Origin of the sequence: Hymenobacter lucidus (assembly GCF_020447265.1) — a bacterium.
Lineage (GTDB): Bacteria > Bacteroidota > Bacteroidia > Cytophagales > Hymenobacteraceae > Hymenobacter > Hymenobacter lucidus.
Map to the genome: position 1 here is coordinate 114,854 of NZ_JAJADR010000003.1, position 115,343 is coordinate 230,196.

A 115,343-nucleotide genomic window follows, 5' to 3' on the forward strand; every position below is an offset into this window, starting at 1 on the left:
GTGGTGGCGGCACTACTCCGCGAGCAGGCATGAAAAAGCGCAACCTGAAAAGGCCACGCTTTTCTACCTTACCCCCGCATCTGCAACAATCTTACAATCAAGCCCGTCCAGCCGGTTTGGTGGCTGGCGCCCAGGCCGTGGCCGTCGTCGCCGTGGAAGAACTCGTGGAAGAGCAGGTTGTCTTTGAAGTGGGGGTCAGTTTGCAGCTTTTCGTTGTTGCCGAAGGCCGGGCGGCGGCCGGCGGAGTCGCGCAGCAGCAGCTTGGTGAGGCGGCCGGCCAAGGCGGCGGCTACCTGCTGCAAATCGAGGTAGGTACCCGAGCCGGTGGGGTATTCCACCTTGAACTTAGAGTCGTAGTAGAAGTGAAACCGCTGCAACGACTCGATAATCAGGTAGTTGATGGGGTACCAGATAGGACCGCGCCAGTTGGAGTTGCCCCCGAACATGCCCGACTCGGCCTCGCCCGGCACGTACTCCACCGTGAAGTCGGCCTCCTCGGTACTGAACACGTAGGGGTGCTCCAAATGGTAGCGCGACATGGCCCGGATTCCGAATTCCGACAGAAACTCGGTTTCGTCGAGCATGCGGGCCAGCAGCTTTTTCAGGCGGGGGCGGCGCAGAAGGCCCAATAGGTGACGGGCCCCTTTGCCGGGCTCTTCCCAGCGGCTCACCAACTGGGCCAGGTGGGGGCGGTTTTCGAGCAGCCAGGTGGCCCGGGCCGTAAATTCAGGCATTTTGTTCAGCAAATCCTCCTCAATAACCTCCACCGCAAACAGCGGAATTAACCCCACAATGGAGCGCACCTTGAGCTTGGTCCGCTCCTCGTCGGGGGTGTGCAGCACGTCGTAGTAAAAGCCGTCTTCCTCGTCCCAGAGGTTGAAAAGCCCGTCGCCGCCCCGGGTCATGGCGTCGGCGATGTAGAGGAAATGCTCGAAGAACTTGCCAGCCATTTCCTGATACACGGGGTTGGTTTCGGCCAGCTCCAGGGCAATGCGCATCATGTTCAGGGCAAACATGGCCATCCAGCTCGTGCCGTCGCTCTGCTCAATGAAGCCACCGGTGGGCAGCGGGGCGCTGCGGTCAAACACGCCGATGTTGTCGAGGCCCAGGAAGCCGCCCTCGAAGATGTTCCGCTCACTTTTGTCCTTGCGGTTTACCCACCAAGTGAAGTTTAACGTCAGCTTATGGAACACGGCTTCCAGAAAAGCCCGGTCGCCACGGCCCTCGTTGAGCTTCTTGTCCATCTTATACACCCGCCAGGTAGCCCAGGCGTGCACCGGCGGGTTCACGTCGCTCAGGTTCCACTCGTAGGCTGGCAGCTGCCCATTGGGGTGCATATACCAGTCGCGGGTGAGCAGGCGCAGCTGGTCTTTGGCAAACCCGGCATCCACCATAGCCAGCGGAATGCAGTGAAAAGCCAAATCCCAGGCCGCGTACCACGGGTATTCCCACTTGTCGGGCATCGAGATGATGTCGGCGTTGTGCAGGTGGGGCCAGTGGCGGTTGCGGCCCTTGGTGCGCTCGGGGGGCGGCGTGAGCACCGCCGGGTCGCCCTGCAGCCACTCGCTCACGTCGTAGTAGTAGTACTGCTTGCTCCAAAGCATGCCGGCAAAAGCCTGGCGCTGCACGTTGCGCGCGTCGGGGTCGGGCAGGTTCTCCTGAATACAGTCGTAGAACTCGTCCGAGTCGCGCCGGCGGGCCGCGAAGATGTGCTCAAAGTCTAGGAACGGCGACTCGTGGGCCGGCTGGCTCAGGCGCAGCCGCACCGTTTCCGACTGCCCCGGCTGGAGCACAAACGCGTACTGCGCCCCTACTTTGGTGCCCTGCTGCTCCTCATTAATGGCCGCCGCGTCGCCATCCACCACGTAGTCGTTGATGCCGTCCTTGAAGTGGCGGCCCTCGGCGGGCAAATCGTAGAGGCGAGCCCCGTTGGTTTCGTTTTCGCAGAACAGCAGCGCGGGCTCCTGGTCGCAGTAGAGGTGGTAGTGGCCCAGCGTGGCGTGCTCGGCCAGCACGGTGCCGGGCGCGGTTTCGCGCAGCACGGGGCGGGTATCGTCGTAACCCCAGCTCCAGGTGTTCCGAAACCAAAGCTGGGGCAGCACCGTCACCGGAGCCTTTTTGGGGCCGCGGTTGTGCACCGTTATCTGTATCAGAATATCGTCGGGCCCGGCCTTGGCGTATTCGATGAACACGTCGAAGTAGCGGTTCTTGTTGAAAATGCCGGTATCGAGCAGCTCGTACTCAGGCTGTAGCCGGGTGCGGCGGCCGTTTTCCTTCACCAGCTTACGGTACGGAAACTCCTGCTGCGGATACTTATACAGCATCCGCATGTAAGAGTGCGTGGGCGTGCTGTCGAGGTAATAGTAGAGCTCCTTCACGTCCTCGCCGTGGTTGCCCTGCCCGTTGGTGAGGCCAAAGAGGCGCTCCTTGAGAATCCCGTCTTGCCCGTTCCAGAGGCCCACGGCAAAGCACAGCAGCTGCTGGTCGTCGGAAATGCCGCCGATGCCTTCCTCGCCCCAGCGGTAGGCCTTGCTGCGGGCCATATCGTGGGTGATATAGTCCCAGGCGTTGCCGTCGGCACTGTAGTCTTCGCGCACCGTGCCCCACTGCCGCTCCGTGAGGTAGGGTCCGAACTTCTTCCAGGAAGCAGTTTGCGCGTTATTTTCGGTTAAGCGTAGTTGTTCCTGCGTCATACTCAATCGTGTGGCCCCTGTAATATACACACGCCCGCCACACTGGTGGCCGGTGCTGGGCCGTCCCCGTTTCCGGCCCCCGGCCAAGCCGGCCGAATGAAGTTCTGCCCTACTCCTTTTTCAGCCCCAGGGTTACTACGGCAGCGGTTGTTGCAACGATGACATAATTCATATATCTACTATATATTTTTCATTTACAAGCATTTGAAATGAGAATACCATATCATTGTATCAACGCATCATCACGCGCAAAATTTAAATTTCAAGTCAATATGAAGTCTTTAACAGCGTATATTGACGAGTCCGGCAGCCATGGGTTTGATTTTAGCAAAAGTGGCAACTCTACTTACTTTATCATTGCTGCTATACTTGTTGAAGATTCAGCAGTTGACAACTTACAAAACGAATTTGAAAATATAAAGCTCAGTTTAAACCAAAGAGGTGAGCTAAAATCATCTAACCTTGGCAAAAGACAAGAAGGCTTAAGAGTGAAACTCCTAACAGCTCTTAACAACTTAGATTTTAAATATTATTGCGTTATTGTCAACAAAGAATCCATTCACAGAAATACTGGACTTCAATACAAAGAATCATTTTACAAATTCCTATACGGAATATTATACAACAATCTATACAGAACGTTTACAGATTTATCAATAATTGCTGATGAACTCATATCACCTGAATTTGTAAGCGGATTTAAAAAATACATAAACACAAGGCATCAACACGACTTGTTTACTCAAAAAGAAATCCTGTTTGAGAAGAGCGACAAAACAAGTTTACTACAGCTTGCAGATATAATAGGGGGATCTTTAAATAGATATTACGCTAAAAAATCATCTACAAACCCTGAGGATATACTAGCGAATAAGTGCCTTAGTAAAACACTATGGCCAAACCAACATGGCACGTATACTGTCGAGGGTGAAGGTGGCCCTGATAAATTCCAGGAAGTTATATCTAAACTGGCATTACTACGAATTAACGATTACATCAACAATAACATTGATACAAACGAACATATAGTAAAAGCGAGAGTCATGTTTTTAAATTATCTTATGAACGTCTTTCAATTTGAATCTAAATCAAGATTTGTTTACACGAGTGAGATCCTAGACCATCTTAACAAGAACTTAGCAACAGACATTAAAGAACAGTTTATAAGACAACAAATTGTAGGACCGCTCCGATCTGAAGGCATATTACTTGTTAGCAATACCAATGGATACAAGGTACCCTCATCTAAGAATGACATCTTAGCCTTCTTCAACCTTTTCAGTAAAATTATCAACCCAATGGTTAACAGGCTAAGAAAATCACACGAAGCTATATATCAAGCAACAAATGGTGAGCTCAACATATTAGAGTACCCCGAATTTGAATATCTAAAGAAGCTTATTGATTAAGTTTTGTAGTTACCCTGCAAAACTCCTCCCTAACAACCTAAAATTTCCTGCCGCCCCCTTGCCCACCTCACCCTTTTCCCTACCTTACTCACTCTATCTATCCCGCTTACTACCAACGCCTTCCTATTGCTATAGCCCCCGGTCTTTTGCCGTCAGAAGCACCGGTTTCTTCCCTCCATTTTTACCCTTTTATCCCTCCCCTTATCATGGCAAAAGCCACCAATGCCCTCACTCAGGGCCTGTCCGGTAAAGTATTGGGCCTCGTATTCCGCCGCCACGCCAATGGCTCCGTCAGCGTCGGCGACGCTCCCCGCCCCTCCTCCAAACCTCCGACCGAAGGAGCTCTGGCCCAGCGCCAGCGCTTCCAGCAGGCCGCCTTCTACGGCCGGGCCGTGCAGCAGGACCCCGCCCTGAAAGCCGCCTACGAAACCGGTGTCGACGTGAACACCAACAGCAGCTATGTAGTAGCCGTGGCCGACTACCTCGCCGCCCCCAGCATCCGCCACGTCGATTTCAACGCCTACAACGGCAAGCCCGGCGACGTCATTACCGTCCAGGCCACCGACAATTTTGCCGTCGCCGAGGTGCGCGTCCGCATCCAGAACCCCGATGGTACCCTGGTCGAAGAAGGTCCCGCCCTGCCCGACCCCGATGGCTTCACCTTCCGCTTCACGGCTTCAGTCAGCAACTCCTCCCTCGACGGCGACAAAATCACGGTCATTGCCGCCGACCGGCCCGGCAACCAAACCATGCAGGAAGACAAGCTCTAGGGCCGCGTTTCCCGGTAAGGTCCTATTCTACTTTCGCCGACTTGGCGCCCTACCTTAGACCTTCCCGCCATCTACCCGCCACCTTGCCGGCTGGGCACCCCGTCAAAATACAATATCTTACACTGCTACAAGGCCGCCAAACAGCTCCGCGTCGTGCGCCATTACCAGCGTATCCTCTTTCCGGCCAGCCCCAACCACAAAGGCTGAGCCACCGCGCCGGTGCACCTGCAACAACAAAGGCCCACTACCGTCCGGCAGTGGGCCTTTGTTGTTGCAGGCGAGGCCAGTGAGCAGCCCAACCCGCGCTACCGGAACTTCGGCGACATCACCCGGCGGCGGCGGCGCAGGTTAGGCCGCTTGCTTTTGGGATACTCGACCGAAAAGCTAAACGGCAGTTTCTGGCTGCCGCCGGGAGCCAGGTTGATCATCCAAGTTAGCTTGCCGGAAGGCCCATCCAGCTCGGCGTTGCTGATGTCGATGGGCTTTATCGCCACCTCAGCATCGGCCGAAAGGGGCAACTGGTCGAGCACCCGCACCCGAATCGGGGTGCGGTGCAGGTTCTTGACGTTGATTTCGTAGCCCAGCCGCGTTTTTTCGCCGCCCAGTAAGCCCTGGCTGGTCACGTCTTCGCGCTTGGCGCGCGAGAGCAGCACCTGCTTGTCGCGCCCCAGAGATATTTCCAGTGTGTCGTTGTAGGCGCGGGTAGCCAGCTCGGTTTTGCCCACGTAGGCACCACCCAGGTACACCGAGGCACTGTCGCCGACCAGGTTCAGCTGTTCCCAGTTCACTACTTTGCCCACCAGATAGGCATCGGGCGAGAGTTTGGGCACGGCCATATACTCCAGGCGTAGCGGCAGCTTTTGCTCGTTGAGTCGTACTTCCTGCGCCGAGCGCGCCGCCAGACTCACGGTAGCCGCCAGATTGTACTGAGTGCTCAGCTCGTTGATATCGGCGGCCCCAGCGGCGGTGCTGGTACCCCGGCTGCTGCCTTTCACGGCGTAGGTATCGAGGCGGCCCTCGTTGAGGTCTTCCTCGCCGCCGCGTTGCAGCATCCAGGGCTGCATGTTGGGGCGGGCCACGCTGCGCTGCGGATCAGCGGTTTGCAACGTCAGGCGGGCATTGCGCCAGTCCAGCTCGGAGTTGTTGTGAATATCGGCCTTGCTGACCACGCGCAACTCGCGGCTGCCTTCGCTCACGCGCAGGTCGTGCATGGGCTGCCAGTACGATTCGTCGGTGAGGTAGGTAGCGGCCAGCCGCACGGTAGCGGCCCGGGCCAGCTGCAGCCGCACCGTTACGCCACCCGCGGCCGCCACCGGGGCCACTGCGCCCGGCTTACCACTGGCCCGCTGCGCCGCCAGGCGCGTAATCAGGGTTTGCTGACTGGCCTGGAGCTCATCGACGCGCAGCTGAATTTCAACCAGCCGCTGGCGGAAGAAGTCGGCAGTGCGCTGCAGCTCCGAGGTCCACGACGATACTTCGGGCACCTGCTTATTGGCTAGCACCATGGCGCGTTCCTCCGTCAGGGCCATAAGCGTGGCCCGCACGCGGCGCAGCTCCTTTTCCAGCTCGGCTACTACGTCGCTCGACTGTTCGCCGGGCGGCGTGGCGTCGACCGACAGAATCTCGGCGTTTTCCGAAACCTCTATCTGCAGGCTGCGGGGCTGCAGCTGGTTTGATAGGCCGGTAAGAACGACCACGCTGGTGCCGGCTGGCAGCGCAAGGTTGCTCTGGTGGTGTAGCTCAGCGCTGTTGAAAAAGACCGTCACGGCATCGAGCGGCAGCGGTGCTACCATGGACTGCTGGGCCTGCGCCGCCCAAGGCAGCGCCAGCAACAGCGAAGTGTAAAACAGCTTCATAGATTAGGAAAGTAGTGGCGCCGGCTTGCTGGGGGCCGGGTTAAAAGTAGCGGTTTAGCACAGCAATAAAAGCAGCCCGCTCCCCCGGCGGGAGCCGCGTGGCTGAATGGGCGCCGGGGCCTATCTTGCGCAGGGCGTCACCGCCGGTCGAAATCTGCGTAAGTGTAGAATTCGTTCCTAGCCTGGCTGCCAGTTGCCGCCCATCCGCCCGGGTTATTGTTTGTAGCTTCTATCCGCCTGAAATGTCCATTTCCCCTGCCAGCCCGCCCCAGCTTCCCGATTGGCTGCCGCCCGCTGAGCTGCTGCACACTGTTTTCGACATATCGCTCACCGGGCTGATTTTCTACCTGCCCGTCTTCGACCCCGCCGATGGCACCACTATCGTCGACTTCACCTTCGTGCTGCTCAACCCCGCCGCCCAGCGTATGATGAGCATGCCCGAACGGCCCACCCTCACCCACAACGAGCAGTGGCCCCACAGCAAAGCCCACGGCACCTTCGACTTCCACGTTGATGCCTTCGTAACCGGTGAGCCCCGCTCCTACGATATCAACTACCAAGCCGACGGCTACGACAACTACTACCGCCTCGTGGCTCGCCGCACCGGCCCGGGCCTGCTCGTCAGCTTCACCGATACCTCCGACCAGCCCCGCACAGCCGTGGAGCTAGCTCTGCGCGAAAGCCAGACCCGCGAAAAGGTCGCCCGCGCCGAAGCCGAGGCCCAGCGCCAGCAGTTGCAGCACCTAATTATGCAGGCCCCTGCCTGCATTGCCAGCCTTCAGGGCCCCGAGCTTACCTTTACCCTAGTCAACCCGCTCTACCAGCAGCTGGTGGGCGAGCGGCAGCTCACGGGCAAGCCCCTGCGCGAAGCCTGGCCTGAGCTGGCGGGCCAGGGCTTTTTCGAGCTGCTCGAAGGCGTATACCGCACGGGCGAAACCTACTACGGCAACGAGCAGGTAGCCTACCTCGACCAAACCAACTCGGGCCGCCTCGAGCCCGTGTACTTCAATTTCATCTACCAGGCCACCCGCGACGCGGCAAACCAGGTGACGGGCGTGCTCATCTTTGCCTACGACGTAAGTGAGCAGGTAAAGGCCCGTCAACTGATTGAGCAACAGGAGCAAAAAGCCAACAACCTGAACGAAGAGCTGGCCGCCACCAATGAGGAACTGGCCGCTACCAACGAAGAGCTGCACGCCTCCAACGAGGAAATGCTGGCCAGCAACACCCAGCTAACCCGGGTACAACTTTCTCTCAACCAGCTTAATCAGCAGCTGGAAGCCCGCGTGACGGAGCGCACCCAGGCCCTACAGCTGGCCCAGCGGGAGACCGAGCGGCAGAAGCAGCATCTGGAGCGCCTGTTCATGCAGGCCCCGGCCGCCATCTGCATCCTCAATGGCCCCGAACTGGTGTTTGAGCTGGTAAACCCCGCCTACCAGCAGCTGTTTCCCGGCCGCAGCCTTCTGGGCAAGCCCATCCTGGAAGCCCTGCCCGAAATAACCGGCCACACGGTACATCAGACCTTCGTTCGGGTGTACGAAACTGGGGTTACCCACGAAGAGCAGGCCCTGTTGATTCCCCTAACCCGCCCCGGAGATGGGATGCTGGAAAACCGCTACTTCAACTACATTCAGCAGGCCCGCTATAATGAGCACGGGCACATCGACGGTGTACTCGTCTTCGCCTTCGAAGTAACCGAGCAGGTGCGGGCCCGCCAGGCCAGTGAGGCCACCGCCCACCAGCTGCAGGTGCTCACCAATGCGCTGCCGGTGCTCATTGCCTACGTCGACCAGCAGCAGAAATACCAGTTTGCCAACCAGGCCTACCAAACCTGGTTTGACCAGAACCCCGCCGACCTGCTGGATCAGCCGGTGCGGGAAATACTCGGGGACACGGCTTATGGCGAAGTGCAGGGCTACATCGAGCGGGGCCTAGCCGGCGAGCTGGTCGACTTTGAGGCCCGCATGCCCTACCGGCAGGATTTCGTGCGGCACATTCGCACCAGCTACGTACCCGACGTGCACGATGGGCAGGTGGCGGGCTTTTTCAGCCTCGTAACCGACATTACCGAGCAGGTGGTGGCCCGTCAGCAGGTGCAGCACCTCAACGAGGAACTGGCCGCCATCAACGAGGAGCTGCAGGTATCCAACGAAGACCTTCGGGATACCAACGAGCAGCTCACGCGCACCAACGTGGACCTGGACAACTTCATCTACACCGCCAGCCACGACTTGAAAGCGCCCATCAGCAACATCGAGGGCCTGCTCTACGCCCTGCGCGAGGAGCTGCCGGCCGACGTGAATACGGCGGGCCAGATAGGCCCCATCCTCACCCGCATGCTCGATTCGGTGGACCGCTTCAAGCGCACCATCGGTCACCTGACGGAGGTTTCCAAGCTTCAGAAAGAGCACACGCCCACCAGCGCCGCCGTGGATCTGGCCGCCATCATCAGCGATGTGCGCCTCGACCTGGCCCCGCTGCTGCAGGAAAGCGGAGCCGAGCTGCTGGTAGAAGTAGCCCACTGCCCTTCCATTCTGTTTCCGGAGAAGAACCTGCGCAGCATCGTGTACAACCTGCTTAGCAATGCTCTTAAGTACCGCGCCCCCGACCGGCCGCTCCGCATCGGGCTGCGCTGCCACACCACTGCCCAGCAGATAGTACTGGAAGTGCGCGACAATGGCCTGGGCATCGACGAAACCCAGCAGGCGCGGCTTTTCACGATGTTCCAGCGCTTTCACGCCCACGTCGAAGGCTCCGGCATCGGGCTCTACATGGTCAAGAAGATGGTGGAAAACGCCGGGGGCCGCATCGAAGTCAGCAGCCAGCCCGGCGTGGGCACCACCTTCTCCGTCTATTTCAAGCTCAATTCCTCCCCTATTGCCTAGCCCGCTCCCGGCGGCTCCCTATCATCCGATTCAATGCGTAAACTACCCGCCATCCTGCTGGTCGACGACGACGACACGACTAACTACCTCAACCAGCTACTATTTCACCGCCTTGAGGTGACGGAGCAGCTGCTCGTGGCCCTGAACGGGCAGCAGGCCCTGGCGGTGCTGCAGAGTTGTCAGCCCACCGGCCCCGTGCCCTTTCCCAGCCTTATTCTGCTGGACATGAAGATGCCGGTAATGGACGGCTTCGACTTTCTGGAAGCCTACACCCTGCTGCCCGACGAGCAGCAAAACGCCGTCATCATTATGCTCACCACCTCGCTCAATCTGCTGGACGTGGAGCGGGTACAGGATTTGCCCATTGCCGGCTTCCTCACCAAGCCGCTTACCAAAGAGAAAATATACGACGTACTCCACACGCATTTTGGCCACCCACTGCCCAACTAGCCAGGGAAAGCCCCACATAAAACAGCCCCGCCCCTACCGGATTCCGGCAACGGCGGGGCTGTTTTATGTGGGGCAGTGCAACAGTATTACTGCCGCCGGACGGGCTTGTTAGATAAACACGCCGTTCAGAATGCCGGCCAGCCGGATACCGGCCTGCAGCAGCCGGTCTTCCACGGTGGGCAGGTGGGCCGGCACGTATTTATAGTCGAAAGTGGCGCTCTTCTCGGTTTCGGCATAGAGCTGCTGGCTGATGGTGTAGGACTCCCAGAGCCACTTGGTTATGTCGTCTTTCTGCCACTGCTGCACCTGCATGGGCGTGGGCTTGTCGAGCAGCACGGCCAGCTCGGAGTAGGTCATGCCCTCGTAGTCGAGCAGGCCACTGTCCCAGAGGCTGTGCAGGTTGGTGTCTTTGCCCTGGTACTTCACCGTAATGGCATTGCCGCCCTTGTCTTCGGCCCGGCTTACGTGCATGGGCTGGTGCACGTCGCCCACGATGTGCACTACAAACTTAAGGGCTACCAGCTTCTGTTCCTTGGTCTTAGAAGGGTCTTTCAAATCCTTCAGGTTCTGGTTCAGCGCCACGTAGGCGTTGGGGTCCTTCAAGTCCTTTACGAAAGCCGTATACTGGTCCATGGGCAAGCCCAGGGGCGTATTGATGAAGTGCCAGGGCCCGGTGCCTTCGTACTCAGGGGCATTGCGCACTTCATCAGCCCAGCTGGCCGTCAGCGGAAACCGCTCGGGGCCCAGCAGCAGGGCAATCTGGTCTTTGGCCTTTTTGGTGAGGTGGTTTTCGGCAATCTTGGCTACTACCCGGTGGCCCTGCACACCCCAGGCCATGAGGCTAAAGGGCAAAACGCTCAGGCAAAACAGGGCAACACACTTTTTCAGCATAATCAAGGGAAAAGGGAAAGACGACTAGGTCGCCAGGAAAAGAATCAACAGCAAGTTGGGGAAACCACAAAAGTAGCACGAAAGCCAGAAATCCGCCCCTTGTGCAGGTTGCTCATTTTGGCTCCACCCCGAAAAGCCGGTTGGCAGCCAATAACCCGGAAAGCCCGCCCCGGTTGCACCGAAGCCGGCGCCAGGGCCGAAAAATCGGGTGAGTCCGCGGAAAGCCGCCGGGCAGGCTATTTCACCGAGTAGCTCACCGACAGATAGTACAACCCACCAATGCTCGGACCGCCCAGGAATGAGGCATAGTAGGTATTCAGCACATTGGTAGCGCCCAGCTTGAAGCGCAGCTCGGGCTGGGCCACGGTGCAGGTAATCTGGGCGTCGAGGCTGCCGTAAGCGGGTACTTCGCCGCTCACCAGAAACGTCTGGGAGTAGTAGTGCTGCTGCCAGTGGTAGCTCACCCCGAAGCCCAGGCTGCGGTACACTTTCTCGTGGCCCAGGCTCAGGTTCAGCATCCAGCGCGGGGTGTTGAAGCCGTCCTCCAGCCCGTCGCCCGACTCGGTGCGGGCCAGGCGGGCGTAGGTAGTATTGGCCCCGGCCAGCAGGCCACCCGGCAGCTCGTAGCGCAGCCCCAACGAGCCACCGTAGTTGTACACCCGGCTCCGGGCGTTGGTCCAGAGGCGGTAGCGGTGCTGCGTGTCCTTGTTGTTGAGGTAAATGGCGGCCGAGTCGGGGTTCAGCGTTTTGGGCATGTAGGCTTCCACCTGGGCAATAAAGTCGCGGTAGGCATTGTAGTAAAAATCTACGTCGAGCAGCAGTTGGCCGCCGGGCAGCAGCGCCGCCTTGTAGCCCATTTCCAAGGACCTGATTCGCTCGGGCCGCAAATACGTGTAGGGGTTGCGCTGTAACAAGCGCTGGTTCTGCGCAATGGCCTGGCTCTGCTTCTGGGCCGGCGTGAGCGTGGTGGAGGTATTGGCATTTACACTGGCCGTTACGGCGGCGTTAAACGCGTCGATGCTGCTGCGCAGGTAGCTGTTCTCAAACACGCCGTCCGACATTACCATTAGCCCACCGATGCGCTTTACCTGTCCGCTGTTCACGTTGGAAAACCCCTCGAACAAGCTCGGGAAACGGTAGCCGCGCTGGTAGCTCACCCGAAAGTTGTGCCGCGCCGTGGGCGAGTACACCGCCGTAAAGCGCGGGTTGAAGCGCAGATCGAAGTAGTCGTTCTTATCGGCCCGCAGCGTGGCCGTGAGGCGCACTTGCTGCTCGAACAGCCGTGCTCCGGCCTGCACGAAGCCGCCGGTTTTGGAGTAGAGCAGGTTGCTGTAGGGGTCTTTATTTCGCGCCGGGTTGATGAAGTAATTTCCATCGGGCACGATGATATAAGTACGGTGGTCGGCCCCGGCCAGCAGGTCTACCGTAGCCGGAAACGCGCTGCCCCCCCGCCGCAGGGCTTCGGCCACGTTCACCTGGGCCTCGGCGTGCGCCAGGTTGGCCTGCACGCGTAGGGCCGCGCCCTGGTCCCAGTTGTTGATGTTCTGCAGCTCGCTCAGCTTCTGCCTGAACTGCGCCGTGCCGGGCTGGTAGCGGCCCGCGTCGGCCAGCCCCCGACCCGCCGCGTGGGCCTGGGCCACGGCTTGGCCGGCTCCGATGGCCTGGTCGTAGCCTCGGCCGTAATCGGTAATCCAGGTGGCGTCGGGCTTGTAGGTGCGGTCCAGGTTTTCGGCCATGGAGCGCAGGTTGTAGCTTTTGCCGGTGTTTTCGCGGGTGAGGTAGGCGCGGGCCTGCACCACGGGGCTCAGCAGCTGCAGGGCGTGCTGCTGCAGGCGGTAATCCTGGAGCTGAAACCGGTTGGAGCGCTGATACACGTTGTCGAGCACGGCCAGACGGTAGGTGTAGGCCAGCTCGGCCCGGCCCAGTTTGTAGTGCAGCGCGGCATCGGCCTTGATGGTTTGCAGGCGGTAGTTTACCACGTCCTTTTCGTTGTAGCCGGTGCGGGCCACCGAGTAGGTTTTGCCGCCGCGCCGGAACATAATCTGGTCCGACGACTCGTTGCCGTAGCTGTTCACCGGGTCACGGGCCGGGTTTTCGGCGCCCAGCAGGCCCGTGGTAGCGTTGCCGTTGGGGTTCAGCTCGGTCTGGTCGTTGGCCAGCCAGTCGTAGCCCCGGCTGTAGGTGCCGTTTACCTTCACCGCCAGCCTCGGAGTCAGTGCTTTGGCATAGCGCATACTGGTTTCGGAATACGCCTTTGCACCCACGCTCGGGTCGTTCAGGTGGTTCAGGCCTGTCTTCTGCTGCACGCTCATTCCCTCCGACATAAACGGGTTGTGGGTGCTGAAATTGGCCAGGCCGTTAATGGCATTGAGCCCGTACAGCGCGGCGGCTGTGCCGGGCACTATTTCCACGCTGGCAATGTCCAAATCACTTGGCCCCAGCCCGTTGCCAATAGGCCCGCCGATGTGGGGCGCCTGCTGGTCGATGCCGTCCACGAGCTGCACGAAACGCACGTTGGTAGTGTTGGCAAAGCCCCGCGCGTTCAGCACTTTAAAGCCCAGACTGGGCGTAATTACCTGTACGCCCTTCACGCTTTCCAGCGCCTCGAAAAACGACGGCGCGGGCGTGAGCCGCAGGGCCCGCGCGTTCAGCTTTTCCACCGTCACCGGCGACTGTAATATGCTTTCCTCCACCCGCGAGGCGGCTACCACTACTTCGCTTAGCTCAATGGCCTGCTCCTGCGTGGTATCGGAAGCGGCGGCCGGAGCTTGCGCCCAGGCTTCGGGGCCGGCGCCGACCAGCCCCAGCAGCAAGCCCGCTAGTACGTTATACTTTTTACTTACCCGCAGTGTACAATTCGGCATACGCACCCAAATAGAAGTCGAAATCAGTCGTTATATTTCTTCAAACATAACGCTTATCTATCCGAATGGTTTTGGTGCAGCCGGAGGTTGCTGTGGTGCATTACCCGGCCCCATTCCAGTCGCAGCGGTACTTGCTGGGCTGGTTCAGTGCGTCCTTATTCCAGCAGCCGGGCGGTTTCGGCGGCCAGGAAGGTTTGGAACCGCGCCTGCAGTTCCTCAAACTCGTGCAGCAGTTGCTGGCCTTCGGGGGTAACCAGGGCCCCACCGCCCCGCTTGCCGCCGGTTTGGGTACTTACCAGCGGCTGCCGCGCCTGCTGGTTCATGGAACTCACCAGCTCCCAGGCCCGCTTGTACGACATCTGCATTTCCTGCGCGGCCCGGGAAATAGAGCCCAGCCGGTGAATCTTTTCCAGCAATTCCAGCCGCCCAATGCCCATAAATCGGTCGGTGGGTCCTTCAATCCACAGGCGGCCGTTCAGGCGAAAAGTCAGGTCGGGGTGCAGCAAATCTTTCATAGCTGCAATCTTAGGCAAAAGCCGTCGGCTTTGGCGGCGCCGGCTGTGTTACATGCCAATTCCGGCCAGCAGCCTATATTCAGCCTCTATTTCAGTCGTTCTCCTCCCTTTTTCATGAACTATCAACACTTCCTCGGCGGCCTGCTGGCCGGCGCGGCCCTGCTTGCAGCCTGTAGCCACGATCAGCCGCAGCAGCAACACACTGCTCCCACCACCAGCACTATTACCAGCCCGGCCGATTCGGCCACAGCAGTTACTGCTGCTACGCCGGCAACTGTTTCCACACCACCAGTTGCTACCACGACTGGTACCCGCACAGTATACCAGTTGCTGCAGGGCAAATGGCAAAGCACGGCGGACGAGAAGGCCGTTGTTGAGTTCCAAGGCCACCAGTACATCGACTACTATGACAATGAGCGGCTGACCAGCAACCCGTTCGTACTCGACAAAGCCTGCGCCGGTGAAAACGGCGCTGGCAGCCCGGGAGACAATGAGCGGTACTTGGTGGTGGCCGCCGACGATATGTGCTGGCACATTGCCGTGGTCGACGACAGCAGCCTGGAGCTGGAATACATTGCCGGTGGCAAAGTACTGACGTACCAAAAAATCCAATAGGGGACGACTCCTTAAATCAGCCCATTGCCAGCCATTTCACAGCATCTCCCCGCCGCAAAAAGCCCCGTACTACAGTGTGTAGTACGGGGCTTTTTGCGGCGGGCACATTGAAAGCAGCGGACTAATTAGCCAGCCATAAACGTGCGCATGCTCAGGCCGCCGTAGCTTACTTCCTCAAAGGTGTGCACAATGTTTTCGTCCTTATCAGCGAGGCCCAGGCTGTAGAGCACCGGCAGATAATGGTCGGTGGTGGGCACCGAAAGCTGGGCACTGCTGCCGCCGGCCTGCTGGTAATTGACGAGGCTGGCAAAGTCGCGCTGGTCGATTTTGACCTTCACCCACTCGTCGAACTCGGTGGCCCAGTCGTAGGGCGTCGCGTCGCCCTGCATCAGCTTGGGCATACTCTGGCGCAGGTTGTGCACGATGTTGCCGCTACCGATAATGAGCACGCCCCGCTCACGCAGAAACTGCAGCTGCCGGGCCAGATCGAAGTGCTGCTGCATGGATTTAGTCACGTCCAGGCTCAGCTGAAATACCGGAATAGTAGCCTCGGGAAACAGATGGTGCAGTACCGTCCAGGTGCCGTGGTCGAGGCCCCACTCGTCGGAGCCGTGCACGTCGGCTACGTGCTCGATGATGGAGCGGGCAAAGTCGGGCGCGCCAGGCGCCGGGTACTGCATGGCAAACAGCTCCTGCGGGAAGCCGCCGAAATCGTGAATGGTTTCGGGCTTCTCATTGATGCCGGCCAGCGTGCCGCGGGTGAGCCAGTGGGCCGATACCACCAGAATGGCGTTGGGCGTCTGGCGCTGCCGGATTTCGCGACCCAGCTGCTTCATGCGGCGGGTAAAGGCATTGTCTTCCAGCGCGTTCATCGGGGAGCCGTGGCCCACGAAGAGCACCGGCATCCGCTCGGTTTTGGAGAAGGAAGTGGCGGTTTTATGAATGTCGTGCAGGTTCATGGCAGAAGCAAAAGGAAGGATGGCCAGCCTTTTCAAAAAAGATAAGCGGTTCATACTACTTCCGTGGGTACCATACAAAAGTACCCTCCTCGCCAGCCCCACGCCTTGATGTAGGATAAGAAATGGTTGATGTGCTCAGGTGCTAATGTGTTTTGAATGTGCTAAATGTGGAAAAATGTGTCATTGCGAGACGCAGCCAAAGGTTACTTACTTATCCCCCGCGTCAGCTCCTTGCGGATGCGGCTCAGCGACTCGGGCGTGATGCCCAGGTAGGCGGCAATCAGGCGCTGGGGCAGGCGCTGCGCCAGCGACGGGTAGGTACGCAGAAAATCGAGGTAGCGCTCCTCGGCCGGGGCGCTGAGCGTGGCAATGAGGCGCTTTTGCATGGCCTGCAGGCTGTTTTGCTGCAACTCGTAGAAGAAGGCCTGAAACGCGGGGCCCAGCTGGGGCAGCTGCTGGTAGAAGCCCGGACCAAACAGCAACACCTGCGAATCTTCCAGGGCATCAATGGAAAACATGGCCGGCTCGTGGTGAATCAGGCCGTGCTGGTCGGCAATCCACCAATTTTCGGGCGCAAACTGCAGCACGTGCTCCTTGCCTTTCTTATCGACGACAAAGCTGCGCAGGCAGCCCTGGGCCACGAAAGCGCCGTAGCGGCCTACCTCGCCCTGCCGCACCAGCACCTGCTGCCGGGCCAGCGTTTTGGGCTCCAGGGTGTGGGCCAGGGCCGCAAACTGCTGGTCGGTGAGCGGCAGCTTGGCTTGCAGGTACTCCTTCAGGTGAGCCAGCATATATAAGGGGTGTAGAAAGCGGACGGCCGCAAGTTTACGCCGGTAACGGAAAACCACCTTCCTGCCGCCGGCCCGAAAGTCTACAATCCTGATTGGCGGCGGAAAAGGGCCGACTTTATGCCCCCGAAAGCGGCATACAACATTCACGAAAGTAGATTCATTCTAAAAAACCGATATTTTATTTGGATGCATTCTAAACTAGCCCCACCTTTGTCTTAAGTTTAATCATTCTAAATAACCAATGCGCCGTTCCCTACTCCTACCGCTCCTGCTTCTCACCTTGTTTTTACCGGCTGCTAGCTGGGCACAAACGTTGAATGGCTTGATTGCGGGTAAGCTGGTAGGTACCGACGGCGCGCCGCTGGAAAACATTTCGGTGAGCCTGAAAAAGGCCGGCACGGGCGTTAATACGTCGGCCGATGGCTCGTTCAAGCTGAAGGCGGAAGCCGGCACGCAGCTGCTGCACATCAGCGGCCTGGGCTACGTAACGCAGGAAACGTCGGTGGAAGTGGTAGCCGGCAAAACGACCACCTTGCCCACGCTCACGCTGGCCATCAACAAGCACGAACTGGCCGAGGTGAAGATTATGGAGTCGCGGGGCCTGAACCAGCGGCCCGCCAGCGTGAGCAAGATGCCTATTGCTCCGCTCGACCTGCCCCAGGCCGCTGTTACCATCGACCGGCAGGTGCTGGAGCAGCAGCAGGTGTTGCGCCTGAGCGACGCGCTGGTGAACGTGAGCGGCCTGTACGTGACCAGCGCTACCGGCGGCACACAGGAAGAGCTGGGCAGCCGGGGCTTTGCCTACGGCTCGAACAATACCTTTAAAAACGGGGTGCGCTTCAACAACGGCGTAATGCCCGAAGCCAGCTCGCTGGAGCGCATGGAAGTGCTGAAAGGCAGCGCGGCCATTCTGTATGGCAACGTGGCCGCCGGCGGCGTGCTGAACCTGGTAACCAAGAAGCCGCAGTTTGAGCGCGGCGGCTCAGTAGGGTTGCGCGTGGGCTCGTTCGGCTTGTGGAAGCCAACGGTGGACGTGTACGGCGCCGTGGGCAAGAGCGACAAAGTAGCTTTCCGCCTGAATGGCACCTTTGAAAAGGCCAACAGCTACCGCGACGAGGTGAAATCGGACCGGGTGTATGTCAACCCCTCGCTGCTGTTTGAGCTGACGCCCAAAACGACCCTGGTGCTGGAAGGCGACTACCTACGCGACAACCGCACGCCCGATTTCGGCGTGGGTGCCATCGACTACAACGTGTTGGACTCGCGCACCCGGTTTCTGAACGTGCCTGGTGCCCAGTATACCACCAACCAGACCAGCACTACCGCTACTATCACCAGCCGCCTGAACGACGCCTGGCAGGTGCGGGGCGTGGCCGGCTTCCAGCGCTACGACAACGACCAGCGCACTGGCAACCGCCCCACGGGCATCAACAACGGTACCATCACCAAAGGTGGCAAAGTGTATCCCCGGCCGCTGATGTACGGCAACTGGCAGCGCAGCCTGGCCCGCACCCAGGCCGCCGAGAACTACTATAGCGCCCAGCTCGACCTGATTGGCAAGTTCAGCACCGGCTTCATCAGCCACACACTGCTGCTGGGCGCCGATGCTGACCAGTACCAGACCAACTCGCTCACCTACGCCACCCAGCTCTACGACTCCATCAACGTATTTGACCGTTCGAGAGTAGTAGCCTCGCCAGCCAAGCGCGTCAGCGGCTTCGATGAGCTGTATGCCGGCTCCCGCGCCCTGGGTAGCACCCGGCGCGCCGGTTTCTACGCCCAGGATTTGTTGAGCCTGACCGAGAAAATCAAAGTGCTGGCCGGCCTGCGCTGGAGCTACCTCGAAACGCCCATCACCAACTACGCCTACACCGCCCCCAATGCCAAGGGTGAGCAGACCATTATGGCCACCGAAGCTAAAACGCGTTACGACAACGCCTTTTCGCCCCGCGTAGGCCTGGTGTTCCAGCCCATCAAAACGATGTCGCTGTTTGCCTCCTACTCCAACTCCTTCGTGCCCAATACCGGTGCCACAGCCTTCGATATCAACAACAAGCCATTGGCTCCTTCCATTATCGACCAAGTGGAAGTAGGTATCAAGAACGACCTGTTCAAAGGAGCGCTTTCGGCCAACGTAACGGCTTACCAGATTGTCAACAGCAACCAGATTCAGGCCGTGCTGGCTGCCGATATTCCGAAGGATGCGCCTAACCAAACCAGCCCCCAGGAACTGGCCGGCCAGGTAACCAGCAAAGGCGTGGAAGTGGACGTGCAGAGCAAGCCTATGTACGGCGTGTCGGTCATTGCAGGCTATAGCTACAACAACACGGCCTACACCAAGAGCAACATCTACGAAAACGGCAGCCGCCTGCGCTACAACCCCGCCCACACCGCCAACCTGAGCGTGTTCTACAACTTCAGCAGCGCCTTCGGCAACAACACCTTCCTGCGGGGTCTGAGCGCCGGCTTTACCACCTACTACGTGGGCGACAAGCTGGCCGGCCGCAACACCCGCACCACGGTAGCCAACGATGCTTTCCGTCTGATTTCGATTCCCAACTACACGCAGTTCGATGCCTCGCTGGGCTACAGCTACGAGCGTTTCTCGCTGCGGGTGAAGCTGGCCAACATTCTTGATGAGCTCAGCTACAACATGCACGACGACAACAGCGTGAACCCCATTGCGCCCCGCAACTTCTCGGCTACGGCCAGCTACCGGCTGTAGAAGGCGCTATACCTAGTGAATTGGTGAGGTAAGCCCGGGAGGTTCCAGCTGCAACTGGTGGCCTTCCGGGTTTATGGTTGAAACCCGGCTCCGTCTTATCTTTGTTTTTTGCCCCGTTTGCCTCTATGAAAATCCTGTTTCGCAACATTCACCTGTATCTGAGTCTGGCTTCGGGCCTGGTCATTGCCATTGTCTGCTTCACGGGCGGCGTGCTGGTATTCGAGAAAGAGCTGGACCAAGCCTGGCACCCCGAGCGGTTCTTTGTGACGCCGCCCGCCACGGCCCAGCGCCTGCCCCTGGCCCAGTTGATTGAAGCCGTAAAAGCTACCGACCCCAAGGCCAAGGTAGGCGGCGTGAAAGTATACGCCGACCCCACCCGCACCGTGGAAATCAGCTTGGCGGGTGGTCCGGGTGGCCCGGGTGGCAAGCCCGAAGGCGGCCGCGAAGGCAAAGCGGAGGGCGGCAAAGCCCACGCCGGCCAAGGCGGCGGGGAGCATGGCCCGAAAGCCGGCGAAAAGGGTGGAGAAAGAGGCAAAGGTGAAAAAGGCAAAGGCGGCGGCGAAGGCGGCCGGGGTCCCACGGTGTATGCCAACCCCTACACCGGCGCCATTATCGACAGGGTAAATTACCGCGACACGTTTTTCTTCACTATGATGGCCCTGCACCGCGGCATGGTGGGCGGGGCCATCGGCAAGCTCATCGTGGGCGTGAGCACGCTCATGTTTCTGTTTATCATCGGTACGGGCATCGTGCTGTGGTGGCCCGCTTCGCGCAAGGTTATTAAACAGCGCCTGACGGTGAAGTGGGATGCCAGCTTTAAGCGCCTCAACCACGATTTACACATCGTACTGGGCTTTTACAGCGCCCTGTTTCTGTTCGTGTTTGCCTTTACGGGCCTGGCCTGGTCGTTCGAGTGGTTCAACAACGGCATCTTCGCCGTCACCAGCTCCGACCCCAAAGGCCCCGAAGCGCCAAAGTCGACACTGAACCTGACTGGCGGCAAGCTCACCTTCGACCAGGCCTACACCGTGGCCCGGCAGCAGGTGCCCGGCGCGCTGTCGTACGCCGTTTCCCTGCCCAAAGACTCGACGGAGGCCGTGCGGGTGAATACGACTTCCGCCAATGCCGCCTACGAAGGCGCTACCGACGAGTTGTACCTCGACCAGTATACCGGCCAGCCGCTGGGCAAACTAAACTTCGAGGACCGCAACCTGGGCCAGCGTGTGCGCCGCACCTTCAAGCCCGTGCATACCGGGGCCATCTTCGGCACGCCGTCCAAAATCGTGGCGGTAGTGGTGTGTCTGCTGGGCGTCACCTTCCCGGTTACTGGCGTCATTATGTGGCTCAACCGGCTTAAAAAGGGCAAGAAAAAGCAGCAGAAGCAAGCCGCTATGGCCGCGTAGGCACCCTCCCGTTTCCCCTTCCCAGCCAGGCATGAACAACCCGCTTTGTTCATGCCTGGCTGCTTTATGAGCTGGGCCTAACGCGCTGCTGCCTTTCTTGCCGGCAAGTGTGGCTATTTCAGCTCAACCGATATTACCGGGCAGTTACCCTGCTTTTCAAGGCAGCTCGCCCGAATACGACTCTTCACTAATGCTCTACCGCTTCGTTACCGCACTTTTCCGGCAATACCTACTAGCTCTTCGGCACGCTTTACGAGGAAACCTGCCGCACTACGGCCACCCATGGGCGGGCAGCCTGCTGCTCTGCTTGGCCTGCTGGCTGCTGCCCGTGCCGGCGGCCTGGGCTCAGGATTCCGTAGCCGCCCGGCCGGCTGTGGTGCCCGCACCCTCGGCCGAGCTGGATGCGGCCCAACGCGTGGAGCAGGCCTACATCGTGCTGGGCCGCATCAGCGGTGGGGCCCGCCGCGGCGCCGATACTGAGGAACTAGCTGCCGAGCTGCCCACGGTGGAGGAAAACCTGAAAACCATCCGCCAAAACCTCACCCAGTACAGCAGCGTCATCAATCTGAAGCAGATTCGCATGTTTCAGGTGCTGCTCACCGACATGCAGGCCCAGCTGGGTGGCTGGCGTACCGAGCTGGCCACCCAGGGCCAGCGCCTCACCCGCATGCAGGCCCAGCTCGATTCCCTGACCCAGCACGCCATTCCGGCCCCCGCCGATACCACTACCGCTCTGGGGCGCAGCACGGCCCGCCTGGGCCGCAAGCAGCAGCGGGCCACCAAGCTGCTGGCCCGCAACCAGCAAACCGTGACCCAGCTGCAAACCCGCGTATCGGACGGCTACATCCAGGCCCTGGAGCTGCAGGACGAGGTGCGCGAACAGTCCCGGCGCTTTAACCGCCGCACGCTGGCACCGGGGAGTCCGCCGCTGTGGCGGGCCGCCGCCGTAGATGCCGGGCAGCAGGCCGCCGCCGGGCAGCTCGTGCGCGAATCCTACGCCAGTCAGCGCCGGCTGATGCGCTACTACTTCGGGCAAAACTGGCATTTCGGCGTCTGGATGGCCGTGTTGGGACTGGGCTTTTTCACCTGGGTATTCCGCAATTTCCGGCTGGTAAATCAGGCTGCGGCAGCTCCCACGCCCGAGCAGCAGCCGTTTCGGTACTTGCGGCCAGTGCCCCTGGCCGGCACGCTGGTGGTCGTGTTCAGCCTGGCGCCCTTTTTCGATCTGAACCCGCCCGCCGCCTATACCGACTTGCTGGAGCTGCTGCTGGTGGTGGCGCTCAGCGTACTGCTGGGGCGCAGCTGGCCCCGCCGCCAATACCTCTACTGGCTGGGCATCGTGGGACTGTTTCTGGGCCTTACGTTCGTGTACGCAGCCAACGAGCCCAGTCCCGGCCTGCGCTGGGCCATGCTGGCCCTGAATCTGGCGGCTATGGGCGTAGGCTACGGCCTGCTGCGCGAGCTGCGCCGGGGTCCCAGGCTGGCCGCGTTTGTGCCGCCGGTGCTAGTACTCTTCATCCTGCTCAACGCGCTGGCCTTGCTTTGCAATCTGACGGGCCGCCTGAGTTTGGCCAAAGTGTGGAGCAGCAGCGCCATCCTGGGCCTCACCCAGATTATTTCCCTCTCGGTGCTGGTGCGGCTGCTCACCGAGGCCTTTCACCTACAGATGCAGCGCAGCCGCCTGGCCGGCGGGGCTGCCGCCCGCTTCAACTTCCACGAAATCGAGCGGGGCCTGCGCATGGTGCTCTCGGTGCTGGTGTGCGGACTGTGGCTGATGACGTTTACCACGAACCTGGACATCTTCCGGCCCATTTACCGCTTTCTGGAAGTGCTCCTGACCACCCCGCACGGCCTGGGCAGCATCCGCTTCAGCCTCGGCAACATCGTGCTGTTCTTCGCCATCATCTACGCCTCGGTGCTGCTGCAGCGCTACGTAGGGCACTTTTTTGGCGAGACTGACGACGAAATCACCGCCGACCACGACCGGAAAGGCTCCTGGCTGGTGGCCATCCGGCTGGTGCTGCTGGCCGTGGGCTTCCTGCTGGCTACGCTGGCCTCGGGCCTGCCACTCGACAAGATTACCATCGTGGTCGGGGCCTTGGGTGTGGGCGTCGGGCTGGGTTTGCAGAACATCATCAACAACCTGGTTTCGGGGATTATCCTGATTTTCGAGCGGCCCTTTCAGGTCGGCGACTTTATTGAGGTGACCGGCAAAACCGGCCGGGTCAAGGATATCGGCATCCGGGCCAGCAAGCTGATTTCCCTGTCGGGCTCCGAAATCATTGTGCCCAACGGCGACCTGCTTTCGGGCCACGTTATCAACTGGACGCTGAGCAACAACCACATCCGCGTCGAGCTGGGCCTCAAGCTCGGTCCCGACACCGACCTGGACAAGGCCCGGCAGCTCATTGGGGAGGAAATTCTGGCCAATGCCAACACCCTGCACAAAGTGGCCCCCGAAATCCTGCTCAGCGCCGTCAATGGGCAGGTGTATGACCTGAAGGTGCTGTTCTGGATCAACAATATCCGGCAGGAGCAGATGCTGAAAAGCGAAATTCTGGCCGGCATCCACCGCCGCTTTATGCAGGAGGGCATCAAGATGAACTAAAGGCTCCTTCCGAAAGCCCGGGCTTCGGTCGGCACACTTTGCCCATCTGTCGATTGATCCGGGCCACTATATTCAATAAATATCTAACTATCAGCATTTTACCTGAAATTAGCAAACCCGTAAAATACAGGACTGGCACAGGGCTTGTCTTGAGGAAGGCAGACGCGTCCTTCAAAACTTTCTCCCTCTCAACCCTGATTTTGCCATGAAAACCTCCCTGCTTTCCGTTGTAGCCGCCGTTGCCCTGCTGGCTTCTACCGCCGCTTCCGCCGCCCCTATATTCGACCATTCCAACGACCGGCGCACCGAAGATACCCGCCGTATGTCGGCTGCCGAGCGCAAGCGCCACGAAGCGGCCCAGCTCAAGGTTCAGCGCGAAAAAGAGCGTAAGCTCGCCCTGGAAAAAGCCCGCTACGAAGAGCAGCAGCGTAAGCTGGCCCAGGAACGGGCCCGGCTGGAGGCCCAGCGCCGCGCAGACCAGCAAAAGGCCGCCGAACGGGCCCGCTGGGAAGCTCAGCACCGCTCCGATAGCAAAGGCCGCGACTATGGCCACCAGGGCCGCTAAGCGCCCCCTCCCTTCTACCACCGGCCCCGGATTTCAGCTGAAGTCCGGGGCCGGTGCCGTGTTGGGCGCAACCGTGCCGCTACGCCATTACTGCGTGGTTTTGGCCCACTAGCCTCCGTCTAAAATCGTAGCGGGATACGCGGATTTAGGGACAATACCCCCAAGCAAAGCGGCCGGCGCACTAGCAACGGGAAGGGCTGAGCCAAAGTAGGACCACTGACTTAAGCCGTTTAGCATGAAGTATTTTATGGTGCGGCGCAGGCGCTTTCAACCGTTGGCGGCGGGCTGTTTTCATGCTGAATGCCGCACTATGCCGTTGGTAGCCGCATTGTGCCGCCGGGGTCGGTAGAAATCATAAGCGCGGGGCAATTAAAACCGGCGCACAAAACGTGCTGCCCCTATATTTGGCAAAAAACGACGTAATGATGGTTTCTAAAATGGCCGGCAGCCTGATTGGCTCCGAGATTATCAAAATCGGCAACGAGGTCAACGACATGATCCGCAAGGGCGAGGAAATCTGCAACCTCACCATCGGCGACTTCGACCCGAAGATTTTCCCCATTCCGGAAGGGCTCCAAACGGCCATTGCCGCCGCCTACGAGGCCGGCAACACCAACTACCCGCCCGCCAACGGCATGGCCGACCTGCGCGCCGCCGTGGCCGAATTCACCACCGAGCGGCTGGGCCTCACCTACTCCGTCAACGATATTCTGGTGGCCGGCGGCTCCCGGCCCCTCATCTACGCCACCTACCTAGCCCTGATTGACGCCGGCGACAAGGTGGTGTTTCCGGTGCCCTCCTGGAACAACAACCACTACTGCCACCTCTCCGGCGCCGAGCCCGTTATGGTGGAAACCACGGTGGAAAATAACTTTATGCCCACCGCAGCCGAGGTAGCGCCCCACCTGAAAGGCGCCACGCTACTGGCGCTGTGCTCTCCGCTGAACCCGACCGGCACCGTGTTTTCCCGGGAAGATCTGGAGGCCATCTGCGACCTGGTTATTGCCGAAAACAAAACCCGCGCCGCCGGTGAAAAGCCGCTCTACATCATGTACGACCAGATTTACTGGATGCTGACCTTCGGCGAAACCCAGCATTACGACCCGGTAAACCTGCGCCCCGAGCTGCGCGACTACGTCATCTACATCGATGGTATTTCCAAGTGCTTTGCCGCCACCGGCGTGCGGGTGGGCTATGCCTTCGGCCCCAGCAACGTCATCGACAAGATGAAGTCTATTCTGGGCCATGTGGGTGCCTGGGCGCCCAAGGCCGAGCAGGTGGCTACCGCCAATTTCCTCAAGCAGGGCGCGGCTGTCGATGAGTTCCTGACCGGCTTCAAGGTGAAGGTGCAGCACAGCCTCGACGCGCTCTACAACGGCCTGCAAGACCTCAAAAAGCAGGGTTACCCCGTGGATGCTGTGGTGCCCCAGGGCGCTATCTACCTCACCGCCCGCATTGATGCCATCGGCAAAACCACGCCCGAGGGCAAGCTGCTGGCTACCAATAAGGACATCACCTTCTACATGATTTCGCAGGCCCGGCTGGCCATCGTGCCCTTCGGCGCTTTTGGCACCGACGAAACCTCGACCTGGTTTCGGATGTCGGTGGGCGGCGCTTCCCTGGAAAGCATGCAAGCCGCCCTGCCCCGCCTGAAACAAGCCCTGGACGCGCTGAAGTAGCCCGCCAAATTTGACTTACGATTTAAGAATGAAAGCTGGGGCAGGCCGGAAGGTTTGCTCCAGCTTTTTGCATATTTCTTCCGCATGAAAGCCTTCCTTTTTGACTTGAACGGCACGATGATCCACGACATGGATTATCATACCGATGCCTGGCACCACATCTTCAACCATGAGCTGGGCGGCCACTTCACCCGCGAGGAAGTGAAGCCCCAGATGTACGGCAAAAACCAGGAAGTGCTGGTGCGCGTCTTCGGCCCCGACCGGTTTACCACCGCCGAAATGGACGAGCTGGCGTTGCGCAAGGAGCAGCGCTACCAGCAGGAGTTCCGGCCCCACCTGGCCCTGCTGCCCGGTCTGGCTGAATTTCTGGAACGGGCCCACCAGCGGGGCATTCACATGGCCATCGGCTCGGCTGCCATTCCCTTCAACATCGACTTCGTGCTCGATACCCTGGGCATCCGCCGCTACTTCCAGGCCATTGTCAGTGCCGACGACGTGACGAGCAGCAAGCCCCACCCCGAAACCTTCCTCAAAGCCGCCGGGCAATTGGGTGTGAAACCGGTCGACTGCCTCGTGTTCGAAGACGTACCGAAAGGGGCCGAAGCGGCGCTGAATGCCGGGATGAAGGCCGTTATCCTGACTACCACGCACGAGCAGCACGAATTTGCCCACCTGCCCAACATCCTGCACTTCGCCGCCGACTTTACCGATACAGCGGTGAAGAGCTTAATTTAACAGTTCCGCTGGGCGCTGGGCTAGGTGACCCACCGCCGGAAGCTGCGCCACGGGCGGTGGAACCGACGGCCGGGTACTGAATTCTAGGGCATCTTCAACAGGGCTAGTGCCGGATGCTTATATGGCGTGTGTCCATTTGCTGCTGCCCATGCTCTATTCGGAGCGTGTACTGCCCATCCGGGAGCGTTGCCGTGTTAAACCTTACCTCGGCCGGGGCCAGGGTGGGCCGAGCGGTATGCTCGGCTACCGTGTGCCCCCAGGCATCGTAGAGCGTAGCCCGCATGCCGGAGCTAAGGTGCTCAGCCGGAAAGCGTAGCGTCAGCTGATTCTGGACCGGATTGGGAAATACGTCAACCGTCACCGCCCGACTTTCGTCAGCAGGCGGGTATAGCGGGTAACCATAGCGGCCGAGGTAGCCCTGCTCGGTGGCATTCCCATGCAAAACCAGGGAGCCAAAGCGGCAGCTGCCGGTGAAAGCGCCGGTCGTGTAAATCGTGTTGCGCCCATCAATGGCCAGGCTGAGCCCCCTGCTGGAGCCCGGCCCCATTACTTTCCGTAGCGCCCGTACCTGGCCGTTGGGCCGGACCTGGGCCAGAAACGCCTGGGCTCGGGGCTCGGAATCCGAAGTGATGCTGCCCGTTACGAAAATCCGGCCCGAAGTCTGGTCGATTGTCAGATCATTGATGGCATCCGGGCCGGCTCCGCCCAGGGGTACTACCTGTTCCATGGTGCCCTGCTCGCTGTAGCGCGCTACAAACGCATCGGAAGAGCCGGCCTGACTGGTTACGGTAGTGGTGCCGAACGAGCCGGAAAAGCCGCCGCCCAGATACACCCGGCCGTGGCGGTCGGTGGCAAGGGCCCGCCCGCTGCCGCTGGTAAACCGCGCCGGCGAAATTGACCACGCCAGCTGCCCTTGGCGCGTATCAAACCGGGCCAGAAACAGGCCGCCGGGCTGCGCCGACATTGAGACATTATCGAGGCGCCAGTTGCCGCTGAATTGCCCGCTCAGATAGCCTGTGCCGCCACTACCCAGCGCAATGGCCCCGCCTTGGCTCTTGCTCGACCCGCCCGAGTTGTTCCAGACCCTAGCCCACCGCAGATTGCCTTGGGGCGTATAGCTGGCCAGAAAGGCGGAGTTGATGTGCGTGCTAAACCGTAGCGAGCCAAACTGCACGTCTATGCCGTTTACCTGGCCCGTTATGTAGCTGTTGCCGGCCCGGTCCAGGGCCACGCCTTCTCCGTAACAGATGCTCCCGCTGCCCATCGAGCCGCCACTGCCCTGGCGCATCCAGCGCACCGCTCCCGCAGGACCACACTTCAGCAGAAACACGTCAGAGTTACCAGTAGCAGTTAGCGCCATGGGCATCCAGGGGCTAGCATTGGCCTGTAGTATGCCTGCAAAGCTGCCCGTAACGTAGCAGTTGTCGTGGTCGTCCACGGCAATACCGTGCGGCTGCACGTCGATTGTCGCCGGCAGCTGCGTCACCCGGATTACCTGGCCGTCGGGTCGGCATTTGGCGATGTACAGGCAGGGCCCGGCACTGGTAAGCCGGGTGCCGCCCAGTTGCAGGCTGCCGCTGAAGCGGCCGGTAACGAAGAAACTGCCATCGGCACTGATGGCCACGTCCTTCACTTCATTCGGCGTATTAAAGGGCTGGGCAAAGGTCCAGGCATCGGGTTGCGCAACGGCAGCCACACTAAAGAGCAAGCAGAACGCCAAAAAAAGATTTTTCATGGGTAAATGATGCGTAACTGTGAATGACAGAGGTTTAGCATCCTATACAAGGCCCCGCACTTGGAACCCTCCCCATGCCCATCCACATTACCACCACAAACTGCGCTGCCAACAAGCGGGCAGAAACAAGATAGAAATTATATGCTTTATTTTATATAAAATATATAATTATTTATATTTAAACTCAGCAATTCTATTGCGCTTATACGTGTATGTAGCGGCCAATGCCTGAGGGGCTCCGGCATTAATTCGCCCGTGGCCCGACTTGTCAAAACGCAACAGCGCCGGTTGTTTCCAACCGGCGCTGTTGCGTTTTGACCTTGGGAGTAGCTTAAAATGGCGGGTCGTCGTTGCCGAAGTTGCTCTTGGGGAAGGGCACCGGACCCGGGCCGCCCTCGTTGATTTTGCTGCCCAGCCGGATGGTGCCGGGTGTGAAGCCGGTTTGCTCGTCGAAGGTGCTGGCCGGGAAAGCACCGGTGTTGTACTCAGCATCCATGCCGAAGCCGCCGCCGTCGAGGTCGGCAAACTTGGTGAACTTGCCAATAAACTTAAGCTGTACGGTTTCCAGGGAGCCGTTCCGGTGCTTGGCAATGATAACCTCGCCGGTACCCTGGGTCGGATTGCCCATTTCGTCCTCGGTAATCTTGTAGTATTCAGGCCGGTAGAGGAACACCACCATGTCGGCGTCCTGCTCGATAGAACCCGATTCCCGCAGGTCACTGAGCTGGGGCTTTTTGTCGCCGCCGCGGGTTTCCACCGAGCGCGAAAGCTGCGACAGGGCCAGTACCGGCACATTCAGCTCCTTGGCAATACCCTTCAGGGCCCGCGAAATCGAGGCAATTTCCTGTTCGCGGTTGCCAGCGCCCTTGCCCCCATCCGAGTTACCCGTCATCAGCTGCAGGTAGTCGATGATGATCATCTGGATGTCGTGGTGGGCCTTGAGGCGGCGGCACTTGGTGCGCAATTCCCGGATGCTGAGGCCGGGCGTGTCATCGATGTAAATCGGGGCCGACGACAAGCCGGCAATCTTGTGGTTGAGCTGGGCCCACTCGTAGTCGGCCAGGTTACCCTTCTTGATTTTCTCGGAGTCTAGCTCGGCCTCGGCCGAAATCAGACGATTCACGAGCTGAATCGAAGACATTTCCAGCGAAAAGATGGCCACCGCCTTCTTGTGGTCAACGGCCGCGTTGCGCATGGCTGATACCACGAAGGCCGTTTTACCCATACCAGGGCGAGCGGCAATAATCACCAGGTCAGAGGGTTGCCAGCCCGAGGTGACGCGGTCCAGGGCTGAGAAGCCTGAGGGCACGCCGGTGAGGCCGTCCTTCTGGTTTTTCTTTTCCTCCAGCTCCTTGATGGCCTTGCCCATCAGGCTGCGCATGTCGTCGAAGTTCTTGCGGATGTTGGATTCCGAAACTTCGAACAAAGCCTGTTCCGTGCTGTCGAGCAGGTTGAAAACATCGGTGGTGTCCTCGAAAGCGTCGCGGTGAATGGTGCTGGCAATGTTGATCAGCTCCCGCTTGATGGCGTTTTCGGTGATGATACGGGCGTGGTACTCGATGTTGGCCGCCGAGTTCACCTTGAAGGTGAGGTTGGCCACGAAGTGGGCACCGCCGCCGGCTTCGAGCTCCCCCATTTCCCGCAGCTCGTGGGTTACGGTCAGGATGTCAATTGGCTCGGACTTGTCGAACAGATTGAGGATGGCCTTGAAGATGCGGCGGTGCTTCTCGTCGTAGAAGCTCTCGGGCTTCAGGATGTCGATAACCGTGGTCAGGGCATCCTTTTCCAGCATCAAGGCCCCTAAAACAGCGGCTTCCAGCTCCCGGGCCTGGGGCGGCAGCTTGCCCGACGGCGTGCCCATGGACAGCTGCGGGGGGCGGCTGTTCCAGGCGGCTTTGGCTCGCGAGGCAGATTGTTTTAGGCGGTCATCCATCCGGTCATTCATCGGTACTCAGCAAATCTAACGCAAAAGGGGCACAAAGCTAACGGCTCAGCGGCAGAATATGCCGCATGCCTCCCTCCTTTCTTTTCGGTATCTTCCCCGGCTCCTCCCCTCTCGCTCCGCAATCAGGCTCCGGTACAACGGCCCCGGTTTATTACCTTTGCCGCCCGGCTCTTAAAGCCCATCCGCCCTGATTTAGTTTTAATACATGGCCCCAACGCCCGATTCCCTCCAGCGCCTGCACCTGATTGCCACCGGTGGCAGCATCATGCACAACCTGGCCCTGGCCCTGCACCGCCGCGGTGCCCAGGTTACCGGCTCCGACGACGAAATCTTTGAGCCCGCCAAAAGCCGCCTAGCCGCCGCCGGCCTGCTGCCCGCCGAGGAAGGCTGGTTTCCGGAGAAAGTAACGGCTGACCTCGATGCCGTGATTGTAGGCATGCACGCCCGCGCCGACAACCCCGAGCTACTCCGGGCCCAGGAGCTGGGGCTGCGCATCTACTCCTTCCCCGAGTTTATCTACGAGGCTTCCCGGGACAAGCAGCGGGTAGTTATCGGCGGCTCACACGGTAAAACCAGCATTACCTCGCTGATTCTGCACGTGCTGCGCTACCACGGCCGCAAGTTCGACTACGCCGTGGGCGCGCAATTAGAAGGCTTCGACCTGATGGTACAACTGTCGGAGGATGCGCCCATCATCATCATCGAGGGCGACGAGTACCTGTCGTCGCCGATTGACCGGCGGCCCAAGTTTCACCTGTACCAGCACCACATCGGGGTTATTTCCGGTATTAGCTGGGACCATATCAACGTGTTTCCGACCGAGGAAGACTACCGGGAGCAGTTCCGCATCTTCGCCGAGATGACGCCCAAGGCTGGCGTGCTCATCTACGACCAGCACGACGAGCAGGTGCAGCTCGTGACCGTGCCCACCAGCCCCGACGTGAAGTACATCGGCTACGGTCCGCACGAGAACAAGGTGCGCAAGGGCAAGACGGTGCTCATTACCAAGAAAGACGAGGAGGTGCCGATTCAGGTGTTTGGCGAGCATAACCTGCGCAACATCTCGGCCGCCAAGGAAGTCTGCAAGCAGCTGGGCATTAAGGGCAAGGACTTCTACGAAGCCCTGGCCACGTTCAAGGGCGCGGCCAGGCGGCTGGAACTGGTGCGCGAAGGTGAAACGTCGGTGGTCTACAAGGACTTTGCCCACGCGCCCTCCAAGCTCAAGGCTACGGCCACGGCGTTTAAAAAGCAGTTTCCGAAGCGCCGTCTGGTGGCTTGTCTGGAGCTGCACACCTTCAGCTCGCTGAACCCGGCGTTTCTGCCCCAGTACGCCCACACCTTCGACGCGCCCGACGCGGCCGTGGTGTATTTCAACCCCCACGTGCTGGAGCACAAGCGCCTGCCCGCCCTGCCGCCTGAGGCCGTGCAGCAAGCTTTCCAGCGCCCCGACCTTAAAGTCTTCACCGACAGCAAGGCCCTGGCGGAGTTTCTGCACCAGCAAAACTGGCAGGACGCCAACCTGCTCATGATGTCGTCGGGCACCTTCGACGGGCTAGACCTGGCCCAGCTGGCGGCGGAGGTGACGAAGTAATACTTCTGTTAAAAAGAACGTCATTCCTCGGCTTCGCTTGGAATGACGTTCTTTTTATTTCCATACTTCCCTAACCCACCCTTAACTACTATGAAAGAACACCTCCTGCTGCTCCACGGCGCACTGGGCTCCGACAAGCAGCTCCGGGCCCTGGCCCGCGACTTGTCGCAGTTCTACCAAGTGCATACGTTTTCATTCAGCGGCCACGGCGGCCGGGCACTGGAGCCGGCCTCGTTCAGTATGGCGGCCTTTGCGCAGGAGGTGCAAGACTATATTCAGAGCCAAAACCTGTCGGCAGTGCACGTATTTGGCTACAGCATGGGCGGCTACGCGGCCGTACTGGCAGCAGCCGACATGCCGGGGCCCATCAAAACGATAACGACGCTGGGCACTAAGTTTGACTGGTCGCCGGAGGCAGCGCTGGCTGAAACCAAGATGCTGGACGCGGCCAAAATTCAGGAGAAAGTGCCGCAGTTTGCCGAGCAGCTTGCCCAAACCCACGCGCCCACCGAGTGGACAGCCGTGCTGGAGGCTACCCGGAAAATGATGCTGGAGCTGGGCAACGAGCCGCCCCTGACGCCGGCCCGGCTCACCAAAATCACGATTCCGGTGCAGGTGCTGGTGGGTGAGCTGGACAAGACGGCCGGCGTGGATGGCTCGTCGCTCTACGCGTCGTATCTGCCAAAAGCCACGTTTGAAATTCTGATGAACACGCCCCACCCGCTGGAGCGCGTCAACCCGGATGAGCTGGTTAAGCGCATCACACGCTTTATTGAAAGCGCAGCCTGATACCCCCGACCCAGCTACGCCTCATTCGGTGAGTGACACCAAGTATTAATCATAAAAAAGGGCCGCTACGTACGTAGCGGCCCTTTTTCGTTGTCTTCCGGCTTCGGCGGCTCCGTCGGTGGCTTGGGCTTCGGGCGCCGTCGGTCGGTGGTAACTAAGAGCGCCAGCGCGGTGAGGCCCAGGCGCAGAATCCACTTGCGGTTCATCGGCGGCGGAAAAGCGTGTTGCTGGGGCCTACTACCATGTCGCAACGGCTGCCGCCGCTGTCGTCGCCGCAGGTAGTGCCGGTAATCTGGTTTTTCTCGAAGGAAAAGTAGCAGAACGAGCAGCCGACGCTGGTAATAGTGTAGCGCTCCGAGTTGGAGCTCAGATACAGGCTCTGGTCGGTGGAGGTGATGAGCGGAATAGCCATGGAGCGGAACATTCCGTCGCGCAGGCCCAGGCCCACCAGATAGTAAACCGGCTTGTCCTTAGCGCTTTCCTGCACCTTGCGGATCATGGTTTTGTCGACCACGGTACCATCGTTGAACTCCCGGATAAAGGCCGTGGCCAGTTGAGCCCGGGGCATGATGTATTCTACTTTGCCTTCGTTGAGGCGGGCCAGCTGGGTGCTGGTAGCTTCCAGCTTGCGGCGGTTGGCCTCATCGGGGTCGTTGGAAGGCGAGCTTACTTCGGGAAAGCCCCGCTTAGAGGTTTCGCAGGACGACAAAGAGCCCAGGACCGGCAAGGTCAGCAGGGCCGCGTAGAGAACAGAACGGGGGGAGAATTTCATTAGAGTTGGGCGCAAACCCGGCAATTAGCGGGCTTTGTAATACTTACGGGCTTCGGGCAATTCGCGCTGAATATCCGCAATGCGGGTGCCGTTGGAGGGGTGAGTCGAGAGGAATTCCGGGGGTGAGGCCTGGTTTTCGCGGGCATCCATGCGCTGCCAGAACGCCAGGGCGCCGTCGGGGTTGTAGCCAGCCATGGCCATGAAGATAAGGCCCAGATGGTCGGCTTCGGTTTCCTGGTTGCGGCCGTACTTCAGCAAGCCCACCGAGCTTCCCACGCCAAACGCCTGCAGGGCCAGTTGCTGGGTGGCTTCGGGCCGGGTGGAAAGCGCGGCCGACAATGCCTGCCCGCCGTAGTCCTGGAGCAAGCCCTGGCTCATGCGCTCCGAGCCGTGCTTGGCTACGGCGTGGGCAATTTCGTGGGCCATGACCACCGCCAGGCCGTTTTCGTCCTGGGTGATGGGCAGAATGCCCGTGTATACGGCCACTTTGCCACCGGGCATGCACCAGGCATTTTCCTGCTTGTCCTCAATTACGTTGAACTCCCAGGCATAGCCGGCCAGGGCGGCCTGCTGGTTCTGGCTCAGAAAGTAGGTTTCGACGGCCTGCTGAATGCGCTGCCCCACGCGCCGCACCATGGCTACCTGGTTGGCATCGGTGGAAAGCTTGCTGGTTTTGAGCACTTCCTGATATTGCTGCACGGCCAGGGAGTTGATTTCCGCGTCGGACACCAGGCTGAGCTGGCGGCGGCCGGTAATCGGGACGGTGGAGCAGGCGGCCGCCACAAACAGGCAGCTGGCCAGCATGAGCTTCTTGATCATGGTAGCAAGTCGGTGTGGGAAAGAAGAACGGACCGGGCGGGCGGCGTAAAGAAGCTCTACCGCGGGCGGCTGTGCTGCTATACGACGAGCGGCGGGTAAAATGTTTAGGCCTGCATAGTTCAACACCGCCTTCCCGCGTTACGTAGGCGCTATTTTGATTTTCCGGGCCGCGAATTAGCGCTATTTTTGGCCAAATACCTTTTCCTCCTCTGCCTTCCCTCCATGAAAATACTTTGCATAGGCCGTAACTACGCCGAACATATTGCCGAACTCAACAACGAGACGCCCGACGAGCCCGTCATCTTTACTAAGCCCGAAACGGCCCTGTTGCAGCGCGGCATGCCGTTTTTCTACCCCGACTTCTCCACCGACATCCACCACGAAATCGAGTTGGTGCTGCGCGTGAGCAAAAACGGCAAGAACATCGACCCCAAGTTTGCCCACACCTACTTCGACGCCATCGGCCTGGGCATCGACTTCACCGCCCGCGACCTGCAAAGCAAGGCCAAAGCCAAAGGCCTGCCCTGGGACCTAGCCAAGGGCTTCGACGGCTCGGCACCCTTGTCGCCCACATTCAAGCCGGTGGCCGAGTTTGCCGATCTGGCCAACATCAACTTCCACCTCGAAGTAAACGGCGAGGTGAAGCAGCGCGGCAACTCGGGCATGATGCTGCACAACTTCGCGGCTCAGATTGCCTACATTTCGCGCTTTATTACCCTGAAAATGGGCGACTTAATCTTTACCGGCACGCCCAGTGGCGTGGGTCCGGTCAAGATTGGCGACCAGCTCACGGGCTACCTGGAGGATGAGAAGGTGTTGGAACTGGCGGTAAAATAGAATCGAGTGCTGAATACGTCTTTTCGGGGGAAAACCTCCGTTTTATTGCTTACGCTGCTCACCACCATGAGCCTGCGGCCCGCGCCCATGGCCGGCCAGGAGCCCGACTCCCTGCCCAAGCCCGCCGCGAAAAACGGCCCCACGGACCGCCCCACGGTGGAACCGGGCTATTTCCTGTTCCCCATCAAGCCCGGCAAGCCCAACTTTCTGGCCGCCAGCATGGGCGAGCTGCGGCCCAACCACTTCCACGGCGGCCTCGACATCAAAACCGACGGCCGCACCGACTTGCCGGTGTACGCCTCAGCCGAGGGTTATATTTCGCGCCTGAAGCAGTCGGCTTTCGGCTACGGCAATGTACTCTACATTACCCACCCCAACGGGCTGACGACCGTGTACGGCCACCTGAACCGCTTTATGGGGCCGGCCGGGGCCTTTCTGCGAGAAAAGCAGTACGAAAAGCAGACTTACGAACTGGAGCTGTTCTTCAACAAGGACCAGTTTCCGGTGAAGCGTGGCGAAGTGGTGGCCCTCTCGGGCAACACCGGCGGCTCGGCCGGTCCGCACGTGCACTGGGAAGTGCGCGACGCCCACGACAACCAGCTGAACCCGCTGCAGTGGGGCGGCTTCAGCGAAATTCAGGACCACATTGCCCCCACCCTGCAGGCCTTCGCCCTGGAACCGCTCAGCATCGATGCCCGGGTGCAGGGCCGCTTCGACAAGGCCGTGCTGGTGCCCAAAGTGGCCCCGGCGGCCGGCGTGGCTACCACTTGGCCCGATACTATTGCCGCCTACGGCACCGTGGGCGTGCTGCTTCAGGCCTTCGACCGGTACGACAACGCTTGGAACAAAAACGGGCTGCAGAAGGTGGAAGTGAAGGTAAACGGGCAGCCGCTATATTCGCACACGGTGGATAACGTGCCCTTCCCGACCGGCACGCGCACCGTGAACCAGCACGTAGACTACGAGTGGATGATGACTCAGGGCCGCACGTTGCAGAAGCTGTTCGTAGACGACGGCAACGAGCTGACGATGTACACCACCGGCCCCGACAAGGGCAAGCTGCGGGTGGAAGACGGTAAGCTCTACGCGGTGGAAGTGCTGATGAGCGACTCCTACGGCAACACCACGCCCTTGAGCTTCGTGCTGCGTGGGCAGAAGCCGGAGTATACCAAAACCCGTAGCGCAGCCGTGAAAAAGCCGGCCTTGCGCTGGGAAATAACCCGCAACATCCTCAAAGTAATTGCCGCCGACCCCGATACGGCCCGCCAGAGTGGCAACGCGGTGCTGCTGCGCGGCTCCCGCCGCCTGGAGCTCAAACCCAGCTACACTACGCAGAGCCAGAACGTATACCTCTACGACCTGCGCGCCGGCCTACCCGATTCCATCCGCTTCGGGGGCATCACCCGGCGCTTCGACCGGCAGGCCCGGATTCCGGCCGGCACCGAGCAGGGCTTCGCCGACAACTATCTGAACCTGAGCTTCGCGCCCCAAACGTTGTTCGACACTTTGTACCTGCAAACCAGCTATAAGGACGGCGCCTGGACCGTGCACAATCCCCGGCAGTCGTTATATCTGCCGCTGCGCATCACGCTCAAGCCTCAGACCGAAGTGGCCGATAAGGAGCACTCGGCCGTGTACCTGGTGAATGCCCGCGGGGGCCGCAGCTACGTGGGTGGCAAGTGGGACGGCAATCAGGTGAGCTTTCCGGCCAAAGTGTTCGGGCAGTTCCGCATCTTCGCCGACACCATCGCGCCCTCGGCCCGGCTGGTGCGCAAAGGTGCCGGCGGCCTCACCTTCCAGGTCGGCGACAACCTCTCGGGCCTGAACAGCTACACGCTCATGGTGGGCGGCCGGTTCCGGCTGTTGCGCTACGAATACAAGAACTCCACCCTCTTCACCGAGCCCAACGATACCGTGGGGCCGCCCCTGCGCGGGCCAGCCACGCTGCGCATCACCGACCAGGCCGGCAATGAAAAGGTGCTGAGCTTTAATCTGTAGGAGGAATATGTTGAAAAAGGCGGGCCGCGTGGCCCGCCTTTTTCTTTTAGCAGCTGTTTGAGGTATAACGCAAATAGGTGCAAGGGGTGTAGAGACGCATATTTGCGTCTCGTCGTCCGCGCCGTATGGCCAGTTTTGTTCACCGCTTGAGACGCAAGGCTACGTCCTTACCCCGTTCTGGCCTTGTATCCTGACGCCAGCTTCTTCGGAATCTATGCCAAGGCTCTGCCCGTAGAGCAGTAGCGCGAACTTTGTAGTTCGCGTGGCCCGCGCCTCTACAACGATTTTCGTTCTGCCAAGCGAACTACATAGTTCGCGCTACATCTTTCTACTATGCCCAAACGCCGCCAACCCATCATCCTCGGAGCCGCCGTAGCTACTGTGGCCACCGGTATTGCCGCCTTCACCTATATCCGCCGCAAGCTGCACGCCCCGCTGCCCGTGTCGCCCCACGTGGATGTACACCGCTACATGGGCTTGTGGTACGAAATAGCCCGCCTGCCTACCCGCTTCGAGAAAGGCTGCGAGCATGTAACGGCCCGCTACAAGCTGCTGCCCAACGGCAAAGTAAGCGTACTGAACACCTGCCACAAGGAAGACGTGAATGGCCCCGTGGAAACGGTGGAAGGCACCGCCCGTATCGTGGACACTACCACCAACGCCAAGCTGCGCGTAAGCTTTTTCTGGCCCTTCGAGGGCGACTACTGGATTCTGGACCACGACCCGGAATACCGCTACGCTTTAGTAGGTGAGCCGGGCCGCAAAAACCTCTGGCTGCTGTGCCGCACCCCCCACCTGGAGCGGCCCGTGCGCGACCGGCTCGTAGGCCTGGCCCACTCGCTCGGATTTCCGACGGAAAACCTGATTTTTACGCCCCAACCCGTCACCGACAAACCCTAACTGCCCTTATTCACCCATTATGGCCCTTACTCCCGGCACCCCCGCCCCCGATTTTGAAGCCCTCGACCAGGACGGCAACCTCATCCGCCTCCAGGACCTGCGCGGCAAGAAAGTCGCTCTGTATTTCTACCCCAAAGATGATACGCCCGGCTGCACCGCCCAGGCCTGTAACCTGCGCGACCATCAGGAAGAGTTGACCGCCAAGAACGTGCAGGTTATCGGGGTGAGCATCGACAGCGGCAAGTCGCACCAGAAGTTTGCCCTGAAATACGAACTGCCCTTTCCCCTGCTGGTCGATACCGACAAGAAAATCGTGGAAGCGTACGGCGTGTGGCAGGAGAAATCCATGTACGGCCGCAAGTACATGGGCACTATGCGCCACACGTTCCTGATTGACGAGCAGGGCATCATCGAAAAAGTCATCGAGAAAGTCGACACCAAAAACCACGCAGCACAGCTGGTTTAATGTGCTCAGGTGAGGAATGTGCTGATGCCCGTGTCATTGCGAGGCACGAAGCAATTCGTCCTCTGCTAGTGGCAAATGCCCTTTTACCAGAAAGCCCTTTTCCGTTGCGACGGGAAAGGGCTTTCCAGTTATGGACACTCAGCACATTTCAGAGGACGGATTGCTTCGTCGTGCCTCCTCGCAACGACACATCCTCCCCGCATTCCCCACATTAATAATTAGCACATTCAACCCCATTAGCACACTCGCACATTAAAACCCGCCTATCGTTATCGGTTCCGGTAAGAAGCCTTTGCTTTCCGGCTGGGTCCCTTCGCCAAGACCATTACCTTTGCCTGCGTAAACCCTCTTCCTCATTTCCATGTCCCAGGAAAACACCCTTACCTCCCCCGCCACCGAGCAGAAATCCGTGGCGGAGCTGAAGCAGATTGCCTCCCAAGTGCGCCGCGACATCGTGCGCATGGTACACGCCGTCAATTCGGGCCACCCCGGCGGCTCCCTCGGCTGCACCGATCTGCTGGTCGCCCTCTACTTCCGCATCATGAAGCACAACCCCAGCTTCAGCATGAAAGGCGAAGGGGAAGACTTGTTTTTCCTGTCGAACGGCCACATTTCGCCCGTGTTCTATTCGGTGCTGGCCCGCTCGGGCTACTTTCCGGTGAGTGAGCTGGCTACCTTCCGCAAGCTCAATTCCCGCCTGCAGGGCCACCCCGCCACCCACGAGCACCTGCCCGGTATCCGCATTGCCTCGGGCTCGTTGGGCCAGGGCATGAGCGTGGCCATCGGTGCGGCCCAGGCCAAGAAGCTTGATGGCGACAAAAGCCTCGTGTACGTGCTCATGGGCGACGGTGAGCTGGAAGAAGGCCAGGTGTGGGAAGCCGCTATGTACGCGCCCCACTGCAAAGTCGACAACCTGATTGCCATTGTAGACCGCAACGGCCAGCAGATTGACGGCTCGACCGACGAAATCATGCACCTGGGCAACCTGCGCGCGAAGTTCGAAGCCTTCGGCTGGCGCGTGCTCGAAACCGACGGCAACGACCTCGAAAAGCTGCTGCCAACCCTGGAAGAAGCTGGTAAGCTCAGCGGCCAGGGCCAGCCCACCATGATCCTGATGGATACCCAGATGGGCTTCGGCGTGGACTACATGATGGGCACCCACAAGTGGCACGGCACCGCCCCCAACGACGAGCAGCTGGAAAAAGCCCTGCAGCAGCTGCTGGTAGAGCAAGCCGCCGACTACTAAATCGCCGATTCCGCTGATTCAGTGCTGATTTCAGTGGGGCGGGTGGCAGGTAGTAATAAGGGCCACAGGAGGTCGTTTCAATAAAAGCCGTTCGGCTCCCCTCTCCTTAGGGAGAGGGGCCGGGGTGAGGTTTCGTATGCGCCGCTTAACCGTTCTTCTGCGCTGGGTGCTGTTGCTGGCTTTCGGGCCGGCCTCGGCCACCTACGCCCAGAACGTGCCGCCGCAGAAACCCCGCGTCACGCGCATCCTGTTCTTGCTCGATGCCTCGGGCTCGATGCTGGCGCCTTGGGAAGGCCGGGCCCGGATGGACGTAGCCAAAAGCTTGCTGGCCAAAATGGCCGACTCGCTCAACGCCTACCCCAACCTTGAGCTGGCCCTCAGGCCCTACGGCCACTTGTACGGCAAGGAGGAAAACAACTGCGAAGACTCGCGCCTGGAAGTACCCTTCGCGGCCAAAAACGCCAAGGCCATTAAGGATAAGCTTCAGCAGATCGAGCCCCGCGGCAACACTCCTATTACCTACTCCCTGCAACAGGCCGCCAACGACTTCCCGGCGGACAAAACGGCCCGCAACGTGCTCATCCTGATTACCGACGGCCTCGAATCCTGTAAAGGGGACCCGTGTGCCACCTCGATTGCGCTCCAGCGGAAGCATATTTTCCTGAAGCCGTTCGTCATCGGTATCGGGGCCGAAAAGGAGTTTGGTAAGCAGCTCGAATGCCTGGGTCAGTACTACAACGCGGCCGACGTGAAGACCTTTCGCCAGGTGCTCGACAACGTCATTGCCCAGACGCTGAACAAGACCACGGTCAGCATCAACCTCACCGACGAGGCGGGCAAGCCGGTGGAAAGCAACGTGAATATGACCTTCGTTAACAACGTCACGGAAACGCCAGAGTACAACTACGTGCATTACCGCGACGCGCAAGGCAAGCCCGACGTGCTCGACATCGACGCGCTGCAGAGCTACGACCTGGTCATCAACACGGTGCCGCCGGTGCGGCAAGCCAACCTGGCCATCCGGCCCGGCAAGGCCAACGTGCTGACCTACAAAACGCCGCAGGGTACCCTGGCTTTGCAGTCACCGAACATTACGCCGAATCCTTACGGCAAGGTGCAGGCGGTGGTGCGGGCCCAGGGCAACCCAGCTACGGTGGTCAGCTTGGGCTTTGGCACCAGGCAAAAGCTGCTGGCCGGCAACTACGAGGTGGAGCTGCTTACGCTGCCCCGCATCGTGCGCCGCATCAGCATCAAGCAGGGCCAGGAAACGGCCGTAACCTACGACGCGCCCGGCACGCTCAACATCGTGACGGACCTGAAAGGCTACGGCAGCATTTACCGCCTCAACAACGATGAGTCGCAGACCTGGGTGTATAACCTGCCCGAAGGCAGCAGCAAAGTGAACCTGCCCATGCAGCCGGGAGCCTACCGCTTGGTGTTCCGCACCGCCACGGCCACCGGCAGCAAGTTCACCGATGTGCGCAACTTCACCATCCGCTCCGGGCAGACCAGCTCGGTGAGTATGTTTGGCAAATGAGCTTTACTCACTTTGGCCAATTCAATTCCTCCAGCATGAACAACTACAGGATTTTGCCTAGAATAATTACCCTGCTTACTCTGATATATGTTCTTGCTTCGGCAACCTACAAGGGTATTGAGCTAGAGTCAAAATCTTTCATCAACAAGAAGGTTGAGCTAAAAATCCCAAAGGGATTTGAGGTTATGAAGGAGGAAATGATGAAAATGAAATACCCATCTGAGAGAAGGCCAACATTGGTTTACACCAATGAAACCGGTGGAATTAACGTTGCTCTGAACCTCACCAAAAACAAGGCAAGTCAGGACTTAATTAGCCCTCACAAAGACAACTTTGTCAAGGTCTTCAAAAACATCTACCCTTCGGCTGAGTGGAAGAGTAGCGGTATAAAATCCATTAATGGCCGAAAGGTTGGCTACCTGGAGTTGGTTACTCCGGCCATTGATACCAAGATTTACAACTTGATGTTTTTCACTGACCTAGACGGCCAGTTGCTTCTATGCACTTTCAACTGCACAGAAAAAAGCATCAAGGAATGGCAACCTGTAGCTCAGGAAATTATGGGCTCTCTGAAAGTAAAGTAGAACAACTGCTTTCTGAACAGAACAAATAACGAAACCAACAGAAACATAAAACTTCCCTTCCCATACCGAATGAAAGATTTCCCCTACACCGAATCAAAAGACACCCGCTCCGGCTTTGGCGTGGGTTTGCACGAGCTGGGCAAAACCAACCCCAACGTGGTAGCACTGACGGCCGACCTCACCGGCTCGCTCAAAATGGATGCCTTCAAGAAGGACTTCCCCGAGCGGTTTTTCCAGGTGGGCATTGCCGAAGCCAACATGATGGGCATTGCGGCCGGCCTCACCATCGGCGGCAAGATTCCCTTCACCGGCACGTTTGCCAACTTCAGCACCGGCCGCGTCTACGACCAGATCCGCCAGAGCATTGCCTACTCGGATAAGAACGTGAAGATCTGCGCTTCGCACGCCGGCGTAACGCTGGGCGAGGACGGCGCCACGCACCAGATTCTGGAAGACCTGGGCATGATGAAGATGCTGCCCCACATGACGGTCATCAACCCCTGCGACTTCAACCAGACCAAGGCCGCGACCATTGCCATTGCCGAGCACGAAGGCCCGGTGTATCTGCGCTTCGGCCGCCCGGTGGTGCCCAACTTCACCCCCGCCGACCAGAAGTTTGAAATCGGCAAGGCGGTGATGCTGAACGAAGGCACCGACGTGAGCATCTTCGCCACCGGCCACCTGGTGTGGAAGGCCATCCTGGCTGGCCATATTCTGGCCGAGAAAGGCATTAACGCCGAAATCATCAACATCCACACCATCAAGCCCCTCGATGCCCAGGCCATCTTGGAGTCGGTGCGCAAGACGCGTTGCGTGGTATCGGCCGAGGAGCACCAGATGAACGGCGGCCTCGGCGACAGCATCGCCCAGCTGCTGGCCCGCGAAGAGCCCCTGCCCCTGGAAATGGTAGCCGTGAACGACTCCTTCGGCGAGTCGGGCACCCCCGACCAGCTCATGGAGAAATACGGCTTGATGGAAAACGACATCGTAGCGGCCGTGGAGAAAGTGCTGGCCCGCAAGGCCAAGTAGGTTCTGCTTACCACTTGTATAAAGAAGCCCCCGCAGCTAGGTAGCTGCGGGGGCTTCTTTATATAGGCTCATACAGTCCCAGCCAGTAGTACCATCTGGCCCGCCGTGGTCTTAGCCATTGGGCTTACTTACCGGCCCCAGCACCCCCAGCTTCGAGACGCCATACAGCAGAGCGCGCCGGATACCACCGTGCAGCACCAGCCCAACCAACCCCAACACCGTTCCGATTATCATGGGCAGTACGGCCCCGAAAGTATAGGTCATGGCCAGCACGAAGCCCAGCAAACACTCAGGCCGGTAAATTGGCACGAAGAAGGCAAACACGAACAAGCCCAGCATCACATTGCCCGCCATATCCGACTCGCCGGCCGTAAACAGCACCGCTATCAACACCCCGAACGACAAAGCCCCGACGAACCCGACCAGGGCGCGCCGCAAGGCCCGGGGCGCGGCCGAATACGAATTGGTTGTACCAAAGGCCTGCCGCCGGATGCGGGCCAGTAGAAACCAGGTGAGCACCGGCAGCAACAGTCCGCCCCACCAGTTAGAAATAGCGGGCATGTCCGGGCGGGCCAGCAGGTGGTGACTGGGTACGCCGCCGTGGTAGTGGCTCCAGGCCAACAGCGCCCAAATAGCCACCGTTACGAGTAGGGTGCCATACAGGCTGAAGGTAGAAAAGCGCTTTTCCGTCATGCGTTTTGCCCGTGAGTAGTTTTGCCTAAAGCTCCCTACCAGCTCTAGAGGCCAGTTGCTGGGTAAGCGGCGCCAATATAGGTGAATATCGATGCTCTACCCGCCGCCCGTTAGCACAGACAAGGTTACGCGCAAAGTAGGTTCTGAGGGCTCCAAGTGAAACGGCCCCGGTTGCGCACTGCATCCGGGGCCGTTTCTATTTTAGTTTACTACAGTATGGTGTTAGCGCTTGTCGTAGACGTCTTTAAATCGAAGCATCTCCCATATCCTTCGCTCGTTATTGTTGGGAAAGCCACAATTAGGAGCAAAGTCGTCGGCCTCCTTAAAAGTTCCGAACATCCTGTCCCACCACGTTATATCGCCGTAATTGTATTTATGAACATCGAGCTGATGGTGGATAGAATGGTGTTCGGGCCTCTGCAAAAAGTAACCAAACCATTTAGGCGTTCTGATATTTGAGTGATAAAAATATTCTCCTGTAGCACCAAAAAATGATGTCCAAGCTGCTGCTTCGGCAGTGGCCCCAAAAATAAAGAATAGAAAAAAGCTAGTAATAACCGAATCTGCTAGTATTTCAACAGGGTGCTTATAAAATGAGGTCAATAGTTCTATTCTGGTTGGGCTATGATGGATTTGGTGAAAAACAACCCAAAACCCATTGGCGTGCCGTAAACGATGCCACCAGTAGAAAACAAAGGTTCCAAAGAACCAGTAGGTCAATCCCTCGGTAATAGGGGTATGCCAATTACCCAATTGTACCAAGGAATATTGTCTAAAGTGTGTATTCCATGTCAAACCACCGATGCCAATAAGCGTGATTTGAACAATATTCATAAGCACAGCCCGAAGATACCATCCCTTCGTTTCAGGGAGTTCTCTGCCAGGAAATCGTCGTTCCAAAATAAAGAACATCAAAGTTGACAGAAAAATCAGGATCACCTGAATTCCTTGCGTTGCCAAAATTTTGCTAATATTTATCTCATTCATAGCAAAGGCGCTTACAGAGTATTAGGAATGCTTCTGAATAGTTCATGAAGTTATTACAAGCAAAAGAGTGCGAGCCAACTAATTAATAAAATTAATATATTAATTATCGTCTCAACAGCTTGCTACGCTACATACATAGCACTCAAATAGTGGTCGTGGCCTGTTACGTAGAGCGGAATAGACGCCCAGGCGAACCCCTTGACTTTGGCTGATTCTTTGGCAGCTTTGAAAAGCTCCTGCAAGCGCAGCACAATCAGAACGGCGGCATCCTCCGCGGCCTTTTCGTGGGCTCTCTTTTCCCACTTTTCCGTGTCCATATAGTCTTCGTACACCGACTGAATTTCTTCCAGCCCGGTAATAGGCAGGCCCTCTACCGGAACGGCAAAATTGGAGTAATTATAGTCTGCCAGCCAATCGGTATCTGCCGATCCTTCGTCCCGGTCGAAGGCAAATACATCAACAAACCACAAGTCATAGTTGATGGTAAACCCGTTCATTTCCGCGTACAGGGCTTGCACTGTTAACTCCTGAGAAGCCTTGGCATAGAAGGCATCCAAGTACGCTACCAAACTATCCGTCAGCTGCAGCAGGTTTTTCCCTAGCAAGCCGTGGAAATCCGCGACTTTCTGCTTTTGCACTACGTCTTCCACGAAGACAATAGCCGCCTCAAGTTTATCCTGGGTCACGAGTTTCTGTATTTTCTCGGCGTGTTTGTCGGTCATGAGTATCGTTAGGCCGTGTGCGGTAGTGCTCCTTGCGTGTATTTGCTGGTGAAAGGTAGCCACAAGGCCTGAGCTTACTGCGGCTTGCCATACCACTACATCCATCAGGACTAAGAAAGCTCTGCAGCAGTATCTAAAACGGCTATACACTCCCAAAACCCCGCCCCTACCCATCACAGTTAAGGTGACTGTCGTGGCTGAGTTACACTTGCTCGGAAGCGACGCTGGCCACAGCCGGTTTTTTGCGACCTACAAACCGTATTACCGAGCCGTATCCATTATGGAATAACCCCTCCTTTAATTCGATTTCTTTCTCTTCTAATTCCAGCGGTTCATAGTTGCTGAAGTCCGCCCGTATTTCGTCAATCGAGAACAGCATATCCACTTCTTTCGGACCACCTACTTTTTCGTTCTTCGCCAGATAGCGCAGGTGCTGTTTGCTAAATGCCTCGAATATAATTACCCCGCCAGGTCGCAGATAGTTATCCAGGCTCTGGTGATAGAACGATTTGACATCGGCCGGAAAGTGAGCATAAATCAGGGCAATTGCATCAAACTGCTCGTTGCCAAACCCTAAAGTCTGTAACTCCCCCACCCGGTAGTCGATGGAAACCTGGTTGGCTTCAGCCAGCTGCAAGGCCTTATTGCGGCCTTCCACACTTATGTCAAAGGCCGAAACTACCCACCCCAGCTTAGCGGCAAAAACAGCATTGCGCCCCTCGCCTTCCGCCGCGAAAAGTATTGCTCCGGGTGCCAACTGTTCCAGTTGTTCTTTTAAGTAGTTGTTGGGCTCTTTGCCATACGCAAACTCCTCGCCGCTATATCTCTCATCCCACCGCTTGGTCCATACATCCGTCATGTCTTCACTTGATTTAGATTTCCGCAAGAATTTAGCTTGCTACCATGTCCGTTGCTCGGTAGCCATCCAGCAGGATTTTGAGGTTGTCTACTACCGGTACAGCCCGCTCAAATGTAGCAGTAAGTCCAGAATCGGCTAAAGCTTCTGCCGGGCCTGGAGTTACCGCTACTACAGGCCGCTATACCGGGCCAATATTACCCAGCTCGATGGTGCGCGCCACGCCAATCTGCGCCAGGAAAACCAGGTCGTGGGAGACGACGATGAGCGTGCCCTGGTAGTCATTGAGGGCGGCGGTGAGAATGTCGATATTCTGGAGGTCGAGGTTGTTGGTGGGCTCGTCGAGGACGATAATATCGGGGGCCTGGCTGCCGATGGTGAGGCAACAGAGCATGAGGCGCATCTTTTCGCCCCCGCTCAGGGTGTGGCCGGGCTTGTCCCAATCGTCTTTGGAGAAGAGGAAGCGGTTGAGCCGGATTTTTATTTCGTGCTCCTGCAGGGCCGTGTGGTTGAAGCTCTGGGCCTGCTCATACACACTCAGCTGGTTGTCGATGAGAGAATATTCCTGGTCAACGTAGACCGTCTTGTTCGCGGCCCGCACGATGGTGCCGGTCGTTGGCTCCGCCGCCCCGAGCAGAAGCTTAATCAGGGTGGTTTTGCCCGCGCCGTTGTGGCCCTTTAGCGCAATTCGCTCCCCGCTGGTCAGCTGCAGGCTCAGGGGTTGGGGCCACAGCGGCTGCTCTGCGTAACCGTAGTTCACCGCCACCGCCGTAACCAGGATTTTGCCCATATGCAGGCCGGAATGGTCAAAACCGAACCGCATCTTGTCCACATCGGGCAGCTCCTGACGCAGCTCGTGCAGCTCCCGGGAAATAGCGCCCAACTTCTCGGCGTGCACGCCCTTGAGCCGGGAAGATGTTTTCTCGGCGTTGTTGCGCAGCGTGTTGAGCATAATGGTCGGTACGCCCGCCTTCTCCTGCTTTTTCCGGCCCCGGGCATCCAGCTTCTGCTGCCGCTCGGCGGTTTCGCGCTCTACTTCCTTGGCTTTGCGCAGGGCTTTTTCCTTGCTGCGCACGTCTTCGCTCAGAGCGTTGCTTTCGAGGTGCTTCTGCTCCTGGTAGAAGTCGAAGTTGCCGCCGTACACGGCCAGGCCGCGCCGGCTCAGCTCCACTACCGTATCGAGCAGGTTGAGCAGCGTCCGGTCGTGGCTCACAACGAGCAGCGTGGCGGAGCTTTGCTGGATAAAGTCGTAGAGCAGTTGCCGGCCGGCCGTATCGAGGTGGTTGCTGGGCTCATCGAGCAGGATAAGCGCGGGCTGGTGAATGGTAATTCCGGCCAGAAACACCCGGGTTTTCTGCCCGCCACTTAGGGCCGCCAGCGGCTGCGTCAGGTCCAGGCCGGCTAAGCCCCAGTGGGCCAGGGCATCGGCGCACCTTTCTTCGATGGTCCAGTCGTCGTTGAGCACGGCCAGGTTGGCTTCGGTGACGGTGCCGGCCAGAATTTGGTGCAAGGCCGTGAGCTTATCGGCCACGCGCAGGGCCTGGGCAATGGTCAGGGCGTTGAACTGCCCGAAGATCTGGGGTACGTAGTACGGTGGCGCGTCGGGCCTGACCAGACCGGTGGCTGGCGGCAGTACGCCCGCTATAATCTGGAGCAGGGTCGATTTGCCGACGCCATTGTTGCCGATCAGGGCCAGCTTCTGGTGTTTGGTAACGCTAAGATTGAGGTTGTCGAGCAACACGTCCCCATTGGGATGCACGTAGCCCACGTTCTGGAGAACCAGCATAGCCATTTCTTTCTTCCGGTGAATGAATAGGAACCGCGCCGCCGCACAGGACCGGGCGTTCCGTTTTTCCTTGAAAGAAATTGGCTATTACATCCAGTAGCGTCTATAAATACGGGGGCAAATTTACGGCAAAAGCCCGTTTAGTCAAAGTAGCCGTACGACTGCAAAATCAGCCCCGACCTGAACAGCGCATAAATCAGCAAGGCCCTGGAATTACTACCGTACCAGCTTTGGGCAGCTTAGTGCATGCAGCCGATAAACATATTCGACTTAATCTTAAACACGTTTCGGCTGGCAGGGCGCAGCACGGCCAGGGCGCTGTCGGCCGCGGCTTCCTGCTCGTAAATACCGGTTACTAGGGCTATGGTCTGCTTGCCGGCCGCTGCCTGGTAGGCATCCAGGTACTCCAGACTGAGGCTATGGGCTGGAAACCGGCGCAGGAAATAGTCGCCGGCATACATTTCGTCGCTCGACGTATCGGGCAGGATTATCCGGTTTTTGGCGGTATCAAAATACCGGCCCATAGTGTCGATACCAATGGCAAATTGCTTGTTCAGGCCCATCATCTTGCGGTGCAGCGCCGCGTAGGAAGCACTGGTATCGGCTACTACCACGTAGTACGTTTCGTACTCGTCGTTGGCGCTGTCGGCCGGTGCTACCGGCTGCGCTGCTGCTGTTGCTGGAGCGTCAACCGTGGTTGCCGCATGCCTGCGGGCCGCTGTAGCTACCGGATGATTCTCGGCTTTACTGGTGGGTGAGGAAGTGGTATTTGGCTGGCAGGATGTTAGAGAATATAACCCGAGCAGAATGGCGGTGAGCTGTTTCATAGTAGTTAGGGCGGGACGTATTCTATTTGACGGAATAGTCTTAGGCGGCACAGTCGCAAAAAGGCAAACCACCGTCATGTGGCGGCGGCGCCTGTGTATGACGGGCTGCTATTAGCACGGCTCCCAGAAGTCGAGTTGGGCCAGCTTGCCGCCTTCAAAGTAAAGCTGCACCTGCCCCTCACATTCCTTGCAGGGCGCTAGGATTACCATTTGGCCTTTTGGGGTTTTGGCGGCCGCTTTGGTGGCGGCCGGGTACACTTTCTGCACGTCGGCCAGAGTCGTTTTGCCCGACAGATTGATGCGGGGCGTTTTGTAGGAAAGCTTACCAGTCCGGAAATCCAGGCTCATCAGGTCAGCTTTGGTGTCGTAGATGTAAAACACCGTGTTGCCGTAGTGGTACACCTTCTGCACTTTGGCTTCGCTCTGCTCTTTGGTCAGGCCGCACTCGTATTCGGCATTCTTGATGAGCGTGGGCTTACCAAACTGCCGGAGCACCTGCTGCCGGGTGGAGAAAGTAGGCAGCGTGGCGTTTATCGACGACTTGGTGGGGTCCAGCACCGGCAGGTTGATCTGGCCAAAGGCGGCGGTAGAGCTAAGTAAAGAAAGGGCAACGAGTAAGCGCATAGTGGGGCGGTAGAAATGAGGATGATAAAGGAAAGCTGGGGCAATATGCGAAGAAAACGATGCTTACGGCAGCTTCGGGAAAGTACCTTTGCGGCCTAGCTATGTGCCACCTGTGCCCTGCCCGGATGCTTTTTCGTCGTCTGCTCCTGCCCGTCTGCCTGATTCTGTGGGCTTTACCCGCCCGGGCCCAGAAGCCCGATACCACCATCATTCGCTACAGCGGACAGCTGGCGGGCCAGTATTCGGCCGGGGGCGTCAACCGGACGCTGTTTTCGACCACGCACTCTGCCACGCTGCTGCGGGGGCTGCACTTCGGCGCGCCCGTGACGGGCAGCTTCCTGTTTGGCAAGCAGGAGCGGCTGCTTAAGGAACGCGAATGGCTGTTCAATGCCACGCCCTACTACTGGAAAGGGCGTTTCCGCTTCTACGGCATCGGGGGCTATGAGCGCAGCAACCTGCGCGGTATCAACAACCGGTTTCAGCTGGGCCTGGGACCGGGCTGGGCTTTCTACTCCGATTCGCTGGGGCGGGAAGTGGCCGTAAGCAACCTGTTGATTCGGGAGGCGACGTACTTCCAGGGCAGCACCGAGCGACTCGTGTCGCGCAGCTCTACGCGGCTGAAAGTGGTGTATTCCTACCGGGTATTTTCGCTCAACTCCACCACGCTCTACCAGCCGAATCTGGCGAAATTCGCCGACTACCGTGCTACCCAGCTTACCACGCTGGCGTTACGCTTCAGCACGCGCTTTGCCATAACGGGCACCTATTCCTACACCTTCGAAAGCCGTGTACTGGAAGGCAAGCCCACCGACAATACCAACGTAACGTTGGGCGTAGCTTTTAGCACTAAGTAAGCAACACGTTTTGTCCTTACAGTTGTTTATCCTGTCATTGCGAGGACCCCGCGCGATGCAATGACAGGATAAACAACTGTCCTTTCCCTACAGCGCCAGGCGCCGCAGCGTAGGCACGCCCTGCCAGCCGGCTACGGGCTTGCCGGTAGCGTCGTACACGCCCAGCTCGGCTTTATTCACATCCGGGCCCAGGCCCACCAGAATAGAAAAGTTGCGCGTGGGGGTTTCGCTCAGGTACTCGGTGGCGCCATAGGCAGTCTGGCTTTCGGTATCTTCGGGCACTTCAGCGGCCAGATAAAACCCGGGGTTCAAGTCGGCCACGCCTTCCTCACGCACCTCCCCATTCTTGCCGCCTACGATTTCGGCCGCGAAGCGAATACTCGTGTAGTTGAGCCGCGTAAGAGTAAGCGTGACGGTTTGGGCGCCCTGGCGGCCGGAGTAGGTCACGGGCTTGCCAGCGGGCAAATCGGTGGGAAACTCCACGGGCTCCTGCTGGTCGAGCAGCAGTTGATTGCCGCGCAGCTTGTAGCCCGCACTGCCCGCCATTTCCCGCAAGCCCTTCAGAAACACCGGCGACACGCCAGCCGAATCCGTGCTTACTGCCGCAGTAGCCACCGAATCGGGGGCGGGCGGGGTGGCGGCCGCGCTATCAGAAGCAGCCAGGGGCTTTCCGGGTGAGGAGGTGGCCTGGTTATCGGCTTTTTTGGGGGAGCAGGCGGCCAGCACGCTTAGGATACACAGGGCGCTGAACACGCCCGACTTGCGGAAGGATGACGACACGGAGCGGGTTGAATTAATAATGCAGGAAAGCAGCTAGGCAGCCGGCAAGGTCGCCAGATGGCCTTTCGGGCCGCAACTTACTCATCAAACAGCATCCCGAGGCGGCCCATACGGTAGTCCCGCATGGCTTCCATGATTTCGGTCTGGGTGTTCATCACGTAGGGCCCCTGCCACACCAGCGGCTCGTGGTAGGGCTCCCCGGTGCAAAACAGAATGGTGGCAGCAGCTGTGGCCTCGACCTCGATGCGGCCGGCTTCCGGCTCAAACTCGACCAAAGTGCGCTCCTCAATGGCGCGGCCGTTGACCTGCACCGCGCCGTGCAGCACGTAGAAGAGCACGGTGCGCCCGGGCTCTACCTCAGTTTGTAGCGTACCGCCCGCCGTTAGCTCGATAGTCAGGGCCTGAATGCCGGTAATGGACTCCACCGGCCCTGTGGTGCCTTGCCAGCTGCCGGCTACCACGCGCACCGTGCCACCACCATCGGGCAATGCCACTACCGGAATCTGAGTGGCGGCTACGCCCTGGTAGCGCGGCGGGGTGCGTTTGAGGCGAGCCGGCAGGTTTATCCAGAGCTGCACGTACTCAATGACGCCGCCCGCCTCGCGCAGCTCCCGGGAGATATTTTCGCTGTGCACGATGCCCAATCCGGCCGTCATCCACTGCACCCCTCCCGCCCCAATAACGCCGGTATTGCCCCGCGAATCATGGTGGCGCACGTCGCCGGCAAAAATGAAGGTGACGGTTTCAAAGCCCCGGTGCGGGTGGGGCACGAAGGGCAGGCCGCGGCCATGAGGCTCCAGCTCTTCGGGGCCGGTGTGGTGCAGCAGCAGAAACGGGTCGAGCTGCTCGATGAAGCGGCTGGGCAGCGGCTGGTAGGTCGTGAGGTGTTCCTGCTCGAGGCGCTCGGCCACGATGCGGCGGCGAATGGGTTTCAAGGACATGAGGACAAAGGTAGCGTGGGACCTGGGCAGCCCGGGTTGAGGGGTGAGCCAAGTGAAAGCAGGAGGTGAGCTATAACTTCCGGAAAGTGAATTTCAGACGCTGCCCGGTTTGCTGCCGGCGCAGCACCAGCGTATCCGAGAATTTGGGTTTGATAACAGAATCCCCCAAAGCGGCCAGCTCCGAAACCCGCTGGCCGGTGGCGTTGGGGATGGTGGTGAACGTGTATTGCCAGTCCCGGTCGTTGAGCACCATCCGCTCGATAGTATCCCTCTTTCTGGTCGCGCCTTCCACCACCAACGGATTTTGGACGTCGGTAATAACGCCCCGGAGCCGGCTTCCGTTGAATTCCCGATACGCCTTTTGCGGCTCGGTGTACACCCGGCGCAACACTGCCTGCGTGCCCATTTTATCGTATTCCACCAGCTCGTCGCCATCAATGCGGTAGTCAAACCGAAACTGGTCGGTTAGCACCCAAATGGAAGTCGAGTCGTGGTAGCCCATTGTGGCCTTTGAGGCCGCGTAATAGTACTCCGCATCCTCACCTGAGCTTTGCTGGCCGTAGCTATAATAGCGCACGTGGGCCGTATCCTGGATTTCGAGCAGGGTAAAGCCGGTCTTGTTTTTTTCGACCCAAGTACCCCGCAGATAAGGATACGGAGCCGCTGGGGCCGCTTTTGCAGCAGCGGCAGCACTGGTAGCAGCCTCCTGCGGCTGGGAGTTGCAGGCCGAAACCAGCAGGAACGCCAGCCAGTAGAGCCGGAAATGGAAGTTGGGCATGGGCAAACGGTCTATTATTGGGGGCGTTTGGCACGAAAATATTCTACTTCCCCGCTTCTACTGCCCCGGCTCCGCAAATTTTCTGACCGGCCGGCTAAACCCTGCCGTACTTTTCCGCTCTAACCCCGCACAGCCCCGCCGCTCCTAACCCGCTCCCCTGCTTGGAAGACCAGGAAATCCTCGCCAAGTTCGCCGACCCCGCTGCTCGTAACGTGGCTTTCAACCAGCTGGTGCGCAAGTATCAGTCGAAGATCTATTGGCACGTGCGCAAGATGGTTATCGACCACAACGATGCCGACGACCTGACCCAGGATACCTTCGTGAAAGTGTGGAACCATTTGGAAAATTTCCGCCGCGACGCCTCACTCTATACCTGGATTTACCGCATTGCCACCAACGAGTGCCTGAACTTTCTGTCGTCGAAGCGCCGCAAGTTTTTTATGCCGCTCCACGACGTGGGCACCGAGCTGCTCCAGAAAGTGGAAGCCGACCCCGGCCTGGCCGGCGACGAAATCGAGCTGCGCCTGCAAAAAGCCATTCTGCGCCTGCCCGACAAGCAGCGGCTGGTGTTCAACATGAAGTACTACGACGACATAACCTACGAGCAGATGGCCGAAATAACCGGCACCAGCGTAGGCGCGCTGAAGGCCTCCTACCACCATGCCGTCAAGAAAATTGAGCAATACGTCAACGAAGAGTCTCACCTGAATTAAACCTCCCGGCCCGCGCCGTATCTAAGCCCTATGAACACTCCTTTCCGTCTGGATGAGCACAAGCGCCGGCCCCAGCCGCTGGCTCCGCCGCCCGCCGACTACTTCGAGCGGCTGCCCCGCCAATTGATGGCGCGGGTGCAGCCCGCGGCTGGCCGCAGCGAAGCGGCGTTTGGCTGGCTGGCCGCCCTGTCGATGCCGCTGCGCACGGCCCTGGCCTCGGTAGTGGTGCTGGGCGGGTTTGCCACCAGCTTTCTGCTGAGCCAGTCGGCCGTCACCAGCGTGACACCCGCTGCCACCGTGGCTTCGCTGGAAGCCGTGCCCCGCACCGAAATGATGCAGTACCTGCTGGCCTCCGACTCCCGCGTGACGCTCACCGACCTGGCCGAGCTATCCACCGCCGACCACAGCCTGACCGACAGCTTCCTGCAGGCTTCCCCCGACGAGTTGCAGGACGCCCTCGATGCCCAGCCCACCGACGACACCTATCTGTAATTTGTAGTTTAGCCTTGTCTTTGCCTTTCTCTCCCATGAAATATCTTCTCCGTAGTCTTCTGGCCGTGCTGCTGCTGGCGGCCGTGCAGAGTGCCAGCTTCGCCCAGGGTGGCCGCCGCCAGGGGGACCGTCTGAGCCAGCTGGAAAACGCCAAAATTGCGTACCTGACTGATAAAATAGCGCTGACTCAGGACCAGGCCCAGCGCTTCTGGCCGGTCTACAACGAGTTTTCAGACAAGCGCCGCGACGTGGCCCGCCGTATGCGGCAGTTGCGCAATGCCAGCCCCGACGGCCTCTCCGACCAGCAGATCAAGGAAAATCTGACCCAGGCCCTGAGCTTGCGTCAGAGTGAAGTAAACCTGGAAAAGGAGTACTTCGAGAAATTCCAGAAAGTACTGACCATCCGCCAGGTGGGCAAGCTCTTCATTGCCGAGCGCGACTTCACCAAAGAGGTCCTCAAGCGCGTAGCTGACCGGCGCGGCGGTCCTGGCCCGGCCGGTGCCGGCCAGTTGGCTGGTCCGCCCGAAGAATAATTTTCCGCACTCCCTATTGCATCAAACAGGCTGCCCCGGCAGCCTGTTTTGGTTTTCGGGCGGGTGTAGCAGCGCCATCTGTATAGTTCGCGTAAATGAACGACAATCATTCTGGCACGCGAACTACACAGTTAAAGTTCGCGCTACGGCCAGCCAGCTTGGCTGCGTACCTTTGCGCCCCGCTTCCGAATCCGCTTTGCTATGCTTACTACGCGCCAGCTCTTTCTCCGCCACCAGGCCCAGACCTCCGATTTTCCCCTGCTGCTCGAAATTGAGCGGGCCGAAGGGGTATATATGTACGGTACCGACGGCCGCCGCTATCTGGATCTGATTTCCGGCATCGGGGTGAGCAACGTGGGCCACCGTCACCCGCGCGTGGTGCAGGCCATCAAAGACCAGGTCGATAAATACCTGCACCTGATGGTGTACGGCGAACTAGTGCAGGCCCCACCGGCCGAGCTGGCCCATGCCCTGCACCAAACCCTGCCCGTGCACCTCGACAGCGTATACTTCACCAATTCCGGCACCGAGGCCATTGAAGGCGCGCTGAAGCTGGCCAAGCGCCACACCGGCCGCACCGGGCTGGTTTCCTGCCACAATGCCTACCACGGCTCCACTCACGGCGCGCTGTCCATCACCGGCTCCGAGGGCTTCAAGAACAGCTACCGGCCGCTACTGCCCGACGTGCAGCACATCCACTTCAACAGCCTGCCCGACCTGGAGCTGATAACGGAACACACCGCCGCCGTGGTCGTCGAAACGGTGCAGGGCGAGGCGGGCGTGCGGGTGCCCGAGCCCGGCTATCTGCCGGCCCTGCGCCGGCGCTGCCAGCAAGTTGGGGCACTGCTCATTCTGGACGAAATACAGTGCGGCTTTGGGCGCACGGGCTCATTCTGGGCCTTCGAGCAGTTCGGTATTGAGCCCGATATTCTGGTGTGTGCCAAGGGTATGGGCGGCGGTATGCCCATTGGGGCCTTTATTTCGTCGCAGGCAATAATGGCTGGCTTTAAAACCAACCCGATTCTGGGCCACTGCACCACCTTTGGCGGCCACCCGGTGTCGTGCGCGGCTTCCTTGGCCACGCTGCGGGTCATTCAGGAGGAAAATCTGCTGGCCGGCGTGCACGAAAAAGCCGCCTTGTTCCGGCGGCTTCTGCAGCATACGGCTATTCGGGAAGTACGGGGGCACGGCCTGCTATTGGCCGTAGAATTTGACTCCTACGCGGTGCTGAAGCCCATCATCGACCACGCCCTGGCCCACGAAGGTATCCTGACCGACTGGTTCCTGTTCTGCGACAATTCCCTGCGCATCGCACCACCACTGACCATTTCCCCCGCCGAAATCGAGGAAAGCTGCGCGGCTTTGTTGCGGGCTATTGATAGTTGTTGTTAGTTGCTCGTTGTCAGTTGTTAGAGGCAGTCGTCAGCACAAACTAACAACTAACAACGAGCAACTAACAACTAAAACCTCTACAGCCCACTGCCTTTCGGGTGGGTGCCGTTGTAGTTGAGGAATGATTCCGACTCGGTTTTGATTTGCTCCCGGGGCAGGCCGTCTTTCACCCCAACGGATATTTTGCGCACCAGCACGCCCACAATGGCTTTACGGAAGCCCAGCTTTTCGGCCATGCCGATACAGAAATCCATTTCGTGGTCGTCCACGATGCCGTCGGCCAGCATCATGTCCACGAGGTCGAAAATCTGGTCGAACCGCTCTGAGTCGTTGTCGGGCAGCACCAGGTTGATGCTTCCCGAATTGGCCACGATGGACCGGACATCATCGGGCCGCATCCCGTTCTTCTTCCCCACAGCCACGATAAAGCTCATTTCCCGCTCATCAATGTGGCCGTCGGCTTTGGCCAGCGCTGCCAGATTCATGAGGTGACTCTTCACTTTCTTGGTTTGCTCATTTTCAAAAAAGCCAAACATATGGGGCGTTGCTTAAGTAACGGTGAAGGAAAAGAACAGGACCGGCAGCCTGCAAATAAGCGCCGGTGGGGCGGTTAAGATACTCGGCTGGGAGCGTTCCTGCAATACGCAGTTCCAAAAAAAACAGCCAGACAGCCGCTATAATCTGCGTTGTTTTTTTGCCTTTCCTGGCTTTGGAGACTTTGTTTTCAATTTGGATTTACCACCTTTGCCCCGCCCGCTTTGGGCAGTTCTGAATACCTGAATTATGATGAAACGTATTGCAGTTTTCACCAGCGGCGGCGACTCGCCGGGTATGAACGCCTGCATCCGGGCCGTGGTGCGCACGGCCGTGTATCACGGCATTGAAGTGTACGGCATCATGCGCGGCTACAGCGGCATGATTAAAGGCGAATTCGTGAAGCTCGACTCGGCTTCTGTGGCCAACACCGTGCAGAAGGGCGGCACTATTCTAAAGTCGGCCCGCAGCCAGAAATTTCAAACCAAGGAAGGCCGGCAGCAGGCTTTCGACCAGCTCGTTAACAACGGAATTGATGGCCTCGTGGCCATTGGCGGCAATGGTACCTTCACCGGCGCCACCATTTTCGAGCAGGAGTTTGGCATTCCCACCGTGGGCGCGCCCGGCACCATCGACAACGACCTCTACGGCACCGACTACACCATCGGCTACGATACAGCCGTAAATACGGCCCTCGAAGCCATCGACAAAATCCGGGACACTGCCGACTCCCACGACCGTTGCTTCTTTATCGAGGTAATGGGCCGCGACTCGGGCTACATCGCCATTCCCTGCGCCATCGGCGGCGGGGCCGAAATTGTGATGATTCCGGAAACCCAGATGTCGACCGAAGCGGTAATTGAAACCCTACAGGCTGGCTGGAAACGCTCCAAAACGTCGTTTATCGTGATTGTGGCCGAAGGCGACGAGGAAGGCAACGCCCAGGCCGTGGCCAAGCAAGTGAAGGAAGCTATTCCCGAGCTCGACACCCGCGTAACCATCATCGGGCATGTGCAGCGCGGAGGCTCCCCCACCGCTGCCGACCGCCTGTTGGGCTCCCAAATCGGCATTGCCGCCGTGGAAGGCCTCATGAACGGCATGCGCAACGTCATGGCCGGCATCGTGGACCGCAAGCTGGTTTACACTCCCTTCAGCGACACCATCCACAAGAAAAAACTCATCAACCAGACGTTCATGCGCATGGTCGAGATTCTCTCTGTTTAATGTGCTAATGTGGGGAATGTGCTGAAGTGCTAATGCCTTAGTGTGTCATTGCGAAGCAATCCGTCTTCTGGCAGGTAGTCACGTCCTTTTACCAGAAAGCCCTTTATTCCCGCCAGAGTAAAGGGCTTTTCAGTGAAGGCCACTCAGCACATTTCAGAGGACGGATTGCTTCGCAAGCTCGCAATGACACATTACCCACATTCTACCACATTCCTCACATTGAGCATTAGCACATTGAAACCACATTAGCACCTGAGCACATTACACCTTCACTTCCTCTGGGTGCATCCACTGGTACGCAGCGTCGCGGCGGAGCCAGGTGAGTTGGCGCTTGGCGTAGTGGCGGGTATTGCGTTTGAGCAGGCGCACGGCCTCGGGCCAGTCGTAAAGGCCGTCGAGGTAGCCGAATATTTCCTGGTAGCCCACGGTTTGCAGCGCGTTGTGGTGGCGGTAGGGCAGCAGCGCGGTGGCTTCGGCCAGCAGGCCCTGCGCCAGCATCTGCTCCACGCGTAAATCGATGCGCTGGTAGAGCTCTTCCCGCTCCCGGGTGAGGGCAATTTTGATGGTATCGAACGGCCGCTCCTTGGCTACTTTGGGTGTGTGGAAGCTGGAAAACGGCTGCCCCGTGCTGCGCGTTACTTCTAGGGCCCGCACCACGCGCTGGTGGTTCTGCCGGTCAATGCGGGCGTGGGTTACCGGGTCGAGGCGGGCCAGCTCAGCCACCAGCGGCTCCAGGCCGTGCGCGGCCAGCTCCTGCTGCAAAGCGGTCCGCACGGTAAGGTCGGCCAGGGGCATTTCGTCGAGGCCTTCCGTAACGGCCTGCAGATACAGGCCCGAGCCGCCGGTCAGAATCACGAGCGGGTGCTTCCGGAACAGCTCATCGAGCAGGGCCAGGCAGTCGGCTTCGAAGCGGCCGGCGTTGTAGTCTTGCGTAATGCTGTGCGAATCAATAAAATGGTGTGTTACGCCCTGCATTTCGGCGGGCGTAGGCTTGGCCGTACCGATGCTTAGCTCCCGGAAAAACTGGCGAGAGTCGGCCGAAATAATGTCGGTTTGGTAGTGTTGGGCCAGCTGCACGCACAGGGCCGTTTTGCCCACGGCCGTCGGCCCTGTAATCACGAGCAGCGTGGGTTTGGCGGGCAAAGTATCGGGAAGTGGAAAGGTCATGCGGGAATGGTTTGGGGAACCCAGAGGCTCTGGTAAAGCGCCACGAGCTGCTGCTCCTCGTGCTGCCAGTTAAAGGCCAGCCGGGCGCGGCGGCAATTTTGGGCCAGTTCATGGTAGCGGGCCGGGTTGTCGCGCAGCAGCCCGTTGAGGGCCGTAGTAATTGAGTCCGGCGTTAGTTCTACCACTTCGGCTACTTCATATTGCTGGTTGAGGTGACGATATTCCGGAAAATCAACGATAAGCTGCGGAATGCCGGCGTGCAGATAGTCGAAAAATTTATTGGCCAGGGAATAGTAATAGCTCAGGCCCTGATTTTCGAGCAGCATAATGCCCACCGCGGCGTGACTAGTAACCTCGCGCAGTTCGGCGGGCAGCACGTAACCGCGAAAGTCAACCTTACCGGAATCCAGCAAGCCCAGCCGGACTGCCCGTTCCCGCAAGGCTGCCGATAAATCTCCTTCTCCACACACCACCAACCGGCCCGCTACTTGGGGCATGGCATCGAGCAAAGCCTCCAGGCCCCGGCCTGCGTTTAAGGCACCCTGGTACAGAATGTAGCCGCCAGCCGGCGCGGCCGGGGGAGCCGGCGGCAGCTCGCTGGCCTCCAGCCGGCTGATGTTGCGGATTACCGAGAAGGGGCGTCCATAGCGCTGCTCAAATACCTGGGCCAGCGCTGGCCCCACAGTGTAGGCGAGGGCAGCCCGCGGTACAATAAAGCTCTCCACGGCCCGCCAGAGGCGCTGCACGGCCGGCCGGGCCACTACTTCGGGCACTTCCGTAAATAGCTCATGGGCATCGTACACGAAAGGCTGGCCCGCCAGCCGGGCCCGCAGCCACACGGGTAGAGCCGTATCCAAGTCGATGGCGCACCAGGCGGCGGCCCGCTGACTGAGTAGATAGGCAAATAGTCTTATATTGAACTCCAGATAGAATAATTTGCCTTTATTGTACCAGCAGCGCAACCGGTGCTGCCGGTACGCCTGGGCTGTGAGCGGCCGCGACGCGGCCCACTCCCGGCCTACCAGGAGTACGTCGTAGCCATGCCCGGCCAGGCTGCCGCAAATGCGCTGCATCCGCTGGTCGTAGTTTAAATCGGTGGTAACCGTGAAGATGAGGGTGCACATACGGAAGCAAGCCACCTTTTTCCGGGATGAATTACCCGCAAAAACGCGCTATCTGGGATATTTTTGACAAATTTAAGGAGTTAAAACTCGCGTACTGGTCAGTAGTGGTGGGCGAAGCTCCCACGGACCGCCTATCCTACCCGATGTCGATTCATCCTGTATCACCGGCTACCTCGGCGCCGGGGTCTGTTCCGGCCCCGTCTGCTGATTTGTACCGCGCCCTCTTCGAGGATGCTTATGACGCCATCTTGCTCTTCGATGAGCAGGGTGGGCTGGTCGACTGTAACCAAACCGCATTGGAGCAGCTCGGCACCACACGCCCGCAGTTGCTGGCCGAAGGTTTAGCTCCCTTTACCCTCGCCCCTGCCGAGGAGCAGGAAGACTATTGGCTTTCGGCGGAAATGCTGCTCGAAGCCGTGCTGCACACTGCCCAAACCGGCGCCAAATTCTCCAAACAGTGGCAGGGCCGCCGCTCCGACGGTACCCCGCTCGACGCCTGGGTGACGCTGCACCGCGTGGCGCTGCCCGATGGCCTGACGCGCGTGCAGCTTACCCTACGGGATGTAACGCAGGGTAAGCGCCAACACGCTAGTATCCGGCAGCAGCAGCAACTAGACCGCACCCAGCAGCAGGTACGCGACCTGCTGAGCCGTACCAACCTGAGCTACGTATTGGGCGACCGGGACGGCAACATCGTGGATGTGAACGACTTTTTCCTGCACTACACCGAGTACACCCGGGAAGAAGTGCTGGGGCGCAATTTTCACGAGATGTTCTCGCTGCCATCGGAGCGCGATAAGCTGCGGCAGGCCTACCTGAAATGCGTTGAAACCGGGCAGCTGCAGGATTTCTACGAGCGCAGCATCGTTACCAAGTCGGGCCAGACGCGCATGGTGTACTGGCACGCCGAGTTTTCGCATAGGCTGGATGGGGCCATCAGCGGCATTTTCGTGGTGGGGCGCGACTATACCGACCGGCACATGGCGGCCCGCGCCCTGACCGACAACCGCCACCGGCTGCAGGACTTCCTCGACAATGCCCACGACCTGATTCAGAACCTGAGCATCGACAACCGCTTCCTGTTCGTGAACAAAGCCTGGAAGGAAAAACTGGGTTTCAGCGACGAGGACCTGAGCCAGATGACCCTGGGCGACGTGGTGCACCCCTACTACAAGGCCAAGTTGCTTTATCAGCTGCGCAACCTCTACAAGGGCGAAAAGGTCAACAAGCTCGAAACCGTATTCCTGACCAAGACCGGCAAGCCGATTCACCTTATCGGCTCCATTTCCTGCTCCTGGCAGGACGATGAGCCGGTGAGCACCCGCGCCATTCTGCACGACATCACCGACCGCATCAAGGCCGAGCGCCTGCAGAAGGTATACTACAGCATTGCCAACCTGGCCATCAGCTCCAAGGACTTACAGTCGCTTTACGGGGCCATTCACCGGGAGCTGAGCAAAATCATTGAAACCAACAACTTCTACATTGCCCTCTGCGACGACGCGCGCACCCAGCTGCAGTTCAGCTACTTCGTCGACCAGAACATTCAGGGCGAGCAGGGGCTGGTGTCGCGGCCGTTTTCGTCGGGCGTGTCGGAGTATATCATCCGCACTGGGCGGCCCATGTTTATGCTGCGGGCCGAGTTGCAGGAGCTTATTGCCAACGGCACCATTACGGCCTACGGCCTGATGCCGGAGGTGATGCTTTGCTCGCCCCTGAGCATTGGGGAGCGGATTATCGGCGTCATTGCCGTGCAGGACTACCACAAGGCCGATGCCTACGCGGCGGCCGATATTGAGATTCTGCACTTCATTTCCAACCAGGTGGCGCTGGCCATTGAGCGCAAGCGCAACGAGGTTCAGATCAACAAGCAGAACGCCCGCCTGAACGCTATTTTCGAGAGCGGCTCCCACCTGATGTGGTCGGTGGATATGCACTCCCGCCTGACCTCGTTCAACCGCAACTACTCGGCCTACTTCCTGCGTCGCAACGGCGTGTATCCGTCGCTGAACGTGAACCTCTGGCAGGCCGACCTGGGTATGATGGAGGACGAGGCACGCGAGGCTTTCGTGGAAAACTACCGCCGGGCATTTCAGGGGCAGCCCCAGCGCTTCGAGGTGCGCGTGCGCGACCTGCGGGGCCAGGATACCTGGCGTGAAATCTACCTCAACCCGATTTACCTCGACGACGGCACCTTCGAGGAAATATCGGGCATGGCCCACGACATCACCGAAAAGAAACGCTCCCAGCTGGAGCTGGCCGCCCAGGAAGAGAAGTTCCGGGCCATCTTCGAGTCGTTTCAGGATGTGTACTACCGCACCGATGGCAAAGGCGTGCTCACGCTCGTCAGCCCCTCGGTGGAAGACATGCTGGGCTACGCACCCGAGGAAGTGGTGGGCACACCCATCATGGACTACTACATCTTCCCGGATCAGCGCAACGAGCTGCTTACCAGCATTCAGCAGTTTGGCGAAGCCCGCAACATCGAAATTGCCATGCGCCACAAGAATGGGCATTCGGTGAGCGTGCTGGTGAATGCCAGGAAGGTAAACGACGGCCCGGCCGGCACTGAGGGCATCGGGCGCGACATCACCGAGCTCAAGCAGATGCAGGACGACCTGCGCCTGGCCAAGGAAGAAGCCGAAACCGCACTGGAAGCCAAAACCCAGTTCCTGGCCAATATGAGCCACGAGCTGCGCACGCCCATGAACGGCATCATCGGCATGATTGATTTGCTGCACCAGACCGTGGCCTCCGAAGAGCAGGAAGAGTACGTGGATACGCTGCGCAAATCGTCGGACGCGCTGCTCACTATTCTAAACGACATTCTGGATCTGTCCAAGATTCAGGCCGGCAAGCTCCAGCTCAACGAGTCGGGCATCGACCTGCACTACACGCTCGACAAGATTCATTCGCTGTTTGCCAACCGCGCCAACCAGAAGCACCTTAAGTTCACCTACCACATTACGCCCCACACGCCGCGCTTCATCATTACCGACGAAACCCGGGTGCTGCAGGTGCTGAGCAACCTGACCTCCAACGCCATCAAGTTTACGGCGGCGGGCACGGTCAGCATTATTGTTTCGTCGGTAAGCACCGATGGTATCGAGCACACGCTGCGGTTTGCGGTGCAGGACTCCGGTATCGGCATTTCGCCGGCCAATGCCAAACTGCTCTTTACCAATTTCACCCAGCTCGACACCACGCCCACCAAGGCCTTTGGCGGCACGGGGCTGGGCTTGGCCATCAGCAAGCAGCTGGCCGAGCTGCTGGGCGGCGAAATTGGCATGATTTCCAACACCGACGACGGCTCCACGTTCTGGTTTACGATGCGCTGCCGGGTGGCCCTCAACGAAGAGGAAATCGTGCAGGAGCGTATGGCCTCCCGCGACCGGAGCCACGAAATCATGCGCCTCGAAACTGCCCCGCGGGTACTGCTCGTCGATGATAACCCCATCAACCAGAAAGTGGCCGTGCGCCTGCTCGACAAGCTGGGCTGCCAGATCGACGTGGCCAGCGACGGATTTGAGGCCATCAGCAAGGCCACGGCGCCCACGGGCCAGTACGAGATTATCTTCATGGATATTCAGATGCCGGAAATGGACGGCATCACAGCCATGCACGAAATTCGGCAACGCCTGGGCCGGCAGTGCCCACCCATCGTGGCCATGACGGCCTACTCGATGAAGGAAGACGCCGAGCGGTTTGTGCAGCAGGGCATGGACGACTACATTTCCAAGCCCGTCAAGTCGCAGGACCTTTACACGGTGTTGCTGCGCTGGACGGCCGCCATTGAGCGTATGGCCGCCCTGCACCTTTCGGCCGCCGACCCCGCGCCCGAGCCCGAAACCGGTGCTGCGGAAGCTACTGAAACGGCCACAGCCGAGCCCACAGATGCCCAGGAAGTCACACTGATTGACCCCGAGGTACTGGACCAGCTGCGGCAGCTGGGCGGGGCCGAGTTTGCCGGCCAGCTTTACGCCGATTTCGAGCAGGAGGCCGGCGGGTTGCTGGCCGAGGCTCAGGAATTGGTGACCCAAAAGCAGTACGAGCAGATTTTGCCACATTTGCACCAGCTAAAGGGTACCGGCTTCACGCTGGGCATAAATCAGCTGGCCGAATGCGCCAAAAGCTTGGAACATGACCTAAAAAAGGGCCATCTTGACCACATTGAACAGGATTTCGCGACTTTGATGCACCACTTCACGGTCTTTACCAATACGTATCAGGCTGTTACCCAGAGCGAGTAGTTCCCGTAGTAGTTTTCACCGACCCTTCCTTTCCATTCCGACCCTAAAACTTCTTTCCCATGGCCGATTCTAAAACGATCCTGATTGCAGAGGACAGCTCTGTTATTCTGAACCTGACCAAAAAGATTCTGGAGCTCCAGAAATACCGCATCGTGTCGGCTAAAAACGGGGGCGAAGTCATTAAACAGGTGGAAAGCCAGCCCATCGACTGCGTGCTGATGGACATCAACATTCCGGTGAAAGATGGCATGGAATGCACCCGCGAAATTCGGCGCAACGCCGACCCGCGCATCGCCCAAATTCCGATTATTGCCATCACGGGCAACGCCAACAACTACTCGATGGAGCAGTTCCGCGAAGCCGGCGTAACCGACTACCTGCCCAAGCCCCTCGACTTCGACGCCCTGGTGCGCGTGGTGAAGCAGTACGTTGGATAGTTTTTAATTAATAATTAAGGAATTAGCAAGTAAGAATTGGTGGTTCTTTCCCGGCTTTTTCGTCTGGAATAATTACTGATTCTTGCTTGCTGATTACGAATTCAGAAATAGTGCAAGTTACTTTTCTCGGTACCGGTACGTCACAGGGAGTACCCATGATTGGGTGTCATTGCCCGGTGTGCAGCTCCGTGGACTACCGCGACAAGCGCCTGCGCGTGTCAGTACACGTGCAAACCCAGGGCAAAAGCCTGATTATCGACTCCGGACCCGACTTCCGGCAGCAGGTGCTGCGTGCCCGCATCGACCACCTGGATGCCCTGGTGTTTACGCACGAGCACAAAGACCATACGGCCGGTATGGACGATATCCGGGCCTACAACTTCAAGCAGCAGCAGGATATGCCCGTGTATGCCGAGCCCCGGGTGCTGGAGCAACTGCGGCGCGAGTACGCCTACATCTTTGCCGAGCACAAGTACCCCGGCGTGCCCAAGGTGCAGACCATGCCCATTCTGAGCGACACCGACAGCTTTGAGGTGGAAGGCGTGCTGGTGCAGCCCATCCGGGCCATGCACTACAAGCTACCCGTACTGGGCTTCCGCATCGGCAACTTCACTTACATCACCGACGCCAACTACCTGTCCGAAGAATCGTTGGAGCGGGTGCGGGGTTCGGAGGTGATTGTGCTGAATGCCCTGCGCCACGAAGAGCACATTTCGCACTATTCCCTGCCCGAGGCTGTGGATATTCTCACCGATCTGGCCCCGCGCGTGGGCTACATCACCCACATCGGCCACCAGCTGGGCAAGCACCGCGAAGTGGAAGCCACCCTGCCTGCGTTTATCCGGTTGGCGTACGACGGGCTGCAGGTGACGCTTTAAGTGGATGCGCCTGTATCCTTCCGTTACCGAGCAGTTTTATTCGCCGCTGCCTCCCGAGCAGTTGCTGCAACGCATACAGGCTAATACCGCATCGGGCTTTTCCTGGGGATGGCGGGCAGAGCCTTTTCGGGGACGTATCGTCTATAACCGGTTTGAGCTGTGCCATCTGAGCTGGTATACCAGTCCTACAGCCCGGCCTCAGATTACGGGTTGGGTTGAATTCTCATCCTCGGCAGCAGGAAGTGTGCTACGGCTGCGCTACCGGCTGCAGTCTTTTGGTATAATAGGATTCAGTGTTGTGCTACTGATCAGCCTTGTAATACTGGGAGTTCTAATTGATATCGGCACTCCAAACTACCTGTTCTACCTCGTCCCCGTTGCCATCACCGGCTTCGCCGCTGCCTCGTTACTTATACCGTTCTGGATTGCGGTACGCCATACAAAAGGCATACTCATGCCGCTTCTGGAACTGCAGCAGTAAGGCGCGGCTTAACCTCGGTTGGGCATTCTGGCGCCGACAGAAGCCTCACGATTCAGATTATACTTTTCTCAATAACGGCGGCGCTACTTATTAGCCGCGGCGGCTACGGTGAACCACAAGGCAAAATCCTGCTTGACGGGCATTTCCTGCTTATCCAGAGTCCGCTCGATTTCCCACAGGGTGTAGGTGAGCAGGTAGCGGCGGCCGTTGGCCCGCACGCTGGTCGTATCGAGCCAGGCGGCGCTGTAGGGCCGCGGGCCGTGGTGCGGCAGGCTGAGCTGCTGCTTGTGGCCCTGGGCATCAGTAATGGTCAGCACCGGCCAGGCCATGCTGCCGACCACGCAGGTCACGGCCTCGGGGCAGTAGCTGTATTTCACTTCATCGAGGCGCACGGTCAGCTCGGGGCTGGTGGCGGTGGGCAGCGACGCCTGCTGCTGGTAGTGCAGGGCGAAGTCGCGGCTGAAGTCAATGCCGAAATCCTGGGGCGCAATGGCAGGGTCGACGGTTGATTTCTGGCAGGCACCCAGGCTGAGGGCGGCAATAAGGAACAGTAGCGTTGATTTCATTGAACAGACAATAAGTACTTTCACCAGTAGCATCGGTTAATCACCGCCCGACCCGATGAGCCGGTTGCCGGCCCAATGGTTGCACCGGCAATTCATAAGTTTTTCGCGGCTACTTTTCCGACTTCGTTTCCGGCCTTGCCGGAGCTGCCCTACCCGGCCGCTTGCCCGCTTTTCTTCGCTTACCCAATGCACAACAACTATTATTTCCTGCGCCAGCTGGCTCCTGCTCTCACCCGGCAGCTGGCCGGCTTTCGGGTCGTTACCTGCTTTTCCCAGGAAAAAGACGAGCTGGTTATCGGCCTGACGAATGGCGAGGCCGAGTACTGGCTCAAGGCCCAGCTCTCAGCGGCCTGGCCGGTGCTGGCCCTGCCCGAAACGTTTCACCGGGCCCGGACCAATTCCGTGGACCTGCTGCCGGGCCTGCTGGGCAAGGTGGTGATGCGCGCCAGCGTGTTTCTGAACGACCGGGTGCTGCAGTTGCACTTCCAGGGCGACGCCACCCTGCTTTTCAAGCTCTATGGCCCCCGCCCCAACGCCATTTTCCGCCCCGGGCCCGCCGCGCCGGCCGAACTGTTTCACCAGCGCTATACCGCCGATACCGACCTGGCTCCCGCCCCCACCGAGCCCCTACCCGACCCGCTGAACCCCTTGCGCAGCTACCCGGCCCTCGGCGACGTGCCCCCGCGCTACCTGCGCACCCACGGTTACGACGCGGCCGACGCCGCTACCCGCCAGCAGCTGGTGCAGGACGTGGTGGCTCAGCTGAACAACCCACCCCAATTTTACCTCACGGCCATTGAGGGCAAAACCCGCCTGACGCTGCTGCCGGTGGGTGAAATCGAGCAGACCCTGCCCCCCGACCCGGTGGCGGCACTACGCCTGTTTGTGCCCCTCACGCTGGGCCGCCGCGCCTACGAAACCGAGCTGCGCCAGGTGCGGCAGCTACTGGAAAAGCGGGCCGAGGAAGCTACCATCAGTGCCAGCCAGGCCCGCACCCGCCTGTATGCCCTGGAGCACACGGCCGGCTACCGCCAAACCGCCGACCTGATTATGGCCAACCTGACGCACATTCCGGCCGGGGCCGCGCAGGTAGAGGTGCTGGACTTTTACCAGAACGACCAGCCCCGCGTTATCAAGCTCAAGCCCACGGAAACGCCCCAGCGCACGGCCCAGAACCTCTACCGCAAGGCCAAAAACCAGAAAATAGAAACCGAGCAGCTGCAGGAGCGCATCGAGCGGCGCGAAACTGAAGCCCTCTGGTGCCTGGAGCGGCTGGAGGAGCTGGCCGCCATTACCGAGCTGCGGGCCCTGCGCACCTGGCGCAAAACCCACGAGCTACTACCCGCCACCAAGACCCAGGAGGCGGCCGAGCTGCCCTTCAAGGTATTTACCGACAGCGGTTATACCATTCTGGTGGGCCGCAACGCCCAGAACAACGACCTGCTCACCCAGCGCTACGCCCACAAGGACGACCTGTGGCTGCACGCCAAGGACGTGACGGGCTCCCACGTGGTTATTAAGCAGAAAGCCGGGCAGCCCGTGCCCGAGCCGGTGGTGGAGCGGGCCGCGCAGCTGGCCGCCTGGTACTCGCGCCGCAAAAACGACTCGCTCTGCCCCGTGACCGTAACGCCCAAGAAATTCGTGCGCAAGCGCAAGGGCGCCGTGGCCGGCCAGGTGGTAGTGGAGCGGGAACGGGTGGTACTCGTAGTGCCCGCCAACCCATTTGAGCGGGTCGGCGGCTAGTGTGGTGCAGAGACACAACCTTGCGTCTCGTTGTTGAACGATAATTGTTCGGATTGGATAAATAGCATCAGCAACGATTGAGACGCAAGGTTGCGTCTCTACACCCGACCAAGCATAGGCCGAAAAAGCAAAAACCTGCTTCAGACGAGCTGAAGCAGGGTTTTTCGTTGTGTGCGCGCGGGGAGATTCGAACTCCCACACCCGAAGGCACCACCCCCTCAAGATGGCGTGTCTACCAGTTTCACCACGTGCGCAATTGGGCAAGGTAAGCGGTACTCACAGCAGCAGCTTTTGGCCGCTGACTTCGCTGAGGCGGCGAAGTGGGTACAAAAGTAGCCGGCCAAGGCAAGCGGTGCAAGTACGGGGCCGCTTTTTCCGCAAAAAAGACTTGGCCTGCCGCCTGACCAGCTAAGAATCAAGCACAAAGACGGCAGAAAAATTTACACCTGTTGCTTTTAGCGGTCAGCAGATGCTAGTAGCCGCTTTCGGCTGGGCTGGCTCATCCGTTGCTCATTCTCGCACCGGTAACTTTAACCGGGTCCCGGCCGGCCGGGACCCGGTTTGGCCGTAGAATTATCCGGACAATTCTGCTTCTTCTTGCTTACGCCTACCTTTCTCCGCATGAATCATATAGCTCAAACGAAAGAAGCCCTCGGGCCACCGGCTGGGCCGGCAACTGCCTTTTTTGCCCGCCTGGCCGAGCGCATCACCAAGTTTTCGGGCACTACCCTGGCTTTCTGCGTGGCTGCCGGGCTGGTGCTGGTGTGGGCCCTTACCGGGCCGCTGTTTCAGTATTCCGAAACCTGGCAGCTCGTTATCAATACCAGCACTACTATCATCACTTTTCTGATGGTATTTCTGATTCAGCGGGCCCAGAACAAGGATTCCCTGGTGCTGCACCTGAAGCTCAACGAGTTGATTGCGGCCACCAAAGGTGCCAGCAACCGCCTGATCAACGCCCAGGATTTCACGGAGGACGAAATCAACATTCTGCACCAATACTACTGCTTGCTGGCCGAGAAGGCGCAGAAGGAAAACGACCTGGGCCGTACCCATACCGTGGAGGAAGCCGAAGAAAACCACCAGGAGAAGGTGGAGGCCCACCAACCGAAGGCGGCCCGCCGCCGCTGAGCCTTCCCTCTGCGGGCACAAAAAAGCCCGGCCTCCATTGCGGGAGCCAGGCTTTCTTCAGTTACCGGGTATGCTTACTCGGCGCGGGCCAGAGGCGTATCTACTACGTGCTCCGACACGAACCAGACCTGCATCTCGTTGGCCCGCAGCACTTCGCTGATCAGCAAGTCGTTGGTGCCATCGTCGCCGCTTTCATCGGCCTGCTCGGCGAAGTCATGGCAGTTTTTGAGGATAATCTGGTGCGCTTCCAGCAGGCGCGACACCTGAATGGGGGCCTCTTCCCGGTCGCGGGGTGGGCGCGGAATGCTGGCCAGCTCGGCCACGTCGTGGGCCATGGCCACTGCCACGCCGCCCAGGATCTGGATACGCTCAGCAATGGTATCGACCAGTACGCTCTGCTCTTCGTAGTGCTTGTCGTAGAGCAGGTGCAGCTGGTAGAAGGTAGGCCCTACTACCTGCCAGTGGTGTTTTTTGTACAGGTCGCGCAGAGTGATGGTGTCGGCCAGCATCTGGTTGAGGTTGCTCACGCTTTGCTGGCGGGTTTTCTCATCGAGGCCGATGGGCAGCCGCTGCGACACGGTACCGTATTTCTGGAGCGGAGCCGGGGCGTTGAACTGCTGGTTGAGCACGGGCTGTACGCTGGGGTGCGCTTGGCCGTTGGCACCGCTGCTGGCAGTGGGAGAATCTTTCTTGGGGGCCACGGCCTTGGCGGCAGCGGGTTTCTTGGTGGTGTCTTTGGTAGCCATTAGTAGAGAAGCGGAAAGTGGAAGTAGCCACAGGGCGGCCACAGCAGACTGTACGAGTGCCACGACGCTAGGTTTGGGACTGAGCCGCAAAGAGTCCAACTTCCTGTAAATTCCGGAGCCATAAAAAATGCCGTGACCAGCAGGCCACGGCATTTTCTGAGCACTCAGGCGCCGTTCTACTACTGGGCGTCGGTGCGGAGCAGGCGGGCTACCTGGCGCCCATCGGCGGTGCGGGCCAGGTAGAGGCCGGCAGGAACTGAAGCGGCCGGCCGCCACTGCACCTCGCCCGTGGGCAGGCTCTGCAGCGTGGTTACCTGGCGGCCCAGCTGGTCGAATACGATGACGGCCTGTACGCCGGGCCGGGCTAGCGTGAAGCTTACCTGAGCCTGGAAAGGTGTGGGCACGGCTGCCAGAGTGGTAATTTGCCGAGGTGCCTGCGTAGCCAGCGTAGTGCCCCCCACCTGGAACGTCAGCGTCTGGGTGTGCTGGCCTTTGATGGGGCAGTTGCTGTCGGTGGTCGTCACGGTGCAGAAGTAGAGGCCGGGGCGCAAATTCGCGGGCGGAATCCAGTCGATCTGCACAGTAGGGTTCACGCTGGGCGGGGCCGGGGTAAATTCGGCATTGGTCAGCACCTGCTCGGCGTTGCTGGTCATGGTCAGTACTTGGCCGCTGTTGGCGTCGGAGCTGCTCAGGCGTACGGTTACCAGCCGGCCCGGCGTCACGGGAATGATGTTGGTAACGGGCTGCGCCGTGGAGCTGTTGTTGACGGTGAGGGGAGCAATAACCGGGTTTTGGTTGGGGCCGCAGTCCACGACGGTAAAGAGCATGTCGCGGCGCACGGTGCCCACCAAAAAGGCGCGGCCCGTAGCCGGCCGCCGGTATTCCGACACCTTCAGGGCCACCACGTATTTGTTGTCGGCGCTATTGATGGCCGGGTTGAAGAGGGCCGGCTTGATAGAAATCGAGCCGTTGGCCGGGTTAAACCCGAAGAAGGCCGTCTGCTGGCGCAGGGGGCAGGCTCCGGACACGTTGTAGGAGAGCAGCGGCAGCGTGGGCGAGTAGGTGCCGGCCGGCGCCACCGTGTAGCAGTTGGCATCTACTGGGTCCACGGTGGTCGTGCTGGCGTACGACTTGTAGGCGGCCGGCTCGTTGCAGCCCAGCAGCGGGGCGGCCAGCTCATACACCAGCGAATCGCCGTCGGAGTCGGTGGCCAGCTGACTCAGGGTAGTTGGCAGGTTCCAGCCCACGAATGAGACGACCTGCGAGGAGCTGCTGAACACCGGCGAGGAGTTGACAACGCCGGTGCGGCTGTCCAGCATTGCCTCGGTGTAGAAGTTACCATTCCCCAGATTCACATTGCCCAGCGTGGGGCGGGCGTTGAGCACCACGCTGAGCAGCCACTGCGCGGGTGGCAGCGTTACGGTTACCTGAAACAGGCCGGTTTCGTAGTTGGTGGGCAGGCCACTGCCGCAGGGAGCCCCCAACGCGGCGCAATAGTCGCTACCGGTGCGCATGGAGTTCGGCACCAGCGTCATTGGCACCGAGCCGGCGGCTACCCCGCCACAGGCGCCGGTGCGGTATTCCAGCTCCGGGGTAATAGCCGAAAAAGAAGCCCCGCCACAGTCGCGGTACACCCGAAATGACACCTGGTAGCGGTTGTTGCCCAGGGACGAGTACGAAATTTCGCCGGCCTGAATGTGGGTGGCAAACAGCTGCGGGGCACTCAACACGCCCAGCAGTAGCAGCACCGCCCGAATAAAGAGTAGGAGTTTACTCATACATAGAGATGAAAAAGGTGAATATCAGGAATGTCGTATAGTTACGGCAAAAACTTTAGCCGATGAAAAACGGTCGGTAAAATTTCACTGCTCAGCGTCTTAGCCGTATTTCGCCGCCCTTTATGGCGAGCTGGGCCTTATCCCAAAGAGGCGGCCGGACGTAGTAGTATTCGGCTTTTCACTCTAGCGGCTTTCCCATGGCATTCCCCTTCTTCGGCGACGATAAATCGAAAATTGCGCAGATGCTGGCTACGCTGCCCCAGCAGGGCCGCCTCGAGTGGATTGGCATCCGGCCGGTGCGCCGCGAGCCGCTCGTGAGTCTGCCCGAAGCCCAGGCCCTGACCGACGCCCGCCTCGACGGCGACCATGCCCGGGTGAAGGCCGGCGGTAAGCGCCAGATTACCCTGATTCAGCACGAGCACCTGACGGCCGTGGCCGGCTTTCTGGGCCAGCCCGAACCCGTAGACCCGGGCCGCCTGCGTCGCAACCTGGCCGTGAGCGGCCTGAACCTGCTGGCCTTGAAAAACCGGCGGGTGCAGTTCGGCGACGAGGTTGTTCTGGAAATAACTGGGGAGTGCCACCCCTGCTCCCGCATGGAAGAAGAGCTGGGCCCCGGCGGCTACAACGCCATGCGCGGCCACGGCGGCCTCACGGCCCGCATCATTCAGGGCGGCCGGCTGCGGGTGGGCGACGCGGTGCGCGTGCTGCCATCGGAAAGCGCCTAGCGTCTGTCCTGCTGCCTCTGGCATGCGCCCTTGCACAGGAACGTGCCCGTTCCACTACAGCTTATTGCCAACGTGCAAAAGCCCTTTCCCGCGCAGGCAGAAAAGGGCTTTGTGCATTTAGCGGCGTTTCTCACTCAGGCGAGGCAGGTCCTTCGCGCGGCTCAGGATGACAGCTGTAACAACGCAAATAGTTCTGCCCCATTTTATCCTTACGCTCCCGTGGCCATGGGCCAGTCGTTGCGCGACCATTCGCTCCAGGAGCCTACGTAGAGCTGGGGTACTTCGAGGCCGGCCTGGGCAAAGGCCAGCAGCGTGTGGCAGGCCGTGACGCCCGAGCCGCAGTGCACGATAACGTCTTTGGGGGCCCGCCCGGCCAGTACCGCATCGTACTTTTCCCGCAACTCGGTGGCCGGCAGGTAGTGGCCGGTGGCGTCGAGGTTGCCGGCGAAGGGCACGTTCACAGCCCCGGGAATATGGCCCGCAACAAGGTCGATGGGCTCGGTTTCGCCCCGGTACCGGGCTGCTTCGCGCACGTCGATAACCAGCTGGGTGCCTTTGGCGGATGCTTTTTGCACCTGTGCCACCGGCGCCACCGGCAACTGCCAGTGACTTACCGGGTAGGGGGCCACGGGCACGGACTGCTCGGCGGCATCGGTGAGCGTGAAGCCGGCCGCCTCGGCCGCAGCCAGGCCGCCATCGAGCACCTGCGCAGTGGTGTGGCCGGCGCTGCGCAGCATCCACCACACGCGGGCCGCCGCGTTGGCCCCGCTTTTATCATCATACACGACAACTGTAGTAGCCGGTCCGATACCCAGCTGCCCCAGGAAGTGGGCAAATTCCGTGATGGGCGGCAGCGGGTGCCGCCCGCCGTGGGCCGCGTTGTCGGTGGGTCGGGCCAGGTCCTGCTCCAAATCCACGAAGAGGGCGCCGGGCAGGTGGCCCGCCTGGTAGCGCAGCCGGGCCTGGGGCCCCGAGCGGGCATCGAGCAGCACGAAGCTTTCGGTGTGCTGGCGCTGGCGCAGCTCCTGGGCGCTGATAAGGGGTTGCGAAGGATGGGACTTATGCTGCATACAAAGGGGGCTTCTAACCAATTGCCGGCGCGACACGGGCGGCGGTGGCCCCAAGATACAGCCCCGAAGGGTGGGTTACCCTGAACTACGGTTTTTTATACAGCCACTCAAAGGCCCGGTACACGGCCCGGTGCAGAATAGTGGCGTGGGTTTCCTCCGGAAATACGACGTACTCGGTGCGCACGCCGGGCACGGCGCGGAGCGCGGCAGCCAGCGCGGCGGCGTCGCGCTGCATCTGGTCCCCTTCGTTGCCCACGGCCACAAACACGGTAGTACCGGCTGGTAGGGGCTTGCGCAGCAGTTGCGGGGCCTGTCGCAGCAGCGACTCATCGTCCCACCACAGGCTGGGGCTGGCAATGAGGTAGGTGTCGAACAGGGCCGGGCGCTTGAGCAGCACCTCCACCGCCAGCAGCCCGCCCAGCGACTGGCCAATGAGGGTGCGGCGGGCGTTGGTGCGGTACGTTTTCCGGATGTAGGGCTGCACTTCCTGCTCCAGAAAGCGGATGAAGGCAGCCGATTTGCCGGAAGTCGGGCTCTGTTTCAGATCTTCCTTGTTGCGGGTAGGGAAGGTAAGGTCGCGCCGCCGGTCGACGTTGGCAATGCCGACCACGATGGACTTGGGCAGCTGGTTGATCCAGGGAAAATTGAGGTACTGGGCCAGCCCGGCAATGTGGATGAAGTCCTCGTCGGCGGAGCCATCGAGCAGGTAGATAACCGGATAAGTGGCCGTGGGCTCCTGGTCGTAGCCGGCGGGCAGGTAGATGTTCAGCACCCGGTCTTCGGCCAGCACCGTGGAGTGAAGCTTATCGACGCGGCCCAGCACGAAAGGCGTGCTAACCGGCGTCTGGGCCCACGCCCGGCCGGCCACTAGTAGCAGTACCGTGAGCAACAGGACGGTGCGGCGCGGCCACGGGTATTTGGCAAAGGAGAAGCAAGGCATACACCAAAAGTAAAGGAAATTCCACGGCGGCTATTTTCCACCGTCAGTCAAAATGCACCTGTCATCCTGAGGGCAGCGAAGCGGAACGAAGGACCTTCCTCACCTACTTCACTGTAGCTCTTACCAACGTAAAAAAGCCCTTTACCACGCAAGTAGCAAAGGGCTTTGTGCAGTGCAGAACGTTTATCACTGAGGAGAGGAAGGTCCTGCACTGGGCTCAGGATGCCAGCCGGAACACAAAAAGACAAACCAAGCAACGACTCCTCGACCTCCCGCCTAATCCTGCTGGGAGGGTAGGGTTTCGGGGCGCGGGGTGGTATTGCGGTGGCTTAGCCGGTACATCAGATTCAGCACCACGTTGTTTTTGGACGAGGTGCCCAGCGGTACCAGCTGCCCCTGTTTCAGGCGGGGCTGGCTGTAGTTGGCCTGCCGCACCCAGCCCAGCTGCATACTCAGGTGCTTGTTGAACTGGTAGCCCAGCCCGGCATACACCCGGTTGCGCTCCAGCACCGGCCCTCTTGGGTTCAGGAATATCTCGTCGTAGACCGACAGAAACACGGTGTGGTCGGTTACGGTCTGGTGGTTGAGGGGTACAAAGGCGTTCAGGCGGTAGCGCAGGCGCTGCCGAAAGGCGGTACTGTCGCCGGGGCCGGGGTAGGAAAACCAGCGCTGCTCCACGCGGTAGCGGTGCTCAATCTTGAGGCGGCTCATGTACTGGCTCAGCACCAGCTGCTGCCACAGGCGCTTTTCCAGCGCCACGGGGCCGGGCTCGTCGAAGGTGCTGTAGCGGCCCCCGCCCAGCAGCAGGGTAAAGTTCTTGTCCAGGTCGTAGCTCAGGCCGCCTTTCAGCTCGTTGTAGAAATACTGCTTGAACAGACCGTTGCTGCGGGCCTGCACCTCCACGTAGGCGCCCCACTTTTTCTCCACGCTGCCCGGCAACGATACTGTGCCAATGTACCAATTGCCCCAGCTGCCGGGCGTCTGGGCATGGGCCGTGTAGGGGCTTAGCAGCCAGAAGAAGGCCAGAACGCACAGGGCTTTTTTCATCGGGAAGGCGGGATTGAGCCGCGAAGGTAAGGGCCGAAACGGCCCGGCCCTACTCACCCAGCCGGTCGACGTCGGTTATTTCGCCCTTGTTCATCATCACCTGCAGATCCAGAAAGGTGAGCGGGAAGGGCTCCTTGCTGTATTTCTCCGGGTCGTTGAGCTTGCTCAGGGGTGTGGCGTCGTTGGTGACGTACTCATTGGCTACCAGCTCCACTGAGTTGGCCCCGGCCCCTACCACCTTCATCAACGAGTATTGGGCCTTGCCGGTGCTGTCTTCCTGGCGCACGGTGTACACGTCGCCCACCCGCGGGGCGGTTATGTAGGTAGCGTTGTCGCGCGAGTCGCGCTGGCTCATCACCACCGACCACACCGCCAGCAGGGCCAGCGCCACCAGGCCCGACCAGTGCCACCACAGGGCGCGGGTTTGCTTTTTGAGGGCCGTAGCCAAGGGTTTCAGCTCGCCGGGCATTTCCTTTTCGTCCCAGGCCCGCTGGCAGTGCAGGCACTGGCCCACCACCGGCTTCTTGTAGGGAAACAGCGGAATCCAGTAGATGTGGGTGTAGCGGCTGAACACGCTCAGGTGCAGCTGGTCGGGGGTAGCGCACTCGGGACAGGCAATGCCCGGCAGGGGCTGGGTGCTGCGGTGCGCGCCGTTGGTACCGTAAATAATCATGCAGGGAGTAAAGCGGGCCGCCGTGGTCCGGGTAAGAGGATAGCCGTCAAAAGTACTGGGCAAATTCTATATAGTACTCCCACAGTGCCGACAAAATCCAGCACGAGCCGCCATTGCCCCCGCTCTGCTGCCCTAGGCGGCGTACTCCGCCCCTGTTTGCAGGGTCCCGAGCAGAGCGTAGAGCAAGTCGAGGGAAAGCACCGAGGAAAAGTGCGTCGTCAGAATAACCGAGCCGTCGACGTGCCGGATCTGCAGGGTTTCGGTCCAGCTGTTGCCCTTGATGTCGGCAATATCGGCCAGCGGATAGGCCCGGCCTTCTACCGTCAGTGAGTCGCGGGTAAGCACCATTTCCTGCTCGGGGTAATCGAGGCTGCTGGTAGCGGCCAGCGACTTGAGGTAGCCGGCCGCCATTGGCAGATAGGCAAACCGCACGGCCTGCCCCGCCAGCAGCTGCTCGTAGAGCAGGGCTCCACGCTGCGCCACCTGCCGTGCCACCACTTCCCGTTGCAGCTCGGCACTCTGGCTGGTAGTGGCCCGCACGAAGGTCCAGGGAGTGGCGGCGCTGGCCCGAAACGCAAAGCCGCCCAGGTAATAGAACAGGTACAGATCCTGGAGCTGGTCGAAGCGGCACTGCGTGGTGTGGCCCCCGGCCACTACCACCAGGCCCTCCTGGTGCAGGTGTACCCGGGGCTTGGTGCGGTAGAAATACCACACGCCCGCCACGCCCAGCAACCCCAGCGCCGTAAAGCCCGCTCCCACGCCAAACAGCAGGCTGGGGTCGCCGTCGAAGCGGGTAGCCGAGCCCGCCAGCAGCGTGGGCAGCAGCAGCACGAAGATGCCCACGCCGGCAAATAGCGCGGCGCACAGGCCGATGACACTACTCAGGCTCCGACTCGGGCCATACACTTTCAGGGGCTCTCCTATGGCTGTTTTCATGCGCTACTGCGGGCGTTAAGGGTGATAAGGCGCGGCCGGCCGGCCGCGCTCTGGCCGCCAAGGTAGTAAGTACCGGGCCGGGCCCGGCCAAAATATAGCTCCAGGCCCATACTCCGGCTTTGCCGCTGGTCTTCCGCCCCGCTTCCCAGGCACCACTTCGCAGCTGCTATTCCCTAGTGGCCCGCCCCGACTTCACCGCCGACGGCCCGGCCCGGGAGTGGGCGGGCCGCGGCCCGAAAACTGGTATCTTTCGCCCTCCCCTGGCCTACTCGTAGCTCTACCCTATGCCCCTTTCGCTCGATTCGCTGAAAGCCTTGTCCTGGCAGGCAGCCCTGCCGCTTTTCCTGGTCGAAAACCTGGTGGTGCTGCTCCTGGCCGTGGGCTTTGGGTATCTGCTGCAAGGGCTGTTTGGCCGGGCCCGGGCCTTGGGGCCGCTCTACCAGCCGGTCAGCGCCCAGCAAGTCCGACTGGCCACTTCCACCCTGCTCCTCAACACCGGCATTACCTTCGTCGGCTTCCTGCTGTGTCGGCACGGCTTCATCCAAATTCGGGAAGACGTTTCCTGGCGGGTGCTGCTCGATTTTCTGGTACTCTTCCTGGGTATGGATCTGCTGATGTACGTGTTCCACTACTTCATCCATCACTCGGTGCTCTACCGCTGGGTACACGGCCTGCACCACCACTACACCAGTCCCCAGCCCCTCGACTTATTCGTGCTCCACCCGCTCGAAACGGTGGGCTTCGGGGGGCTGTGGCTGCTGCTGATGGCCCTCTACCCAGCCAGCCTGACGGCTATTGTAGCTTACCTCACGGTGAATGTGCTGTTCGGGGCGCTGGGCCACTGCGGCGTCGAGCCATTTCCGGCCTCCTGGGCCCGCCACCCGCTGCTCAGGCACCTGGGCTCCTCCGGCTTCCATTTCCAGCACCACCAGCACGACACCCACAACTTCGGCTTCTATACCTCCCTCTGGGACCGGCTCTTTGGCACCTACGCCGCCGGGCCGGAGCAGAAGGAAGGCGCGGCGTAGGACTCTACGCTTGAGGCAGATGCAGTTGGGGTAAGGGTGCGCCCGGCAGCCTACTTGTCATAGCTTTGTTTTATTTCTGTTTACCCATTTAGTATTACATGTCTGTTTCTACCCTCTGCTGCCGCTTTCTATTACTAGCATGCCTTACCGGCAGCCTGAGCGCCCAGGCCCAAACCGGCCCTGCCTGGACCCACGCCACCGCTACCGGCAGAGGCACTGAGGTTCGTGGGGCAATGGTGGCCGATGCCGCCGGCAACACCTACGAGGCGGGCAGTTTTAGCGGCTCCCTCACCTTGGGTACCACGCAGCTCACCAGTATCGGCAACAGCGACGGTTACTTGGCCAAGTATGCCCCCGACGGCTCCCTGACCTGGGTGCGTCAGATTGGCTCGGTGGGCCGCGAACGGGCGTATGGAGTAGCCGTGGATGGGGCCGGCAACGCCTACATAACGGGCAGCTTTGGCAGCGCCCTAAACCTGGGCAACGGCATTTCCCTAGCTGGCCCGGCCACTAGCACCGTCAACGACTGGCTGTATGTGGCGCGCTACTCGGCGCAGGGCACCCCCGAGTGGGCGCAGCAGGCCAGCACCGGCCCCACGGCCACCTCTGCCGGGTGCGCCATCGGCGTCGATGCCCAGGGTAGCGTGTCTGTAGCCGGCACGCTCACCTCGTCCATTACTATTGGTTCCTTGTCCATCAACACGCCTCCTACTACCCTCAATACAGGCACGTTCCTGGCCCGCTTTTCTGGCCCTACCGGCACGTTGCAGGCCCTTACTCCGGCATTCTTCTATGCCGCCGGCCACAACCAGTTCAAGTACCAGCCCCGGCTGGCAGTAGGGACCACCGGCGAGACCTATCTGATAGACTTCTTCAACCAGAGCATCGTGCTGCCGGATGCGGCTGCTACCACCATTACCAGCCGGGGCAGCAACGATGAAATCATCCTTAAGTACGGCCCGACCAGCACCTTTCAGTGGCTGGAGCAAATCGGAGGAACGGGCGAAGACCGCGCCAACGCTGCGGCCGTCGATGCCGCCGGCAACCTGTACGTAGCTGGCTACCTCGAAGGGTCAGCTACCTTCGGGGCGGCTACCACAGTTACCGGAGCCGGCAGCTGGGACGGCTACCTGGCCAAATATTCGCCCCAGGGAGTTCTGCAATGGGCACAGCCCAGCGGGGGCACCAGCTTCGACGCTTGGAATGCGCTGGGCCTCGACGCGGCCGGTAACCCCTACGTAGCAGGCTATTTCGCGGGCACCGCCCGGTTCGGCTCCTCCACCCTCACCAGTGCGGGCAGTGCCGATATGGTGGTAGCAGCTTATTCGCCCACCGGCCAGGTGCGCTGGCTACGCCAGGTAGGCAGCGGCTCCGGCAGTGCCACAAGCCATTACCTCGACCTGGACAAGCAGGGCAATATCTACGTCAAGGGAGGTTTTTCCGGCACCGTTACCGTCGGCCCATTTTCCCTTACCTCTACGGTTGCGCCTCCCAACTATGAAACCTTCCTGGCCCGCCTGGGCAATGCCACGCTGGCTACCCAGGCCAGCCGCTCCCAGCCCCTGGGCCTCTACCCCAACCCCGCATCCAACCAGCTGCACCTGCCCGCCTTGCCCGCCGGCACCCGCGTGCAGCTCCTCGACGCGCTGGGCCGCGTAGCCCGCACAGCCGTGGTTGCAGCTGGCGCCACAGTGTCGGTGCAAAGCCTGCTGCCTGGCCTTTACACCCTGCGCGCCACTGATGCCCAGGGCCAGCAGTTCGCTGGTAAAGTGGCAGTGGAGTAATACCACCGCCCCGGTAGCCGTCCGCTTCAAGCGCATCAAAGCCAACAAGGTGGAGCCGCTCCTGCCTACGCGGACGGCTCTACGTCTCATTCATTACCTCCGAGCAAGACTACACGGTGTAGTATTCCCTTCGTTTATTTTTCCCCTCCATGTTCATTTCTACACTTCCCGGCTTTTCCTTTCTGCGCGTAGCTGGCGTACTCGCGGGTCTGTGCCTGGGTACTACTGCCTTGGCCCAAACCGCCCCCACCTGGCTGAGTGCCCGCTCCCTGGGACCGGGCGCTACGCCCGGCGCTACTGCCGTGGATGCGGCCGGCAACATCTACCTGGCTGGTCAGTTTAGCGGCAGCATCAGCCTGGGCGGCACCACGCTCACCAGCACCGGTGACGCCGACGGCTACTTGGCTAAGCTTACACCGTCTGGTACCCTGGCCTGGATTCGCCAACTGGGCTCGGCTGGCTACGAAACCGTGCAGGATGTGGCCGTGGATGCGGCCGGCAACGTCTATATAACGGGCGCGTTCAGGAACACCGTGGCCCTGGGCAACAGTCTCTCCCTGATCAACAGCACGGCTGGGGCGGAGCGTAAAGCCTTTTTGGTGCGCTATTCTCCCGACGGCACTCCGCAATGGGCCCAGCAAAGCACCATTCGCTCGGGGGCGGCTACCAACAACGGCTTCGGCTCGGGCCTGGGCCTCGATGCCGCGGGCAATGTCTACATGACCGGCCAATTTAGCCGCTCTCTGACCATTGGCACCAGCTCCATCAGCATTCCCAACAACGCCGAGCGAGTAGGCATCTACTTGGCGCGCTTCACGGCCGCTACCGGCGCCTTGCAGTCCCTTACGTCGTCCTTTTATTACGCTACTTCCAGCGGTTCCTTCTTCTACCCGAAACTCGCCGTAGCACCCGACGGAGCGGCCTACTTGGTGAGCATCTTTACGGAGTCGCCCATCTTCAGCGCCTCGCAGCAACTCTTCTCCATCGGAACATTTGATGTGCTGACGGCCCACTACAACGCCCAGGGCACCTTCGAATGGGTGCGGCAGTTGGGCGGTGCCGGGCAGGATATAGTCACCGACGCGGCCGTGGATGCGGCCGGCAACCTGTATGTCGCGGGCGGCTTCGAGGGCCTGGCCATGGTGGGCTCCCTTAACCTCTACAGCAAAGGCAGCATTGACGGGTTCCTGCTGAAATATTCGCCCCAGGGCACCCTGGACTGGGCTCAAACCAGCGCGGGCCCTGGTAGTGAGATTTGGAGTGGCGTAAGCGTAGATGCAGCCAATGCGCCTTACGTTGTGGGCAGTGCCGATAACGGCACCCAGATCGGCACCCAAACCGTTGCTACGGCCGGGAGCGACGATGTAGTGGTGGCCGCTTATACGCCCCAGGGCACTGTACGCTGGGTAAAAACAGCGGGCGGCCCCGGCTCAGACTTTGGCCAGTATCTCTTCTGCACTGCCCCGGACGAGTTGCAGGTACTGGGCCGCTTCCGCACTACCGCCGCCTTTGCCTCGCTTAGCCTAAGCACCACCGCAGCCGATGGCGACATCTTCTTGGCCCGCCTGGGCGCGGGTCCGCTCAGCACGCAGGCCGCCCGCCCCCAGGCGCTAGGGTTATATCCCAACCCGGCTACCGACCAGCTGCACCTGCCCGCCTTGCCCGCCGGCACCCGCGTGCAGCTCGTGGATGCCGTGGGCCGCGTAGCCCGCGAAGCTACCGTCTCGGCCGCGGCTCAGGTATCGGTGCGGGGCTTGCTGCCCGGCCTCTACACCCTGCGGGCTACCGATGCCAAGGGCCAGCAATTCGCTGGTAAAGTGGCAGTGGAATAACCTCAGCAGCCGTCCGCGTGTAGAGATGCATAGTTGCGTCTCAATCGTTGCTGACGTTGCCTGCATCAAATCCGGCAGCTGCCCGGCTGTGCCGGGTTACGACTAACTACGCCTGAGCAACCCGGCCACGAATCTGCCGGCACTACCAGAACCGGCCCCACCGGCCTTTGCCAGGGTAGCAGGTAGCGGGTAGCGGGCGCACCAGCGGCTTGCTACCCCGGGCCTGGGCTATCGGCATCCAGGCGCTGCTGATGCTGCATGCCCCATGTCTTCAACACCTCAATCACGGGGTCGAGCGTGCGGGCGTAGGGCAAGACGTGGTACTCTACAATTACGGGCGGACCTGGGTGTACCGTACGGGCAATCAGCTGATGGGCTTCCAGATCCTTGAGCTCCTTAGCCAGCACTTTGGTGGAGATGCCCGGCACGCTCCGCTCCAGCGCGCGAAAATGCCGGGTACCCGAATTAAGGGCCACAATGATCTGAAGCTTCCACTTACCGTTGACCACCAGCAGGGCGTGGCGCAGGCCCTGTATCGTGAGGGCGCATTGCGAAGGGTCGTGTTTGGTCATGGCAATGGAGGAAAGGCAATTCAACAAGGGGAAAAGCTGATTACCTGCCGGTAATCAGGCTACCACCACGTAATCTGAAGTCGGGGCAAGGTACGAACAAACGGCTAGCTGATTACTTGAGGTAACCAGAGTACCAGGCAACCGGCCGCGCTACTCCGTGGGCGGGCAGCTTCCCGGGCCGGTGGGCCCACGGGAGCTGGTCCGCAGTTCATCACCTTCCTTCCCCCTTTTGTATGCAGATTCTGCAAATCATTTCCAGCGCCCAGGGCGCCAACTCCTTCAGCACCCGCCTCAGCCAGGGTATTATCGACAAGCTCCTGGCCGCGGAGCCCGACAGCCACGTCGTGGTGCGCAACGTGGCCACTGAGCCGTTTCCCCACCTCGAAGAAGCGCACCTGCAGGCCTACTTCGCCCCCGCCGAAGGCCGCTCGCCCGAGCAGCAGCAAGCCGTGCAGCACTCCGATGAAGCCATTGCCCAGGTGCTGGCCGCCGACGTGCTCGTCATCGGGGTGCCGTTCTACAATTTCGGCATTCCCTCCTCGCTCAAGTCGTGGCTCGACCACCTCACTCGGGCGGGCATCACCTTTCGCTATACCCCCACCGGCCCCGAGGGACTGATAACGGGCAAAAAGGTGTATTTGGCCGTGGCCAGCGGCGGCATCTACTCCGAAGGCCCCATGCAGGCCTACGATTTCGCCACGCCCTACCTGCGCGTGTTCCTACAGTTCCTGGGCATGACCGACGTGACCGTGGCCCGGGCCGAAGGCGTCAAACTACCCGACTTCCAGGCTACCGCCCTGCAAAAGGGCATCGACAGCGTGCTGGTTTAAGCATTGTTGCCCTGCCTATCTACGCCAACGGCCGCCCCGGAATCCGGGGCGGCCGTTTTGGTATTTCCGCCGGATGCGGCGTTCCTTCTGGGTAAAGGGTGCCTATTCATTGCCTATACGGACGCTATACGGAGCAACCTTACGGCGCATACCGCCGGAAATTGCACAAAACGAAGGCCACTACTTATAAGGTCCGGGTTTCCGTGGTTGGGTTACCGGGCCTGTCGGTTGCCCGGATGGTTATTTTATCGCCTTCCAGGCTGGTATTGGCTTTCTTGGCCGTGTACACCCAATCAACGGCATTGGGCTGCTGTACGGCGGGGCCTTCTTCTACCAGACTGCCGTCGCCATTCTCAATACGCACTGCAACGGCCGCCACCTTGAAGTTATCGGTCACACGGGCCCGGATAGTATCGCCCACTTTGCCGGCGTACTCGCGCAGGTCTATTTCGCGAATGTCGGGAGCCTGCAGGAAGTCGGCGACGGCAATGGCATAGGCGCTGTTGTTGCTCTCATCACGGGCTGCCTCGTACTCAGCTTTGCCGGTGGGGGTAGCAATCTGCGCTTTGGCGTAAAGAGCCGCTTCCTGAAACCGCTGCTGGTGGGCGAGCTGCTTGGCTGAAGGCTCCCGCTCGGTTTCGCGTGGAGCCGTCGAAACGATGGTTTTGCCACCAGCCTGCCTGAATACCAGCGTGCCGCCCAGCGTACCGCTTAGGCCCTGGGTGATAATGTTATTGTTTACTCGTGCCATAATAACAGGAATGATAAAGGGGTTAGAAATATATTAAACTCCTTCAAAGCTAACCGCTTAACCAGACCTTTTACCATCCCAAAGCTCAGCGTTACACCCTCTCCTGTATGCCCGGTACCTACACTCCGAATACCGGTACTAAAGCCGAGCGTCGGCGTGTTGCCGCCCCCTACTTCGCCTTCGCAAACACCGTCCCGTCAAACATGTACCGGATGCGCTTGTCGGTTACCTTGCCGTTGGCCCACACCACCGGAATGGTGAGTTCCCGCGTGCGGGCGTCGTAGCCGATCAGGCGCACGGGCCGGTCGGGCCGGTCGACCACCGAGAAGAAGTCGAACTCAAAGCCCAGCGTGTTGCGCAGCCCCGAGGCAGTCCGGATCAGCTTGGCGTCAGTATTGAGCTGGCCGTTCTCAATGGTCAGGGCCTTGACGTGCTGGTAGGAGAGGCTGGTGGAGTAGGTAGCTTGCCCGTAGGCCAGGTAACAGGTCTGGGTGCCGCGCTGCACGGCGAAGATGTCGAAGTAGGAATGGCCCGCGTCGGGGTTGTCGTCGGGCTTCGGGATAATCAGCCGCCGGGAAGCCACCTTGGAGCCGGCCCGGAACTGAACCACGTTTTCGAAATAGTGCATGGTGCCGCCCTCCTGCGTGTCCCAGGAATAGATGCGCAGGCGCCCGTCGGCCGCGGTGCTGATGCCGATATGCTCCCGCTGCAAAGCCGTAAAGGCGTAGCTCAGCGTAGCGGGCTCGGTGGCAGTGTAGTGCAGCAGGTGCTCGCGCAGCCGCTCCCCGGCCCGGGCCAGCGAGTCGATGGCGCTAAGACGGGCGTCGCCGTCGTATTCGGCCCAGTACGTAACGCGTCGCGCGTCGCGCACCAGTTCCTGCTCAATGGCCTGCGGGGTTTTGGCGTAGAGGACGGGGGCCAGCAGAACCAGCGCGAAACAGAGCAGACTTCTCATCAAGACAAGGGGAAAAGGACGGATAAAGCGGGTGGTGCCCCCCGGCACAAGTCCCGGTAAGACGGCGCGAAAGTCGGCAATTCGAGCCAGGAAGCAAGGCCGGCACCCATCAGCCCCGCCCCGGCTCAGCACCTACCCTTGCCGGAGCCGTCGGCAGTACCGCCGTTGCGTAGGGCGCCACCACTTGCCAGCCCAGGCGCTGATAGAGCGCCCGGCCGGCCTCGGTAGCCACAAGCAGGCGCTCCGACGCTCCGGCGGCTTCGGCCAGGGCATCCAGCCGGCCCATCACAATGGTGCCCAGCCCCCGGCGGCGGTAGGCCTGCATCGTTTCGATCCGGTCAAAAACGGCGCATCCCTGGTGCAGCACCACCCGCCCCGTTGCCGCCGGCTGCCCCGTCGCCACATCGAGCAGGTGCAGCACCTGGGCCCCGTGCTCGGTGGTGTGCGCTACCGCATACCCGGCGGGCAGCGGGCCGGGCGAGCTTAGAGGGCCGGGGCCATACATCAGGAACCGGGGCTCCTCTACCTGCCAGGCTGCCGGCAGCACCTGCCGCAACGTAGCCGGCGCTACGGCAGCTTTCAGATAGATGCCGGGCTCCCGGATGTGGGCGGCGCAGGCTTGCAGGGCTTCTCCCGCGTCCACGAACACATAGCGCCGCACCTGCCCGGGCCAGCCCACCTCTACTACCAGGCCCCCCCGCGTGGCGCTGGGGCAGCGGCAGGCCGCGGGCCAGGCTCCAGCCCGTGAGCCAGCGCTCCAGAAGACTCAAATCAAGGTGCATGGTATAGGCAAAAGCGCGGGCCAGCCCTGGGTCAGCGCCGGGCTACGGCGCGAAAGTCGGCAATTCGCGCCGGGAAGCAAGGTAGCCGTCGGATGCTGGCCGCTCGGGCCGGCTTTCGGGGGCAGCACCCGCGCCGTATCTTCGAACCCTATTGTTCTCTTTTTCTACTATTATCATTCTACGTCGCATGCGGTTTTCTACTCGTTCTATCCTGACCGGTGCCGCCGGTATTCTCTGTAGCCTGGCCCTGAGCGCCGGGGCCCGGGCCCAAACAACGCCCCCGGCCTGGCTGAGTGCCCGCTCTATCGGGAACAGTCAGTTTTCCAGCGCCTACCCGGCCCCCGTGGTCGACAAAGACGGGAATACCTACCGCGCGGGTACCTTCAGCGCGGCCGTTACCATTGCCGGCAGCCAATATGCCTGCCTGGGCAGCAGCGACGCCTACGTGGTCAAGCTGGATGCGGCTGGCAACCAGCTCTGGCTGCGCCTGTTCAGCACCTCCGCCTATGAGTTTGCCTCGGGCCTGGCCCTCGATAAAGCAGGCAATGTCTACGTGAACCTGGCCGTAACCAACCGGACAGCCCTGGGCAACAACGTCACCCTCGACGGGGGCTCTTATGTTGTGCGCTTTTCGCCCCTGGGTGAGCCGGCCTGGGCCCAAAAGACCGGCCCCACCACTATTGCCGTCGACGACCAGGACCACGTGTACCTGACCAGCACCTTCCAGAACACGTATTCGTTGGGCGGTACTACCCTGCAGAACCCGGGCACCGGCCTCCATGCCCAATACCTGGGCCGGCTCTCGGCTACTACCGGCGCCGTGCAGCTGCTCCAGCTGGTAGGGCATTACCCACCGCCCGGACCGGCGCGCTTCAACTATTACTCGCCGATGATAGCCGTAGCCCCCGCCGGCAACGTGTTTCTGCTCAACCGCTTCGAGGAGCGCATCATCGTACATGCCGATACGTTCACGACCCGGGGCTTTGGCGACGTGCTCATTACCCGCTATACCAGCCAGGGGGGCTACGAATGGGTCCGGCAGTACGGGGGCGCAGGCCGTGATTACCTGGAACAGGCCGTGGCCGATGCCAGTGGCAACCTTTACCTGACCGGCAGCTTCGACCAGACTGCCACCTTCGGGACCCTCACTGCCACCACTACCGGGGCCTACGATGCCTACCTGGTGAAGTACTCCACCGAGGGTGCCGCGCAGTGGGTGCAAACCGGCGGCGGCCCCTCCAGCGACTACTGGAACGCCCTGACCCTGGATGCGGCGGGCAACCCGTACGTGGCCGGCACCTTTTTTAACCAGGCCAAGGTGGGCACTGCGGCTCTGGTCGGCGCCGGAAGCAACGACATTATGGTGGCCGCCTACACCGCGGCCGGGCAGCTGCGCTGGGTGCAGCAGGCCGGCGGCCCCGCCAACGACGCCAGCTACGGCCTGGGCATCGATGCGGCCGGCATAGTGTACCTCTACGGCGATACGCCAGCCGCCTGCTCGTTTGGCGCGGCTACCGTCACGGCCGCGTCCCGCGTCGAAAACTATCTGGCCCGCCTAGCCTCTACGCCCCTGGCCACCAAGGATGCCCGGCCCCAGGCCCTGGGCCTCTACCCCAACCCCGCCACCGACCGAGTGCAGCTGCCCGCCTTGCCCACCGGCACCCGCGTGCAGCTCGTGGATGCGCTGGGCCGCGTAGCCCGCGAAGCAGTGGTATCGGCGGCCGGCCAGGTATCGGTGCGCGGCCTGGTGCCCGGCCTCTATACCCTGCGCGCCACCACCACCCAGGGCCAGGCCCTGACCGGCCGGCTGGTGGTGGAGTAAGCCCCATTGCCCGGGGCCCGGCCGCCCAGCTGGTCCCGGGCCATTACCGACGCGTTTGCCGTACCTTACCCGTCGGCTCTGATGCCGCGTACCTAATCTATGGCCTCTCCTACTCCCTCGCTGCCCGCTGCCAACGCCCTGGAAGCTGAATTACAGGCCATACGTGAGGAAAACACCCGGCTGCGGGAAGCCGCCGCCCGGCAGCAGGCCAGCGACAAACGGTACCAGCTCAGCCAGGCCCGCTTCCGCACGGTGTTTGAGAACTCGCCGCTGGGCCACAAAATCATTGCCCCCGACCTGACCATTCTGCAGGCCAACCCGGCCCTGGCCGCCATGCTGGCCCTGAACGGCCCGGAGGATCTGGTAGGCAAGCGGATTCTGGAGTTTGCCCACCCCGACCACAACGCCGACTGGCACGAGCTCCAGAACCAGCTCTGGGCCCACAAGCTGCAGAACTTCTCGCTCGAAACCTGCCTGCGCCGGCCCGACGGCTCCTCGTTCTGGTGCCAGGTAACGGCCGTGCTCTTCCCCGATGACGCGGGCGAGATGGGCTACACCACTCTGGAGGATATCAGCGACCGGAAGAAGCTGGAGCTGTCCCACAAGCGGCTCTACGAGGCCCAGGAAACAATTCTGCACCTCATAGCCCACGACCTGCGCAACCCCGTGGCCCACATCCAGATGGTGGTAGACCTGCTCCGGCGCGACGAGGACCTGCTGGCCCGGTCTTCGGCCAGCAACCCCGAGGGCACTTTGCATTTTCTCAACCTCATCGAGCACTCCTGTGACCAGGCCCACGCTCTGCTCAACGACGTGCTTTACCTGGGCCAGCTCGAAGCCAGCCGCCTCGAAAAGCACCACACCAACCTCAATGCCTTTCTGGACGAGCGGCTGGCGACCTTCCGCCTGGCCGCTCAGGAGCGCGGCATCGACCTGGTGCTCACGCTGCCCCCGCAGGTGGAGCACGCCAACATTCACCCCGAGAAGTTTGGCCGCATCCTCGACAACCTGCTCAGCAACGCACTGAAGTTTACGCCCGCCGGCGGCCGGGTATCGGTGCGGCTGGAAAAGCACGAGGGCCACATCCGCCTGCTGGTTCACGATACGGGCCTGGGCATTCCCGAAGACCTGCAGCCCCACGTCTTCGATAAGTTCAGCTCGGCCAAACGCCCGGGCCTCTACGGCGACACCACCACCGGCCTGGGTCTGTTCATCACCAAGCAGATTGTGGAGATGCACCAAGGCAGCATCTGGCTGGAAAGTCGCGAAAACCAGGGCACTACCTTTTTCATTGATCTGAGCTAGGTGCTATAGAGTTGTGCTACAGTGGCTGCCAGGCCGGTGCCCGGCAGCCGAAAGCCCCGCTGAAGCGGGGCTTTTTTTATGTATCCGGACCAATACTGCGCCCCGGCCGCCGGCGTCTATCTACGGACGGTCATTCATTTGTTTCCAGCTATATAATCCCTTTACCTTTACCGGGATTTGCTCTGCTCACTCTCCCTCTATTATGGACAACTTCTCCTCTCGCCTACTCCGGTCCGCCGGCTTTCTTGCGCTGGCTTTGCCCCTGGCCGCCCGCGCCCAGACCGTGCCCACGCTCGTCGACGTCAAGAATTCCAGCAGCGTTTCCCGTTTCAGCATCCACACCAACGGCGCCCTGCTAGCCGGGGGCGAATACGACGGTGGACAGTATTATGAAAATGCCAGTCCTATTCCGGCCGAGGGCTCGGGCACCCGCCTGATGTGGTACCCCGGCAAAGCCGCCTTCCGGGCGGGCTATATCAACGGCACCCAGTGGGATGATGCCAACATCGGCCTCTACTCTAACGCCCTGGGCTACGGCGTGCGCGCCTCCGGCGACTACGGTACCGCCATGGGCTTCCGCTCAACGGCTGCCCAGCAGGGTGGTACGGCCATCGGCATGTATTGCACGGCCAGCGGCGCCGCTTCGGTCGCGCTGGGCTACTACGCCCACACCAACGCCCGGCAGGGCACCTTCGTCTTCTCCGACCGCTCGGTGACGGACGACAACGACGATACCTTCACCGACGAATCTTTCCGTGCTGAGTACAACCATACAGCCACTTGGCGCGTCATCAACGGCTTCCGCATCTACACCATGGCCGATAAGAGCAAGGGCGTCATCATTCAGTCGGGTAACACCCTTGTCGGCACCGGCAGCAACCCTTCCTGGTACCAGTCCGGCAGCGTCATCAGCACCCACACCGGGGCCTACCTGAGCAGCGGCGGCACCTGGACCAACGCCTCGGACCGGAACAAGAAGCACCGCTTTGCCCCCGTGTCGGGCGAGGACGTGCTGCGCCGCCTGCGCCAGGTGCCCCTCACGAGCTGGAGCTACAAAACCGACCCGGCCACCGTGCGCCACCTCGGTCCCATGGCCCAGGACTTCCGCCGGGCCTTCGGGCTGGGCCAGGACAGCATCAGCATTGGCACCGTGGATGCCGACGGCGTAGCCCTGGCCGCCGCCCAGGCCCTCGACGCCCGCACCCGCCAGCAGGCAGCGCAGCTGACGATGCTGCAAACCGAAAACCGGCTGCTGCGCACCCGCCTCGACGCCCTTGAACAACGGTCGAATCCGCTTTCGGCTGGGCTGCCGCTGGCCGCCTTGCTGCTGGTGGCCGGAGCCGGTGTGGGCGGCCTGGTGCTGCGCCGCCGGTAGCAGCCGGGCGGCCGTTTGGGTTTCCCGGCCAGGGTCAGCCAGGGCAGCTGCCGGACAGCAGGCCCCGGCCGGCGGGCTTTGGTGGGTGGCCCAGGCGGCTTTATCTTTGATAGCCCGCCGCCCTGCCGGTCCGCACTATTCTTTTATTCCCCAGCGCTTCTCTATGCTTCTTTTTACGCCTACTCTGCGCCGCGCCGGCCTGGTGGTCGCTGCCCTTTTCACTGCCCTCACCGCGCCGGCCCAAACCACAGCCCCCGCCTGGACCGGGGCCAGCGCCCTGGGTGCCGGGCAGATGAGCTCGGGTTCCCTGGCTACCGATGCGGCCGGCAACACCTACGTGGCCGGCTCCTTTAGCGGCACCACTACCATTGGCGGCACCACCCTCACCAGCGCGGGCGGCCTCGACGGCTACCTGGCCAAGTTTACGCCCACCGGTACCCTGGCCTGGGTTTTCCCCTTCGCCTCCACCGGCAACGACCTGGCCCAGGACGTAGCCCTCGATGCCGATGGCTACGCCTACGTAGCGGGCAGCTTCGTCAATTTTATCTCGCTCGGCAACAGCTTTTCGCTCACGGGCACCGGCACCGGGGCTACCCGTGCCTTCGTGGCGCGCTTCACCCCGCAGGGCGTGCCGCAGTGGGTGCAGCAGAACAATACTACCTCCACGGCCAGTGGCCAGACCATCGGCGTCGATGCCAACGGGTGGGTGTACGTAGCGGGCCAGTTCAGCACCTCCGTCAGCTTCGGCGCCCCGGCAGTCGGGGCCAACAGCGGTTCCGGCTTCGGCACCTACCTGGCCGTGCTGTCGGCGGCCAACGGCACGGTGCGCACCGTAACCACCGCCTTCGACTACATCAACCTGCCCACCGGGCCCACGTCGTATCCGACTCCCCGCCTGGCCGTCGTTCCGGCCGGGGGCGCCTACCTGCTCAACACGTTTGCCGTGAGTACCAACTTTGGCTCGAACAGAATCTTCACTACCCGCGGCGGCAACGATGCGCTGGTGGCCAAGTATAGCGGCCTGGGCGTGCTGGAGTGGGCCGACCAGCTCGGCGGCTCCGGAGCCGACCAGGTGCAGGACGGTAAGGTCGACGCGGCCGGCAACCTGTATCTGGGCGGCAACTTCACCGGCCCGGCCACCTTTGGCACCGCTACCCTTACCAGCGTGGGCGGCGTTGATGGCTACGTAGCCAAATACTCCCCGCAGGGCACCCTGCTCTGGGTGAGTTCCAGCGGCGGCCCCACCGGCGAAGGCTGGGGCAGCATCAGCCTCGACGCGGCCGGCAACCCCTACGCCACGGGCAACTTCACCGGGACGGCCCAGTTTGGGGCCACCACCCTCACCAGCGCCGGGGCCACCGATATCGTGGTGGCCGCCTACTCGCCCCAGGGCCAGGTGCGCTGGGTGCAGCAGGCCGGGGGCAACCTCAGCGACGTAGGCTTCCACCTGGGCTTCGACGCGCTGGGCCAGGGTTACGTGCTAGGCAACTTCAGCAGCAGCCCCTGCAACTTCGGGCCCTATCCGCTGAGTGCTACTACTACGCCCACCAACTTTATGGCCCGCCTGGGCGCTACCCCCCTGACTACCCGACCGACCGCCCCGCAGCCGCTGGGGCTCTACCCGAACCCGGCTTCCGGTACCGTGCACCTGCCGGCCCTGCCCGCCGGTACCCCCGTGCTGGTGCTCGACGCACGGGGGCGCGTAGCCCGCGAAGCCGTGGTATCTGCCAGCGGCCAGGTAGTAGTGCGGGGTCTGGGGCCCGGCCTCTACACCCTGCGCGCCACCACGGCCCAGGGCCAGCCCCTGGCCGGCAAGCTGGTAGTAGAGTAGCCTTCCTTATGCTCACCTGCTTATGACCAGAACCTTCCGCACCGGGGCCATCGGGGCCCTGCTCGACGAATACGAGCGGGCCATTGCCGACCTACGGGCCGCTATTGCCCCCATCCCCAACGCGGCGCTGCCCCGCATAATCGACGCCCGCGCCACCGACGAGAGCTGCCGCTCCATCCAGGCTATTCTAACCCACGTCGTGAGTTCGGGCTACGGCTATGCGACCAGCATTCATAACCTGAAAGGTCCCGCAAGGACGCGGCCGGCCAAGGCGCTGCTGCCCACTATCGACGCCTATCGGCAGGCCCTGACCGAAGTATTTGCCTTCACCGAGCAGGTATTTCAGGGCTTCAGCGACCAGGATCTAGAGCAGTTGGACCCCACCCGCAAGATCCGGACGGGCTGGGGACAGCTCTATGACATTGAGCAGCTGATGGAGCACGCCATCGTGCATATCCTGCGGCACCGGCGGCAACTGGAGAAAATCCGGCAGCAGCTGGCCAGCCCGGGCAAGGGGTAGCCAGTAGCGGCCCCACGCGCAGCTGCCGGGGCTCCCCAGGCCACTCGCATAAGTGCATAGGTGCTACACAAAAAGCCCGCCCTGTTGACCAGGACGGGCTTTTTTAAGATTCAGCCACCCCTACAGGGGGCACCCGCTAGTTTTTCCCGACTTTGCGCAGGTAGCTGCCTACTGGTTGGGCTACGTAGAGGTTGCCCTGGCCATCGATGCCCAGGCCGGTGGGCAGGATGAACTGCGCCGTGCTGCCCGGGCCATTGGCGAAGCCATTCTCGCGGGTGCCGGCAATGGTTGTAACCTCCCCGGCCGGGCTGATGCGGCGGATGCAGTTGTTGTCACGGTCGGTGACGAAGAGGGCGCCCTGGGCATCCACGGCCACGTCGGTGGGCGCGGCAAACTTGGCGGTGGTGCCCACGCCATCGGCATAGCCCGGAGTGCCACTGCCGGCTACTGTCGTCACCACCCCGGCGGGCGTGACTTTGCGGATACGGTGGTTTTGCAGATCGGCCACGTAGAGGGTGCCCTGCGCGTCGATGGTGAGGCCGCTGATATACTGGAACCGGGCGGCGCTGCCAGTGCCATCGGCGTAGCCGGCCTGGTTGGTGCCGGCCAGGGTAGTTACCACCCCGGCCGGACTGATTTTGCGGATACAATAGTTACCGCCGTCGGCCACGTACACGTTGCCCTGCGCATCGGGGGCTACGGCCGTTATCATGTCAAACTGCGCAGTGGCAGCCGGGCCGTCGAGGTAGCCGCGCAGCGTAGAGCCAGCCAGCGTACTCACGATGCCCGCCGGGCTGATTTTGCGGACCAAATAATTGCCCATATCGGCTACGTAGAGCGTGCCTTGGGCATCGAGGGCCACATCGTGGGGCTGGCTGAACATAGCCTGCGCCACCGGGCCGTCGGTGTAGCCGCCGTTGCGCCCACCGTTCTGGCTGCCGGTAGCGCCGCTGCCGGCCAGCGTGCTGACCACGCCGGCCGCACTCACCCGCCGGATGCGGTGGTTGTCGGAGTCGGCCACGTACACGTTGCCCTGGGCATCGGCAGCCAAGCCCTGGGGCGAGGCAAACCGCACGGCGCTGCCGGTACCATCTACGTAACCGGTGCCGGCATTAGTCCCAACCAGGGTGCTGACGGTATACCCGGTGAGTTGTGGGTCGGGGTCTTTGCCCTTGTCGGTGCAGCTGGTAGCCAGCAGCAGGGTGCCGACCAGCAGGCCGGAAACGGTAGATAGTGAATACATAGCAGAGTGGCAGCAGGCCTAAAATGGATGATATGGCGCGAAGATACTGAGCTGTGGCGCACAAATCATAGCCCCAGGCTTAGCCCGAATATAGCGCCAGCTCGGCCGCCGCGCTGCTTTACTCGCCGGCTACGGCCTGCAGGCGGGCCAGCGGAGCACCCAGCGTATCGGCGGCATACAAACTCAGCGTGGTGCCGCTAATGCGGTAGCGCTGGGCTTGGTTGAGGGCCTGCAGAAAGGCTCCTTCGGCGGCCAGATCGGGGCAGGCGCTACGGGTGGTTACCAGCGGCCCCAGCCGCAGCCTACCCATGGCCGTGAGGGTATACGGGCCGCTAAATCGGTTGCAGCCGGCCCGTCCCTCGGCCCGGGCCCGGCCGTCGCGCAGCACCAGAAAGGGCCGCTGTTCGGTAGCGGGGGCCGGCTGCCCAGCCAGCTCACGCAGCTCCCAGCGCACGTTGCGCAGCGGGGCCACCGTGGGCGTGGTGGTGGCGGTAGCAGTTTCGGCGTTGGCCCGTTCGTTCAGGTCGTTGCTGCAGGCCCCGGTGGCGAGCAGCACCAGCGCGGCGGCCGGGCGGAAGTAGGCAGATAGCAGCATGGCGGCAAAGGCAAAGTAGAACTCTCCCGGTATGTACGGTAGCTAGCCGATTTGGTGGGTGGGGCACAGCCTTTCGCAGAGCCGGAATGCTCCACCGAAGTCCTGAGCAGGCACAACCAGGTCCGCGGCGCGTATTCGGGTCAGGCTCAGCTATTTTTAATCTTACTTTAATCCTTTTTTTCAATCCAAAAGCGGCGGTACCTGCGTAGCTTTCACCGCCCCTGGCCGGGCAACGGGTTCCGTTGTTTCGCGGCCGGCGGCGGATAGTCTTATTTCTTCTCACCTCACTCTATTCGCTGATGCCAATACCCTTACTCCTGCCCGCGGCGCCGGCCGCCGACCCTACCTGCTGGCTGCGTCGCACTACCCTGGCGGCGGCCCTGCTGCTGGCCGGGGCACCGGCCGCCACCGCCCAAACCGTGTTTGGCCTTTCGGGTACTGATCTGACCTCGATTGAGCTGACCAGCCCCACTACCCGCACCCGGAAGACCATTACCGGACTCACCCCCGGCATGGTGCTGGTGGGCATCGACTTCCGGCCCGCTACCGGGCAGCTCTACGCCCTGGGCTACAACGGCGCGGGCCTGGCCCAGCTCTACACTATCAACTACAATAGTCCGCTGGCCGTGAACCAGGCACCGGCTACGGCCATCGGGAGTACGCAGCCGCTGGCCCTGGGCACGGCCACCGACCGGATCGGCTTTGACTTCAACCCCACCGTGGACCGCATCCGGGTGGTGAGCACCAACGACGCCAACTACCGCCTCAACCCCAACGACGGTACTATTACCGCCAATGATGATGCGCTGGCCTATACCACCACGGCGGTGCCCGCCGACCCCAACGCCGGACAGAACCCGTACATCGGGGCGGCGGCCTATACCAACAGCTTTATCGGCGCCACGGCCACTACGCTGTATACCGTCGATGAGCAACGCTCGGTACTGACCATCCAGGCCCCGCCCAACGACGGCACCCTCAATACGGTGACGACCATCAGCGTGCCCGTGCCGCTGAACACGCCCGGCGTCAGCGCCGATTTGGACATTTATACTAACCCCACTACCCGCGCCCAGAAGGCATATCTGAGCATTAACGCGCCTGACCCCGACCCGGCGCGCACGGGCCAGTTCATCACAGCCCTCTACGCCCTGAACCTGACCAACGGCACGCTGACGCTGGAAGGCGGCATCGGGGGCGGCAGCCCATTTGACCCACCGACGAATGCCAACCCCTTCCCCGGCATCACCGACATTGCCATCGGCATCAACCGGACCGCGCCCACGCCCAGCGGGCAGCTGCTGTACGCCGTGACGACCACCGGCAACCTGATTTCCTTTAACTCCGGTCAGCCCGGCTTCCTGCTGTCCTCGACGGCCATTACGGGCCTTACGGCCGGCCAGACGCTGGTCGGCACCGATTTCCGGCCCAATACCGGCCAGCTCTTTGGCCTGGGCTACGACCCGGCCAGCCGCACGGGGCGCCTCTACATCATCGACCGGAGCACAGCCGTAGCCACGCCCGTGGGAGCAGCGGCCGTACCGCTCGACCTGGGCACGACTCCAGCCGCACTCAACGGTATCGGCTTCGACTTTAACCCCACCGTGGACCGCATCAGGGTGACGGGCCTGACCACGCGCAATTACCGCCTCAACCCCAACAACGGCGTGGTTACCACCGACGGCGACCTGAACTTCGTGAGCGGGGCCACCGGCACACCGACCATTGGGGCCGTGGCCTACACCAACTCCTACGTTGGCAGCACCAGCACGACGCTGTATGATATCGACGACGTACGCAACCAGCTCTTCATTCAGAGCAACCCCAACCTGGGCCAGCTGACAGCGGCCGGGGCCACGGGCCTGCTACCCAGCAGCGGCGCGGTAAATGACCTGGACTTCTACTTCGACGCGGCCACGCAGGCTAACCGGGGCTTTCTGGTGTCGAATGCCGATGCCGCTACCACTACGACTACCTTCAGCACGCTCTACAGCCTCGACCCCAGCACCGGCGCTTCGCCGCTCGGCGTTATCGGCTTGGGCATTCCGGTGCGCGACGTGACGGCCTTTCTTGCCCCGCTCACCCAGCCCAACCTCATTGGCCGCCTCATCTACGGCGTGGCCGGCGGCAACCTGGTTTCCTTCGACTCGGGTGCGCCCAATAACATCCGCACGGCTGTCAACATCACCGGCCTGCCGGCCGACGGCTCGCAGGTGCTGGCCGGCATTGACTTTCGCCCGCTCGACGGGCAGCTCTTTGCTCTGGGCTACAACGCCACGGCCCAGACCGGCCAGCTCTATACCCTGGACCTGAGCACCGGCGCGCTGACGCCTGTGGGAGGCCTCAATACGTACAGTCTGGGGGCTGCCTCGGGGGTCGGCTTCGACTTCAACCCCGTCGCTGACCGAATTCGCATTGTGGGCAGCAATGGCAACAACTACCGCCTGAACCCAGCCGACGGCATACTGGCTACCGCCAGTGATGGCCCCACGGGCCGGGCGTTGTCGGGTGCGGCCTACACCAACAACGACAACAACGCGGCTACCGGCACGGCACTCTACGCCTACGACCAGAGCACCAACCAAGTAGTGCTCATCAACGACCCCAACACGGCCCTGAGCATTACTAACATAGGCAGTTCTAACACGGCGGTAAACACCGCTACCGGCGTCGAATTCGACATTTATTCGGACCTGGCCAACCCGGCCCTGCCCAACAACTCGGCCTTCGCGGCGGCAGCTCCCAACGGCGTTACCAGTGAGTCGCTATGGGAAGTGAGCCTGACCACCGGCGCGTTCAACCAGTTGGGGCGCATCGGCAGCGGCTCGAACTTGAGTGGTATGGCCGCCTTCCTCACCCCGGCCTTTTCGGGCCTGACGTGGACCGGCGCTATCGATACCGACTGGGGCAAAGCCGGCAACTGGAGTCCCGCGCAGGTACCGCAGGCCGCCGACAACGTAACCATTCCCAACACGACCAATGACCCGGTAGTAAGCAGCGCCTTCGTAGTCAACAGCGTAACGCTGGGCAGCGGCGCCACGCTCACCTCGGCCGATGGCAGCCTGCTGACGATAAACGGCAACTTCACCAACAACGGCGGAACCACGCTGGGCAGCCTTACCGGCCGGGTTTCCTTCGGCGGGCCCTCCGGTCAGGTTATCAGTGGTACTACTACTTTCTTCACCAACCTCTCCGTGGGCACGCCCCTGCTGACGGCCACGGGGCCGGTACAGGTGCAGCGCGTGTTGCAGGTGTTCGGCAACTTTGTTGCCGGCAACAACCTGACGCTGCTTTCCAACGCCAGCGGCACGGCTACGGTCGTAAACCAGGGCTCGGGCGTTGTCACCGGTACCGTGGTTGTGCAGCGCTACATTGCGGGCAACAACGCGGGGCTCGGCTACCGCCACTACTCCTCCCCGATTCAGAATGCTACCGTTTCGGAGTTCATTACACCGGGCTATACGCCGGTGGTAAACCCGGATTATAACACGGTGGGCAACACCGTTACGCCTTTCCCAACGGTATTCGGTTACGACCAAGCCCGCGTGACGACCAGCGGCAACCCTGCCCCAGAAGACTTCGAGAAGGGTTTCTTCTCGCCGGCTTCTCTGGCCGATCCGCTAACGGCGGGCCGGGGCTACACGGTCAACATTCCCGGCACGGAAACGGTGGACTTCGCCGGTACGCTCAACAACGGTCCTATTGCCGTCGGTAGCCTGAGCCGGGGCACCCAAACCGAATCGGGCTGGCAGCTGCTGGGCAACCCCTATCCTTCGCCCATCGACTGGGACCTGGTGGGCCGCACCAACGTGGACGGCGCGGTGTACGTGTACCGCTCCAGCGGGCCGTATGAGGGCACCTATTCGAGCTACGTGGCCGGTAGCGGCGGCGTAGGCATCAACGGCGGCACCGACCAGATTGCGCTGGGCCAGGGCTTCTTTGTACGCGTGAGCACCCCAAACACGACCAACGGCCAAGTAAGCTTTGCCAACGTGGTGCGTGTGACGGATGGTAGCAGCCCGGTGTTCCAGCGTGGCACGGCCGCCACCGACGCCTCGGTACGCCTGGAGCTGCGCGGCAGCACCGGCCCGGCCGATGAGGCGCTGGTGTACTTCAACACAGGCGCTACCGCCGCCTTCGACCCTGCCTTCGATGCCTACAAGCTCACGGCCAGCGGGGCCCCGATGCTGGCCACAGCAACGAGCAACGACGTGCGCCTGTCCATCAACGCCCTGCCCGCTTTGACCTCGGCCGACGTGACCATTCCGCTGCGACTGGAAGTAGCCCAGGCCGGCACCTACTCGCTGCGCGCCTCGGCCCTGCTGAACCTGCCGACCGGCACTTACGCCTACCTGCGCGACGCCCAGACCGGCGCGGTAGTTGACCTGGCCCAGCAGGCCAGCTATTCGTTTACGACCAGCGCCGGCACGCAGGCCCCGCGCTTCACGCTGCTACTCACGCAGGCCAAAGTGCTGGCTTCGGCCTCGGCCACGCTGGCCCAGCAGGTGAGCATTTACCCCAACCCAGCCCAGCAAACGGTGTTTATCAGCCTGCCCACCGCCCTGCGCCAGCAGGCCGTGGCCGCCACGCTGGTGAATAGCCTGGGCCAGGTGGTACTGCGCCACACGCTGCCCGCCCGCGCCACCGACAACCAGGCCCTGCCGCTCAGCGGTGTAAGCAAGGGCGTGTATACGCTGCGGCTGCTGACGGCCGAGGGCGTGGTCAATAAGCGCCTCGTGGTTGAATAAACGGGGTTACATACGGCTCCCGGCCGGCGTGGTGCCGACTGGGAGCCGATGGCCCCTTTCCTTTCATCTTTTGCCTCTTTCTTATGAAGCATATAGTCACTGTATTGCGCTTGTCCGGCGCCGTTGTTTTCGTTAGCCTGCTCAGCAGCCTCGAGCAGCCAGCGTACGCCCAGGGCCCCGGCAACGGCGGCCCCCGCCCCGCCGACACCGTGCCCATCGATGGCGGCGTGTCGCTGCTGCTGGCCGCCGGAGCCGCCTACGGGCTGCGGCGACTGCGCCAGTCGAAATCCCGCTAAGCTCTGCCGGACGAATTGCTCCGGTCTGAATCGGGAGCGAAGTAAAACCAGCACGTCATGTCGACCATTCTGCGCATCAAGCAGAGAGGAGGCATGACGTTTTTTTTGATATGCTCATTCAGTAAGCACAGCCGCTCAGCCCAGCACTTCCTCTACACGCTGGCGAAACAGCCGGCCGATGGGCAGCTCTTGGGCGGCTACTTCGATGTGCCGGGCGCTGTAGGTACGCACCTTGTCGAGGGCTACGATAAAGGAGCGGTGAATGCGCAGAAAATTGCTTTCCGAGAGCTTTTCCTCCATGCCGTTGATGGTTTGCTTTACTACCAGCGGCGGCCCCTGCGCGGTGTGAATCTTGACGTAATCCTTGAGGCCCTCCACGTAGAGCACGTCGCGCAGCACTACTTTCACCATTTTCCGGTCGATGCGGAAATACAGGAAGGCGTCGGGGTTGGTGGGGCTGGCGGGGTGGGCAGCCTCAGCCGACTGGTCGGTTTTGCCGGCTTTGGCCACGGCCTTCAGAAACCGCTCCAGCGACACGGGCTTGAGCAGGTAGTCCACGGCGTTCAGCTCGAACCCCTCGTAGGCGTAGTCGCGGTAGGCGGTGGTGAAGATAACCTGGGGCGGGTGGCGCAGGCTGCGCAGAAAGTCGGTGCCGAGCATCTTGGGCATCTTGATGTCGAGAAACAGCAAATCCACGGGCTGCTGCTGCAGCACGTCGAAAGCCTGTAGGGCATTGCCGCAGGTGGCCACCAGCTCCAAGTGGCTTACTTCCTGAATGTAGGACTGGAGCACCTCCAGGGCCGGGGGCTCGTCGTCGACGAGTAAGCACCGCAGTTTCATGGGCTCGTTAGCTAAGCGTGGAAGAATATTGGGCGGCCTCGGGCCGCGCCGGCAAGACGGCGGCTCTAGCGGCCACAGCAGCCGGGCGCGGCGCCGGCGGGAGTTGCAGATGAAGCACGGCAAGGAAAGTATCGGGCTCGGTGAGCACCTTTAGCTCGTGGCGGCCGGGATACAGCAGGACCAGCCGCTGCCGGATGACCTGCAGCCCGTCGTCGGCAGGCACCTCACTGGCCCGGCTACTGATTACTTTCAGCACAATTCCGCTGGCTTTAGCTACCAGATCAATGCTGACCCAGGGGCATTCTACCGGCGCCTGCGTGCCTAGCCGGAAGGCATTTTCGAGGAAGGGCAGCAGTACGAGCGGGGCAATGCGGTGGGCCTCCAGCGGCCCGCTGCAGCTGAGCGACACCTCGACGCGGCCTCCGAGCCGCAGCTTTTCCAGGGCCACGTAGTGCCGCAGCATCTCCACCTCGTCGGCCAGCGGTACAGCCTCGCGCGGGCTTTCGTAGAGCATGTAGCGTAGCAGGCCGGCCAGCTCCAGTACCACCCCGGGCGCGGCGGCCGATTTGGCCCCGGTGAGCTGACGCAGCGCGTGCAGGGTATCGAAGAGAAAGGCCGGCTGAAGCTGGGCCTTGAGCAGCTCTAGCTCGGTGCATAGCTGCTGCTGCCTCAGCTGCGCCCCGAGTTGCCGCTGCTCGTACCAGCCATCGGCCACCTTGACTGCCACGGCTACGCCGGCCGTTACCAAGGTCATGAAAAAGGTGTAATTCAGGCCCCAGTAGCCGGCCGGGTGCGTAGGCGCCACAGGTTGGATGTCAAACAAACCGGGCTGCACAATTAAATCAAAAAACGCGCGCGTCGTGATGGTTACCAGCGCGCAGCCCATTAGCCAGCCAGCCAGCAGCAGAAAGAAAAGGCTGGTTTGCCGCTGCCGCAGCAGCCGGGGCAAGATCCAGTAGAGAAGCGAGTAGGTGGTCAGCAGCGAGGCGGGCAGCTGGTTGAAGAGCAGGCCCCACCCGTAGAGCTTGGTTCCCCGGAGCCAATAGGCGGGCAACTGAATCAGAAGGCTGATGGCTAGCACGCCCAGCCAGAACAACCCGTGCCGCACAACCCGGTGTTGGAGCCACGCTTTCATGAGCGGGGCAGGCTGGCGGCTTCTAAAACCAGGTGCGCCGGCTCAGGCCGCCGCACTTTCAGACGGTCAGGAATGGCTGTCGGCAAGCGCCCCGGCTCCGACGCAGTAGCCGCCGGTAGCGCAGGAAGCTCCAGCAGCAGCCCCACGGTAAACGTGTCGGGGTGAGCTTCGATGGTGAGCTGGTGGCGCTGCGGGTAAAGCAGTTGCAGACGCTGCCGCACGTTGCGCAGGCCGATGCCCGGGGAACCAGCCGCCGCATCCGCATTTTTGGTATTGGTAATAACACAGCTGAACCGGCTACCTTCCACGGCCAGCGCAATACGAATATGGGCTTGCCCCACCTGCTCGGCCGAGCCGTGCTTAAACGCATTTTCGACCAAGGGCAACAGCAAAAGCGGCGCTATCCGGCCCTGTGCCGGAATGTCCTCCGCCTCGAAGACCAGCGTGAGCCGGGCGCCGTAGCGCAGCTGCTGCAGGGCAATGTAGTTGCGGAGCAGCGCTACTTCGTCGGCCAGGGCCACCGAGGGGGCACTGCCTTGCTTGACCACGAAATCCAGCAGTCCGGTGAGGCGCTCCACCACCACCGGCGCCTGATCCGACTGCCGCAGGGTGAGGGCGTAGAGGTTGTTGAGCGTATTGAAGAGGAAATGCGGGTGAATCTGGGCTTTGAGCAGTTGCAGCTCGGCCTGGTAATTTTCCTGGCTTAGCACCACGTTGGCCAGCTCTTTTTGCCGCCACTGCCGGTACACGCGCAGGCAGGCCGCTACCCCGGCAATGAGCAGCGTAGGCATGTGGCTGCCGGTAGCCAGCACATTATGAAAATCCGGAAACGGCGACACAATGCCTGCGCGCAACGGCACGAGCACGAAAAACCGCAAGGCAAAGGTTAGCCCCAGCGCCAACCAAAACCACAGCGTAACCAACAGCAGGAAACGTCCCCGGCGCGGAGTGCTACCCCAGAGTAGGGGCAACACGCCATACAATAGCGCGTAGATGGCCGGCACCTGGGTGCCCACCACAATGAGCAGTGAGTCGCGCAGGGCCAGGCCCCAATCGGCAGTTTGGCGGCACACTACGATGAACAGCCACATCAGAAAAGCGGTGTTGGCCAGCCAGAACAGGCCGTGCCGCAGTAGCCAGTGCTCGTCGAGGGCCCGCACTAGGCGGGGCAAGCCTTTTTTCTCCGTCGTTGCCATACGTCTTCTTGCCGGTGGTCTACTTAAAGATACCGTTTCCGGCGCAGGTAATACTCTGCCAATCTGCTTTATAGACCAACGACTACGCGGCATCGACCAACGACCGATACGTCCGTTGGTCGATGCCGCCGCACCGTATTGCGGCCCGCCCGCGTCGCCGGGCGAATAGGCCGGCGGCGGGGTTTTGCGCGGGCCATCTTTGGCTATGTCAACGGCCCGCTGCCGGCCCGGTGGGCCGCTGCCAGCTACCGGTCAGTGTAGCAATGCATCACCTGTTCTTTCACCCTAAACCCAGTAAAGCCATGAAAACTTTCTTTCTCTTCCGCGCCCCGCTATTGCTGTTTTTCCTGTTGCTTTCCACGCTGGCCCAGGCCCAGACCACCGCCGCCCGGCTGCCCCAGGGCGGCTACTGGAACGTGGAAACCAACTTGGCCACCCGCGACTACACCATCATCCGCTTCTATAACAACCAGGACCAGCTCATTTACGAAGAAAAGCTACCCAACCTGTGCCTCGATTTGAGCCGGGGCACCAGCCTGTGCCGCCGCACCATCGGGCAGCTCAACGGGGCTCTGCAACAGGTGCTGCACGACCCAGCCACCGCCAGCCAGACTACCACACTGCTGGCAGGACAGCTTGGCCAGAACCGCCGGGTGCAGCGCGTGTATGCCGTGCGTTGAGTGGAGCCACCAGATCCTATTAATCAGATAGCTAGGCCAGTCCAAACCAGCTGTAGCAGGAAGCGGGCCGCCGGAGTTGAGCACCACCACTTAACTACAGCTGCCCACCTGCGTATGCAGGAGCTTCCACTCAGCCCCAACCCGATGACGACCAAAACCCTGCAGGCTATTGCCGAGAAGATGAAGCAGCTCGACATTGCCATGCTCACCACCGAAACCAGCCGCGGGCAGTTCAGCAGCCGGCCCATGAGCAACAACGGCGACGTGGCCTACGACGGCAACTCCTACTTCTTCACCTACGACGGCTCCCGCACGGTGCACGATATCGAGCAGAACCCGCACGTGGGCCTCACGTTCTCCGGCCCCAAACGGCTCTACATTGCCATTACCGGCCGGGCCACGCTTATTCGCCACAAGCCTACGCTGCAGAAACACTGGGTGCCCGATGTGGAGCGGTGGTTCAAGGAAGGCATCGACACGCCTGGCATCGTGCTCATTCGGGTGGAGGCTACCCGCATCAAGTACTGGCAGGACGAGGACGAAGGCGAGCTGCACCTGCCTGGCTAGGCCGGCCGCTTAGCTGTTATTGAAGCTTAATCCAGGGCCTGATTCAGGAAATGAACCAGCGGCTGCAGCGCGCCGAAACCTGCCACGATCTGCTGGCTTATTTCGGGGCGCAGCAGGCTTTCATCGGGCAACGGGTGCGAGGCGGTGAAGCTTTTGAGCTTGAGGTAGCTCAGGGCCGGGTTGGCCGCGTCGTAGCCTTTGGGTGGGCGCTGCAGGCTGTGCTCCCGGCTCAGGCCGGGGAAATGCTGCCGGAAATCGGGGGTAGTGAGCAGCGCTTCAAAGGCGGGCAGGTTGTAGTCAATTTCCTGGCGCAGGGTGGCCAGGGTTTTGGCCTCGGGCATATACAAGCCCCCGGCCACAAACGAGCCGCCCGGCTCCAGATTCAGGTAGTAGCCGGCCGAGGCTGCGGCTTTGCCACCCGCATTGAACCAGGCCCCGAAGTTGTGCTTGTAGGGTGCTTTGTTGGCTGAAAAGCGGATGTCGCGGTTGAGGCGAAACACGCACTTCTTCGGCTGTAGTTGCGAGTCGGCAATGGCCGGGTCGGCGGCTTCCAGCTGACTCAGCACCTGGGTTACCAGCGCCAGAAAGTCGGCTTTGGCCGCCTCGTAGGCGGGGCGGTTGGCATCCAGCCAGGCTTTGTTGTTGTTGGCCCGAAGGTCGGTCAGGAAAGTAAGCGTAGCGGGGTGCAGCATGGTGGTGACGGATGAAATAGGCGGCTCAGTGACGCGCTCCGGCCCACGAAAGCCCGGCCGGGTGGCCAATATGGGGAATAACCGGGAATCAGCCGGCTATTCCTCCTACTGAGCCTGGCCATTACTCCCCGCCCCCTTTGCCGCCTTTGCCGCCGGCATCCATGCGCACTATTTTGGGCGTAAACGAGCCGAGCACGTCCACCAGGTCGCGCTGGTGGGCCATTACCTGGTGAATATCCTTGTAGGCCATCGGGGCTTCGTCGAGGCCGCCGCCCATAAGCTCAATGCCGTGGTCTTTCAGCTCGCGGCGCACGTCGCCTTCCTTTAGTGTTTTCATGGCCGCACTGCGCGACATACGCCGCCCCGCCCCGTGCGAGGCCGATTGCAGCGAGTCCCGCTCGCCCCGGCCCCGCACGATGAAGCCGGGGGCCGTCATGGAGCCGGGAATGACGCCCAGCACGCCCTTGCCGGCCGGCGTGGCGCCTTTACGGTGCACAATGGCCTCGCGGCCGTCGGCCAGCGTTTCGCGCCAGGCAAAGTTGTGGTGGTTTTCTACTTTGGCCATGGCCCGCTCGCCCAAGGCTTTGCTGATGCGGCGGTGAATCTGGTCGTGGCAGGCCGAGGCGTAGTCGCCAGCCAGGTTCATGGCGGCCCAGTATTCCTGCCCGGCCTGCGAGTCGAGGGAAAGCCAGGCCAGGTGGCGCGCTTCGGGCGGCAGCGGGCAGGCCTGCATGGCCAGCTTGGTGTAGTGCTGGGCCACGGCCGCGCCCAGCCCCCGGGAGCCGCTGTGGCTGAGCAGCCCCAGGTACTTGCCCGGCGGCACGTCCAGCTCATTGTCCGGGTCGGTGATGTCGACCACCCCGAATTCCACGAAGTGGTTGCCCGAGCCCGAGGTGCCAATCTGGTCGATGGCCGTTTGGCGCTTGCCCTTCAGCACCCCGATTTCCCGAAACTCGGGCCGCTCGAAAATGGCGTCGTCCATCTTCTTATCGAAGCCCGACTTATTGCCGAAGCGGGTGTTTTCCAGAATAATCTTGCGCAGCTCCTTGGCCCGCTGGTAGAGCTCGTGCTCGGGCAGCGGAAACACCGACAGAGCCATGCGGCAGCCAATATCCATGCCCACGCCGTAGGGAATGACGGCATTATCGACGGCCAGCACCCCGCCGATGGGCAGGCCGTAGCCCTGGTGGGCATCGGGCATCAGCGCCCCGTCGATGGTGACGGGCAGCTGCATGGCGGTGTCCATCTGCTTACGGGCCCCATCCTCGATAAACTCCTCGCCGTAGCGCCGGTAATCCTTGATTTCGGGGTTCAGACCCACGCTTTTGCTGGGCTGGGGCACCAGCTCCTGGGCTACTTCGCGCCAGGTTTCGTCGCGCACATATTTGTATGGATCAGCTTTTATCTGCTGCAGCAACGCCAGGGCGCTGCCTTTATCGAGCTTTTTGAACTGCCGGTCGGCCAGCACGTCCAGAGCACGGCCAATAGCGGGCCCTTCGGGGAAACCAATCTTGCGCAGGTCGTTGCCGCGCACTGTTTGCTTAGACATAGTTCGGAACGTTGGGTGGTTCCGAGTGTAGCGCGAAGCAGGGCTTTGGGGTTACGGACGAGGTGGTGAAGTGGTGAAGTGGTAAGTTGACATTCATGTGTCCTTGCGAGCAACGCGAAGCAATCCGTCCTCTGAAATGTACCGAGAGTCCTGAAGTGAAAAGCCCTTTACTCCGGCGGGAATAAAGGGCTTTCTGGGTAAAGGACGTGACTACCTGCGCAGAGGACGGATTGCCACGGCTGCGCCTCGCAAGGACAGACGAGCATTAGCACATCAGCACATTTCTCACATTCTCCACATTAAAAACACATTGCCTTACTGCTGCTTGCCGCACTCGGCGCAGAAGCGCTGGTCGGGCTTCATACTAGCGCCGCAGTCGGAGCAGAATTTCTCCTTGGCCTGGGCCGCTACGTTGGGCGTGCCGCACTCAGGGCAGAACTTCTTGTTGGCGTCGAGGGTGGTCTGGCAGTTTTTGCACTGCACGATTCCGCCCCGGTTGATGAAGTCGAGGCTTTTGGTGTAGTCCTGCTCGCGGGTTTTGGTATAAATCTGCTCTTTGGCGGCCTGGGCCTGCTGGGAGGCCAGCTCCTCGTGCTCGTCGGGGGCACAGTCTTCGCAGAGGCCGGCCTTGCCATTCCAGCACACATCGGGGCACACCCAGTGGCCGCAGCGGGTGCATTGCTTGAAAAATTTCTTGCCTTCGAGCACGGCGCTTTTCAGAGCCTCGTCGTGGGCGGGGCCACCCACGGCGCGCTGCATCTGGTAGGCCGCGTTGCCGGCGTCGTGAAACATGCCGCCAAACAGGCTGCCGGCCGCGTTGAGCAGGCTGGTAGCCATGCCCATCTTGTTGATTTCAAACCGCGACATATGGCCGTTGTGGCATTTGTCGCAGTAAAACTTAAACTGGAAGCCTTTGTCGGTGGACAGGTCGTCGTGGTTGGCGACAAACTGAATCAGGTTGCTCATAGCGGTGTAGGAAGGATGATGTGGCTGCGAAAGCAAAGATAAACTTGCGCCAATATAGCAGTATCACATGGGTATGTGAGGTTACCGTCTTTCCCGGTAATCGGGAATTTGCCCTTGGCCGCACCCGCAAGCCGGGCCGGTTGGCTTAGTCGTGCAGCCCTTTGCCCCGCAAAATGTGCGGCGTGTATTTTTCAACCCGGGCCGCCCGGGTTTTGGCCTGCTTGGGGGCCGAAAAATACAGCAGATAACCCCGCTGCCGACCGGGCGTGAGGGTGTGGAAAGCGGCTTTCAGGGCGGCGCTGTTATCCAGCGCCGCCTGCAGCTCGTCGGGCATGGTGAAGTCCGACGTTTGCTTTAAAGCGACTTTCAGGTCCGCTTTTTCTGCCGCAACAGCTTCCCGGATATACGCCTCCAGCACGGGTTGCAGCCGGACAATTTCCTGCGCATCGGTGAAGCGGATCTGGCGGGCGGCCTGCACGTTGGCGGTTTGCTGCACCAACAGGCTGTTTGGGTCGCTAAGCAGGGCTCCATTCACGAAATTGAGGGCACAGTATTCCTTAAAGGCGTGGATTAACAGCACGTTTTTCTCCTGCACGGTGTAGCAGGGTACGCCCCATTTTAGCTCTTCGGTGAGGCCGCAGCCGAGCACGAGGGCCCGCAATTCGTGCAGCGCAGGTTGCCATTTCCGGACGCTGCACGCGGGGGTGCTCACCAGCGCGCAACGCCCGCAGCCATCCGTGAAGTAAAAATCAACCGAGGGAGCCATTATCGTTATTAGTTAGCAGTCAGAACTCTTCTACTGGCCGGCCGGAAGTACCACGATACGACCGTCAGAGCCAGCAGCAGCAACGAGGGCGGCAATGCGCTAATGGGCTCCCGGGCGGCCAGGTGGGAAACAACGGCACCCGACATGGCGAAGAAAAAGCCCGCGTAAGCCCATTCTTTCAGTAGTGCCAACCGTGGCACGAGCAGGGCCACAACTCCTAGTATTTTCCAGACGCCCAAAATCACGGGGAAGTAGGGTGGATAGCCCAGATTGGCCATAAAATCCGCTTCGGCCTTGTTATTCATTACTTGCACTACGCCGGTGGATAGCATGCCCAGGGCCAGCCAAAGCGTAGAAGTCCAGTAAATGATGTTGTTTCTCCGGTTCATGGCGGGTTATTTTAGGTTACCCACGATTTCCTGCAGCCGGTTGTGGGCCATGTTGAGGCCCTGGGCAAAGGGCAGCCGCAGCTGCTGATTGCGCTGGGCCACCGACCGGTAGATGATGTGCATGCGCAGCTGGCTGCGGCCGTCGGGCAGGCTCTCGAATTCCAGGAACTCCAGCTGGGGGCCGAAGGGCGCATTTTCCATTTCGAAGGTGCGGGTAATCATCTGGTTGGGAATGAACTCGTGGATGACGCCGCCGGCCCGAAACACCACGTTGCCCTGCGCATCGGTGGTTTCGAACTGCCAGCTGCCGTGCTTTCGGTTGTCGAGCTTCAGCACGTTGGTGCCCATCCACTGCGCAATGATTTCGGGGTCGGTGTAGGCCGTGAACAACAACGGCCGCGGCAGGTCAAACAAGCGGGTGATGACCAGGTCCTGCCGGCCATCCTCGGCGCTGATGTTGGTTTTTCGCTCCATTGTTAGTCGGTGGATTTGGCTTGGCGGGCTTGCAGAATGCTTTCCAGCTTGTTAAACCGGTCGTCCCACATCTGGCGGAAGGGCTCGATAAAGTCGGCTATTTCCTTCATGCGGGCCGGGTTGAGGTGGTAGTAGATTTCCCGGCCGCTCTGCTGCTGCTTCAGCAGCTCGCACTCAGTCAGGATCTGCAGGTGCTTCGATACGGTGGGCCGGGCCGTGTCGAAGCTGGCGGCAATGGCCCCGGCCGTCATAGCCTGGGCGGCCACGAGCAGCAGAATGGCCCGGCGGGTGGGGTCGGCAATGGCCTGGAAGGCGTCGCGGCGTAAGTTCATTGCGTAGCTATTTGACTACAAGTATACGCGTAGTCATTTAACTACGCAAGATGCGCCGGAATTATTTTTACCAGCTGCCCGATAAAGCCAAACAAGTATACAGTGGTCTGAAAATTGGCTGCCAGCGCTGCACATGGCCCCGGAATAGCGGCGTTTTTAGGCTGAACATGCGGCTAAGGCTTCAAACCGCCGCGGCTAAGCCTTAGAGCATCGCGCCGGCGGCTTGAAGTACTGCGTCATAGCCTTAATTCAGGAGTACCCGCCTTGGCTTTTGAGCAAAAAAGAGGCCCCGACTAGGGCCTCTTCTCAAGCAAACGACTCAGGCAAACGACGAGCTTACGCACCGTCCATGCGCACGATTTTGGGCGTGAACGAGCCGAGCACGTCTACCAACTCCTGCTGGCTTTGCATCACGGCGTGGATGTCCTTGTAAGCCATCGGCGCTTCATCGACGCCCCCACCCTGCAGGGCCACGTCGTGGTCTTTCAGGTACTGGCGCACCTGGGCTTCGCTCAGCTCCTGCTTGGCCCGGCTGCGCGACATGAGCCGGCCGGCTCCGTGCGCGGCCGAGCCCAGCGACGCGGCCACACCCCGGCCCCGCACGATAAAGCCGGGGGCCGTCATGGAGCCGGGAATGATGCCCAGCACGCCCTGGCCGGCCGGCGTAGCGCCCTTGCGGTGCACGATTACCTCGCGGCCGTCCTGCAGCTGCTCTTTCCAGGCGAAGTTGTGGTGGTTTTCCACTTTGGCCAGGGGCCGCTCGCCCAGGGCTTTGGCCAGCCGCTGGTGAATGTGGTGGTGGCAGGCCGAGGCGTAGTCACCGGCCAGCGTCATGGCGGCCCAGTATTCCTGGCCCAGCTCCCCATCGAGGCTTAGCCAGGCTAAGTGCTTGGCCTCGTTGGGGAGCTGGCAGTTTTCCATAGCCAGCTTGGTGTAGTGGTTAGCCACCGAAGCGCCCAGGCCGCGCGAGCCGGAGTGCGACAATAAGCCCACGTACTGGCCCACGGCCAGGCCCATCTCGTTGGTCGGGTCAGTAATTTCTACGATGCCGAATTCCACGAAGTGGTTGCCGGAGCCGGAGGTGCCGATTTGGGCGGCGGCCGTTGCCTGCTTGTTGCGCAGAAACGGCAAGTCGCGGAACTCGTCGCGCTCCAGCACCTCGTGGCCCATTTTCCGGCCCCGGTCGAAACCGGTGCGGTTGCCGAAGCGGGTGTTGTCGAGCAGCAGCTTCTGCAATTCCTGCACCCGCTGCCCGATGAATTTGGGCGGCAGCGCAAACACCGACAGCGCCATGCGGCAGCCGATATCCACGCCCACGGCGTAGGGAATCACGGCATTGTCGGTGGCCAGCACGCCCCCGATGGGCAGGCCGTAGCCGTGGTGGGCGTCGGGCATGAGGGCTCCGGCCACCGTTACGGGCAGTTTCATGGCCGTATCCATCTGGTGCAGGGCGCCTGGCTCGATATGCTCGGCCCCGTAGAGGGCGTAGGGCTTGCGGGCCACCAACTCGATGTGACGCGACGGAGGCGGCAGCAGCGCGGCGGCTACGTGGCTCCAGTCGAGGTGGGTGGCGAAATCGTGGGGAGTGGCCAGAATGTGCTGGAGCAGGGCCAGCTGGTCGGTCAGGGAAATTTTCTTGAGGTGCTTGCGCTGCAATTGAGCCAGCGCCAGCCCGATGGCGCGGCCTTCGGGGAAGCCAAGCTGCCGAAGGTCGTTGCCGCGTAGTTGTTGAGCCATACAAAGGGAGTCCGAAGACGTGAAGTTGAAGAGAGAGAGAGAAACGGCCGTTCAGGAGGCAGCGACACCCACATTTCGGTGCCGCTGCCGGCCGCAGTTGTTGACGAAAAAAACCTATCCAAGCCGGAGCAATAAGCCGGGCGCGTCTGGGGTACTCGCGTAACACCCAAAGGATTGGTCGAAGGAACGCGCCCGTACGGCATCCGGCCGGATAATCGGGTACCAAACGCGAGCAAGGGAACAAGCCGGGCAGTCTGCTATTGATGCGTGGGTATTTCACCCAGCGCACCCCGAAGTATGACTTCCCTACGCCACTTTCCCGGTTTGGCTCCTGTAGTGGGCAACGAGGCGGGCAGCCTCTGAAACTGTGCTCTAACCAAACTGAGCTACTGCCTTGCGGCAGGAAGGATTCGAACCTCCGACCCCAGCGCCCCTAGCGAAGTAAGGCTGCTCTACGGCACCACTACAGGAAAAACTGGCTGCTTACCCGGGCAATAAGCGGAAGGCGCCAAAAAAGTGTTGCGCGCTTTGAGCCACTCAGCCACCTGACCCAAGGCCAGGGCGGGATTCGAACCCGCGGTATCCCGGGCAACCGGGACACGAACTACGAAGGACCGCCTGCCGACGGCACCGGGTAAGCAGTAAAAACAAAACTCGTTGGAGCAACTGGGCGCCCAGCCCATTATCCTGCTCTACCAGACTGAGCTACCGCCAATCCGGGGACTGGCGAGAGGGATTCGAACCCCCGACCCGGGCATTAAAAGTGCGAAGTAAGGCTAAGCTACGGCACCCAACGAGGTACTCTTCCGGACATTGCGGGGCAACAGGCGAAGCGCCCAAACAACTGATGCGTCTACATTTCGCCACTCACTACCGGGCGGCAGTGAGGCGGGAGTTGCACCCGCACGCCTTGCGGCAGCAGTTCTGAACGAAGGATTACGCTCCTACGGCACCCGAAAAAACCGGTATTTCAACACCCACCGGGGTAAACAATGGAAAGCGCGTGCTCTACCAATTGAGCTGCCTGCGCCGCCCGCAGCGGTTGGCGCAGGCCAGGATTCGAACCCGTGACCCGATGGAACGCTTCCCGACGACACCCGGCGGGATATGTAGGCAATGAACCAACCCAAAAACCGGGGCAAATGGCGCCAGGCGAGTGTTTTCCTGTTGCCACGAAGGCAACGCGGGATTCGAACCCGTAACCGCCCGTGGGGCAGCCTGAAAACTAGCCCGAAGTAACGCCCGGCTACGGCACCCGGTCAGGAGGATTGGCCAATGCAGCAGGAAAGGGCAACAAGCCAGCAGGTCCACCGGAAGCCGCGTTAGTAGCGCGGCGAGGAAGTGACTCCTCTATCGTTTGGAGACGAAGTAAGACCCGCTTACGGCACCTTTCCTTTGTTTTTCACCAGGTAGCCGGAGGCAGGCGCGGCCCGTCTGGCCCTGCATTTAGGCCCCCGACTATTGGTAACGTGTCTTTATTTATGGTCAGTCATGATGATTATGATGAGAGAGTGAGCGGTTGTAGCTCCGCTGTAAAGGCCCGCAGCACCGCCTGGGGCGGCTTGGGGTCGAAGATGGCGAAGTCGATGCGTCTGAATTGGTTGCGCCATTCGGGTTCCAGCAAGGCTTCGGCAAACAGCCGGGCAATCTGGGCCGGGTCGTTGCCGAACACGCCGCAGCCCCAGGCCCCCAGCACCAGCGCCTCGCAGCCGTGGCGGGCCGCCAGGCCCAGCACCAACCGGATGCGCCGCCTCATGGTGGGTTCCAGTTCGGGTAGCAGCTCGGGCGAGTTGCGCCGGAGTGCCCCGGCATTCACGGCCGGGGCCGTGATGACGTCGATGCGGAACGGCTCGGGGAGCCAATGGCCGGTATCGTCGCGCAACACTGGCACGCCGGGCGAATAGAGGCAGTAGTCGCTGTAGAGGCCGTTGAGGTGGGCATTGTGGCCGTACATTTCCGTGAATTGGGCAATGCACGGATACAGCCCCGAGGAGCGGGCCAGGCTTTCTTCCTGGGCCTGACTACCGCCCAGAAACCCGCCGCCGGGGTTGCGGGCCGAGGCGAAGTTGAGCACCCCGACGCGGGCGAATTCCCGGCTCAGCGTGGCCGCGGCTTCCAGGGTAGTAGCGTGGTACACGCGCACTGCGGCCGGAATTGCGGCGCTGGTTCCGAGTTCCTGCCCCACCGCTACGGCGTCCGCCGGCCGGTAGAGCAGGCTGCCTTGCTCGGCAGCGTGTTGCCAGGCCCCGATGTGTACTACTTGGCCGCTAGCGGTTTGGTAGTGCCCGGTTTCCAGGGCGTCGAGGGTGAGGCGGGCCAGTTGTTGACGATGTTCGCGGTTCATAAACGGGGCAGGATATGTCGGACTTCCGGAGGCGGGAGCAGCGGCCGGATTGCCGCCACTCCATGCCGCTTTAGGGTCGCAGAGTTGGTTTTTATGTTGTTGAAGGAAATCCCGACCAGAATCGGGCCTCACTCCTACAGGTCAATTTTACCGATTTCAGTCAGGGCCGATCCGCCGTTTTCCAGGGCTTCCAGCACGTCGAATACTTTATCCGACCAGCCGGCAATGAGGGCTACGCCGTGGCCTTCGCGCACTTCGATAGGCGTGTGGCCGTGGCCGGCCAAATCGAAGAGGTAGAGCCGGGCCTGGGGCGCCACGGTGCGGCGGTAGTCAATCCAGGCCTGGGCCAGGGTGCCGCCGTCACCGGTGCTGTTCCAGAGCTGGCAGTCGGTGAAGATCATCACCTTATCTACCACCTCGCGGCGCTGGAGCAAGTCCCGGATTACCAGGTGCCCGTTGGTGCTGTAGCCTACCTCGCCTTCGCGGCGGTAGAACTCTTGCACGTTTTGCAGCACCCGGCCCCGGGGCAGGCTCACGCGCTTCCACGTATCGCCAAACATGCCGGTAGTTACGTGCCCGCAGCGGCTCTGCAGCAACATGCCCAGCACCAGGCCCACGTCGTAGAGCAGCACTTTGCTGCGCTGTGAAACGGGTTGCTGCATCGAGCCCGACACGTCGCAGGCCACTACCACGCGGGTGTCGGTGCCAAAGCCGCGCAGGTTGGCGGCGCTGTGCCCGATGGCCGTTTCCAGCGCCTCCAGCACCAGTGCCCCGTAGCCCGATTTCAGCAGCAATACCTCGCGGTAAGCGGCCAGAAACCGGAAAGGCAGCTGCTTGGCGCGGCTCACGGCCGTTGCGTTGCCCAGCGTAGCACACACCCGCTCCACGGCCTGGGCCGACACGTCGGCTTCGAGGATGTTGCGCAGGTTGCGCAGCAAAGCCATATAGCCCAGCTTGCCACTGCCAATCAAGGTTTCCCAGGCGTGGCGGAAAGCCGCCGCACGCTCCTCGGCCGAAGCAAACTTGGTTTGCCCCAGCGCCGACAGCTCGGTTTCCCAGGTGTAGGGCGTGGGCAGCGTCCCCTGCACGAGCTGGTCGAACAAGGTTTGCTGCTCGGTGCTGCGGGCCGTGGGGTGCACCAGAAACAGCGCGTCGCGGAGGCGAACCTGCCCGGCCCGGTCGTACTTAGCCAGCTGGTAGCCGTCGAAGTTGTTGAAGCTCCGGGCCAGGCCTTTCTGCACCTGCTTGGAGAGGCGGTTGAGGGTTTTCACCCCTTCCCGCTCGTTGGCCTGGGCGTAGTAAGCCAGCAATTCGGTGATTTCGTCGGCCCGCTGCACCACCCGGGCTACCAGGCGGCTCACGAGGCTGTCGCCGCGGTGCAGGCGGGCCAACTCCACGGTCAGCACCAGGGGCACGGTGCGCAGGTGCAGCTGCTCGCGGGCATACACCGCCAAACGGGCCACAAACTCGGGGTCGTTGCGGGCTACCAGCTCGCGCAGGCGCAAGAGGCGGGTATCGGCTTTTTCGTAGAACTGGTCGTTGAGGGCGGCCGTGGCTACGGCCGCGTACAGCTCCAGCTGGGGCGTGAGGGTATAAGCCACCGCACCTTCGTGGTTCAGAACGGTTTTGGCTTTGCGGAAAGTAAAGTTGAAGCGCATGAGAAAGGTGAAGTTGTGAGGTGGTGAAATGGTGAATTTTCGTGCTGCTGGCACTGTTTTGCAGTACTGCATGTCCAACTTAGCCGAGCAAGTGCTTGGGCACCAGCAGGCGGTTGTCGGTGGCCCAGCGCTGAATCCAGGCACCTTCCTCGTCGTTGGGGCGGCGGTTGAACAAGCCCCGGGCCTGCACTACGGTGCGGTTGGCCTGCACTTCCAAGGTCACGGCGCGGGTACCGCCGAGGGTGAGCGAAAAAATGGCACTGCGCCCCCGCCGGCACGATTCGAGGTAAGAAGCCACGCAGTGCCGCAGGGCACGGCCCTCGTCAATGAGGTGGCCGTAGGTACGCAGCTGGGTGATGCGCACCGGGCACTTGCTGCCCCCGGCAAAGTCGGGGACGGGCAGCGCGCCCCAGGTCGTTTCCAGGGTGAGGCTGGCTTCGGGCACCCGGTGCGGGGCCTGGGCCAGCTGGCGGTGCCACTGCGCCGTTTGCGTCAGTACACTGCTCATCGAGCGGCCCTTGAGGGAGAAGCCCGGCTGGGCCGGTTCGCCATCAATACCCACCGCGCGCTTTTGGTGAATCCAGTCACACACGGGACCCAACTGCCAGGGGTCGGCCATCGGGGTGGCGGCAAAAAAATCGACCACGCGCAGCCAGAACT

The 115,343-nt window shown here is 60.8% G+C and carries 101 protein-coding genes and 1 tRNA gene (1 of these 102 cut by a window edge); 48 read left to right on the forward strand and 54 right to left on the reverse strand.

Features of this window, described 5'->3' with window-relative positions:
• Positions 1-68: 68 nt before the first annotated feature.
• Complete coding sequence (locus LGH74_RS12030; protein ID WP_226175992.1) at positions 69-2,693, reverse strand: MGH1-like glycoside hydrolase domain-containing protein; 2,625 nt, start codon at positions 2,691-2,693, stop codon at positions 69-71.
• 272 nt (positions 2,694-2,965) lie between these two features.
• Here LGH74_RS12030 and LGH74_RS12035 point away from each other — a divergent pair, with 272 nt between their 5' ends.
• A complete protein-coding gene (locus LGH74_RS12035) occupies positions 2,966-4,102 on the forward strand; it encodes a DUF3800 domain-containing protein (RefSeq protein ID WP_226175993.1) in 1,137 nt (378 codons plus the stop codon).
• 206 nt (positions 4,103-4,308) lie between these two features.
• Positions 4,309-4,872, forward strand: coding sequence for a hypothetical protein (locus LGH74_RS12040; protein ID WP_226175994.1), 564 nt, complete (start codon positions 4,309-4,311; stop codon positions 4,870-4,872).
• 305 nt (positions 4,873-5,177) lie between these two features.
• On the opposite strand, the gene LGH74_RS12045 is transcribed toward LGH74_RS12040, so the two are convergent.
• Positions 5,178-6,728 (reverse strand): DUF4139 domain-containing protein, encoded by a 1,551-nt coding sequence (locus tag LGH74_RS12045; RefSeq protein WP_226176006.1) that lies wholly within the window; start codon positions 6,726-6,728, stop codon positions 5,178-5,180.
• Positions 6,729-6,970: 242 nt separating this feature from the next.
• Between LGH74_RS12045 and LGH74_RS12050 the strand changes: the two genes are divergently transcribed.
• Together LGH74_RS12050 and LGH74_RS12055 are read left to right on the forward strand one after the other, a co-directional pair.
• Positions 6,971-9,613 carry a PAS domain-containing protein gene (locus tag LGH74_RS12050; protein WP_226176008.1) on the forward strand — a complete coding sequence of 881 codons (2,643 nt, stop codon included), beginning with the start codon at positions 6,971-6,973 and terminating at the stop codon, positions 9,611-9,613.
• Between the two features lie 33 nt (positions 9,614-9,646).
• On the forward strand, positions 9,647-10,063 hold the full coding sequence (locus tag LGH74_RS12055; protein WP_226176010.1) for a response regulator: 417 nt from the start codon (positions 9,647-9,649) through the stop codon (positions 10,061-10,063).
• A 108-nt stretch (positions 10,064-10,171) separates the two neighbouring features.
• On the opposite strand, the gene LGH74_RS12060 is transcribed toward LGH74_RS12055, so the two are convergent.
• From LGH74_RS12060 to LGH74_RS12070, 3 genes are all read right to left on the reverse strand, one after another.
• The gene (locus LGH74_RS12060) at positions 10,172-10,915 is read right to left on the reverse strand and encodes a S1/P1 nuclease (protein WP_226176012.1); all 744 of its coding nucleotides are present in this window, start codon (positions 10,913-10,915) and stop codon (positions 10,172-10,174) included.
• A gap of 275 nt (positions 10,916-11,190) precedes the next feature.
• Positions 11,191-13,818 carry a TonB-dependent receptor gene (locus tag LGH74_RS12065; RefSeq protein ID WP_226176014.1) on the reverse strand — a complete coding sequence of 876 codons (2,628 nt, stop codon included), beginning with the start codon at positions 13,816-13,818 and terminating at the stop codon, positions 11,191-11,193.
• A gap of 155 nt (positions 13,819-13,973) precedes the next feature.
• Positions 13,974-14,333 carry a winged helix-turn-helix domain-containing protein gene (locus LGH74_RS12070; RefSeq protein ID WP_226176016.1) on the reverse strand — a complete coding sequence of 120 codons (360 nt, stop codon included), beginning with the start codon at positions 14,331-14,333 and terminating at the stop codon, positions 13,974-13,976.
• A 114-nt stretch (positions 14,334-14,447) separates the two neighbouring features.
• Between LGH74_RS12070 and LGH74_RS12075 the strand changes: the two genes are divergently transcribed.
• Positions 14,448-14,948, forward strand: a complete 501-nt coding sequence (locus tag LGH74_RS12075) for a hypothetical protein (protein ID WP_226176018.1) — start codon at positions 14,448-14,450, stop codon at positions 14,946-14,948.
• A 125-nt stretch (positions 14,949-15,073) separates the two neighbouring features.
• Here the strand turns inward: LGH74_RS12075 and ygiD are convergent, their stop codons facing one another.
• Complete coding sequence (gene ygiD / locus LGH74_RS12080; protein ID WP_226176020.1) at positions 15,074-15,907, reverse strand: 4,5-DOPA-extradiol-dioxygenase; 834 nt, start codon at positions 15,905-15,907, stop codon at positions 15,074-15,076.
• A 203-nt stretch (positions 15,908-16,110) separates the two neighbouring features.
• Positions 16,111-16,698 (reverse strand): Crp/Fnr family transcriptional regulator, encoded by a 588-nt coding sequence (locus LGH74_RS12085; RefSeq protein WP_226176022.1) that lies wholly within the window; start codon positions 16,696-16,698, stop codon positions 16,111-16,113.
• A gap of 241 nt (positions 16,699-16,939) precedes the next feature.
• Here LGH74_RS12085 and LGH74_RS12090 point away from each other — a divergent pair, with 241 nt between their 5' ends.
• The 6 genes from LGH74_RS12090 to LGH74_RS12115 all read left to right on the forward strand — a co-directional run bounded on the left by LGH74_RS12090 (position 16,940) and on the right by LGH74_RS12115 (position 26,413).
• Positions 16,940-19,423 carry a TonB-dependent receptor gene (locus LGH74_RS12090; protein ID WP_226176024.1) on the forward strand — a complete coding sequence of 828 codons (2,484 nt, stop codon included), beginning with the start codon at positions 16,940-16,942 and terminating at the stop codon, positions 19,421-19,423.
• 125 nt (positions 19,424-19,548) lie between these two features.
• Positions 19,549-20,826, forward strand: coding sequence for a PepSY-associated TM helix domain-containing protein (locus tag LGH74_RS12095; protein ID WP_226176025.1), 1,278 nt, complete (start codon positions 19,549-19,551; stop codon positions 20,824-20,826).
• A 307-nt stretch (positions 20,827-21,133) separates the two neighbouring features.
• Positions 21,134-23,434 carry a mechanosensitive ion channel family protein gene (locus LGH74_RS12100; RefSeq protein ID WP_226176026.1) on the forward strand — a complete coding sequence of 767 codons (2,301 nt, stop codon included), beginning with the start codon at positions 21,134-21,136 and terminating at the stop codon, positions 23,432-23,434.
• Positions 23,435-23,639: 205 nt separating this feature from the next.
• Positions 23,640-23,999 (forward strand): hypothetical protein, encoded by a 360-nt coding sequence (locus LGH74_RS12105; RefSeq protein WP_226176028.1) that lies wholly within the window; start codon positions 23,640-23,642, stop codon positions 23,997-23,999.
• A 422-nt stretch (positions 24,000-24,421) separates the two neighbouring features.
• Complete coding sequence (locus LGH74_RS12110; protein WP_226176030.1) at positions 24,422-25,678, forward strand: pyridoxal phosphate-dependent aminotransferase; 1,257 nt, start codon at positions 24,422-24,424, stop codon at positions 25,676-25,678.
• 84 nt (positions 25,679-25,762) lie between these two features.
• The gene (locus LGH74_RS12115) at positions 25,763-26,413 is read left to right on the forward strand and encodes an HAD family hydrolase (RefSeq protein ID WP_226176032.1); all 651 of its coding nucleotides are present in this window, start codon (positions 25,763-25,765) and stop codon (positions 26,411-26,413) included.
• A gap of 103 nt (positions 26,414-26,516) precedes the next feature.
• Here LGH74_RS12115 and LGH74_RS12120 read toward each other — a convergent pair whose 3' ends face one another.
• Positions 26,517-28,148 carry a T9SS type A sorting domain-containing protein gene (locus tag LGH74_RS12120; RefSeq protein ID WP_226176034.1) on the reverse strand — a complete coding sequence of 544 codons (1,632 nt, stop codon included), beginning with the start codon at positions 28,146-28,148 and terminating at the stop codon, positions 26,517-26,519.
• A gap of 331 nt (positions 28,149-28,479) precedes the next feature.
• Positions 28,480-30,009 (reverse strand): replicative DNA helicase, encoded by a 1,530-nt coding sequence (gene dnaB / locus LGH74_RS12125; protein WP_226176659.1) that lies wholly within the window; start codon positions 30,007-30,009, stop codon positions 28,480-28,482.
• 289 nt (positions 30,010-30,298) lie between these two features.
• Here dnaB and LGH74_RS12130 point away from each other — a divergent pair, with 289 nt between their 5' ends.
• The gene (locus LGH74_RS12130; RefSeq protein WP_226176036.1) at positions 30,299-31,684 is read left to right on the forward strand and encodes a UDP-N-acetylmuramate--L-alanine ligase; all 1,386 of its coding nucleotides are present in this window, start codon (positions 30,299-30,301) and stop codon (positions 31,682-31,684) included.
• Positions 31,685-31,774: 90 nt separating this feature from the next.
• Entirely contained in the window at positions 31,775-32,473 is a 699-nt protein-coding gene (locus LGH74_RS12135; RefSeq protein WP_226176037.1) for an alpha/beta fold hydrolase, read from the forward strand.
• A gap of 65 nt (positions 32,474-32,538) precedes the next feature.
• Here the strand turns inward: LGH74_RS12135 and LGH74_RS12140 are convergent, their stop codons facing one another.
• From LGH74_RS12140 to LGH74_RS12150, 3 genes are read right to left on the reverse strand one after another with little or no spacing between them, the layout of a single operon-like run.
• On the reverse strand, positions 32,539-32,679 hold the full coding sequence (locus LGH74_RS12140; RefSeq protein ID WP_226176038.1) for a hypothetical protein: 141 nt from the start codon (positions 32,677-32,679) through the stop codon (positions 32,539-32,541).
• Positions 32,676-33,245 (reverse strand): hypothetical protein, encoded by a 570-nt coding sequence (locus tag LGH74_RS12145; protein ID WP_226176040.1) that lies wholly within the window; start codon positions 33,243-33,245, stop codon positions 32,676-32,678. Before LGH74_RS12145 ends, LGH74_RS12140 begins: the two co-directional genes overlap by 4 nt.
• Positions 33,246-33,269: 24 nt before the next feature.
• Positions 33,270-34,064, reverse strand: coding sequence for a M48 family metallopeptidase (locus LGH74_RS12150; RefSeq protein ID WP_226176041.1), 795 nt, complete (start codon positions 34,062-34,064; stop codon positions 33,270-33,272).
• A 222-nt stretch (positions 34,065-34,286) separates the two neighbouring features.
• Here LGH74_RS12150 and LGH74_RS12155 point away from each other — a divergent pair, with 222 nt between their 5' ends.
• The 8 genes from LGH74_RS12155 to LGH74_RS12190 all read left to right on the forward strand — a co-directional run bounded on the left by LGH74_RS12155 (position 34,287) and on the right by LGH74_RS12190 (position 42,661).
• Positions 34,287-34,901, forward strand: a complete 615-nt coding sequence (locus LGH74_RS12155; RefSeq protein WP_226176042.1) for a fumarylacetoacetate hydrolase family protein — start codon at positions 34,287-34,289, stop codon at positions 34,899-34,901.
• A gap of 45 nt (positions 34,902-34,946) precedes the next feature.
• Positions 34,947-36,899: a M23 family metallopeptidase gene (locus tag LGH74_RS12160; RefSeq protein ID WP_226176048.1), complete on the forward strand. Its 1,953-nt coding sequence runs from the start codon at positions 34,947-34,949 to the stop codon at positions 36,897-36,899.
• Positions 36,900-37,232: 333 nt separating this feature from the next.
• Positions 37,233-37,799 carry a lipocalin family protein gene (locus LGH74_RS12165; RefSeq protein WP_226176050.1) on the forward strand — a complete coding sequence of 189 codons (567 nt, stop codon included), beginning with the start codon at positions 37,233-37,235 and terminating at the stop codon, positions 37,797-37,799.
• 19 nt (positions 37,800-37,818) lie between these two features.
• Entirely contained in the window at positions 37,819-38,265 is a 447-nt protein-coding gene (bcp, locus tag LGH74_RS12170; protein WP_226176052.1) for a thioredoxin-dependent thiol peroxidase, read from the forward strand.
• 361 nt (positions 38,266-38,626) lie between these two features.
• Positions 38,627-39,511 (forward strand): transketolase, encoded by an 885-nt coding sequence (locus tag LGH74_RS12175; RefSeq protein WP_226176054.1) that lies wholly within the window; start codon positions 38,627-38,629, stop codon positions 39,509-39,511.
• A gap of 136 nt (positions 39,512-39,647) precedes the next feature.
• Entirely contained in the window at positions 39,648-41,048 is a 1,401-nt protein-coding gene (locus tag LGH74_RS12180; protein WP_226176055.1) for a vWA domain-containing protein, read from the forward strand.
• Between the two features lie 35 nt (positions 41,049-41,083).
• Complete coding sequence (locus LGH74_RS12185) at positions 41,084-41,632, forward strand: hypothetical protein (protein ID WP_226176056.1); 549 nt, start codon at positions 41,084-41,086, stop codon at positions 41,630-41,632.
• 69 nt (positions 41,633-41,701) lie between these two features.
• Entirely contained in the window at positions 41,702-42,661 is a 960-nt protein-coding gene (locus LGH74_RS12190; protein ID WP_226176057.1) for a transketolase family protein, read from the forward strand.
• A gap of 111 nt (positions 42,662-42,772) precedes the next feature.
• Here LGH74_RS12190 and LGH74_RS12195 read toward each other — a convergent pair whose 3' ends face one another.
• From LGH74_RS12195 to LGH74_RS12225, 7 genes are all read right to left on the reverse strand, one after another.
• Positions 42,773-43,354 carry a hypothetical protein gene (locus LGH74_RS12195; RefSeq protein ID WP_226176058.1) on the reverse strand — a complete coding sequence of 194 codons (582 nt, stop codon included), beginning with the start codon at positions 43,352-43,354 and terminating at the stop codon, positions 42,773-42,775.
• A gap of 222 nt (positions 43,355-43,576) precedes the next feature.
• Complete coding sequence (locus LGH74_RS12200) at positions 43,577-44,341, reverse strand: sterol desaturase family protein (protein WP_226176059.1); 765 nt, start codon at positions 44,339-44,341, stop codon at positions 43,577-43,579.
• Positions 44,342-44,463: 122 nt separating this feature from the next.
• The gene (locus LGH74_RS12205) at positions 44,464-45,063 is read right to left on the reverse strand and encodes a hypothetical protein (protein WP_226176061.1); all 600 of its coding nucleotides are present in this window, start codon (positions 45,061-45,063) and stop codon (positions 44,464-44,466) included.
• A 202-nt stretch (positions 45,064-45,265) separates the two neighbouring features.
• Positions 45,266-45,922, reverse strand: coding sequence for a class I SAM-dependent methyltransferase (locus LGH74_RS12210; RefSeq protein WP_226176661.1), 657 nt, complete (start codon positions 45,920-45,922; stop codon positions 45,266-45,268).
• Positions 45,923-46,100: 178 nt separating this feature from the next.
• A complete protein-coding gene (locus LGH74_RS12215; RefSeq protein WP_226176063.1) occupies positions 46,101-47,705 on the reverse strand; it encodes an ABC-F family ATP-binding cassette domain-containing protein in 1,605 nt (534 codons plus the stop codon).
• Between the two features lie 239 nt (positions 47,706-47,944).
• The gene (locus LGH74_RS12220; RefSeq protein ID WP_226176064.1) at positions 47,945-48,532 is read right to left on the reverse strand and encodes a hypothetical protein; all 588 of its coding nucleotides are present in this window, start codon (positions 48,530-48,532) and stop codon (positions 47,945-47,947) included.
• 111 nt (positions 48,533-48,643) lie between these two features.
• Positions 48,644-49,156 (reverse strand): hypothetical protein, encoded by a 513-nt coding sequence (locus tag LGH74_RS12225; protein WP_226176066.1) that lies wholly within the window; start codon positions 49,154-49,156, stop codon positions 48,644-48,646.
• A gap of 125 nt (positions 49,157-49,281) precedes the next feature.
• Here LGH74_RS12225 and LGH74_RS12230 point away from each other — a divergent pair, with 125 nt between their 5' ends.
• Entirely contained in the window at positions 49,282-50,010 is a 729-nt protein-coding gene (locus tag LGH74_RS12230) for a DUF481 domain-containing protein (RefSeq protein WP_226176068.1), read from the forward strand.
• Positions 50,011-50,097: 87 nt separating this feature from the next.
• Here LGH74_RS12230 and LGH74_RS12235 read toward each other — a convergent pair whose 3' ends face one another.
• The 3 genes from LGH74_RS12235 to LGH74_RS12245 form a co-directional block, all read right to left on the reverse strand.
• Positions 50,098-50,790, reverse strand: a complete 693-nt coding sequence (locus LGH74_RS12235) for a hypothetical protein (RefSeq protein WP_226176070.1) — start codon at positions 50,788-50,790, stop codon at positions 50,098-50,100.
• 77 nt (positions 50,791-50,867) lie between these two features.
• Positions 50,868-51,731 (reverse strand): pirin family protein, encoded by an 864-nt coding sequence (locus LGH74_RS12240; RefSeq protein WP_226176072.1) that lies wholly within the window; start codon positions 51,729-51,731, stop codon positions 50,868-50,870.
• Positions 51,732-51,801: 70 nt separating this feature from the next.
• Positions 51,802-52,509 carry a hypothetical protein gene (locus tag LGH74_RS12245; protein ID WP_226176073.1) on the reverse strand — a complete coding sequence of 236 codons (708 nt, stop codon included), beginning with the start codon at positions 52,507-52,509 and terminating at the stop codon, positions 51,802-51,804.
• 161 nt (positions 52,510-52,670) lie between these two features.
• Here LGH74_RS12245 and LGH74_RS12250 point away from each other — a divergent pair, with 161 nt between their 5' ends.
• From LGH74_RS12250 to LGH74_RS12265, 4 genes are all read left to right on the forward strand, one after another.
• Positions 52,671-53,222 carry an RNA polymerase sigma factor gene (locus LGH74_RS12250; protein ID WP_226176075.1) on the forward strand — a complete coding sequence of 184 codons (552 nt, stop codon included), beginning with the start codon at positions 52,671-52,673 and terminating at the stop codon, positions 53,220-53,222.
• 30 nt (positions 53,223-53,252) lie between these two features.
• Positions 53,253-53,714, forward strand: coding sequence for a hypothetical protein (locus tag LGH74_RS12255; RefSeq protein ID WP_226176077.1), 462 nt, complete (start codon positions 53,253-53,255; stop codon positions 53,712-53,714).
• A 35-nt stretch (positions 53,715-53,749) separates the two neighbouring features.
• Positions 53,750-54,247 carry a hypothetical protein gene (locus tag LGH74_RS12260; RefSeq protein ID WP_226176078.1) on the forward strand — a complete coding sequence of 166 codons (498 nt, stop codon included), beginning with the start codon at positions 53,750-53,752 and terminating at the stop codon, positions 54,245-54,247.
• Between the two features lie 201 nt (positions 54,248-54,448).
• Complete coding sequence (locus tag LGH74_RS12265) at positions 54,449-55,639, forward strand: aspartate aminotransferase family protein (RefSeq protein WP_226176079.1); 1,191 nt, start codon at positions 54,449-54,451, stop codon at positions 55,637-55,639.
• Positions 55,640-55,716: 77 nt separating this feature from the next.
• Here LGH74_RS12265 and LGH74_RS12270 read toward each other — a convergent pair whose 3' ends face one another.
• Positions 55,717-56,175, reverse strand: a complete 459-nt coding sequence (locus LGH74_RS12270) for a tellurite resistance TerB family protein (RefSeq protein WP_226176080.1) — start codon at positions 56,173-56,175, stop codon at positions 55,717-55,719.
• Between the two features lie 250 nt (positions 56,176-56,425).
• On the opposite strand from LGH74_RS12270, the gene pfkA reads away from it, so the two are divergent.
• The gene (gene pfkA / locus LGH74_RS12275) at positions 56,426-57,397 is read left to right on the forward strand and encodes a 6-phosphofructokinase (protein WP_226176662.1); all 972 of its coding nucleotides are present in this window, start codon (positions 56,426-56,428) and stop codon (positions 57,395-57,397) included.
• 261 nt (positions 57,398-57,658) lie between these two features.
• Here the strand turns inward: pfkA and miaA are convergent, their stop codons facing one another.
• Together miaA and LGH74_RS12285 are read right to left on the reverse strand one after the other, a co-directional pair.
• Complete coding sequence (gene miaA, locus LGH74_RS12280) at positions 57,659-58,564, reverse strand: tRNA (adenosine(37)-N6)-dimethylallyltransferase MiaA (protein ID WP_226176081.1); 906 nt, start codon at positions 58,562-58,564, stop codon at positions 57,659-57,661.
• Positions 58,561-59,688, reverse strand: coding sequence for a glycosyltransferase (locus LGH74_RS12285; protein WP_226176082.1), 1,128 nt, complete (start codon positions 59,686-59,688; stop codon positions 58,561-58,563). Before LGH74_RS12285 ends, miaA begins: the two co-directional genes overlap by 4 nt.
• Positions 59,689-59,831: 143 nt before the next feature.
• Here LGH74_RS12285 and LGH74_RS12290 point away from each other — a divergent pair, with 143 nt between their 5' ends.
• From LGH74_RS12290 to LGH74_RS12305, 4 genes are all read left to right on the forward strand, one after another.
• Entirely contained in the window at positions 59,832-63,938 is a 4,107-nt protein-coding gene (locus tag LGH74_RS12290) for a PAS domain S-box protein (RefSeq protein WP_226176089.1), read from the forward strand.
• A gap of 59 nt (positions 63,939-63,997) precedes the next feature.
• Entirely contained in the window at positions 63,998-64,375 is a 378-nt protein-coding gene (locus LGH74_RS12295) for a response regulator (RefSeq protein ID WP_226176096.1), read from the forward strand.
• A 110-nt stretch (positions 64,376-64,485) separates the two neighbouring features.
• Positions 64,486-65,253: an MBL fold metallo-hydrolase gene (locus LGH74_RS12300; RefSeq protein ID WP_226176099.1), complete on the forward strand. Its 768-nt coding sequence runs from the start codon at positions 64,486-64,488 to the stop codon at positions 65,251-65,253.
• 4 nt (positions 65,254-65,257) lie between these two features.
• Complete coding sequence (locus LGH74_RS12305; RefSeq protein WP_226176101.1) at positions 65,258-65,734, forward strand: hypothetical protein; 477 nt, start codon at positions 65,258-65,260, stop codon at positions 65,732-65,734.
• Positions 65,735-65,817: 83 nt separating this feature from the next.
• Here the strand turns inward: LGH74_RS12305 and LGH74_RS12310 are convergent, their stop codons facing one another.
• Complete coding sequence (locus LGH74_RS12310) at positions 65,818-66,300, reverse strand: hypothetical protein (RefSeq protein ID WP_226176111.1); 483 nt, start codon at positions 66,298-66,300, stop codon at positions 65,818-65,820.
• 186 nt (positions 66,301-66,486) lie between these two features.
• Here LGH74_RS12310 and LGH74_RS12315 point away from each other — a divergent pair, with 186 nt between their 5' ends.
• Complete coding sequence (locus tag LGH74_RS12315; protein ID WP_226176114.1) at positions 66,487-68,043, forward strand: NFACT RNA binding domain-containing protein; 1,557 nt, start codon at positions 66,487-66,489, stop codon at positions 68,041-68,043.
• A gap of 172 nt (positions 68,044-68,215) precedes the next feature.
• Here the strand turns inward: LGH74_RS12315 and LGH74_RS12320 are convergent.
• A tRNA-Leu gene (locus tag LGH74_RS12320) sits at positions 68,216-68,297 on the reverse strand.
• Between the two features lie 367 nt (positions 68,298-68,664).
• Here LGH74_RS12320 and LGH74_RS12325 point away from each other — a divergent pair.
• Positions 68,665-69,174 carry a low affinity iron permease family protein gene (locus LGH74_RS12325; protein WP_226176116.1) on the forward strand — a complete coding sequence of 170 codons (510 nt, stop codon included), beginning with the start codon at positions 68,665-68,667 and terminating at the stop codon, positions 69,172-69,174.
• Between the two features lie 74 nt (positions 69,175-69,248).
• Here the strand turns inward: LGH74_RS12325 and LGH74_RS12330 are convergent, their stop codons facing one another.
• Together LGH74_RS12330 and LGH74_RS12335 are read right to left on the reverse strand one after the other, a co-directional pair.
• On the reverse strand, positions 69,249-69,920 hold the full coding sequence (locus LGH74_RS12330) for a Dps family protein (protein WP_226176119.1): 672 nt from the start codon (positions 69,918-69,920) through the stop codon (positions 69,249-69,251).
• Between the two features lie 179 nt (positions 69,921-70,099).
• Positions 70,100-71,698 (reverse strand): hypothetical protein, encoded by a 1,599-nt coding sequence (locus LGH74_RS12335; protein WP_226176122.1) that lies wholly within the window; start codon positions 71,696-71,698, stop codon positions 70,100-70,102.
• A gap of 197 nt (positions 71,699-71,895) precedes the next feature.
• Between LGH74_RS12335 and LGH74_RS12340 the strand changes: the two genes are divergently transcribed.
• On the forward strand, positions 71,896-72,423 hold the full coding sequence (locus tag LGH74_RS12340; protein WP_226176125.1) for an MOSC domain-containing protein: 528 nt from the start codon (positions 71,896-71,898) through the stop codon (positions 72,421-72,423).
• Positions 72,424-72,632: 209 nt separating this feature from the next.
• On the opposite strand, the gene LGH74_RS12345 is transcribed toward LGH74_RS12340, so the two are convergent.
• The 5 genes from LGH74_RS12345 to LGH74_RS12365 form a co-directional block, all read right to left on the reverse strand.
• Positions 72,633-73,493 carry a sulfurtransferase gene (locus tag LGH74_RS12345; RefSeq protein ID WP_226176128.1) on the reverse strand — a complete coding sequence of 287 codons (861 nt, stop codon included), beginning with the start codon at positions 73,491-73,493 and terminating at the stop codon, positions 72,633-72,635.
• A gap of 85 nt (positions 73,494-73,578) precedes the next feature.
• Positions 73,579-74,433: an alpha/beta hydrolase gene (locus LGH74_RS12350; RefSeq protein WP_226176130.1), complete on the reverse strand. Its 855-nt coding sequence runs from the start codon at positions 74,431-74,433 to the stop codon at positions 73,579-73,581.
• Positions 74,434-74,709: 276 nt separating this feature from the next.
• A complete protein-coding gene (locus LGH74_RS12355; RefSeq protein WP_226176133.1) occupies positions 74,710-75,480 on the reverse strand; it encodes a DUF2490 domain-containing protein in 771 nt (256 codons plus the stop codon).
• A 49-nt stretch (positions 75,481-75,529) separates the two neighbouring features.
• Positions 75,530-76,153, reverse strand: coding sequence for a hypothetical protein (locus tag LGH74_RS12360; protein WP_226176136.1), 624 nt, complete (start codon positions 76,151-76,153; stop codon positions 75,530-75,532).
• A 132-nt stretch (positions 76,154-76,285) separates the two neighbouring features.
• Positions 76,286-77,089 carry a hypothetical protein gene (locus LGH74_RS12365; protein WP_226176138.1) on the reverse strand — a complete coding sequence of 268 codons (804 nt, stop codon included), beginning with the start codon at positions 77,087-77,089 and terminating at the stop codon, positions 76,286-76,288.
• Between the two features lie 119 nt (positions 77,090-77,208).
• Between LGH74_RS12365 and LGH74_RS12370 the strand changes: the two genes are divergently transcribed.
• From LGH74_RS12370 to LGH74_RS12385, 4 genes are all read left to right on the forward strand, one after another.
• The gene (locus tag LGH74_RS12370) at positions 77,209-77,364 is read left to right on the forward strand and encodes a hypothetical protein (RefSeq protein WP_226176140.1); all 156 of its coding nucleotides are present in this window, start codon (positions 77,209-77,211) and stop codon (positions 77,362-77,364) included.
• A 9-nt stretch (positions 77,365-77,373) separates the two neighbouring features.
• On the forward strand, positions 77,374-78,117 hold the full coding sequence (locus tag LGH74_RS12375; RefSeq protein WP_226176143.1) for a sterol desaturase family protein: 744 nt from the start codon (positions 77,374-77,376) through the stop codon (positions 78,115-78,117).
• 98 nt (positions 78,118-78,215) lie between these two features.
• A complete protein-coding gene (locus LGH74_RS12380; RefSeq protein WP_226176145.1) occupies positions 78,216-79,901 on the forward strand; it encodes an SBBP repeat-containing protein in 1,686 nt (561 codons plus the stop codon).
• A gap of 149 nt (positions 79,902-80,050) precedes the next feature.
• Positions 80,051-81,733 carry an SBBP repeat-containing protein gene (locus LGH74_RS12385; protein ID WP_226176147.1) on the forward strand — a complete coding sequence of 561 codons (1,683 nt, stop codon included), beginning with the start codon at positions 80,051-80,053 and terminating at the stop codon, positions 81,731-81,733.
• 212 nt (positions 81,734-81,945) lie between these two features.
• Here LGH74_RS12385 and LGH74_RS12390 read toward each other — a convergent pair whose 3' ends face one another.
• Entirely contained in the window at positions 81,946-82,305 is a 360-nt protein-coding gene (locus LGH74_RS12390) for a winged helix-turn-helix transcriptional regulator (RefSeq protein WP_226176150.1), read from the reverse strand.
• A gap of 233 nt (positions 82,306-82,538) precedes the next feature.
• Between LGH74_RS12390 and LGH74_RS12395 the strand changes: the two genes are divergently transcribed.
• On the forward strand, positions 82,539-83,135 hold the full coding sequence (locus LGH74_RS12395) for an FMN-dependent NADH-azoreductase (protein ID WP_226176151.1): 597 nt from the start codon (positions 82,539-82,541) through the stop codon (positions 83,133-83,135).
• 184 nt (positions 83,136-83,319) lie between these two features.
• Here the strand turns inward: LGH74_RS12395 and LGH74_RS12400 are convergent, their stop codons facing one another.
• From LGH74_RS12400 to LGH74_RS12410, 3 genes are all read right to left on the reverse strand, one after another.
• Complete coding sequence (locus LGH74_RS12400; RefSeq protein ID WP_226176152.1) at positions 83,320-83,886, reverse strand: hypothetical protein; 567 nt, start codon at positions 83,884-83,886, stop codon at positions 83,320-83,322.
• A gap of 169 nt (positions 83,887-84,055) precedes the next feature.
• Entirely contained in the window at positions 84,056-84,841 is a 786-nt protein-coding gene (locus LGH74_RS12405) for a hypothetical protein (protein WP_226176154.1), read from the reverse strand.
• Positions 84,842-84,950: 109 nt separating this feature from the next.
• Positions 84,951-85,520 (reverse strand): GNAT family N-acetyltransferase, encoded by a 570-nt coding sequence (locus tag LGH74_RS12410; RefSeq protein WP_226176155.1) that lies wholly within the window; start codon positions 85,518-85,520, stop codon positions 84,951-84,953.
• A gap of 290 nt (positions 85,521-85,810) precedes the next feature.
• Here LGH74_RS12410 and LGH74_RS12415 point away from each other — a divergent pair, with 290 nt between their 5' ends.
• The 5 genes from LGH74_RS12415 to LGH74_RS12435 all read left to right on the forward strand — a co-directional run bounded on the left by LGH74_RS12415 (position 85,811) and on the right by LGH74_RS12435 (position 92,476).
• A complete protein-coding gene (locus LGH74_RS12415) occupies positions 85,811-87,445 on the forward strand; it encodes a T9SS type A sorting domain-containing protein (RefSeq protein WP_226176156.1) in 1,635 nt (544 codons plus the stop codon).
• Between the two features lie 99 nt (positions 87,446-87,544).
• Complete coding sequence (locus LGH74_RS12420; protein ID WP_226176158.1) at positions 87,545-88,750, forward strand: PAS domain-containing sensor histidine kinase; 1,206 nt, start codon at positions 87,545-87,547, stop codon at positions 88,748-88,750.
• Between the two features lie 202 nt (positions 88,751-88,952).
• Positions 88,953-90,125 carry a tail fiber domain-containing protein gene (locus LGH74_RS12425; RefSeq protein ID WP_226176159.1) on the forward strand — a complete coding sequence of 391 codons (1,173 nt, stop codon included), beginning with the start codon at positions 88,953-88,955 and terminating at the stop codon, positions 90,123-90,125.
• 163 nt (positions 90,126-90,288) lie between these two features.
• On the forward strand, positions 90,289-91,956 hold the full coding sequence (locus tag LGH74_RS12430) for a T9SS type A sorting domain-containing protein (RefSeq protein WP_226176162.1): 1,668 nt from the start codon (positions 90,289-90,291) through the stop codon (positions 91,954-91,956).
• Between the two features lie 22 nt (positions 91,957-91,978).
• Positions 91,979-92,476, forward strand: coding sequence for a DinB family protein (locus tag LGH74_RS12435; RefSeq protein WP_226176164.1), 498 nt, complete (start codon positions 91,979-91,981; stop codon positions 92,474-92,476).
• A gap of 136 nt (positions 92,477-92,612) precedes the next feature.
• Here LGH74_RS12435 and LGH74_RS12440 read toward each other — a convergent pair whose 3' ends face one another.
• Both LGH74_RS12440 and LGH74_RS12445 read right to left on the reverse strand, forming a co-directional pair.
• Entirely contained in the window at positions 92,613-93,719 is a 1,107-nt protein-coding gene (locus tag LGH74_RS12440) for an NHL repeat-containing protein (RefSeq protein WP_226176166.1), read from the reverse strand.
• 118 nt (positions 93,720-93,837) lie between these two features.
• Complete coding sequence (locus LGH74_RS12445) at positions 93,838-94,314, reverse strand: META domain-containing protein (RefSeq protein WP_226176168.1); 477 nt, start codon at positions 94,312-94,314, stop codon at positions 93,838-93,840.
• A 299-nt stretch (positions 94,315-94,613) separates the two neighbouring features.
• Here LGH74_RS12445 and LGH74_RS12450 point away from each other — a divergent pair, with 299 nt between their 5' ends.
• Complete coding sequence (locus LGH74_RS12450; RefSeq protein WP_226176170.1) at positions 94,614-99,062, forward strand: DUF4394 domain-containing protein; 4,449 nt, start codon at positions 94,614-94,616, stop codon at positions 99,060-99,062.
• 83 nt (positions 99,063-99,145) lie between these two features.
• Positions 99,146-99,358, forward strand: a complete 213-nt coding sequence (locus LGH74_RS12455) for a PID-CTERM protein-sorting domain-containing protein (RefSeq protein ID WP_226176173.1) — start codon at positions 99,146-99,148, stop codon at positions 99,356-99,358.
• A gap of 135 nt (positions 99,359-99,493) precedes the next feature.
• On the opposite strand, the gene LGH74_RS12460 is transcribed toward LGH74_RS12455, so the two are convergent.
• The 3 genes from LGH74_RS12460 to LGH74_RS12470 are packed head-to-tail and all read right to left on the reverse strand — an operon-like array spanning position 99,494 to position 102,529.
• On the reverse strand, positions 99,494-100,198 hold the full coding sequence (locus LGH74_RS12460) for a LytR/AlgR family response regulator transcription factor (protein ID WP_226176176.1): 705 nt from the start codon (positions 100,196-100,198) through the stop codon (positions 99,494-99,496).
• Between the two features lie 7 nt (positions 100,199-100,205).
• Complete coding sequence (locus tag LGH74_RS12465) at positions 100,206-101,333, reverse strand: sensor histidine kinase (protein WP_226176179.1); 1,128 nt, start codon at positions 101,331-101,333, stop codon at positions 100,206-100,208.
• On the reverse strand, positions 101,330-102,529 hold the full coding sequence (locus LGH74_RS12470; RefSeq protein ID WP_226176181.1) for a sensor histidine kinase: 1,200 nt from the start codon (positions 102,527-102,529) through the stop codon (positions 101,330-101,332). Before LGH74_RS12470 ends, LGH74_RS12465 begins: the two co-directional genes overlap by 4 nt.
• Before the next feature lie 302 nt (positions 102,530-102,831).
• Here LGH74_RS12470 and LGH74_RS12475 point away from each other — a divergent pair, with 302 nt between their 5' ends.
• Positions 102,832-103,209: a hypothetical protein gene (locus LGH74_RS12475; RefSeq protein ID WP_226176184.1), complete on the forward strand. Its 378-nt coding sequence runs from the start codon at positions 102,832-102,834 to the stop codon at positions 103,207-103,209.
• 114 nt (positions 103,210-103,323) lie between these two features.
• A complete protein-coding gene (locus tag LGH74_RS12480) occupies positions 103,324-103,776 on the forward strand; it encodes a pyridoxamine 5'-phosphate oxidase family protein (protein ID WP_226176185.1) in 453 nt (150 codons plus the stop codon).
• 26 nt (positions 103,777-103,802) lie between these two features.
• Here LGH74_RS12480 and LGH74_RS12485 read toward each other — a convergent pair whose 3' ends face one another.
• The 11 genes from LGH74_RS12485 to LGH74_RS12535 all read right to left on the reverse strand — a co-directional run.
• Positions 103,803-104,468 (reverse strand): DUF2461 domain-containing protein, encoded by a 666-nt coding sequence (locus tag LGH74_RS12485; protein ID WP_226176188.1) that lies wholly within the window; start codon positions 104,466-104,468, stop codon positions 103,803-103,805.
• 121 nt (positions 104,469-104,589) lie between these two features.
• Positions 104,590-106,017, reverse strand: a complete 1,428-nt coding sequence (locus LGH74_RS12490; protein ID WP_284439291.1) for an RtcB family protein — start codon at positions 106,015-106,017, stop codon at positions 104,590-104,592.
• A gap of 315 nt (positions 106,018-106,332) precedes the next feature.
• Complete coding sequence (locus tag LGH74_RS12495) at positions 106,333-106,983, reverse strand: zinc ribbon domain-containing protein (RefSeq protein ID WP_226176191.1); 651 nt, start codon at positions 106,981-106,983, stop codon at positions 106,333-106,335.
• Between the two features lie 145 nt (positions 106,984-107,128).
• Entirely contained in the window at positions 107,129-107,749 is a 621-nt protein-coding gene (locus tag LGH74_RS12500) for a YdeI/OmpD-associated family protein (RefSeq protein WP_226176194.1), read from the reverse strand.
• Between the two features lie 8 nt (positions 107,750-107,757).
• Entirely contained in the window at positions 107,758-108,138 is a 381-nt protein-coding gene (locus LGH74_RS12505; RefSeq protein WP_226176197.1) for a DoxX family protein, read from the reverse strand.
• A gap of 6 nt (positions 108,139-108,144) precedes the next feature.
• The gene (locus tag LGH74_RS12510) at positions 108,145-108,612 is read right to left on the reverse strand and encodes an SRPBCC family protein (RefSeq protein WP_226176198.1); all 468 of its coding nucleotides are present in this window, start codon (positions 108,610-108,612) and stop codon (positions 108,145-108,147) included.
• A 2-nt stretch (positions 108,613-108,614) separates the two neighbouring features.
• Positions 108,615-108,944: an ArsR/SmtB family transcription factor gene (locus LGH74_RS12515; RefSeq protein WP_226176202.1), complete on the reverse strand. Its 330-nt coding sequence runs from the start codon at positions 108,942-108,944 to the stop codon at positions 108,615-108,617.
• Between the two features lie 336 nt (positions 108,945-109,280).
• Positions 109,281-110,681 (reverse strand): RtcB family protein, encoded by a 1,401-nt coding sequence (locus LGH74_RS12520; protein ID WP_226176204.1) that lies wholly within the window; start codon positions 110,679-110,681, stop codon positions 109,281-109,283.
• Positions 110,682-112,179: 1,498 nt separating this feature from the next.
• Positions 112,180-113,025, reverse strand: a complete 846-nt coding sequence (locus LGH74_RS12525) for a TIGR02452 family protein (RefSeq protein ID WP_226176207.1) — start codon at positions 113,023-113,025, stop codon at positions 112,180-112,182.
• A gap of 134 nt (positions 113,026-113,159) precedes the next feature.
• A complete protein-coding gene (locus LGH74_RS12530; protein ID WP_226176210.1) occupies positions 113,160-114,683 on the reverse strand; it encodes a TROVE domain-containing protein in 1,524 nt (507 codons plus the stop codon).
• A 79-nt stretch (positions 114,684-114,762) separates the two neighbouring features.
• A protein-coding gene (locus LGH74_RS12535) for a PcfJ domain-containing protein (protein ID WP_226176213.1) crosses the window boundary here: on the reverse strand, positions 114,763-115,343 show its 3' end. Its footprint extends 721 nt past the window's final position; only the last 581 of its 1,302 coding nucleotides appear in the window; the start codon falls outside the window, past its right edge — the gene reads right to left on this strand; it ends in the stop codon at positions 114,763-114,765.

Coding starts and splice junctions, on each gene's coding strand:
- LGH74_RS12030 (WP_226175992.1), bottom strand. CDS start 2,693: ATGACGCAGGAACAACTACGCTTAACCGAAAATAACGCGCAAACTGCT.
- LGH74_RS12035 (WP_226175993.1), top strand. CDS start 2,966: ATGAAGTCTTTAACAGCGTATATTGACGAGTCCGGCAGCCATGGGTTT.
- LGH74_RS12040 (WP_226175994.1), top strand. CDS start 4,309: ATGGCAAAAGCCACCAATGCCCTCACTCAGGGCCTGTCCGGTAAAGTA.
- LGH74_RS12045 (WP_226176006.1), bottom strand. CDS start 6,728: ATGAAGCTGTTTTACACTTCGCTGTTGCTGGCGCTGCCTTGGGCGGCG.
- LGH74_RS12050 (WP_226176008.1), top strand. CDS start 6,971: ATGTCCATTTCCCCTGCCAGCCCGCCCCAGCTTCCCGATTGGCTGCCG.
- LGH74_RS12055 (WP_226176010.1), top strand. CDS start 9,647: ATGCGTAAACTACCCGCCATCCTGCTGGTCGACGACGACGACACGACT.
- LGH74_RS12065 (WP_226176014.1), bottom strand. CDS start 13,818: ATGCCGAATTGTACACTGCGGGTAAGTAAAAAGTATAACGTACTAGCG.
- LGH74_RS12070 (WP_226176016.1), bottom strand. CDS start 14,333: ATGAAAGATTTGCTGCACCCCGACCTGACTTTTCGCCTGAACGGCCGC.
- LGH74_RS12075 (WP_226176018.1), top strand. CDS start 14,448: ATGAACTATCAACACTTCCTCGGCGGCCTGCTGGCCGGCGCGGCCCTG.
- ygiD (WP_226176020.1), bottom strand. CDS start 15,907: ATGAACCTGCACGACATTCATAAAACCGCCACTTCCTTCTCCAAAACC.
- LGH74_RS12085 (WP_226176022.1), bottom strand. CDS start 16,698: ATGCTGGCTCACCTGAAGGAGTACCTGCAAGCCAAGCTGCCGCTCACC.
- LGH74_RS12090 (WP_226176024.1), top strand. CDS start 16,940: ATGCGCCGTTCCCTACTCCTACCGCTCCTGCTTCTCACCTTGTTTTTA.
- LGH74_RS12095 (WP_226176025.1), top strand. CDS start 19,549: ATGAAAATCCTGTTTCGCAACATTCACCTGTATCTGAGTCTGGCTTCG.
- LGH74_RS12105 (WP_226176028.1), top strand. CDS start 23,640: ATGAAAACCTCCCTGCTTTCCGTTGTAGCCGCCGTTGCCCTGCTGGCT.
- LGH74_RS12110 (WP_226176030.1), top strand. CDS start 24,422: ATGATGGTTTCTAAAATGGCCGGCAGCCTGATTGGCTCCGAGATTATC.
- LGH74_RS12115 (WP_226176032.1), top strand. CDS start 25,763: ATGAAAGCCTTCCTTTTTGACTTGAACGGCACGATGATCCACGACATG.
- LGH74_RS12120 (WP_226176034.1), bottom strand. CDS start 28,148: ATGAAAAATCTTTTTTTGGCGTTCTGCTTGCTCTTTAGTGTGGCTGCC.
- dnaB (WP_226176659.1), bottom strand. CDS start 30,009: ATGGGCACGCCGTCGGGCAAGCTGCCGCCCCAGGCCCGGGAGCTGGAA.
- LGH74_RS12130 (WP_226176036.1), top strand. CDS start 30,299: ATGGCCCCAACGCCCGATTCCCTCCAGCGCCTGCACCTGATTGCCACC.
- LGH74_RS12135 (WP_226176037.1), top strand. CDS start 31,775: ATGAAAGAACACCTCCTGCTGCTCCACGGCGCACTGGGCTCCGACAAG.
- LGH74_RS12140 (WP_226176038.1), bottom strand. CDS start 32,679: ATGAACCGCAAGTGGATTCTGCGCCTGGGCCTCACCGCGCTGGCGCTC.
- LGH74_RS12145 (WP_226176040.1), bottom strand. CDS start 33,245: ATGAAATTCTCCCCCCGTTCTGTTCTCTACGCGGCCCTGCTGACCTTG.
- LGH74_RS12150 (WP_226176041.1), bottom strand. CDS start 34,064: ATGATCAAGAAGCTCATGCTGGCCAGCTGCCTGTTTGTGGCGGCCGCC.
- LGH74_RS12155 (WP_226176042.1), top strand. CDS start 34,287: ATGAAAATACTTTGCATAGGCCGTAACTACGCCGAACATATTGCCGAA.
- LGH74_RS12165 (WP_226176050.1), top strand. CDS start 37,233: ATGCCCAAACGCCGCCAACCCATCATCCTCGGAGCCGCCGTAGCTACT.
- bcp (WP_226176052.1), top strand. CDS start 37,819: ATGGCCCTTACTCCCGGCACCCCCGCCCCCGATTTTGAAGCCCTCGAC.
- LGH74_RS12175 (WP_226176054.1), top strand. CDS start 38,627: ATGTCCCAGGAAAACACCCTTACCTCCCCCGCCACCGAGCAGAAATCC.
- LGH74_RS12180 (WP_226176055.1), top strand. CDS start 39,648: ATGCGCCGCTTAACCGTTCTTCTGCGCTGGGTGCTGTTGCTGGCTTTC.
- LGH74_RS12185 (WP_226176056.1), top strand. CDS start 41,084: ATGAACAACTACAGGATTTTGCCTAGAATAATTACCCTGCTTACTCTG.
- LGH74_RS12190 (WP_226176057.1), top strand. CDS start 41,702: ATGAAAGATTTCCCCTACACCGAATCAAAAGACACCCGCTCCGGCTTT.
- LGH74_RS12195 (WP_226176058.1), bottom strand. CDS start 43,354: ATGACGGAAAAGCGCTTTTCTACCTTCAGCCTGTATGGCACCCTACTC.
- LGH74_RS12200 (WP_226176059.1), bottom strand. CDS start 44,341: ATGAATGAGATAAATATTAGCAAAATTTTGGCAACGCAAGGAATTCAG.
- LGH74_RS12205 (WP_226176061.1), bottom strand. CDS start 45,063: ATGACCGACAAACACGCCGAGAAAATACAGAAACTCGTGACCCAGGAT.
- LGH74_RS12210 (WP_226176661.1), bottom strand. CDS start 45,922: ATGACGGATGTATGGACCAAGCGGTGGGATGAGAGATATAGCGGCGAG.
- LGH74_RS12215 (WP_226176063.1), bottom strand. CDS start 47,705: ATGCTGGTTCTCCAGAACGTGGGCTACGTGCATCCCAATGGGGACGTG.
- LGH74_RS12220 (WP_226176064.1), bottom strand. CDS start 48,532: ATGAAACAGCTCACCGCCATTCTGCTCGGGTTATATTCTCTAACATCC.
- LGH74_RS12225 (WP_226176066.1), bottom strand. CDS start 49,156: ATGCGCTTACTCGTTGCCCTTTCTTTACTTAGCTCTACCGCCGCCTTT.
- LGH74_RS12230 (WP_226176068.1), top strand. CDS start 49,282: ATGCTTTTTCGTCGTCTGCTCCTGCCCGTCTGCCTGATTCTGTGGGCT.
- LGH74_RS12240 (WP_226176072.1), bottom strand. CDS start 51,731: ATGTCCTTGAAACCCATTCGCCGCCGCATCGTGGCCGAGCGCCTCGAG.
- LGH74_RS12245 (WP_226176073.1), bottom strand. CDS start 52,509: ATGCCCAACTTCCATTTCCGGCTCTACTGGCTGGCGTTCCTGCTGGTT.
- LGH74_RS12255 (WP_226176077.1), top strand. CDS start 53,253: ATGAACACTCCTTTCCGTCTGGATGAGCACAAGCGCCGGCCCCAGCCG.
- LGH74_RS12260 (WP_226176078.1), top strand. CDS start 53,750: ATGAAATATCTTCTCCGTAGTCTTCTGGCCGTGCTGCTGCTGGCGGCC.
- LGH74_RS12265 (WP_226176079.1), top strand. CDS start 54,449: ATGCTTACTACGCGCCAGCTCTTTCTCCGCCACCAGGCCCAGACCTCC.
- LGH74_RS12270 (WP_226176080.1), bottom strand. CDS start 56,175: ATGTTTGGCTTTTTTGAAAATGAGCAAACCAAGAAAGTGAAGAGTCAC.
- pfkA (WP_226176662.1), top strand. CDS start 56,426: ATGAAACGTATTGCAGTTTTCACCAGCGGCGGCGACTCGCCGGGTATG.
- miaA (WP_226176081.1), bottom strand. CDS start 58,564: ATGACCTTTCCACTTCCCGATACTTTGCCCGCCAAACCCACGCTGCTC.
- LGH74_RS12285 (WP_226176082.1), bottom strand. CDS start 59,688: ATGTGCACCCTCATCTTCACGGTTACCACCGATTTAAACTACGACCAG.
- LGH74_RS12290 (WP_226176089.1), top strand. CDS start 59,832: ATGTCGATTCATCCTGTATCACCGGCTACCTCGGCGCCGGGGTCTGTT.
- LGH74_RS12295 (WP_226176096.1), top strand. CDS start 63,998: ATGGCCGATTCTAAAACGATCCTGATTGCAGAGGACAGCTCTGTTATT.
- LGH74_RS12305 (WP_226176101.1), top strand. CDS start 65,258: ATGCGCCTGTATCCTTCCGTTACCGAGCAGTTTTATTCGCCGCTGCCT.
- LGH74_RS12310 (WP_226176111.1), bottom strand. CDS start 66,300: ATGAAATCAACGCTACTGTTCCTTATTGCCGCCCTCAGCCTGGGTGCC.
- LGH74_RS12315 (WP_226176114.1), top strand. CDS start 66,487: ATGCACAACAACTATTATTTCCTGCGCCAGCTGGCTCCTGCTCTCACC.
- LGH74_RS12325 (WP_226176116.1), top strand. CDS start 68,665: ATGAATCATATAGCTCAAACGAAAGAAGCCCTCGGGCCACCGGCTGGG.
- LGH74_RS12330 (WP_226176119.1), bottom strand. CDS start 69,920: ATGGCTACCAAAGACACCACCAAGAAACCCGCTGCCGCCAAGGCCGTG.
- LGH74_RS12335 (WP_226176122.1), bottom strand. CDS start 71,698: ATGAGTAAACTCCTACTCTTTATTCGGGCGGTGCTGCTACTGCTGGGC.
- LGH74_RS12340 (WP_226176125.1), top strand. CDS start 71,896: ATGGCATTCCCCTTCTTCGGCGACGATAAATCGAAAATTGCGCAGATG.
- LGH74_RS12345 (WP_226176128.1), bottom strand. CDS start 73,493: ATGCAGCATAAGTCCCATCCTTCGCAACCCCTTATCAGCGCCCAGGAG.
- LGH74_RS12350 (WP_226176130.1), bottom strand. CDS start 74,433: ATGCCTTGCTTCTCCTTTGCCAAATACCCGTGGCCGCGCCGCACCGTC.
- LGH74_RS12355 (WP_226176133.1), bottom strand. CDS start 75,480: ATGAAAAAAGCCCTGTGCGTTCTGGCCTTCTTCTGGCTGCTAAGCCCC.
- LGH74_RS12360 (WP_226176136.1), bottom strand. CDS start 76,153: ATGATTATTTACGGTACCAACGGCGCGCACCGCAGCACCCAGCCCCTG.
- LGH74_RS12365 (WP_226176138.1), bottom strand. CDS start 77,089: ATGAAAACAGCCATAGGAGAGCCCCTGAAAGTGTATGGCCCGAGTCGG.
- LGH74_RS12375 (WP_226176143.1), top strand. CDS start 77,374: ATGCCCCTTTCGCTCGATTCGCTGAAAGCCTTGTCCTGGCAGGCAGCC.
- LGH74_RS12380 (WP_226176145.1), top strand. CDS start 78,216: ATGTCTGTTTCTACCCTCTGCTGCCGCTTTCTATTACTAGCATGCCTT.
- LGH74_RS12385 (WP_226176147.1), top strand. CDS start 80,051: ATGTTCATTTCTACACTTCCCGGCTTTTCCTTTCTGCGCGTAGCTGGC.
- LGH74_RS12390 (WP_226176150.1), bottom strand. CDS start 82,305: ATGACCAAACACGACCCTTCGCAATGCGCCCTCACGATACAGGGCCTG.
- LGH74_RS12395 (WP_226176151.1), top strand. CDS start 82,539: ATGCAGATTCTGCAAATCATTTCCAGCGCCCAGGGCGCCAACTCCTTC.
- LGH74_RS12400 (WP_226176152.1), bottom strand. CDS start 83,886: ATGGCACGAGTAAACAATAACATTATCACCCAGGGCCTAAGCGGTACG.
- LGH74_RS12405 (WP_226176154.1), bottom strand. CDS start 84,841: ATGAGAAGTCTGCTCTGTTTCGCGCTGGTTCTGCTGGCCCCCGTCCTC.
- LGH74_RS12415 (WP_226176156.1), top strand. CDS start 85,811: ATGCGGTTTTCTACTCGTTCTATCCTGACCGGTGCCGCCGGTATTCTC.
- LGH74_RS12420 (WP_226176158.1), top strand. CDS start 87,545: ATGGCCTCTCCTACTCCCTCGCTGCCCGCTGCCAACGCCCTGGAAGCT.
- LGH74_RS12425 (WP_226176159.1), top strand. CDS start 88,953: ATGGACAACTTCTCCTCTCGCCTACTCCGGTCCGCCGGCTTTCTTGCG.
- LGH74_RS12430 (WP_226176162.1), top strand. CDS start 90,289: ATGCTTCTTTTTACGCCTACTCTGCGCCGCGCCGGCCTGGTGGTCGCT.
- LGH74_RS12435 (WP_226176164.1), top strand. CDS start 91,979: ATGACCAGAACCTTCCGCACCGGGGCCATCGGGGCCCTGCTCGACGAA.
- LGH74_RS12440 (WP_226176166.1), bottom strand. CDS start 93,719: ATGTATTCACTATCTACCGTTTCCGGCCTGCTGGTCGGCACCCTGCTG.
- LGH74_RS12445 (WP_226176168.1), bottom strand. CDS start 94,314: ATGCTGCTATCTGCCTACTTCCGCCCGGCCGCCGCGCTGGTGCTGCTC.
- LGH74_RS12450 (WP_226176170.1), top strand. CDS start 94,614: ATGCCAATACCCTTACTCCTGCCCGCGGCGCCGGCCGCCGACCCTACC.
- LGH74_RS12455 (WP_226176173.1), top strand. CDS start 99,146: ATGAAGCATATAGTCACTGTATTGCGCTTGTCCGGCGCCGTTGTTTTC.
- LGH74_RS12460 (WP_226176176.1), bottom strand. CDS start 100,198: ATGAAACTGCGGTGCTTACTCGTCGACGACGAGCCCCCGGCCCTGGAG.
- LGH74_RS12465 (WP_226176179.1), bottom strand. CDS start 101,333: ATGAAAGCGTGGCTCCAACACCGGGTTGTGCGGCACGGGTTGTTCTGG.
- LGH74_RS12470 (WP_226176181.1), bottom strand. CDS start 102,529: ATGGCAACGACGGAGAAAAAAGGCTTGCCCCGCCTAGTGCGGGCCCTC.
- LGH74_RS12475 (WP_226176184.1), top strand. CDS start 102,832: ATGAAAACTTTCTTTCTCTTCCGCGCCCCGCTATTGCTGTTTTTCCTG.
- LGH74_RS12480 (WP_226176185.1), top strand. CDS start 103,324: ATGCAGGAGCTTCCACTCAGCCCCAACCCGATGACGACCAAAACCCTG.
- LGH74_RS12485 (WP_226176188.1), bottom strand. CDS start 104,468: ATGCTGCACCCCGCTACGCTTACTTTCCTGACCGACCTTCGGGCCAAC.
- LGH74_RS12490 (WP_284439291.1), bottom strand. CDS start 106,017: ATGTCTAAGCAAACAGTGCGCGGCAACGACCTGCGCAAGATTGGTTTC.
- LGH74_RS12495 (WP_226176191.1), bottom strand. CDS start 106,983: ATGAGCAACCTGATTCAGTTTGTCGCCAACCACGACGACCTGTCCACC.
- LGH74_RS12500 (WP_226176194.1), bottom strand. CDS start 107,749: ATGGCTCCCTCGGTTGATTTTTACTTCACGGATGGCTGCGGGCGTTGC.
- LGH74_RS12505 (WP_226176197.1), bottom strand. CDS start 108,138: ATGAACCGGAGAAACAACATCATTTACTGGACTTCTACGCTTTGGCTG.
- LGH74_RS12510 (WP_226176198.1), bottom strand. CDS start 108,612: ATGGAGCGAAAAACCAACATCAGCGCCGAGGATGGCCGGCAGGACCTG.
- LGH74_RS12515 (WP_226176202.1), bottom strand. CDS start 108,944: ATGAACTTACGCCGCGACGCCTTCCAGGCCATTGCCGACCCCACCCGC.
- LGH74_RS12520 (WP_226176204.1), bottom strand. CDS start 110,681: ATGGCTCAACAACTACGCGGCAACGACCTTCGGCAGCTTGGCTTCCCC.
- LGH74_RS12525 (WP_226176207.1), bottom strand. CDS start 113,025: ATGAACCGCGAACATCGTCAACAACTGGCCCGCCTCACCCTCGACGCC.
- LGH74_RS12530 (WP_226176210.1), bottom strand. CDS start 114,683: ATGCGCTTCAACTTTACTTTCCGCAAAGCCAAAACCGTTCTGAACCAC.